Here is a 103,278-nt window from a genome sequence, read left to right on the forward strand (position 1 = left end):
CCAGATGCCCAGCATCGACACCACCAGCAGCGCCAGCACGGTACCGATGGCCAGGGTACGGCTGGTAAATTGCCACGCCAGCAAGCCGATGATGGCGATCACCGTCAGTGACGGGGCCGCCAGCAGCACGCCTTCCACGCCGGACAGCACGCTGTCGATCGGCGCACGCACGGCCTGGAAGAAAGGACGGAAATGGGTGACAACCCAACCCAGGCCCTGGTTGATCCAGCTTTCCAGCGGCAGCGAGCCGTCGAAGATCTGTGTCAGGTGAAAGCCGCTCGCATGTTCCGGCTGCACGGCAGGCGCGGCGGCGTCCAGCCAGGCGGTGCTGGCGTCGGTGGGCGGCGTCAGCGCCCAGGGATTGATTTGGGCGGCCTGTTCAACAACAGGTTCTACTGTGGAAACGGTGCTTGGGTTCATGCTTGTCCTTTCTGTTGTTGTGGCTCGGCAATGGCTGGCGTGTCGCGGTCGAGGAACTTCAGCAAGGTCGTCTTGCTGATGGCGCCGCGGAAGCTGCCGTCATTGGCCACCACAGGGACGGCGTAAGGCAGTTGCGCCACCTGGCCGAACAGGCCGGCGACTGGCTCATCTGCATTGATGGTCTGCACGTCGGGCAGATAGGCATGCGCCAGGCCCAGCGGTCCCACATGGCCGTCGAGCGCACTGCGCAGCGAATCGGCCGAGACGACGCCGAGGAACTTGCGCTGCGGATTGACGACATACGCAAAGGCGCGATCCTGCTCTTCCAGCATCGACAGCGCGGCGCGCGAACCGCGGCTCGGCGACTCGGAGACGACGATCTGGCTCTTGCGGGCAATATCGCTGGCCTTGAACACGGCCGCCGCATCCACGCCGCGCACAAAATTGCGCACGTAATCGTTGGCAGGCTTGCGCAGGATTTCTTCCGGCGTGCCCACTTGCACCACGTGGCCGTCTTTCATGATGGCGACGCGGTCGCCGATGCGCATGGCTTCGTCGAGGTCATGCGAAATGAAGACGATGGTGCGGCGCTTGATTTGCTGCAAGCGCAGCAGTTCCGATTGCATTTCCGTACGAATAATCGGATCGAGCGCGGAAAATGCTTCATCCATCAGCAAAATCGATGGATCGCAAGCCAATGCACGGGCCAGGCCCACGCGCTGCTGCATGCCGCCCGACAATTCGTCGGGATAGCTGGCGCCGTAGCCGTCCAGGCCCACTTGCTCCAGCGCTTGCTGGGCCAGCGCATGGCGCTCAGCTTTCGGCATGCCGGCCAGTTCCATGCCGAAGGCAGTGTTGTCGAGCACGGTAATTTGCGGCAGCAGCGCGAACGACTGGAACACCATGCTGATGTCCTTGCGGCGCAGGGCGCGCAGCTGGGCGTCCGGCAAGGTATTGATGTCGTTGCCGTCGATCAGGATGCGGCCGGCGGTCGGCTCGATCAGGCGGTTCAGCATGCGCACAAGGGTCGACTTGCCCGAACCGGACAGGCCCATGATGACGAAGATCTCGCCCGCTTCAATGGTAAAGGTGGCGTCGAAAACGCCGATGGTGCAGTCCGTCTTGGCCAGGATATCCTGCTTGCTGGCGCCTTGGTGGACGAGTTCAAGTGCTTCTTCTGGCTTGTCGCCGAACACTTTGAACACATGGTCGATAATGATTTGTTTTGCCACGATGTGGTTCTCCCTCGATTTGACGAATGGAATGAAACCCAGCAAGCTGCTAGCTTGCGGCGGGAATCAGCAAACCCTGTTGCGTCGGCTACGCCACGGCGCAAAAAGCGCACGGGAGCGACAGGAAACAGGGGGTGACACGCGTGTGACCAGCGGATGGCCAAAGCCGGTGCCGGGGTGCCGTGTGCGTGCTAAAAGAGGCTGTGGTTCAGGACTTTTAACAACGCTAGCGCCATGCAAATACATGGCACCAAATGTATTTGACCGAAAAAAATCGACCAAGCTACTTTTAACTGGATGCGGGTGTAAAACCCGAAGAATTATTCACCACTCAGCGAGTGGAGAGTACTGCGAAGCAGAAGGTGAAACGCGGTGTAGCTGTTGTAAATATGACTCAAGTATAACGCAAAAAGCCACCAAAGTCCAATGGCTTTCCAAATAGAAATGTGCTAGCAATGTTCGCCAGCGTACAGTCAGACGTAAAAAAGGCGAAAAGAGACTTGTTTTCATCGTCTTTTCGCCCATCGCTGCGACACGCTCCCTAGCACCAAACCGGGCGCCGGACAAGCGATGCAAAGCCGTCAAGCCGGCTCGGTAAACACCTTGCGCATCTTCTCGGCAATCTTGCCTTCAATCGTGGAGGCGAAGGCGCTCAGCATGAAACCCAGCTTGATTTGCAGTTGCGCCTGCTCTTTTTCCAGGGTCAGCGATCCGTCGACGCCGCTGCGCTCGAAACGCAGCACGTCGCCATCCCAGGCGCACGCCAGGTCATATTCCTGGGCCAGCTTGTCGGCCACTTGCTGCGCCGCTTGGCGCGCCTTTTCTGCTGTCAGCTTATGTTGCTGAACTATATTTATATCCGCCATCAAACGATCCTTTTATTATAAAAACGGGGGCAATACGGCCAGCATCATACCAGCCGCCATGCGGCAGCCGCGGCCATGGGTGGCGCCGGCACGCAGAAAAAACCGCGCTTTCCTGCGCCGCACTTGCGCCGCATCAAACCAAAACCACCGAAGCGGGCCGACTATCTCCATTCCAGTTGCGAGTGTCTTGGAGAGCTAACATGGACCAGAAAGTCATCGTGCCGGTCGAAGCCGTGCTGACCAAATGCGTGTCCCTGCCCGTCGGCTATGTCCCCACCCCATCGGCGCCCTACCGCCAGCACCGCAAGAATGCGCAATTGACCTTGCAGCCGGGTCCGCCCCGCGTGCTCGACCCCACCACCCGCAAGCTCGAAGCCGTGCCGGTCGGTTCGCGCGTGCTGATCTGGAAGCAGGACCCGTCCGTGAGCGAACTGGGCACGCGCAAGACCTTCCTCGCGGGCCTGACCCTGCAAGGCCCGCGCGATGCACGCATCACCTTTGGCGAGCCGGGCATCGCCCAGGTCAGCCCGAACGCCTTTGGCGACTTCATCGTCTCGCCCAATACCGACCAGTTCGACGCCGTGCACACGTTTGCCATCGTGCGCATGACGCTCACCATGTACCAGCGCGCGCTGGCCAGCAACGGCACAGCCTCACCCCTGCCCTGGCAATGGAATAGCGCCAGCAATACGGCCCCGCTGCGCGTGTTTCCGCACGGCTTGCCCAATGTCATGAATGCGTACTACAGCCGCAGCGACAAGGCCCTCAAGTTCGGCGATTTCATTCCCAGCGGCGCCACCGAGCGCGTCTATACCTGCCGTTCGCTCGACATCGTCTCGCATGAAACTGGGCATGCCATCCTCGATGGCCTCAAACCGAATTGGCTGCTCAACAATAACCCGCCGCAGACGGGCGGCTTGCACGAATCGTTCGGCGACCTGACGGCCATCTTCCTGGCCCTGTCGCAGCTGGACCAGGTCGAAGCCGTGATCGCGCAAACCAAGTCCGATCTGCACGACAAAACCTTCCTGGCCGACCTGGCGGAACAGTTCGGTCTGGCGCTGGGCCGGCCTAACGGTTTGCGCAATGCCGACAATGACATCAAATTGTCGGAGGCAGGCACGGAAGTGCACGCCATCTCGCAAGTGTTTACAGGCGCCGTCTACGACATCCTGGCCGACATCTTTGCCCATGAACGCCAGCCCCAGCTGGAAGACGACGCTGCCGTGCTGCACCGCTGCGGCGACTACCTGCGCAGCCTGGTCTTGCGCGCCCTGGTGGCGTCTCCCGACCATGCGGCCACGTATGCCGACGTGGCCGGCCAGATGCTGACCCTGGCGCAGGCCGACGGCTATACCGCCTACCTGGACTTCATCCGCAACAGCTTTACCGTGCGCGAAGTGCTCAAGAACAATGCCATGACGGAGGATGGGCAAATGACCTTTGCCGCAGGCATCGTCGATGACGAGGGTGCCGTGCAAGACAGGCGCGCCTGCTGCGGTACCATGAACCATGCGGAATACAGCGAATCGGACCACTTGCTGGAAGCGGAGCGCGAAGCGCTGGCGGCCTGGTGCCGCAGCTACGCGCCCCGATAAATGCCATACGCCGCAAGCCAGTCAATAGTCGACAGCAGGCGATGACATGCCGCACCACGTCCCCACCACAGCCCACCAGAAGGAGCAGCATGAAAATTTCAGCCCGCAGCAGCGGCGGCTTTGCCGGCCTGAGCGAACAGTACGACATCGATACGCAAGCCCATCCGGCCGGCCCCGGACTGGAAGCGGCATTGGCCAGCAGCGGCTTTTTCACGCACTCGCAGGCGACGGGCCAGCAGGTGGGTGCCGATATCCCCCAATGGCAGATCACCGTCGACGCGCCCACCGCGCGCCGCACCATCACATTTGCCGAGGATGGCAGTGCTGAAAATGCACGTTGGCAACAGTTACTGACGCAAATACGCGCCAGCGCCTGAATGTTCCGGCACTTGGCCTGATTGTTCCGGCGCTTATTTTGTGCCGGTCTTGATTTGAGTAAAACAAAAACACCACACGGCAAGCCAGCACACCGCCCACCCTGCACCCTGCCGCATCGGGTGACTGTCGCTTTCTTGCCGCGTTCTTTATGGCAACGTCCCGGATAGTCGCTGAATTACCCGCTCTGCGCGGCAACGGCACTGTCAAAAAATGAATTTGCTTATATGTATTGTATATAAGCGGGATTTGTGAGAAATAGCGAATTGCCTTAAAATACAATGCTTTGCTTTAGTATGCGCCGCCGAGTTTCCTGCAGGCGCTACAGCACCTCCCCCAAATTGATAGGACTGTTATGACCCACGTTGTCACCGAATCCTGCATCGCCTGTCGCTATACCGACTGCGTCGATGTCTGCCCGGTAGATTGTTTCCGGGAAGGCCCGAACTTCCTGGCAATCGATCCGGACGAATGTATTGACTGCGCAGTCTGCGTGGCAGAGTGCCCGGTGAACGCGATTTTCGCGGAAGAAGACGTGCCGGGCGACCAGCAAGCCTTCATCAAGATCAACGTCGATCTGGCCCGTAACTGGCCTTCGATCACCAAGACGAAGGCTGCCTTGCCGGAAGCCGAGCAATTCAAGGACGTCAAGGACAAGCTCGACATGCTGGTGCGCTAAGCGCACGGCACTTGCCGCGGCCGTTCTGGCGGAGAGACTCTTCTCCGCAGGGGCGGGGCGGCGAAAAAACAGACGAAAAGCAGCGGAAACGCTGCTTTTTTTGCTTTTAAAGCATCGTTGCAGCTCTATCCACGCAAGTGTGGCGCGCTGTCACACCAAAGCGCAAACTGTGGACCTGTGCGCGGTAAAGCACATTTTGTCCTCAACAAATATCGTAGAATTGGATTATGATATTTGAGCCGATATTGGCGCTTGGAATTAAACAAGGACTCTATATGCTTTACCAACTGCACGAACTGCAACGCTCTTTCCTCACTCCGGTGATGCAATGGGCAGACATGTCCTCCAAGTTATTTACCAACCCGGTTTCTCCACTGGCCCACACCCCGTTTTCGCAACGCATCGCAGCCGGCTACGAGCTGATGTACCGCCTTGGCAAAGACTACGAAAAACCACAATTCGACATCCAATCCGTTCTCGTCCAAGGCGAGAGCGTCGACATCCGCGAACACGTTGTCGTGACAAAACCGTTTTGCCGCCTGATTCACTTCAAAAAAGAAGCCACTGGCTTGCAACAGCCCAAAGTTTTGCTGGTTGCCCCCCTGTCCGGTCACCACTCGACCCTGCTGCGCGATACCGTGCGCGGCTTGCTGGCCGAGCACGATGTCTACATCACCGACTGGACGGACGCGCGCATGGTACCGCTGACGGAAGGCCCGTTCCACCTGGACGACTACATTTATTATGTGCAGGAATTCATCCGCCTGCTGGCGCCTGACTTGCACGTTATTTCCGTCTGTCAACCGACCGTGCCCGTGCTGGCCGCCATCTCGCTGATGGCGACAGCCAAAGATCCGCACATGCCGAAAACCATGACGATGATGGGCGGCCCGATCGACCCGCGCCGCTCGCCCACGCAAGTGAACAACCTGGCGACGGAAAAGAAATTCTCGTGGTTTGAAAACACCGTGATCTACGCGGTGCCGCCGAACTATCCGGGCTTTGGCCGCAAGGTGTATCCGGGCTTCCTGCAGCATGCCGGCTTCATCGCCATGAACCCGGGCCGCCACGCGCAAAGCCACCGCGAGTTCTACATGCACCTGGTGACGGGCGACGACGAGCCGGCGGAAGGCCACCGCCAGTTCTACAACGAGTACAACGCCGTACTGGACATGCCGGCCGAGTACTACCTGGAAACCATTAAAACGGTTTTCCAGGAATTCAGCCTGCCGATGGGCACGTGGAAAGTGGGCGGCCAGCTGGTGCGTCCGCAAGACATCACGAATGTGGCGCTGTTCACCGTGGAAGGCGAACTGGACGACATTTCCGGCGCCGGCCAGACGCAGGCGGCGCATGACTTGTGTTCCGGCATCCCTGCCGAGATGCAACAAGACTTCGTGGCGCCGAAATGCGGCCATTACGGCATCTTCTCGGGCCGCCGCTGGCGCGAGATCATTTGCCCGAAAATCGGCGAATTCATCCAGAAACACGGCTAATACACGGCATATCCATCAAAAAGCCACCCCAGTTCACACTGGTGTGGCTTTTTTTCATGCGCGCTCGATTTTCACCGTCGGACGCGTATTGACAAAGATCTGCTCGACTCTCGGCTCGCCCGGTCCCGGCTTCTTCATCGCATAGCCATTCACAGGCTGCGAGCGGTTTACCCACAGCGCGTAATACAGGTGGTCAGCGCGCGGATCTTCCGTATTCGGGTGGATCAGTATCGTCAGGCCCAGGCTGTTCAGCTGCAGCCACGGCACGATCACGGGCAGCAGATCATTGGTAAAACCAAAATAAAACGACGGCGTCACGTGCGGGCCGCGCGGCTCCAGATTCCAGTCGCCCAGCTCGATCTGGAAGCGCTCGGCCGCCCACTTGCGTATCAGCGCCGCTTTCTGGTAACTGTCTTCGTCAAAATAGATATGCGCGTGATAGCTCTCGATATCTGTGTAGGCGCGCGGTGTCGACGGCAAGGTTTCCTCGCCGGGCCGCACGCTGACGGGGCGCGGTGTGGGCGCCTTGTCCGTATGATCGCCCCACGGGCTCTTGCCGGGCGCTGGCTTCACACGCGACGGTTTGGCCTCCTGCGCCAGGGCTGTGCCGGTCAGGCCGGAAGCGGCCAATGCCGCCACCAGGCCGCCGCCGCGCAAGACCGTGCGGCGCTGCGGAGAAAGAAGATTGGCCCATTCCAGGTCGATGGCCGCGTGTTGAGTGTTGTCAGACATGTCAATTCCTGTTCTTGATGATAAGTACGGAGAGAGAGAAGGCAGATCAAAAGTGAACAGTGGCGCGGGCGTAGTAGTAACCGCCCAATACGCCCAATGGTCCCGAATTGTCGTAGGCGCCCGTGTACTGCGCCAGATTCGCGGCGCTGCGCGCTGCGCGCGGCACCTGGCTGGGCTTCTGGTCGAAGACATTGTTGGCGCCCACCGTCACGTTGATGCGCTTGCCGATGTCGTAGCCGACGCTGACGTCCGTCACGAAGGCGGCCTTCAGCTGGTAGTCGCCGCCCGTGACGGCGTTCAGGCGCTTGAGCTTGCCGTAGCGCGTCTCGCGCAGGCTGAATGTCCAGCCGGCTTTTTCATACGCCAGGGTGACGATCTCCTTGTCGCGCGGCGCCCGGTACAGCAAGTCGTACTCGGCCGACTTGCTCAGAGTGCCGATGTTCGGCAAGCCTTGCAGCACGGCCGGCAGTTCCGCCTTGCCAACCAGACTCGTGTGATTGATATTCGCGGCCGCCGTCCAGCGCAGCTTGCCATCGGCCACGCGCAAGACATCCTCGGCCGTCAAATCGATGCCGCGCGTGCGCGTGTCGCCCACGTTGGCAAAGTAATGCGCCACCAGGCCATTGCCTACCGTCAGCCCCGCCGAGCGCAGCAGGTTTTCAATGACGCTCGCTTGCGCCCCCGTCAGCGGCCGGCCGCTGCCGTCGAGCGCCACGCCCGAGCTGCGGTCAATGCCGATGTTCGACGACACGCCCAGGCGGTCGCTGACCTTGATTTGATACGCGTCAACGGCCAGGCGCAGGGTGGGCGTAGGATTGAAGGTCAGCCCTGCTGACAGATTCGTCGATTTTTCCGGTTTTAATGCTTGCGCACCCAGGGCCCGTGCGGCAGCGGAATTGGGCTGCGCCAGGGTGTACGGCACGCCCGCATGGTCGGACGTGTTCGAATACGATTGCGTCACCAGGCTAGGCGCATGGAAACCGTTGCTGACAGTAGCGCGCACGGCGACCGTGGACGTCACGTCATAACGGGTGGACAAGCGGCCCGTCGTCTTGCTGCCGAAATCGGAATATTTCTCGGCGCGCAGAGCCGTGTCGAGCAACAATTGCGGCGTCAGTTTCGCGCCCAGGCCGATATACGCCGCATGGCTGTGGCGCGCCGTGTCGGATGCGTCGACGGGCAGGTAGCCGGCCAGCGCCGATGAGCCGCTGCCCTGGTAAGAGGCAGGTTCTCCCGGGCTGCGCTGCTGCGTTTCATGCGAATACTCGAGGCCCAAGCTCAGGTCGGCCGGCTCGCTCAAGCCCAGCTGGACGGGGTGGCGCACATCAGCATTCGTGGTCGAGCGGCTGTAGCGCTGATTGCCGATAGTAAAATCGGTCTTGCCACCGGGATAGGTCAGCGAGTAATTGGCCGAGTGTTCGACGCCCACGTCGATATCGTCGCGGCCATACGTCGTGCTCAGGTCCCAGGACCAGCCCGCCGTCTCGCCCTTGACACCGCCCGTCAGCGAAAAGTCGTTTTCGCTCGTCGTTTCATATGGCGTGAAACCGTCGGGATACACGGCCAGCAAGCCTTTGTTGTTATTAAAAATGGTATTGGGCAGGCGGAAATTCTGCGCCGAGCGGGCATTGCGGTGCGCATAGGTGCCGAAACCATACAGTTGCACCTCGTTCGACACGTCATAGCCGAGGTTGGCGCTGAGCGAGGCGGTCGTGCTTTGCGGCACGCCCGTATTGCGCCATGGATTGCTGTTGCGGTTTGCTTCGGCCGGGTTCGGCGAAGCGCCGGCCGGCAAGCTGTTGTTCGGTCCCAATTTCACCAGTTGGCCATCGCTGTTGCGCACGGCCGGATACGACAGATAAGCGGGATTCAGTCCAAAATTGCGCACGGCGATGCCCTGGCGCTGGACTTCGGCGCCGAAGTGGGCAAAGCCGTGTTCGCCCAGGCGCGTGCCGCCATCGATGCGCGCCGACCCGTTCGTGCCGTCGCCCTCGTAGGTGGAACCGAGTTGCGTGCTGAAACTGCCCTTGTCATCCGACTTCAGGATGATGTTGATGACACCGGCGATGGCGTCCGAGCCGTAGATGGCGGAAGCACCGTCGCGCAGGATTTCCACGCGGGCAATCGCCCCCGTGGGGATCAGGGCCAGGTCGGTGGCGACGGAACCCGGAAAACCATCCTCATTGACGATGGCCGTCGTATGGCGGCGCTTGCCATTGACCAGCACCAGGGTATGCGAGGGATCGAGGTTGCGCAGCTGCCCGGCGCGCACGATGCTGCCCAGGTCAGGCTGCACGCGGGCCGGCAAGTTGAATGACGGCAAGGCCGTATCCAGCGCATCGAGCAAGTTCAATTTGCCCGTGGCCTGCAATTGCTGCGCGCTGATCACGTCGATCGGTGCGGCGCTGTTGGCCACCGTGCGGCCCGTGCCGCGCGCCCCCGTCACGATGACGGTATCAAACGGCGCGGCGGCCAGCGCGCCGGCGCCGTCCGGCGCGGCCTGCGCGTGAACCACGCCGGGCGCCCCCAGCACGAGCACGGCCACCGAGACGGCGTACGCCAGTTGCCGCAGGCGCGGGATGGGGTCTTGCTTGTGAATCAATTCCAGCATACGGAAACATCCTTTTCAAGTCGTCAACACAGTGGTTGCAGACTAAAGGATGGACAAACAAACAAGAACGAATGGTTTCGTATTTAGATATTTCGTTTTGGCAACTAACAACAGCGGCGCGCCGTATCAGGGACTGGCCGGGGCGGTCGCCAGGCTCTGGTCGAGCCGCTTCCAGTAATCGCGTTCCAGCCGGGCCGTATCGATGTCGCGCGCCGCCTCGTTGAAGCGCTTTTGCCGCGCCGCCCCTTCCGCGTCGCGCTGGAAGCACACGTGCACGGGACGCTCCTTGAAGACGGTATCGATGATGGCGATGCGCTCCCGCTCGGCCTTGCTGAAGTTGCGTCCCATCAGCAAGTGCTGCAGGACATGGCGTTCGATGACGATCACGCGGTAACGCTTGATGAGCAGTTTCTTCAGATTCGTCGCATCGTTCAAGCCCTCTTCCGTCTTCAACTCGCCGCGCGCCACCATGCCGTCGAACTGCTCGCCATTCGAATAACCGGCCACGGTGCCGATACGCAGCTTGCCCAGGTCGGCCAGGGCGGTGCCGGGCACGCCATCCTCCTTCAGGTAGGCCAGCACGCCTTGCGTATTGCCAACAGGAACCGAGAAGTGGCAGAGTTTTTCCCGTTCTGGCGTACGCCAGACAGCCAGAAACCCGGCATAGCGGGAACTGGCCAGGCCAAACTGCATGGCGCGCTTCCACGGGAAATACTCATATTTGACGACATAGCCCATGCGTTCGAAGATGGCACTGACCATCGCCCCGGACATGCCGTCGGCAGGCAGGCTGCGGGAAATAAAGGGCGGCCAGTCTTCCGCGGCGAAGCGGACGATGCGCGAGCTGGCAGCGCCCGGCGCCGCCATGGGGGAGCCAGCCTGCCCGTGTGCAAGGGCAAGTGTAGCGTGCATGAACAAACAGAAGGGCAAACCAACTGTCCGGAGGAAACGCATGTTTGGCTCCTATGGCCTGGCGCACCTTGCAATGCAGGCGCGGCAACAGGACTGGCGGTCGGCTTTTTTTGATTACAGGCTTGATAAAAATCATGCTCCCATAAAAAAAAGAAATTGCAAAGTTGTTTATTTGCACTTTGACATTCCCAGGGGAAATAAAATACGATTGCGGCGTGCCTGCAACAGGCCAGCCATGCGCCAGCTATTCCCTCTCACGAGCCAGGTTTTTACTTGTGCGCGCGCCAGATGGCCGATAATGACGTTTTACCGTATTGAAGATGACCGTGCCGCATCCCGCCTCTCCCTCACTTGCCGACCAGATCGAAGACTTGCTGCCGCAAACGCAATGCACCAAATGCGGCTACAACGGCTGCCGCCCGTATGCGGAAGCGATTGCCGCAGGCAGCGCCGACATCAACCAGTGCCCGCCGGGCGGCGCGCAGGGCATCGTGCGCCTGGCCGGCTTGCTGGGCAAAAAAGTCATTCCGCTCAATCCCGTCAACGGTCTCGAACGTCCACGATCTGTCGCCTATATCGACGAATCGCTGTGTATCGGCTGTACCCTGTGCATCCAGGCCTGTCCCGTCGACGCCATCGTCGGCGCCGCCAAGCAGATGCATACGGTGGTCACCGATCTGTGCACCGGCTGCGACCTGTGCGTGGCACCCTGCCCCGTCGACTGCATCGTCATGTACCCGGTCAGCGGCGACGCCACGGGCTGGGATGCCTGGAGCCAGGCCGAAGCGGACGACGCGCGCGCGCGCCACGATTTCCGCACGCAGCGTTTGCGCCGGGAAACAGAGGAAAATGAAGCACGCCTGGCCGCCAAGGCCGTCGCCAAGATGCATGAAGTGACGCAGGAAGTACCCGTCACGCCAGACGAACAGGCCGAAAAGGAACGCAAGCGCGCCATCATCGCCGCCGCCATGGAGCGCGCGCGCGCCAAGGCCGCTGCCGCCAGCACGGACACCGCCCAGCCAGCCCCCATCACCCCGAAAAAAGACGCATGAACGCCGCCAAACGCCTGGAAATCTTTACGCGCTTTCGCGCCGCCAACCCTTCCCCGAAAACGGAACTCGACTACACGACGCCGTTCGAGCTGCTGATCGCCGTGCTGCTGTCGGCGCAGGCAACGGACGTGTCCGTCAACAAGGCGACCCGCTTGCTGTATCCGGTCGCCAATACGCCGGCCACGATACTGGCCCTGGGCGTGGACGAGCTGGCCAGCTACATCCGCACCATCGGCCTGTTCCGCACCAAGGCGAAGAACGTCATCGCCACCTGCCAGATACTGCTGGAGCAGCACGGCGGCGAAGTGCCGCGCGACCGCGCCTCGCTGGAAGCCTTGCCTGGCGTGGGCCGCAAGACGGCGAATGTGGTCATGAACACGGCGTTTGGCGAACCGACGATGGCTGTCGACACGCATATCTTCCGCGTCTCGAACCGCACCGGCATCGCGCCAGGCAAGAATGTCGATATCGTCGAGCAAAAACTGCTGAAATTCATCCCCAAGGAATTCCTGCACGACGCCCACCACTGGCTCATCTTGCACGGCCGCTACACGTGCACGGCGCGCAAGCCCCAATGCTGGAACTGCATGATTGCCGACCTGTGCGACTACAAGGAGAAGTCGCCGATGCCAGCCGTGGTATAAAGCAAAAAAAAACGGCCCGCAAGGGCCGTTTTTTTGATTCGCAGCAAGCGGGAGCTTACAGCAACACCATATTATCGCGATGAATCAGCTCATGGCCTTCCATATAGCCGAGGATGGACTCGATCTCGGTGGAAGGCTTGCGCATGATGCGGCGCGCTTCGCCGCTCGTGTAGTTGGACAGGCCGCGCGCCACAGGCGCGCCATCGGCATCGACGCAGGTGATCACGGCGCCGCGGCCGAATTCGCCATTCACGCCCGTCACGCCGATCGGCAGCAAGGACTTGCCTTCCTGGCGCAGCTTTTGCACGGCGCCAGCGTCCAGCACGACGGCGCCGGCCGTATGCAGATGATCGGCCATCCACTGCTTGCGCGCCGTCAATTGCCCCGTTTGCGCCCGCAGCTCCGTGCCGATCGCTTCGCCCTGGGCCAGGCGGCTGAGCACGTCGCTGTCGCGGCCCCAGGCGATGATGGTATGGGCGCCGGACTTGGCGGCGCGCTTGGCGGCAAGGATTTTCGTCAGCATGCCGCCACGCCCCAGGCTGCTGCCGGCACCGCCGGCCATCGCTTCCAGGGCCGGATCGCCGGCGATGCCTTGCGTGATCAGGTAAGCGCCCGGGTCCTTGCGCGGGTCGGCCGAGAACAGGCCGTGCTGGTCCGTCAGGATGACCAGCGCATCGGCTTCGATCAGGTTGGCCACCAGGGCGCCCAGGGTGTCGTTGTCGCCGAACTTGATTTCATCGGTGACGACGGTGTCGTTTTCATTGATGATCGGCACCACGCCCAGGCGCAGCAGAGTCGTCAGGGTGGAACGGGCATTCAGGTAGCGTTCGCGGTCGGCCAGGTCGGCGTGCGTGAGCAGCACTTGCGCCGTGCCGAGGCTGTGGGCGCGGAAGCTGCTTTCATAGATTTGCGCCAGGCCCATCTGGCCGACGGCGGCGCAAGCCTGCAATTCGTGGATATCGGTGGGGCGCTGCTCGAAACCGAGGCGCAGCATGCCTTCGGCGATGGCGCCGGAGCTCACCAGCACGACTTCCTTGCCCAGGGCGCGCAAGCCGGAAATCTGCGCGGCCCAGCGCGCGATAGCGGCATGATCGAGTCCGCGGCCATCGTTGGTGACCAGCGAAGAGCCGACTTTGATGATGATGCGGGTAGCTTTTTGAATCACGGAATCCATGGGGCGGCGCTCTTCACTTAATAGACGTCAGCGCGCAGGACGCAGCAGCAGCAAGGCCAGCCCCGCCGTCAGCTCCATTGCGCACATGAACAACACAAAACCCTGGGGCAAGCCGAAGCTGATGGCCGCGAACAGACGGCCGGCGGGCTGCGCCAGGACCAACATTGCAGTGATATCGCCGAGGACAGGCGGTTCGCCCTGCCGTGCCGCGAACAGCGCCAGGAGCGCGGTAGCGCCCCAGACACCGACATGAGTAGCGTAGAACTGGCTGTAGCCGTTGACGCCATTGAGGAAGATGCCCATGCCGGCCGCCATTTCATCGGCGAACAACAGGCAGGCGACCGCGCTCAGCCCGTAAGCATACGCGATCAGATGCAATACACGGCGCTGCCACGCTTGCTTGCGCGCTGGCGCGACAGCGGCCGTCTGTACCGACATCAGGGTAAAGCCTTAGTCGAGGATCTTGAAACGCGGATCATCCGGGTCGATCGACGAGATACCGCGTGCTTCTTCGGTCATCTGCGTTTCTTCGGCACGGCTTTCGCTGTGTTTCTTCTCTTCCAGATGCTGATAAATCGCATTCACCAGTTCCGGGCAACCCTGATGGTTCAGCGCGGAGATCTCGAAGACGGGACCTTTCCAGGCGAAACGTTTGAGGAAGTCCTTGACGATCTTCTTGCGCTCTTCTTCCGGCACCATGTCGAGCTTGTTCAACACCAGCCAGCGCGGTTTGTCGACCAGCGACTCGTCGTACTTTTTCAATTCCTTGACCAGCGCCTTGGCTTCCTTGACAGGATCGACGTTGGTTTCAAACGGCGCCAGGTCGACAATGTGCAACAGCAAGCCCGTGCGCTGCAAGTGGCGCAGGAATTGATGGCCCAGGCCCGCGCCTTCGGAAGCGCCTTCGATCAAGCCGGGAATGTCGGCGATCACAAAGCTCTTCTCGTGCGACACGCGCACTACGCCCAGGTTCGGGTGCAGGGTGGTAAATGGATAATCGGCAATTTTCGGACGCGCGTTCGAGACGGCCGAAATGAAGGTCGACTTGCCGGCGTTCGGCATGCCCAGCAGGCCCACGTCAGCCAGGACTTTCAGTTCCAGGCGCAGTTCGCGGCGTTCGCCTTCCTTGCCCTCGCCTTTTTGGCGCGGTGCGCGGTTGGTCGAGGACTTGAAGTGGATATTGCCCCAGCCGCCTTCGCCGCCCTTGGCCAGCATTTCGGTCTGGCCATGTTCGGTCAGATCGGCCAGGATTTCGCCGCTCGCGTTGTCGATGATCAAGGTGCCGACCGGCATGCGCAGGTGGATGTCATCGGCGCCCTTGCCATAGCAATCTGCGCCACGGCCAGGCTCGCCATTGCGAGCCTTGTGCATTTTGGAGAAGCGGAAATCGACGAGCGTGTTGATATTGCGGTCGGCGACTGCCCAAATGGTGCCGCCCTTGCCGCCATCGCCGCCATCGGGACCGCCAAAAGGCCGGAATTTTTCACGGCAGAAAGAGGCGCAGCCGTTGCCGCCATCGCCCGCGATGACTTCGATTTTTGCTTCGTCGATAAACTTCATAATTTTGCCGCCATAAAACTAAAAAGGCTCTACCTTGGGCAGAGCCTTTCGATTGAAGGCTTGCGCCTTACATCATGCGATCATTGCGGAGCGAACTGGCGCTCCGCGACGAATTACGCTGGTACTGCTGCGTTAGGTACAACGGTCACGAATTGCTTCGAGCCTGCACCTTTGACAACGAACTTCACTTTGCCCGCGATCAGCGCGAACAACGTGTGGTCCTTGCCCATGCCTACGCCTTCGCCGGCGCGCACTGGGGTGCCGCGTTGACGAATGATGATGCCGCCAGCATTGATAGCTTGGCCGCCGTAGACTTTAACGCCCAGACGTTTTGATTCTGAATCACGGCCGTTTCGCGTTGTGCCGCCGCCTTTTTTATGTGCCATTTAAGACTCCTTGATAGCTGATTAATTCAAACAGCGGCGATTAGCCGTTGATCGAAACGATTTGGATTTCGGTAAAATTCTGGCGATGGCCTTGATGCTTTTGGTAATGCTTACGACGACGCATCTTGAAAATTTTGACCTTATCATGGCGACCATGCGCCACAACCGTAACCAGTACCGTTGCACCTTCGACCAATGGAGCACCAAACTTGATGCTGTCGCCCGCGCCTACTGCGAGAACTTGATCGATGGTGATTTCGGAACCAATGTCTGCCGGTATCTGTTCTACTTTAAGTTTTTCGCCAGCGACAACTTTGTATTGTTTGCCACCGGTTTTTATGACCGCGTACATGATTTGAAACCTCATCAAATGTTGAAAGAATTTGTCCCACTGCCATGAAAAGCAAGCCGTGCACAACAGGGGGAACCAGCGATTATACACGGACTGAGAAATTGCGTCAAAAACTATTCACAAAGCTTGATGATCGTGGTATGTCGACAACCTGACCATCATGTCAGGCTTGCGCCAGGCGGACAGCAAAACGCGCGCCAGTGCCAACAAGGTCAATCAATTGCTCTACAGTCATAGGCAAACGTCACGCACGCGCAAGCCTTGTCGTATAATCGCGGCACCCACAATCTAATGCAGGTTCGCCTTGTCTGACGCTAACAAACACGTTAACCAAAACACCATCGTGCAAACGATTGCCGCCGATATGGACGCAGTCAATACGGTGATCCGCCAAAAGTTGCACTCCGATGTGATTCTGATCAACCAGATCGCTGAATACATCATCAGCGCAGGCGGCAAACGCATCCGTCCCGTGCTGATCTTGCTGGTGGCCAATGCCCACGCCTATCGCGGCACGGCGCACCATGAACTGGCCGCCGTGGTCGAATTCATCCACACCGCCACCCTGTTGCACGACGACGTCGTCGATGAATCGTCGATGCGCCGCGGACGCCAGACGGCCAATGCCCTGTTCGGCAATGCCGCTTCGGTGCTGGTGGGCGACTTCCTGCACTCGCGCTCGTTCCAGCTGATGGTATCGCTGAATAATATGCGCGTCATGCAAATCCTGTCCGACGCCACCAACGTGATCGCCGAAGGCGAAGTGCTGCAGTTGCTGAACATGCACGATCCGGACGTGACGCAAGACAGCTACCTGAACGTCATCCGCTCGAAGACAGCCAAGCTGTTCGAAGCGTCGGCGCAACTGGGCGCCCTGATCGCCGGCGCCAGCGAAGACGATATCGAAGCGGCCGCCGAATACGGCCGCTCGCTGGGCACGGCCTTCCAGCTGATCGACGACGTGCTCGACTATGCAGGCGACGCTGCCGAAATCGGCAAGAACGTGGGCGACGACTTGCGCGAAGGCAAACCGACCATGCCGCTGATCTGGCTGATGGAAAACGGTACGCCAGAGCAACGCGAACTGGTGCGCAGCTGTATCGAGCAAGGCGACGAACAGCATTTCGACGCTGTCCTGACGGCCATCACCAGCAGCGGCGCCCTCGACTACACGCGCAAGCAGGCGGAAATCGCCGGCCAGCGCGCCGCCGATGCCATCGCCGGCTGGCCCGACAGCGTCTACAAGCAATCCATGCTGCAACTGTGCTCGTTTGCCGTGGACCGCAATCACTGATCGCGTTTCATCCCATGCAATACAAAACGGCGCCACTGGCGCCGTTTTCTTTATGCGCCGCTTATTTGCTGCGCTCATGCTCCATCGCCGCGCCCGCCAATGCCTGGACGATGGCCGGCGCCGCTTCCAGCCGCTCGCTGTAGCGGCTGCCCAGGTAATCGCGGCGGTCGCGCACCAGCAAGGTGAATTTATACAGCTCCTCCATCACGTCGACCAGGCGCTCGTAATACGGCGATGGTTTCATGCGGCCCTCATCGTCGAATTCCTGATACGCCTTGGCAACCGAAGACTGGTTCGGTATCGTCACCATGCGCATCCAGCGTCCCAGCACGCGCAAGCCGTTGACGGCATTGAACGATTGCGAACCGCCCGACACTTGCATCACGGCCAGGGTCCGGCCCTGCGTGGGCCGCACGCTGCCCGTTTCCAGCGGCAGCCAGTCGATCTGCGACTTGAACACGCCCGTGACGGCGCCATGGCGTTCCGGACTGCACCACACTTGCCCTTCCGACCATAGCGACAGCGCGCGCAATTCCTGCACCTTCGGATGCTCGGGCGACACGCTGTCGACCATGGGCAAGCCATGCGGATCGAACACGCGCGTGTCGGCGCCAAAGTGGCGCAGGATGCGCTCCGCTTCCAGGGTCAGCAGCTTGCTGTACGAGCGCTCGCGCAAGGAACCGTACAGCAGCAGGATGCGCGGCGCATGGGTGGAAACGTTAACCGGCGCCAATTTATCCAAGCTGGGCAAGTCCAGGTGCGCGGCACTGATATTCGGCAAATCGTTCATTCAGGCCACCGGCTTGCCGTCGGCGCCGACCACGGCCTGGCCGTCTTCCTTGACGAAGGCCCCTTGCTGCGGCAGCGGCAGGATGTCCAGCACCTTTTCCGACGGCCGGCACAGGCGCACGCCCAGTTCCGTGACGACGATGGGGCGGTTGATCAAGATAGGATGGGCTTGCATGGCGTCCAGCAGGGCCGCGTCCGGCAAGTCCGGATTGGCCAGGCCCAGCTCGTCATACAGGGCGCCCTTGTCGCGCATCGCCGCGCGCACGGACAGGCCGGCGCGGGCGATCAGGTCGACCAATTCCTCGCGCGAAGGCGGATGCTTGAGGTAATCGATGATGACGGGCTCGACACCCGTGTTGCGGATCAGGGCCAGGGTATTGCGCGAGGTGCCGCACGCCGTGTTGTGATAGATCGTGATCGTCATGTCGTCGTTTCCTTCAGTAAATGTGGTTCGCTGACGCAGCAAGACGCGCCAGCACAGCAGTTCGCGGTCAAGAAGGCCAGCAAGCCATTCATGCCCGCATAGTTGGCGGCGTAGATGATGGAGCGGCCCGCCTTGCTCGCCGTCACCAGGTTGGCGTGCGCCAACTCCTTCAAGTGAAACGACAGCGACGATGGTGCGATCGCCAGCGCTTCGGCGATTTTCGTCGCCGCCATGCCTTGCGGCCCCGCTTGCACCAGCAGGCGGAACACGGCTAGCCGCGATTCCTGTGCCAGCGCAGCCAGGGCAGCGATGGCGGCCGTGCTTGTCAGCGGCGCAGCCTGCGTTGCGATAGTATTGTTGTTTTCCATAATTCAATAATACTCGAATTATGGAATCAATGCCAGTAATCACGATGCGTACGTAACCCAGCGCACCGACTGTCATGATCAATCGGTCTATCTTGATGAAAAAATCACTGCGATTGGCATCCCCATGACACGCTCGACACCCCTGAAAATCCTCGGCTGGAGCCTGGCCGCCCTGCTGGCCCTGATCGCCATCGTGGTCATCTTCATGCTGACCTTCGACTGGAACCGCGCCCGCCCCTACATCAACGAAAAGGTGTCGGAAAGCACGGGCCGCACCTTCGTCATCGGCGGCGATTTGCAGGTGCAATGGAAGCAAGGGCTGAAAACGGAGCCGGGCTGGCGCCGCTACATGCCGCGGCCCATCATCAGTGCGCAGGACGTGCGCATGAGCAACCCGGACTGGGCGACGGCCGGCCCGCAACTGGCCAGCGCGAAACGCATCGACGTGGCCATCCATCCGCTGCCCCTGCTGCAGCACAGGCTGGTGCTGACGGACCTGGCGCTCGACTCTCCCAATATTGCCCTGCAGCGGCGCTCCGATGGCAGCAACAGCTGGACCTTGAAGGATAACGGCCCTTCGGCATGGGACGTGGAAATCCAGCGCATGGCCTTCGGCGACGGCGCCATCCGCTACCTCGACGAGGGCATCGCGCTGGACCTGCGCGCCAAGGTCAGCTCGACAGCGCCCGACGCCACGCCGGGCGACGCGCCAGGCAGCGCGCCCGTGCAGAAATACGGCATCGAATTCACCCTGGGCGGCAGCTACCGCAAGGCGCCCGTGACGGGCGGCGGCAAGGCCGGTGCCGTGCTGTCCTTGACCGATAACAACACCGTGTATCCCGTGCAGGCGCATGCCGTGCTGGGCAAGAACAAGGCCAGCATCGATGGCACGCTGACGGACCCGCGCTCGCTGTCGGGCATCGATTTGCAGCTGAGCCTGGCCGGCGCCAGCATGGCCGACCTGTATCCGCTGACGGGTGTGCTGCTGCCGGAAACCCCGGACTACGCCACCAAAGGCCGCCTGCTGGGCAAGAAGGACGGCGCCATCTGGAACTGGACCTATCAAAACTTCAAGGGCACGGTGGGCCAGAGCGACCTGGCCGGTACCCTGCAGTACTTGCCGCGCCAGCCGCGTCCCTTGCTGCGCGGCGAAGTGACGTCGCAGCAATTGCGCCTGGAAGACCTGGGCCCCACCATCGGCGCCGACAGCAATGCGCAGAAACAGGCGCGCGGCAAAGCGCCTGTGCAGCCCGACAACAAAGCCTTGCCCGTGGAACAGTTCAATACAGCCAAATGGAATGCGCTCGACGCCGACGTGAAATTCACGGGCAAGAAACTGGTGCGCACGCACGATATCCCGCTCAACAATGTCGTCGCCAACATCCACATGAAAGACAAGGTGCTGAGTCTGACGCCGCTCAACTTCGGCATGGCCGGCGGCGACATCACCTCGAACATCACGCTCGATGGCCGTCAAAAGACCATCGCCGCGCAAGCCAAGGTGGCGGCGCGCCACCTCAAAATTCGCGAACTGTTTCCCAAGCTGCAATCGATGCAAGCGAGCTTCGGCGAAGTGTATGGCGATGCGGCGCTGACGGGCCACGGCAATTCCGTCTCGGCCATGCTGGCCAGCGCGAATGGCGAGCTGGCGGCCACCGTCAGCGAAGGCTCCGTCAGCCAGTTCATGCTGGAACTGGCTGGCCTGAACTTGGCCAACGCCGTCTTCGTGAAAATCTTTGGCGACAAACAGGTCCACCTGAACTGCCTGGCCAGCGACTTCGCCGTCACGAATGGCCAGGCCAACGTGCGCCGCTTCGTGCTCGACACGGACAGCGCCGTCGTGAATGTCACGGGCAACGTCAACCTGGCAAGCGAAACCCTGGATCTCGACGTGCGCCCCCGTACCAAAGGCGCGCGCATCATCACCCTGCGCACGCCGCTGTATGCGAAAGGCACGTTCAAGAATCCGGACGTGGGCCCGCAGAAAGGCCCGCTGGCGTTGAAAGCCGGCGCCGCCGTGGCCCTGGCCACCGTCGTCACGCCGCTGGCCGCCCTGCTGCCGCTGGTCAGCGTCGACAAGGCCCCGGACACGGATTGCGCCGCCGTCATGGCGCAAGCCAACGCCACCCGCAAAGCCCTGACTTCGCCTGCGACGAATGCGCCAGCGAAAAAAGTGAGCGAAGCGGAAATCAGGAAGGCGCAGCAGGAAAAGAAATAAGCGTTGATGCAGCCGCTTGAAAGCCGTGCCACCATCTGCTGTAATGAAGGAGCGGGGTGTGGCTCAGCCTGGTAGAGCGCTGCGTTCGGGACGCAGAGGCCGGAGGTTCGAATCCTCTCACCCCGACCAGCATACTCAAATGCCGTCGGCACCTCTTCTTACCTGAATTTGCATCCCAAATCTGCGTTGCTGGGTGGCACAACTTTCTGAGAAAACGTCCAAGCCATGATGACTCATCCGCCGGAGCATACGGCAAGCAAGAAGAAAGCATATCTGCTTGGGCTGCTCATCGGATTTCTCCCGGCCCTCGCCTTTTTCGTGCTCCTGATCGATCATCCGACTGAGTTTATTGGAATATTCACCGGTATCAGCGTGCCTGACTTCAATGACAGGCCCCTGAAAATCCCGCTTGCCTGCTTCGCTCTGTGCCTGTTTATTTGGGCATGGCTCAAGCTAAGGAAATCCGGAAAAATTACGATCGGCGAACAGTATGGATTGCTTCTCATTGCAACACTGATTGTCGTGGTGCGATTCTTAATTTTTATGCATCAACTGGGGGAAGCATTGAGAGGTATGGTTTGGTAATTTTAATTCGAAGGTAGTCAAGAGCTAAAGCGACACTTAAGACAGGCAGAAGGACAATTCGAATACTTTTGTCCAGAGTCATATCCCCCCTTTACCTCCTTGTTTACGCAATCATCAGGCACCTTGACCAGCGCGTTGGCGCGTGCCTGTGAAGTGTGATATTAATTGAACAATTGATTAATTGAACATTTCCATCGTGCAAGGGTACGGTCTTATGTCTTTCCTGATAGTTCTGGCCGCACTGGCCTTCCTGATGCTGGCCGCCTACCGTGGCTACAGCGTGATCCTGTTTGCGCCGGTCGCCGCGCTGGGTGCCGTGCTGCTCACCGATCCGTCCGCCGTGCCGGCTGTCTTCAGCGGTATCTTCATGGAAAAGATGGTGGGCTTTATCAAGCTGTATTTCCCCGTCTTTTTGCTCGGCGCCGTGTTCGGCAAGCTGATCGAGCTGTCCGGCTTTTCACAGTCCATCGTCGTGGCCGCCATCCGCTATATCGGCAGTTCGCGCGCGAATGCCGTCATCGTTGCCGTGTGCGCGGCCCTGACGTATGGCGGCGTGTCGCTGTTCGTGGTGGTATTTGCCGTGTACCCGTTCGCGGCCGAGCTGTACCGCCAGAGCAATATCCCCAAGCGGCTGATGCCGGGCGCCATCGCCTTGGGCGCATTTTCCTTCACCATGGATACCTTGCCCGGCACGCCGCAAATCCAGAACATCATCCCCACCACCTTTTTCAATACGACCGGCTGGGCCGCGCCATGGCTGGGCACCATCGGCGCCGTGCTGACGGTGATCATGGGACTGGCCTTCCTGGAATGGCGCCGCCGGTCCGTCATGGCGACGGGCGAAGGTTATGGCGTGGAAGCGGAACAGGCCAAGCCAGGCGGTGGCGACTTGCCCCATCCGCTGCTGTCGGTGGCGCCTTTGGTGCTGGTGGGCGTGGCCAACTTTGCGCTGACCAAGCTGATTCCCCACTGGTATGGCGACAGTTACGTACTCACCGCCGAGGCCCTGCCCGGCTTGCATGCGCCCGTGTCGACGTCGATAGCGTCAGTGACCGGTATCTGGGCCGTGGAAGGCGCCTTATTGCTGGGCATCTTGCTCGTGTGCCTGACGGCCTTCGGGCGCATCCGCGCCGCCTTTGCCGAAGGCACCAAGGCGGCCGTGGGCGGCGCCCTGCTGGCGGCCATGAATACGGCATCCGAATATGGCTTTGGCGGCGTCATCGCCGCCCTGCCCGGTTTTCTTGCCGTCAGCAACACCTTGCGCAGCGTGCCCGATCCGCTCGTCAACGCAGCGGTCTCCGTGACGACCCTGGCCGGCATTACGGGATCGGCTTCGGGCGGCATGAGCATTGCGCTGGCGGCCATGTCGGACAGTTTTATCCAGGCCGCGCAGCAGGCGCACATTCCGCTCGAAGTCATGCACCGCGTGGTGGCCATGGCCAGCGGCGGCATGGATACCTTGCCGCACAATGGCGCCGTGATCACCCTGCTGGCCGTGACGGGCCTCACGCACCGCCAGTCCTACCGCGACATTTTCGGCATCACCGTCATCAAGACGGTGGCCGTGTTCCTCGTCATTGCCCTCTATTACCTGACGGGTCTGGTGTGAGGGTTGGGGCAAGCTACAGCCGCGACGACGATGCCGGTTTCGCCAACGCTTGCGCCGGCTTGAACAGATGGCTGATGCCCATGGTCAGCAGCGGGCCGGCCAGCGCCAGGTAGGAACTGTCGACACCGTACGGATTGCCCGCCAGGAACCAGCCGATGGTGGCGATCACGGAGACGATGACGCCGACAAAGGCGCCGCGCGGCGTGCCGAATTTCGGCGCATAGAAGGCCATCAGCACCAGCACGGCCAGGGTGGCGCGCAGGGCCTTGCCCAGGAAGGCGATCATCAGCAGTTTTTCCGCATACAGCGCCAGCACCAGCGGCAGCAAGCCGGCCACGACGATGGCGATGCGCAGGAACATCAGCGATTTCGCGTCATTCTTCGCCTTGTTGTACCAGGGATCATAAAAATCCTTCATGGCCAGGGTGGCCGATGCCAGGGTGGTGGCGGAAATGCCGCCGAACAGGGCGCCGGCCAGGCCGACGATCATGATGCTGGCGGAAAACGCCGGCATGTGGGCGATCAGGGTCGGGAAGGCGTCGATCGACTTCATGCCCGGATACAGCACGGCACTGCACATGCCGATCAGGGCCGCCATCAGTCCGAACGGGATCATCAGCGACGATACGTAGTAACAGGCGCGCTTGGCCACGGCAGGATTGTCCGTGCTGACCAGGGCCTGGATCACGTACTGCGTGGCGAAGATGGAACCGATGCCGCCGATCATCCAGGCGATGATCTGGCCCCAGCCGATCTCGACCCAGTTGAACATCTTGGCCGGTAGCTGCGCCTGCAGCGCGCCGATGCCGCCTGTTGCTTCCAGCGCATACGCCAGCGCCAGGATCACGCCCAGGTACTTGACGATGGAGTGGGCAAAATTGGTGTACACCACCGAGCGCATGCCACCCAGGCTGACATAGATCACGGTAATGGCGCCCACCAGCAAGATAGCCACGGTCTTGTTGATATGCAACACGGATGCCAGCACGGCGCCGCCACTCGCGTACAGGGCCACGGCAACGATGCTCAGCGCAACGATGGTGAGGATGGACGCCGCATAGCGCACGGGTTCGCCGTAGGTTTGCGCAAGGATGCCGGAAATCGTCGACTGCCCGCTTTCCTTGTATTTTTTCACCAGCACGATGGCCAGCAGCAAGAAGCCCAGCGACAGCGCCACCAGATTCCAGGCGGCGGAAATACCCAGTTCATAACCCTTCTGGGCCGTGCCGATGCTGACGGAGCTGCCAATAAATTCCGACAACAAGAGCGCGCCGATCAGGTAGGCGGGATAGTTGCGCCCGCCCGCCGTCATGCCCTCGGCGCTGTTGGCATGCTTGCGCACGCTATACGTAATGTACGACATGAGGGCGAAATAGCCCACCGTGACTGCCGCGATAATGATCAATCTGTTTTCCATCTGTCTACTCCAAGTTTGCTTTTTTTCTTATTATTTTTTCAAAAAAGCTACCCCTGCCGCGTGCCGGTCTTTGCCGGTGGCGGTGCTCAGGGGCAAAGCGAAATCTTACCTTGCCGGCGACGATACAAAGGCGCGCAGCTGCGCCGTGAAGGCTGGCGCCGCCTCGACATTCGACAAATGCGACGCGGGCACCTGGGCCAGCTGCGCGCCTGCCACCTGCCGCTGCAGCCAGCGCGCATCGTCCACCGTGGTGACGGGATCGTGTTCGCCGGCGATGATCAGAGTGGGCACCGCAATCGTGGGCACCTGCGCGCGCAAGTCCGCCTGCGCCAGCGCTGCGCAGCAGGCCGCGTAGCCTTCGGCATCCTGTCCGCGCAGGGTGGCGATCATGCGCGCCACCGTGGCCGCTTCCCGCGCGATGAAGGCTGGCGTGAACCAGCGCGCGGCGGCGCCATCGGCCACCGTGTCCATGCCGTCGCGGCGCACGTGCACCGCGCGCGCCAGCCAGGCGTCGGCCGTGCCGATGCGCGCCGCCGTATTCGCCAGCACCAGATGCGTCAGACGCCGCGGCTGATGGATGCCCAGCCACTGGCCCGTCAAGCCGCCCATGGAAATGCCGCAGAACGCGGCACGGGCGATATCCAGGTGGTCGAGCAGCGCCACCACGTCCAGGCCCAGGCGCTCGATGCCGAACGGCGCGCCGCCGCTGGCCGACCGGCCATGGCCGCGCGTATCGTAGCGCACGACATAAAAGTCGCTGGCCAGGTTCGCCGCCTGGGCATCCCACATGGACAGGTCCGTGCCCAGGGAATTCGACAGCAGCAGACATGGTTTTCCCCGCTCGCCATCGGTGCGGTAATGCAGCAGCGTATCTTCCCCGTTCCAGGTGGTCACGACAATTCCGGTATCCGTGTGTTTCATCGCATGTCTCCTTTGCTCTGCGGGTCAGGCATCGCCGTCGCGCACCGACGATGGATGGCGGCACAGCGGCATCACGTCGATCTGCATGTAGGGAAACAGCGGCAAGGAGGTGAGCAAGTTGTGCAGCTCCTCCACGCTGTCCACGTCGAAGACGCTGATGTTGGCGTACTGGCCGGCGATGCGCCACAGGTGGCGCCACTTGCCCTCGTGCTGCAGGCGCTGCGCCAGTTCCCTCTCCGTCTGTTTCAGCTGCGCTGCCTGTTCCGCCGGCATGCTGACGGGCAGGTTCACGTTCATGCGTACATGGAATAACATGGTGTCTCCTTTATTGACGCTGCATGGCACGCAGCTTGTCGGTATCGATCTCCACGCCCAGGCCCGGCCCCGTCGGCACTTGCAGCATGAAATCGCGGTAGACCAGCGGCTCGCGCAGGACTTCCTGCGTCAGCAGCAGTGGCCCGAACAGCTCCGTGCCCCAGGCCAGTTCCGCGAACGTGGAGCACACGTGGGCCGTGGCGGCGGTGCCGACGCCGCCTTCGAGCATGGTGCCGCCGTACAGTCCCACGCCAGCCAGGCGCGCCACGGTGGCCACTTCCAGCGCGGGCAGCAAGCCGCCCGACTGGGTGATTTTCACCGCATACACGTCGGCCGCATCGGCCTGGGCCAGCGCCAGCGCATCGGCGGGACCGTGCAAGGCTTCGTCGGCCATGATGGCCACGTCGAAGCGCCGCGTCAGGCGCGCCAGCGCGGCGCGGTTGCCGGCTTTCACCGGCTGTTCGATCAGGTCGATGCCGCCCGCTTCCAGTGCGGCGATGCCGCGCACGGCGTCCGTCTCGCTCCAGGCCTGGTTGACATCGACGCGCACGCTGGCCCGTTCGCCCAGCGCCCGCTTGATCTCCAGCACGTGGGCCACGTCATCCATCACGTCGCGCATGCCAATCTTCAGCTTGAAGATGCGGTGCCGGCGCAAGTCCAGCATTTTTTCCCCTTCGGCGATATCGCGCGCGGTGTCGCCGCTGGCCAGCACCCAGGCCACAGGCAGCGCATCGCGCACGCGGCCGCCCAGCAACTCCGACAGCGGCACGTTCAGGCGGCGCGCCTGCGCATCGAGCAGCGCCGTCTCGATCGCGCACTTGGCGAAGCGGTTGCCCTGTATGACCTTGCGCACCCTGGCCATGGCCTTGGCCACTTCGCTCGCTTCCATGCCGACCAGCAGCGGCGCGATATAGGTATCGATATTCGTCTTGATGCTTTCCGGGCTTTCTCCGCCGTAGCTCAAGCCGCCGATGGTGGTCGCTTCGCCCCAGCCCGTGATGCCGTCAGCGCAGCGCAGCCGCACCAGCACCAGGGTTTGCGTATTCATGGTGGCGACGGACATCCGGTGCGGACGAATGGTTGGCACATCGACCAGGTAGGTCTCGATATTTTGAATCATATTTATTCCGTATAATTCTGTGGAGTGGTGACACGATATTCCCCGAATCTCCCCACGTCCAACACCGAGTTGGTATCAAACCTATACCTGAAAGGTATGAAGATGGAATTACGGCACTTGCGCTACTTCGTTGCGGTCGCGGAAGAAAGAAACTTCACGCGGGCCGCCGCGCGCCTGCACATCGCACAGCCGCCGCTGAGCCGGCAGATGCAGCAGCTGGAAGAAATCCTGGGCGTGGCGCTGATCGAAAAGGGTTCGCGTCCCTTGCGCCTGACGGAAGCGGGCGAGTTTTTCCTCGCCCATGCGCGGCCACTGCTCGACCAGGTGCGCGACCTGCAGGCGATGACGCAGCGTGTCGGCAAACTGGAACGCACCCTGTCGATCGGCTTTGTCGCGTCGACCCTGTATGGGGAATTGCCAGACATCGTGCACCGCTTTTGCGAGCGCCATCCCGAGGTCGACGTGACCCTGCATGAAATGACGACGGTGCAGCAGCTCAAGGCCCTGAAGGAAGGCCGCATCGACGTGGGTTTCGGGCGCCTGAAAAGCGAAGACCCCAGCATCCGCCGCATCCTGCTGCGCGAGGAGCGGCTGGTGGTGGCCCTGCCGCCCGGCCACCGGCTGGCCAGGGGGGAAGGCGGATTGCGCCTCACTGACCTGATCCACGAAACCCTGCTCGTGTATCCGAAAGCGCCCCGCCCCAGCTTTGCCGACCAGGTGCTGGCCATGTTCAGCGAAGGCAATGTCACGCCCGGCCCCGTCACGGAAGTGCGCGAGCTGCAGATTTCCATGGGACTGGTGGCGGCCGGCCAGGGCATTTCCATCGTGCCGGAAAGCGTGCAAGCCATGCATCACCGGAACGTCGTGTACCGCAAGCTGGAAGACAAGCATGCGTTCTCGCCGATTTTATTCAGCATGCGGCATATGGACCGCTCGCCTGAACTGGAAAACATCCTCGCCGCCGTGTACTCGATCTACGATGAACACGGCATCGCGCACGTCAAGGAAAGCCTGTAGCAGTGACTACGCCGCGTCGGCCAGCAATTCCGGCCGCAGCGCGCGGATGCGCAGTTCCGTGAAGTAGCCGCCCGCCTCGTTGTAGCGCAGGTAGTAACGGCCGCAGTTCAGGCAGCGGGCCACCTGGCTCAGGTTCGCGGGATAGTAGCGCGGGGCGATGGGCGCATCGATGCTGTCGTAGCGCGTGCCGTGCGGGTGGTACTCGGCAAACGTCGGTTCCTCGTACGGATCTTCGCGCAGGGTGCCGATTTCTTCAAAGCGGTCCAGTTCCAGCGAGGTAGGCAGGCGCTGCCAGGCGTCCAGCGGGACGGCGCAGCAGCTGCATTTTTTGGTAATCGTGGCCGAAGCGGTGGCCAGCGCGGACAAGGCGGGAAAGTCGAGGAATATCATGTTCAGCCATTGCAAAGGTGCGGCCTGTGGCAACGAGCCTGGCCGCGCCCTTTCATTCTAGCGGAATGCATCTTTCAATGCCCCATGAAGTCATTCCACTTCGGCAGCAGCACGATGCTGTTCGGATTGAGCCCCTTGTTTTTCAGGGTGTCGACACTACCCGCCACCACTTCCTTTTTCATGTCGATGACGGTGATGCTGCCATCGCTCATGCCCGGCAGGTTGAGCAGCGCGTTCTGCACGAAGGCATAGCGGCCATCCCTGGTGAACGCCACGTGGTGCGCGCCTTCGGCGGCAGGGATCGATTTCAATAGCCGGGGATTGCCGATGCCGCCCGTCAGGTCGAAGATATGCAGGTGGCCCGGCTTGGCCGTCGTCAGGTACAGCCGCGTCGCGCCCTTGTTGAAATACAGCTCCAGCGGCACGCCCGCCTTTTGTTCGGCAAAGTCATGCACCTGGGCCGTGTCGAAATCCCTGGTTGCCGGATTCCACGTGGCGGTCCACACGGTACCGCCGTACATATTGGCGACGTAGGCGACAGGCGGTTTGCTGCCCGGGACGAACAGCACTTCCACCGGCGCTTCGCCAGACGGCGACGGCTTTTTCGACAGCTTGTGCGTGCCCAGCACCTTGCCCGTGCTCGTTTCCACCACGCTGATCACTTCCCCCGCGTCGCCCAGGTCCGTGGGGCGGATGGTGCTCGTCAGCAGGGTGCGGTCGATGCCATCGTGGACAGCCAGGCCATGCGGATATGGCGCCGGCAGCCTGACGGTGCGTCCCGGCTTGTCGTGCACGGCGTCGCCTTCCAGCATGGCCTGCGATCCCATGCAGCTCAGATACCAGCGCTTGTGGTCATCCGAAAAGACGATGTCCTCGCCCACCTGGCAAGTCGGCACCTCGATCACCTTGATGGGAAAGTCCTTGTGGCGCATGTCCATCACGCGCAGCTGCGTCTTGCCCAGCGCCGTGATGTAAGCCTTGCTCATGTCGTGGTTGTAGAAGATATGGTGCGCCACCAGGTCCGGCGGCAGGGCGATGTCGCGCACGATCTTGCCGAAGTTTTTCGACTCGGGATCGACATCGATGATGGCGATGCCCTCCTTGCGCGACGGCGGCGCGACAGGGCTTTTCAGCGATTTCAATGACTCGGGCGCCTTGCTCTCGTAATTGACCATGGCCAGGATTTCGGCCGACGCAGGCAACACCGCCATGCATGTCACGGCCAATGCAAACATCGCTTTTTTCATCATCTCCCCCGCCTTTTCCAAGTGTCGTCGGATCCGCGCCGATCATTCTACGGCCGCACTTTTTCAAACTGGCGTTTTTTTTCAGATGGCCAATGCTGGAAATATTTCCTAAAATTTAAGCATGAAAAAATACTCATTCCACCCTCCGCTTGCCAGCCTGGGCCTGGCCATCTTCCTGCTGTGCATATCGGCGCAAAGCAAGTCGCAGAGCGGCTCTGCGGCAAAACCGCAGCAACAGGAACAGCATGTGGCGCTGGCCATCGCGCAGCGCAAAATCGCCGCGAAGCCACCGACGATACGGGTCCGGCAGGACACCCGGATCACCGTGGATTGGAGTACCGACGAAATAGTCAGTATCCACTTGCATGGCTACGATCAGCTGCTGGAAGTCCAGCCGGGCGAGACAAAAGCCATGCGCATCGACGCCACGGTGCCGGGACGCTTCCCTGTTTCCGCGCACGGCTATGGCGCGCAAACGGAGGGCAAGAAGGGCAAGCAGCACAAGCATCACCGCGAGGCGCCCCTGATATACCTGGAAGTGCTGCCGCGATGATGCGGCGCGCCATCGCTTTCGGCCTGCTGGCCGCGCCATGCATCGCCCATGCGCACGGCTTTGGCCAGCGCTACGACCTGCCCTTGCCGCTCTGGCTATATTTGCTGGGTGCGGGACTGACGGTGGCGCTGTCGTTTGCCTTCCTGGCACTGTGGCGCCGGGATGGCACAGCGACCTGCCAGGGCGACTATGCGCGCCTCGTCCTGCGGCAGGTTCCTGGCGCGCGCGCCATCGCTTTCGCACTGCGCCTGCTGGTGCTGGCGTTGTATATCCTGGTGATCGTGGCGGGACTGGTGGGCGTGCAAAACCCCGTGAAAAATATCGCGCCCGCCATGGTGTGGGCCATCTGGTGGGTCGGCATGGCCTACGTGTCGGCGCTGCTGGGCGACTTGTGGGCGCTGGTCAATCCGCTCGACAGCGTGGCGCGCGCGGCGCAGCATCTGTTCCCCCGCTGGCGCGCACCGCTGGCGTGGCCGCGCTGGCTCGACAGCTGGCCGGCGGCGGCCCTGTTCTTCGGCTTTATCTGGATGGAGCTGAACTGGGAAGGAAGCGAGCAGCCGGCCAGCCTGGCCTGGACCATGCTGCTGTATTCTGCCTGCACGTGGGCAGGCATGGCGCTGTTCGGCCGCGCCGCCTGGCTGCGCCATGCGGAAGTTTTCAACGTTGTCTTCGGTCTGCTGGCCCGCTTCGCGCCCGTGACATTCCGCGACGGCGCCTGCTACGTGCGCCCGTATGCGGCGGGCCTGCTGCCGGTGGAACCCGTGCGCCCTGCCTGCCTGGTGCTGGTGATCCTCATGCTGGCTTCCGTCAGCTTCGACGGCATGATGGAAACGCAAACGTGGTACGACATCGTCGACGCCGTCCTCGCCGTGGCGCCTGGTGCGTTGGCATGGATCACCACGGCCGCCCTGCTGCTGATGCCGGCCCTGTTCCTGCTGGTATTCCTGCTGTTTTGCGCGCTGATCGCCCGCTGCGGCGCCAGCGATGGCCAGCCGGCCATACCCTTGCTGCGCGTGGCCGGCCACTTCGTGCTGACCCTGGTGCCGATCGCCATCGCCTACCATTTCGCCCACTACCTGTCTTTCCTGGCGATGGCGGGCCAGTACCTGATTCCGCTGGCGTCGGACCCGCTGGGCCTGGACTGGGACCTGTTCGGCACGAAGCTGTACTTCATCCGCCTTGGCATCGTCGACGCCAAGGTGGTGTGGTACGTATCGCTGTTCGCCATCGTCGCAGGCCACGTGGCGGCCGTCTGGCTGGCCCATGTCTGCGCGCTGCGCCTGTACGCCAGTCGCCGCGCGGCCCTGCGCAGCCAGTATCCGATGCTGGCTCTGATGATCGCCTACACTTTGCTCAGTCTCTGGATCATCGCGCAGCCCATCGTCGGCGGCTAGCCCGTGCCAGGAACAGCTCCAGCAGCAACAGCATGCCGCCGGAAACGAGCAGCAGCGGCATCAGCGCGCACATGGCGGCTGCCGCCAGCCAGGCCAGCGCGGAAGGCGACGTCCAGGCGCCTGGCAGCAGCCTGGGTAAACCCAGCGAGCCAGGCAAGCGCCGTTTGAAAAACATCACCCAGCCCGACACCAGCGAGAACAGCACGCTGGCGCCGAACAGCAGCAGCACGGCCTGGTTCCACCAGCCGAATTCGCCACGGTGGAACGGAATGCCGATGGCGGTGGCCTTGCCGAACGCCGTCTGCGCCTCCCACCCCGCGTAATACAGGGGCTTGCCGCTATAGGCATCGAATTGCAGGTCGAAGCGCAAGGTGGGCTGGCTGCGGTCAGCCATGGTGGCGCGCCACACATCGTCCTGGCTGGCCGGCGCCGTCAGCTGCACGGCGATGGCGGGCGCGTGGCTGCGCGCTACCTGCCACGCATCCTGCCAGTCGAGCGGAGCGCCCTCCTCGCGCGAGTGCAAATCACGTGGCACGGACGGCGGCGCCTGGCCGCTGACGTCGCGCAACGCGCGGATGCGCCCGCCCGCCTGCTGGCTCCACGTCAGGCCCGTCGTCAAGATCACGACACTGACGATGCCGAGCGCCACGCCCAGGAAAGCATGCCACTGGCGCCAGCCATTGCGGCCCCGCGCGCCCCGCTTCGGCAAGCCCGATTGCGCGCCACGCGGCCACCACAGCACCACGCCCGTCACCAGCATCACCATCAGCCAGCTGGCCGCCAGCTCGATCATCCAGCGCCAGCCATCGTTTTGCAGCAGGCGCGAATGCAGCTTTTTCGCCCAGTTGCCGAAGCGCTCGCTGCTGGCCAGGCTGCCCAGCACGCGCGCGTCATAGGGATTCACATACACGATGATGGCCTGCGCGGGCAGGCCGAACTTCGGTCTGGCGGGCGTGAGCGGCGCGGCATGTCCGCCGTGGCCCGCATGTTCATCCTGCGCGCCGCCGGGCGGCGCGAACGCCACCTGCACCGCATCGTCCTGTTGAAACGGCGGCACCACGTGCTGCACCGCCCAGCCTCGAGGCGCAGCCCGCTCCGCAGCCGCCACGGCGGCGTCCAGCGGCAGCATGGACGCTTGCGGCGCCACATGGTCCAGGTGCTGGTACAGCCTTGCCTCGATCTGCGGCGTGAACACGTACAAAATGCCCGTCAGGGTAGCTAGCAGGGCAAACGGCGATGCGATCAGCGCGGCCCAGAAGTGGATGCGCCAGTACAGGCTTTTGCGCCGCGCGATGAGAAAGGTGAAATCGTCCATGGCCATCCTCACAGTGCGTTATAGGTATAGGACAGGCCCAGCATCACGCTGCGCGGCGCACCAGGCGTGTACTGGTTCTGGCTGTTCGGCGCATAGCTGCCCACTCCCGCATAGCTGCTGCTGGCCGAATCGGCATAGCGTTTATCGGCCAGGTTGCGCACCTGCGCCCACGCTTCCAGCCCGCGCGCGACCTGATAGCTGGCACGCAGGTTCAGCAAGGCGTGGCCCTTGTACTCCACCGTGTTGGCATTGTTCATCCAGTAGCGCCCCTGGTGCACGGCTTCAAGTGCGATACGCGCGCCGGCCACGGGCTTGTAGCCGATCTCGAACGAGGTGATGTCGCGCGGCGCCTGCGGCATGGCGCGGCCGCTGTAATCCAAAGTACTGGAGAGTTGGTAGCGCAGGTAGCGGTGGCGCGCGATGGCCGTGGCGAAGCGCACGTCGAACGGGCCGCTGTCGTAATTCAGGCCCAGCTCCAGCCCTTCGCTGCGCGTGCGCCCCGCATTGCGGTTTTCGCTGTTGCCCGGCGAGAGCGTGTAGCTGACGATGGTGTCGCGCCCATCGAGCCGGTACAGGGCCGTGTCGAGTTTCAAACGGCCCTGTAAAAAGGCCCAGCGCAGGCCCAGTTCATAGTTGTTGTAGACGGACGGCTGTAAGTTGGCGATGCCCGTCTTGCCATACAACTGGCTCACTTCCGGCGGCGTGAAGCCCTGGCTGACGTTCGCATACGCGCTGCCCGCATGGCCGATGGCGTAGGTGGCGCCCAGTTTCGGACTCACATGCGAAAAATTGCGCGACTCGTCGGGCGCGCCGTAATTGACGCTGCCGCCGGGCGCCAGCTTGTTATGGTAGTCGTAGCGGATGGCGTCAGAACGGCCACCCAGCACCACGCGCGTGCCGGCCAGCGGAGAAAATTCCCATTGCGCGAAGACGGCCGTGTTGAGGATATCCGTCTGGTAGTCGCGCACGCCCTGCGGATTGCTGGCATTGGCCAGGGAGTAGCGCAGGTAGCGGCCCGTGGCGGCATCGCGCACGATGGACAGATTGTCGCTGACAAAGGGATTGTCGCTCTTGTCCACGTACACACCAGCGATCAGGCGCGAACGCAGCCACGCGAATTCCTGCTGGTGCTTCACGTCCAGCCCCAGCGAATCGACGTGGTTGTTGTTGATGACGCCCTTGCACAGCATGCCCGCGCAACTGCCTATGGAATAAGCGGGAATCTGACCATGGTCGTTCTTGCGCGTAAACACGGTAACGGTGCTCGTGCCATTGGCTGTCGTCGCGCCTTCCCACGCCAGGTTCATGCGTGTGGTCTTGTCCTTGCGGTAGGTAAACGTGTTCAAACTCTTGCCGGGATTGCTGCGGTAATCGTTTTCGAACAGGCTGCCCGTCATGGCCGCATCGAGATCCGTGTGGACGATGGTGGCGCGCAGCTGCGAAGTGGGGCTGAGCGCATAGTCGGCGCGCAGCGAGAACGAATCCTTGTCGCCATAGCTGTACTCCTGCCAGTTATCGCGCGAACGGCGCGAGCTGTAATGGGAAAAGCGCAGTCCCAGCGGACCCCAGGTATCGCTGACGGAAGTGTCGTAGCGGGTGTAGCCGCCCACGTTATCGCGCCGCACGCCCACGCTTGCCGTGGGTGTCGCGCTGGCGCCGGCCGTGAGGAAATTGACGGCGCCGCCGACGGCATTGCTGCCGTACAGCGACGAGGCGGCGCCCTTCACCACTTCCACGCCGCTGGCGCCCGCCATGTTCATCTCGTTGAGCGAGTTATGGTTGAAGACGCCCAGCGGGCGGATGGGAATGCCGTCCTCCAGGTACTGGTAGACGGCATTCGTGCCGATGGGCTGGCGGATGCTCATGCTGTGCTGCTCGTTGCCCAGGTCATTCCAGTACACGCCGGCGATGCGGTTGAGGATATCGCCCATGGTCTTGGGCTTGTCGCGTTCCAGCATTTTGGCATTGACGGCACCGATGGCCTGCGGCGTCTCGGACAGCCACGATTGCGCGCGCGAACCGGAAACGACGACGGTGTCGATGGCGTGGTCGGTTTGGTCAGTTTGCTGCGCCTGCGCGCAGGGGTAAGCGAGGGTGATGGCGACGGCCAGCACCAATAATTTCTTGTTCATGTGATTCTCGTATAAGTGTGCGGATGCGGCGCGTCACACCGCAAGGTGGGCAGCGCCAGCATTGAAAATGCAAAAACCTAGACGAGAGCGGGCGGCGCGCGCGACTGCGCGGTGGACCAGATGAACAGCGGTGACGGGGACTGGTAGTACAGGGCCGGGAAAATGGCCGTGCCGCTGGCCACAAGCAGCGGCAGCACGGGACTGGCGGGCGGCAGGCCGACGGAACCCGCGTGCGTGGAACAGAAGGCGCAATGCTCCATCTGCATGGCCTTGCCGCCGGATTTTTCATCGGCGGCGCCGTCATTGTCGACCTGGACGAAACGGATGCCGGCCACCGAACAGATTTCCGCCCAGCCGGAGCCGGACTCCTGCTTGGCATTGGCGACGGCCTGGGAAATCGACGGCGCGAGCGCCGCCAGCAGGATCGCGAAACAGGCGATCCAGGCGGCAAAGCGGCGCGTGAACAAGGTCATTCCCATGGCCGCATTTTACCAGCGGCCGCCGGGACTGGGTAGCGGAAAGCGGCTCAGGCGGCCGGGCAGGCGGCGTTGCCGTTGTCAAAAGCGCGCACCACGCTCGCCGTATCGGCGGCGATACGGTTCACGGCGCGGCGGTGACCGAGTACCAGTTCATCGTAGCCGGCGCCCACCTTTTCATTGGCTATCGTGCGGCAAGTGACCACCTTGCTGCTGGCCAGCTGGCGCACGCTCCACACGGCATCGATCAGCGCATACTGGCCCATCACCGACTCGAAACGCTGCACATTGGTGCTGATACGGTACACGGGCAAGTTGTCCGGATGCGGCGTGCGGAACACATCGATGGCGCCCAGGTCGTTCGTCACGGCCGTCGACAGGGCCTGGCCGATCTCGCCGGCCAGCGGCCCGGCCCAGCGCTGCTGCTCCAGCAGTTCGATGCGCCCCGATGGCCCCGTCACGACAAACTGGTTGCGGCTCACCTGCTGCGGCACGCTGACGGCCAGCACCTCGACATAGTATTTGACGGGTTTGGCCGGCTGCGCGTCGGCGCCGCCGCTGAGCGTATAGAAATGCTCGGGCTGGGGCGTGGAGCAGGCACCCAGCAGGCTGGCCGCCAGCAACGCGGGAAAAATCGGTTTCATCATTTTTTTTCATCTCCTTTTTTACCGCGGATCAGGGACTCGGGATGGCGTTCCAGGTAATCCGACAGCGCGTTCAGCGATTGCAGGGTTTGCGTCAGCTGCTGCAAGGCCTGGCGCACGTCCGACTGCAGTGGCGAATCCTTTTGCAGCACCTGTTCGGCGGTGCCGAAGGTCTGTTTCGCCGCCGTCAGGGTATCGCGCATTTCCGGCACCACCTGGCCATCGAGCTGCCTGAACAGGGTATTGGCCTGCTTGATGGTGGCGTTCAGGTTATTGCCGATCTCCGCATAAGGCACCTGATCGAGCTTGCGGGCAATGCTGGCGATCTGCGTCTGCAGTTCATCGAGGGTATTGGGCACGGTCGGCACTTCCAGCGGATACTTGTTCGGATCGAGCGCCACCTTCGGCGCTTTCGGGAAGAAGTCCAGCGCGATGTACAGCTGGCTGGTGAGCAGGTTGCCCGTGCGTAGCTGGGCGCGCAAGCCACGGCTGACCATGCGTTCGAGCAGCTGGTGGCCAGCCGAGCCTTCCTCATCGTCGACGGCGGCCTTGAAGCGCATGCCCAGGCGGGCCGGGTACAGATTGACGGTGACCGGCATGCGGAAGTTCTTCTTCACGGGATCGAACTCGATGCCGACCGAACGCACCTCGCCCAGTACGATGCCGCGGAAATCCACCGTGGCGCCAGGCTGCAAGCCGCGCAGCGACTGGTCGAAATAGAACACGGTGGTAATGGCCTGGCCATCGGGCTCGCGCATGGCGCTGGCCTCGTCGGCCGCCAAGCGGAAATTGGTATTGGCCGGCGCCGGTTCCTCGGGCTTGCGGCCATTTTCCGCCTCGAAGGCGATGCCGCCCACCAGCATGGCGGCCAGCGACTGCGTGTTCAACTTGAAGCCGTTGGAATCCAAGCGCACATCGACGCCGCTGGCATGCCACCAGCGCGCATTCTTGCCGACGAACTGGTCGTATGGCGCGTTCACGAAGACCGACATGGTAATGCCGTTGCCATCCTTGTCCAGCGCAAAGCTGACCACCTTGCCCACGCGCAGGCGGTGGAAGAACAGGGGCGAACCCACGTCGACGGAACCGAGACTTTCCGCGTGCAGGGTGTACAGCTTGCCCTTCTGGTCACCGGCCACGGCGGGCGGACTCTCCATGCCGACGAAATTCTCCTTTTTGGCTTCCGACTTGCCCGTGTCGACGCCGATGTAGGCGCCCGACAGCAAGGTGCCCAGGCCCGTCACGCCGCTGGCGCCGATCTGCGGGCGCACCACCCAGAAGCGCGAATCGGCGGTGGCGAATCGGCGCGCCTCCTTGCTCATGTCGATCGTCACGAGGACATTGCTCAAGTCGTCGCCCAGGGTGATGGCGCGCACCTGGCCGATATCGACATCCTTGTATTTGACCTTGGTCTTGCCCGGCTCCAGGCCTTCGGCGCTCTTGAAGCTGACCGTCACCGTGGGCCCCTGGTCAAGGATGGACTTGGCGGCCAGGCCGGCGCCTATCAGCGCGGCCAGCAGCGGAATGAGCCATACCAGCGACGGCAGCCAGCGGCTGCCCTGTTCCACATCGGGTTCCGGCAATGGACGGCCACCCGTTTCGGCAAGGCCGCCCGCTTCTTTGTCAGACATGCTGTTCTCCAATCACTGTATTGTTTCCGGTATTTGCCACCACCACGGGTTCTTCCTCGCCAGGCACCTGCCCGTCGACGGGGTCCCAGATCAGGCGCGGGTCGAACTGCATCGCCGCCAGCATGGTCAGCACCACCACGGCGCCAAAGGCCAGCGCGCCGGGTCCGGCCGTGATCACGGCCAGCGACTTGAAGCGCACCAGCGCCACCGTCAGGGTGACGACAAAGATGTCGAGCATGGACCAGCGGCCGATGAATTCGACCATGCGATACAAAATGGTGCGCTGGCGCGGGCGCCAGCGCGAACGCCGCTGCGCGGTGAACGCCAGCAGCGCCAGCACGCCCAGCTTGAGCATGGGCACGACCACGCTGGCGATGAAAATGATGATGGCCAGGCCTTTCGAGCCGCTGGTCCAGAACAGCACCACGCCGCTCATGATGGTATCGTTTTGTGCGCCAAACAGGGAATACGTCACCATCACGGGCAGCAGGTTGGCGGGAATGTAGAGAATCATGGCGGCGATCAGCAAGGCCCAGGTGCGGTTGATGCTGTCCGGTTTGCGCACGTGCAGGGCCGTGCCACAGCGCACGCACGCCATGTGCTTGCCCTTGCCCAGGGGCGGCGCCACCAGGCCGCAGGCATGGCAGGGCACGACCTTCTCGCCGGGCGCGAAGGCCTTGTAGCGGATGCCGGGCAGCGCTTGCCGGCTCAGGTCGTCGCCCAGGTTCCACAGGGCCTTGGGGTCGAACGAGACGACGATGGCCAGCATCAGGGTCAGCGCGCCAAACGCGAACAGCCCCGGTTGCGGCAGCACCGTGGCCAGGCTGGTCATCTTGACGACGGTGATCAGGATGCCGATCATCAGCACTTCCGTCATGCCCCATTCGCGCGCCGTCTGCACGGCGCGCAGCACGCGGTTAAAACCGGGCACCTTGACGCCGCCGCGCAAGCCCAGCGCCACATACAGCAGCGAACCGAGTTCGATGGCGGGAAAGAGTATGGTAAACAGGAAGACCATCGTCGCCACGATATGCATCTGCTCGGACCACAGCACGCGGATGGAACCGAGCAAGGTGGCGCTGGACGTCAGGCCATTGACGTCGAGTTCGACGATGGGAAAAAACTGGGCGATCAGGAAGACAAAGGCGGCGCCCAGGGTCAGCGCCACCACCTTGCTCAATTCCGCCGATGCCCCGCGCGCATGCGAGCCGCGGTACAGCACCGAGCGGCAACGGATGCAGCGCGCCTTTTCGCGGGGACGCAGCGGACGTTTGCGGTACAGCACGCCACAGTCATGACAGCTAATCAGGTCGTATCGGTGCACAGGTTCACGATGAGCAGTTGAGTCCCCTGCATCATACGTCAAAGCAACCTTCTACCGCAGGCAAAAGAAGACAGACGAGCAGCCTCAGGCGATAGTCGCCACTGTTGGCGCCGGCGTACTCACTTTGCCAAAAAGCAGTTTGGCGGCGATTTTATTTTTTGCCAGCAAGACACCAGTCGCGCAGCAAATACATGTGACCAGCAAGCCGATACTGAACCCCACCAGAGTGGCAAGCGGCGCAAACGCCACCGGCTCAAAATAGCGCACCGAAATTTTAGTGACACCGATAAAAGCATACTGGCCGATGATATAAATATACAATGAATTTTTACCAAAGATAATAAACCCTTGGATGATCCTCTCACCAAGCTTCAAGTAGGCCACATAAAACACACACAATGCGAATACAGAGGCTATTGCACCGGCAATATAACGCAGCGCAATATTTTGAAAGTTTTCAGAACTTAACTCCATTCCTGTAACATAAATATAAGTCTGATTATTCCACAAGAAGAAACAAATCAGCGCAAGAACACCTGAAACAGGAAAAATTATATTTTTATATGGCATCAATTTTTCAACATACGAGCCAGCGGCCAGATAATAGCCAGCCAAGAAAAAAGGACATGTATATTTAATTAACGGCAAAATACCCCAGTCCGGAATGAACAGGCTGAAAAAAAACAGGATCAACGATACCCAGAACGAATAGCGGCCAAAGACATTGGCAATCGTCACCAATACGAGACTAGCGAACAACGCCCATAGAAACCAAAGGCTCTGTAGTATGCTGAGAAGCAAGGAGAGAGGAAAATCCTGGTCAATCTTTTTTTTAAAAACAAGGGTAAGCGCAACCCGAAATAAAATCTCCCATATGGCAATAGGAACCAGCAAGGAAAATATTTTCGATTTAATGAACTCCAAAGGCGGTGTGCGGAGTACACTATTACGGCTCACATAACCGCTAATAGCGATAAACAACGGCATGTGAAACATGTAGATTGCTTTAAAGGTAGGGTCTTGGAAGAATCCCTCTTCCTGATATGCTGCACATTGCACCGCATGTCCGATCGACACCAGAAAAATCAACATCCCCTTGTAAAAGTCTACGCAATTACTTCTCAGCATGAATAAACTCCGGCGCTATGATTTTTTTGGATAAATTCCGGCACCCGAAACAAATTTTTTGCATAAAGTATGTGGGCACAGGACAGTGGAAGACACTCAATGTCACTCAACGTCGCGATCCGCGTATGTTACAGACCACGTTACTTTTGCGGATTTTCACTCAGACGCAGCGGGCGCTTTCGCTACAACAGCCACATTCATGAAAAATGATCAGCTTGTTTCAGAACACAGTGTGAAGTTTACCGGTACACAGTGCGTGCCTATTCCATATCAGTGCCAGCCATCATATTACAAAGGCCCCCCTTGCGCCACTGCAAGGTTAACGTTCGAGCAACAGTGCCTCCACGGCACGGCCAATTTGCAGCACTCTTTCATCCGCGCCGGCCAGGCCGCAAATGCTCAGCCCCACGGGCAGCTCGCCCTCGGCATGGCATGGCAGCGACAGCGCGCAGCCATCGAGGAAGTTGATCACGCTGGCGTTGCGCAGCACCAGGCCATTCGTGGCAAAGAAGGTGGCGTCATCCGCTTCCAGGGGCGCAACCTGCGGCGCCAGAATCGCCACGCTGGGCATCAGCCAGGCATCGAATGGCGCCAGGCGCCGCCGGGCGACGGCGATCAGGCGCGCGCGCGCATCGAGCAAATCGATGTAATCGGCCGCGCCCTGCTGCTGGCCGCGTCGGATGCGCGCCGCCACGCGCTGGTCGTATTGTGCGCCTTTTTCCGCGAGCAGCGCGCGGTGCCAATGCCAGGCTTCCGCCGCCACCAGGCCGCCGCCGCCATTGATCTGCGGCAGTTCCAGCAACTCGGGGAAATCGAACTGTTCCACCAGGGCGCCGGCTTGCCGCAGCTTGTCCAGCGCGGCGTCGAACGCCCGCTGCACCTGCGGCTCCACGTGCGTACCGACATAGTCAAGGGTAAAACCGAAGCGCAAGCCTTTCAGCGCTGGCGCCTGCACGCCGATGTCATGGCCCGACAGCGCCGCGTACAGAATGGCGCAGCAGTCGACGCTGCGGGCAATGGGCCCTGCCGAGTCGAGAGAGCGCGACAAAGGCACCGTCCCCGCCAGCGACACGGAAGCGGCCGTCGGCTTGAAACCCGTCAAACCGCAAAAGGCGGAAGGGATGCGGATCGAGCCGCCCGTGTCCGTGCCCAGCGCGCCGGCCGCCATTGCCAAAGCCACCGTGACGGCGCCGCCCGAAGTGGAGCCGCCCGCCACACGTTCATGGTCCAGCGGATTGCGCGGCGTGCCGTAATGGGGATTCAAGCCCAGGCCGGAAAACGCGAATTCGCTCATGTTGGTGCGGCCCAGCAGGACGGCGCCAGCCCGACGCAGGCGCGCCACGGCGCCCGCATCGGCCACGGCGGGCGGGGCGTCGGCCAGCGCCAGCGAAGCGGCGCTGCTGGTTTGCCCCTCGACGTCGAACAGGTCCTTGATCGAGATGGGCACGCCGGCCAGGGGCGAGGCAACGATACCGGCCGCGCGCGCCGCGTCGCTGGCCCGCGCCTCGGCCAGGGCCTGTTCGCCATCGAGGCTGACATACGCATGGCCGCCCTGCACCCGGTGCGCCTCGGCGCGCGCCAGCATGCGCTGCGTCAGTTCCACGCTGGTGATGCGTCCGGCGGCCAGGTCGGCCGCCAGTTCGCGGATAGTCTTGGTCAACTGGGTCATTCTCTTATCCTTCCACGGGCAGGGTTTGCACGGCATAGCGGTGCTGCAGGCGGCGCTGCAAGGCTGGATCATACAGCTCCAGTTCGAAGGCGTCGCCGTGGCCCATTTCACCGATGATGGGCTGCGTGCCGCAGAACATGGCGCTGCCCACTGGCAGGGTCGCTTGCCCCGTGTAGCGCAAAATCAAATCTTCCGGCGAGAGCATGCGCGTCACGGGCCCCTCCTGATACAGTGCCGGGACGCCGGCGCGCTCACGCCAGGAGCGCATCTGCAACTGGTCCCAGTGGCCGGCCACGTCGGCATAGCGCCACAAGGTATCGCCCACGGGCTTGCCGCACATCTGCTTCGACACCGTCACGCCATAGCTTTCCACCTTGCGGTCCGTATGGTCGGAGCCGATCCCCACCAGCAAGCCGTATTCCGTGGAGAACAGCACGAATTCCGCCTCGCCGGACGAATCGCTGCCCGGCACTTCGATGGCGGCGTCGCTCGAGAGCAGCGCTGCCGAAACCCGGTAAAACGTCGGCACGCTTTTCGGGCGCGCCACGCCGATGGCTTCCAGTTCGGCGATATGGTGTTCCACCATCGCCATGTCGCGGCCCGTCCAGCCGGCGATGATCAACTGATCGATATCGAAGGTGACGGGGCCGTGGCCGGCCAGTTGAAAACTCAATGTCGTCATGATTTTATTCCTCAAGGGGGCCGCGGCCCGTTTCGCGTGCAGCAAAGACTGCGGCGCCGGTGATCAGCAAGGCCGCCGCCACATACAGCGAGACGGCCATGCTGCTGTTGTACGAGCGATACAGGCTGGCTATGACGAGCGGGGCGAAGCCGCCGCCGATGACGCCGGCCAGGGTGTAGGCCAGCGAGGACCCCGCATAGCGCACCTTGGTCGGGAATTGCTCGATGACGAAGGCGGCCTGCGGGCCGTACATGATGGCGTGGATGACCAGGCCCACGACGACAGCCGTGACGATGGCAGCCGGGCTGGCAGTATCGAGCAAGGTAAAGAAGACAAACGCCCACACAAGACCCAGGCTCGCGCCCAGCGCATACACGGGACGGCGGCCAATCTTGTCCGACAGCGCGCCAAACACGGGCACCGCCAGCGCATTGCAAGCCGTGCCGATCATGATGGCGGTCAGTGCCAGTGTCGACGACAGGTGCAGCACCGTCGTCACATACGTGAGGGTGAACACCACCACCAGCGCATACAGCACGTCCGAACCGATGCGCACGCCGCCGGCGATCAGCAGACGGCGCCAGTAGATGCGCAGCACGTCGCCAATCGGCGCTTCCGCCTTCGCATCCTGCTGGTCGAGTTCCTTGAACAGCGGGGTTTCCTCGATGCCGCTGCGTATCCACATGCCGAAGGCCACCAGCAGCAGGCTGGCGATGAACGGCATGCGCCAGCCCCAGTCCATGAACGCTTCATGCGGCAGCAGGTAGGTGATCAGGCCGATGCAACCGGTCGCCAGCAAGGTGCCGAACGACGGTCCCACCTGCGTCCACGACGCGTTGCGGCCCCGCTTGTCCGCTGCCCCGTGTTCGACGGAGATCAGCACGGCGCCCGCCCATTCGCCGCCCAAAGCGATGCCCTGCACGAAGCGCAGCGCCACCAGCAGGATGGGGCTCCAGATGCCGGCCGTCGCGTAAGTCGGCAAGAGGCCCATCAGGCCCGTCGTCACGCCCATCAGCATCAGGGTCACCACCAGCACCCAGCGGCGTCCCAGCTTGTCGCCCAGGTGGCCAAAGATCACGCCGCCGATGGGACGCGAGATATAGCCGACGGCATACGTGGAAAAGGCCAGGATGGTGCCCGTCAGCGGATCGAACGAGGGAAAGAACAGGTGATTGAAGATCAGCGCGGCCATGGTGTTGTAGACGGTGAAGTCATACCATTCCAGGGTCGTGCCGACCATGCTGGCCGTGGCCAGGCGGCCCGTTTTCGGCTTGTCGCCCGGCGCCTGGGCCGCCGGATGCGCAGCGTTTACCGTTGTATATGTGCTCATTGCCTACCTCTCTCGTCAGTTTTATTGCAGGCCCGGCGCAGGATGCTTTGCCCTGCGTCGTGGCCCGTGTCTCGTGTTATCAGTGCCGGCAAGATGCGCGTGCGTGTCAGGCAGCGTGCAGGTCGGCCTCGCGCAGTTGCCAGGACAGTTGCAGGATGGCTGCCTGCTCAGCGTCCAGGCCCAGTGCCGTGCTGGCGGCATCGGCCGCCGCCAAGGCGGCGCTTTCGGAGGACGCGTCGATCAGGAAGATCGGGTCGAGCACGCGGCCCTCCTTCTGCTCCGCCGGCAGGGGGCCGGACAGATTCGCGTCAGGCGTAAGCAAGCGCGTGGCAATGACGCCATCGATCTGCAAAAGCTGCGCGCCCAGCGCTGCCATGCTGGCCACGGCTGCGGCATCCTGGCCGATGGCGGACGCGCCCAAGCGCAGCACGGCCAGCCAGGCGCCCGTGCCCATGCCCGTTTCCGCCTCGATGGCGCAGACGCGGCGCATCGGATCGAGCATGCGCTGCAGATTCGTCACCGACCATGGCGTCTGCTGGCCGAATGCCTTGAAATAGTCGGGGGTCTGGAAGGCGCCCAGCGAATCGGTGCGGTACAGGCCCAGGTATTTGCGCGAACCGCGCACGCTCTGGTAGCGCGTGCCGCTGACGAAGCCGGGAATGCGCACGCGCTCTTCCACGTGCTCGCGGTCGTACCAGCGGTTGAAATCGAGCTCGTGTTCCGGGTCGGCGCTGGTCCAGACAAACAGGATGCCTGGCAAGGTGTGGGACGTCGTCATGATGGTTCCGTTCTGCGTGATGGATGGTGTGCCAACCCAGAATAGGTGGCACGCCGTCACTTGGCAAACGGGTTATTCTGAACGCGACTGATAAGTTTTTCTTGTGGGTGGAGCCAACAATGCAGTCGGATTACGCGCCTGGGCGCTCATCCGACCTACGCGACTCACCTCGACCACGGCATCGTAGGTCGGCTTAGCGCCAGCGTAAGCCGACATCACCCTGCCCCATATTCCTCACCCAGCGCCAAAGTGAACCTGGCCGCCTCCTCGCACGCCAGCATGGCCACCAGCTGGATCGCTTCCGTCGTGATGTCTTCGCTGTAGCTGATGACGATGCGCTGCGGCGCCAGGCTGCTGGTGCAGGGAATCAGGGCGATGTGGCCCTGTTCGATTTCCTCGCGCAGGGGCGCCAGCGGCAGCACGGCGATGCCGAAGCCCGCTTTGACCAGGCGCACGATGGCGGAGATCGAACTGACGCAGTGGACCCTTCCCAACTGCACACCTTCGTCCTGGCACAGCGCCTTCAAGGCGGAATGCGGCTGCGAACCGCGGTTCATGGTGATGATGGGGTGCTGCGCCAGTTGCGCCACCGTGAATGGCGCGCCCGTATCGGGCCAGTCGGCGGCCCTGCCGGCCCAGCCCATGGCGATGGCGCCGCTGCCCGTGCTGCGGATATGGTCGCCCGTCAGCATGTCCGTCTGCAGCGCGATATCGAGTTCGCCCTGCTGCAGCTGTTCGTGCAGGCGGCGCGTCGATTCGGACGTCAGTTGAATCTCGATGCCCGGATAGCGCTCCTGCACGCGCTGCAGGAACGGGATCAGCCACGTATGCACGATGGTTTCGATGACGCCGATGCGCACTTCGCCCGTGATCTGCGCGGGCGAGGAATTGGCCGCATACATGTCGCGGCACAGTTCCAGCATGCGTTCGGCATACACGAGCAGGTTGCGCCCGGCAAAGGTCAGGCGGATTTCACGCGCGTCGCGGTCGAACAGGCGCGTGCCGAAATCCTGCTCCAGCGAAGCGATGCGGTTGGAGATGGCCGCCTGCGTGATGTGCAGCTTGTCGGCGGCCGTGCGAAAACTGCCCAGCCGCGCTGCCCAGACAAACGCTTCGAGAAAACGGGTATTCAATTTGGCTCTTCAATCAATGGGGGCACTTCTTCACAGAATGTGTGGTCGCCCCATTGTAAGCCAAAGCGCGCTGCATTATTTCTGGCCCAGGAAGTCCAGCAGGGTCAGGGCGACGATCTTGCTGGCCTTGCGCAAATCATCGAGCGCCAGGCGCTCGTCAGCCTTCTTCGCGTTCGATTCGGGCACCGTGCGCGGCCCGGCGCCATACAGCACGGCGGGGATGCCCCGCTCGCCATACAGGCGCGCGTCCGCATACAGGGGCGTGCCGACGGCGGGAATCGTCTCGCCGAGGATGGCTTGCGCATTCTTTTGCAGGCTGCCGACCAGTTGTTCGGAACCGGGCAAGGGCCGCAGCGCGTGCGACAGCAGCAGGCGGCGGATCTCGATGCGGATGCCAGGCTCGCCCCGCACGGCGTCTTCGATCAGCGCGCGCACCTGCGCTTCCACCGCCACAGGATCTTCTTCGGGAATCATGCGGCGGTCCATCTTCATGACGACCTTGCCCGGCACCACATTGGTATTCGTGCCGCCGTCGATGCGCCCCACCAGCATGGTGGGCGAGTCGATGCCGGCCACTTTGGATTTGATCTTTTTCAGCTCCGGCAACTGGCCGTAGATGGCGTTGAGTATCTTGTTGGCCGCCTGCAGCGCATCGTGCCCTGTCTCCGGCATGGAACCATGGCCAGCCTTGCCGTGCACGGTGATTTCCAGCTGCAGGCAGGCGTTGTGCGCGGTGACGATGCCGTAGCTGAAACCGGCGGCGATGACGAAATCGGGCTTCGTCAGCTGCTGTTCCAGCAGCCAGCCCGGCCCCAGCAAGCCGCCGAATTCCTCGTCGTACGTGAAGTGCAGCTCCAGCTGGCCTTTGAGTGGAATGCCCAGCGCTTCGAGTGCGCGGGCGGCAAATACATAAGTGGCGAAATCGCCTTTCGAGACGGCCGTCGCGCGGCCATACATGTAGCCGGCGTCGATCTGGCCGCCATACGGCGGATACGTCCAGTTGTCGCCGGGCGGCACCACGTCGCCATGCGCATTCAGGGCCACGGTCGGCCCGCCCGCCGCATACGGCCGGCGCACGATCAAATTGGTGATGCTTTGCATGCCGTACGCTTCCACCTCATCGTTTGGGACGGCGTGCTTTTCCGCCTGCCAGCCATACGCCTGCAGCAGTTGCGCCACCAGATCCGCATGGGGCGCGTTGTTGCCGGGCGGCGTATCCGTCGGCTGCTGCACCACCTTCTGTAAAAATGCGACTTCTTCGTCGAAGTGATCATCGATCCAGGCCGTGATTTTTTCTGCGTGCGTTGTCATTTTGCTCCTTGCATGGTCTGTTGCAGCCAGGCGCCAAGTTCGCTGCGCTCGGCCTCCGTCATATTGGTCAGGTTCCCGATCGGCATGGCCTTCAATTCAATGGCCTGCTTGTAGATTTGCGCCGCGTGCTGGCGGATTTCAGTTTCATTATCCAGCATCATGCCGGCCGGCGCCGTGGCGAAACCCGGTTGCGTGGGCTGGGCCGAATGACAGGTGGCGCAGCGCTGGGCGATGATGGCATGCACGCTCTTGAATTGCGCCGCCGGATCCACCGCCGGCGCGGCCGCCACGGCCACTGGCGCTTTCGGCGCGATGGCGATAGCTACGGCCAGCAGCAGGGCCACGCCGATGGCCGGATAGCGCCACTCCACTCTTCCCTTGTGGCGCAGGTTGAAAAAGTGGCGGATGAAGACGCCGGCCGCCATGATCAGCGCCAGCACCAGCCACGCGTGGTCGTTCCGGTAGGTCATCGCATAATGGTTGCTGATCATGATGAACAGCACCGGCAAGGTAAAATAATTGTTATGCACACTGCGCTGCTTGGCTTTCAGGCCGTGCTTGGGATCGGGCAGCTTGCCGGCGGCCATGGCCTCGACCATCTTGCGCTGGCCGGGAATGATCAGCATCAGCACATTGGCCACCATGATGGTGCCGATCATGGCGCCCACATGGATATAGGCGGCGCGCCCGCTGAGCAAATGCGTGAGCACGTAGGCGGCGCCGACGATCAGCGCGAACACGGTCACGCCGAACCACAGTTCATATTGCGCTAATGTTGACCTGCACAGCAAATCGTACACGGTCCAGCCGATGACGAGGGTGGCGATGCCGATACCAACTGCCTGCCCGCTGGAGATGTCCGCCACGGATTTGTCGATCATCATGGCCTGGGCATTGAAATAATACGCGATGGTCAGCAGCGCGAAACCGGACAGCCAGGTCGAATACGCTTCCCATTTGAACCAGTGCAGTTCCTTCGGCAGTTCGGCGGGCGCCACCAGATATTTTTGCGGGTTGTAGAAGCCGCCGCCGTGCACGGCCCACAGTTCTCCCGACACGCCCTTCTTCGCCAGTTCGGAGCCGGGCGCGGGCGGGCGGATCGAGTTGTCGAGCCAGACGAAATAGAAGGAAGCACCGATCCAGGCGATGCCCGTGATGACGTGCAGCCAGCGGACGATCAGGTTCAGCCACTCAAGGCCGTACGGGATCAGGTAGGCAAATACTTCCATAAATTTCCTCTAGTCAGACCGAACCAATATTCGTGCCAATCTACACAAGATAAACGGATTTACCGCCCACCACATGAAAAATATCGTATATTTGACATATTCAAATCGATATACAACAGAGGCGCCGCCACATGTCCAGCCTGCCGCAACACCTCGACCTGCACCTGATCCGCATCCTCTACCTGCTGCTGGTGGAAAAGAACGTCTCGCGCGTGGCGCTGAAACTCAATCAGCCGCAGCCATCGATTTCCGCCTCCTTGCGCAAGCTGCGCGAATTGACGGGCGACCCGCTGCTCGTGCGCGGTGCGCGCGGCATGGTGCCGACCCAGCATGGCGAAAGCCTGCTCAACCCGGCCAAGCGCATCCTCGACCAGACGGAGAGCCTGTTCGTCAAGAAGACGCCGTTCGTGGCGCAGGAAGAGGCACGCACCTTCCATATCGCCGCGCCCGATTACCTGGACAGCCAGTTCCTGCCCAACGTGGTGGCCCTGCTGCGCCGCGGCTCGCCAAAAAGCCGCGTCGTGCTGCATAGCCTGGGGCCAGGCATCGACCATATCCGCCAACTCTCCGACGGGGGCCTGGACCTGGTCATCGCCAACTGGGACGAGCCGCCCGCGCATCTGCACATTTCGAAGCTGTTCGAAGACCCCATCATCTGCGCCATGCATGCGGAAAACGCCTATGCGCGGCGCACGGCCAGCGACGCCATGACCCTCGACGACTATTTGAGCCTGCCCCACGTGGCGCCGTCACAGATGATGCCCGGCTATCACGGCGTGATCGATTCCTTCCTCGAGCGGCAAAACCTGCAGCGCAACGTGGTTGTGGAATCGGCGTATTTCGGCCTGATCCCCTACATGCTGACGCAGACGGACCTGGTACTCACCACGGGCCGGCAATTCATGCGCTTCTATGAAAAGACGCTGCCGCTGAAAACGTATACCGTGCCGCTGAAATTCCCGCCGATGCGCTTTTACCAGCTGTGGCACCAGCGCGTGCACCAGGCGCCCGAGCACAAATGGCTGCGCGACCAGGTCAGCGCGGCCGCCAAGGCGCTGGTGCAGCGATAGCCGCTATCAGCACGCGCATATAATGGACGCAGGAACGGGGCGCTATCATCACCGCTTGCATGATCGGAAAACCATGACCACCCTTTCAGACCTGAACGCCGGCAGCCCGGCAGACTTTATCGCACGGCTGCATGGCATCTACGAACACTCGCCCTGGATCGCCCAGCGCGCGGCCCCCGCCCGGCAGTTTGCCAGCCTGACGGCACTCAAGACGGAGCTGCAGCGCGTGCTGGCGCATGCCTCACCCGAAGAACAGCTGGGGCTGATACGCGCCCACCCGGAGCTGGCCGGCAAGGCCGCCATCGCCGGGCAGCTGACGGCGGAATCGACGCGCGAGCAGGCCAAGTCCGGCCTGAACCTGTGCAGCGCCGAGGAATTCGCCACCCTGCAGCGCCTGAATACCGAGTACAACGCCAAGTTCGGCTTTCCCTTCATCCTGGCCGTCAAGGGCCCGACGGGTGAAGGCTTGACGCGCCAGGACATCATCGCCACGTTTGCGCGGCGCCTGAAAAACCGGCGCGCCGATGAACTGGCCGAGTCGCTGCGGCAGATCAAGCGCATCGCCGAGCTGCGCCTGAACGACCTGTTCGACGTGCGCCTGGACTTCGGCCCGGCCATCATGCAGCAGGCCGAAACGCTGGCTGCCTGGAGCGACAGCGATTACAACCTGACGTGCGCCTACCTGACGCCGGCGCACCAGAAAACGGCCGCGCAGCTGGCCGAATGGATGCGGGATGCGGGCATGCAGGTGCACATCGACGCCGTCGGCAATGTCGTCGGGCGCTATCTGTCCGACGCGCCCGACGCAAAAACCCTGATGACGGGATCGCATTACGACACGGTGCGCAACGGCGGCAAGTACGATGGCCGCCTGGGCATCGTGCTGCCCATCGCCGTCGTGCGCCACCTGCATGAGCGGGGCGAAAAGCTGCCGTTCCACTTCGAGATCGTCGGCTTCGCCGAGGAAGAAGGCGTTCGCTTCAAGAGCACGTTTTTGGGCAGCACGGCCGTCACGGGCAAGTTCGACGTGTCGCTGCTGGAACAGGTGGATGCGGATGGCGTGAGCATGCGCGACGCGCTGGCGGCCGCCGGCCACGAGGCAAGCGCCATCGGCGCCATCGCGCGCGATCCCGCCGACTTGCTCGGTTATGTGGAAGTGCATATCGAGCAGGGCCCCGTACTGCTGGAACGCGACCTGCCGCTGGGGATCGTCACGGCGATTGCCGGCAGCTCGCGCTACGTGGTCAATCTTGGCGGCGTGGCCAGCCACGCGGGAACCACGCCCATGACCATGCGCAAGGATGCCGCCAGCGCGGCAGCCGAAATCATCCTGCTGGTGGAACAGCGCTGCAACCAGGGCGAGGCGCTGGTGGGCACCGTAGGGCAGCTGCACGTGCCCAACGGCTCCGTCAACGTGATCGCCGGCGCCTGTACCCTGTCGCTCGACATCCGCGCGGCCGTTGACGCGGTACGCCAGGCGGCCGTCGACGATATTCTCGATGGCATCGCCGCCATCTGCGCGCGGCGCCAGATCGACTATCAGCTGGAACTGCTGCTGTCGGCGCGTGCCGCGCCATGCGCGCCATGGCTGATGGCGCAGCTGGCGCAGGCCGTGGAATCGGTCGGCATCGAACCGTATGCGCTGCTGTCTGGCGCCGGCCACGACGCCATGGCCATGGCCGCCATCACCGACGTGGCCATGCTGTTTACCCGCTGCGGCAATGGCGGCATCAGCCACAACCCACTGGAAACCATGACGGCGGACGACGCCGACATCGCGGCGCGCGCGCTGCTGGCGTTCCTGCGCAACTTCCAGCCCAAGCCCTGAAGCGGGCATGGGCCGGTGGAGCTACACGGCCACGGCCCGCTCCAGCATCGCGTGCAGCAGGACATTGCAGCCCGCTTCCAGGTGCTCGGGCTTGGCGTCTTCGATTTCATTGTGGCTGATGCCATCCTTGCACGGCACGAAGATCATGCCGGCCGGCGCCAGCCGGGCCGCGTAGATGGCGTCGTGGCCGGCGCCGGACACGACGTCCATCACCGAGTAGCCCAGCTTTGCCGTGGCGTTGCGCACGGCGCCCACGCAATCGGGATGGAACGGGCATGGCGGGTAATAAGAGACTCTTTCCAGTGAAATGCCCAGCCCTGACTTCTCGCGCGTGGCATCGATGAAGGCCGTGATCTCGCCATGCATGGTGTTGAGCAGTTCGTCGTTCACATTGCGCAGGTCGATGCTGAATGTGACTTCGCCGGGGATCACGTTACGGCTGTTCGGGAAGACCTGCACCATGCCCACCGTGCCGCGGCCATACGGCGGGTAGCGGTTGGCAATCGCCACCACTTCCTGCATGATCGTCGTGGCCACCTGCAGCGCATCCTTGCGCAATCCCATGGGGGTGGGGCCAGCATGCGCTTCCATGCCCGTTACCACGCAGTCGTACCACGACAGGCCCATCACGGCCGGTACCACGCCAATGACTTTATCGGCGTCTTCCAGCACGGGTCCCTGCTCGATATGCGTTTCAAAGTAGGCGCCGATGGGATGGTCTCCCGGCACCTGCTCGCCCTTGTAGCCGATGCGCGCCAGTTCCTCGCCCACGGTTTTCCCCTCGGTATCCTTGGCCGCATACGCCGTCTCCAGCGAGAAGGCGCCGCAAAATACGCCGGAACCCATCATCACGGGCACGAAGCGCGAACCCTCCTCGTTGGTCCAGAAGGCCACCTCGATGGGCGCCTGCGTCTTGATTTTCAAGTCGTTCAGGGTACGCACCACTTCCAGGCCAGCCAGCACGCCGTAATTGCCATCAAACTTGCCACCCGTGGGTTGCGTATCGATATGGCTGCCCGTCATCACGGGCGGCAGGCTGTTGTCGGCGCCGTCGCGGCGCATGAAGACATTGCCGATCTGGTCGATCGTGATGCTCATGCCCGCTTCGCGCCCCCATCCCACCACCAGGTCGCGGCCCTGCTTGTCCAGGTCCGTCAGGGCCAGGCGCTTGACGCCGCCCTTCGCTGTCGCGCCGATCTGCGCCAGCTCCATCAGCGCAGCCCACAGGCGCTCGCCATTGATACGCAATGCATCCATCGTCAACTCCTTATGCGGTGGTGGAGGAAAAGGCGGGCCGTTCGACATAGCGCCCCGCCCCTTCGACGGCCGTCAGTTCGCCCTGGTGGAAGACCACCTTGCCGGCGGCAATCGTGGTGCTGGGGATGCCGCGCACGGTGCGCCCTTCGAAGACGTTGAAGCCTCCCTTGGCGAACTGCGTGGCGGCGGAAATGGTGCGCGTGCCCTGCGGGTCCCACAGCACGATGTCGGCATCGCTGCCAGCGGCGATGACGCCCTTGCGCGGATACATATTGAAGATCTGCGCCGCATTGGTGGAGCTCACCTTGACGAATTCGGAGGGCGTCAGCATGCCGGAATTGACGCCGGCGTCCCACACGACGGCCATGCGTTCCTCTACGCCGCCGCAACCGTTCGGGATGCGCGTAAAGTCCTGCTTGCCCGCCGCCTTCTGTTCGGCGCAAAAGGTGCAGTGGTCGGTGGCCGTCGTCTGCAGGTTGCCGCTTTGCAGGCCGTGCCACAGCGCCGATTGATGGTGCTTGCCGCGAAACGGCGGGCTCATGACGTGGCCCGCCACGTAGTCGAAATCGTCGCTCTGGTAGACGCTGTCGTCGATCACCAGGTGGCCCGCCAGCGCTTCGCCATACACGCGCTGGCCATTGGCGCGCGCCCGCGTGATGGCGTCGAGCGACTCGGCGCACGAAACGTGCACGATGTACACGGGGGTATTGAGTACGTTGGCAATTGCGATGGCGCGGTTGGCGGCCTCCGCTTCCACGGCCGGCGGGCGCGATCGAGGATGCGCCTGCGGCCCGGTAATCCCCTTCTTGAGCAAAGCTTGCTGCAATTGAAAAACCAGCTCGCCGTTTTCCGCATGCACGGTGGGCAGCGCCCCCAGTTCCAGCGAACGTGTAAAACTTTTCACCAGGGTTTCATCGTCGGCCATGATGGCGTTTTTATACGCCATGAAGTGCTTGAAGCTGTTCACGCCATGCTCGCGCACGAGGGTGCCCATCTCTTCATGTACCTGCTCGCTCCACCATGTGATCGCCACATGGAAGGTGTAGTCGCCAGCCGCCTTGGCCGACCATTCGCGCCACTGGTGATAGGCCTCGATCAAGGATTGCTTGGGCGCCGGGATGACGAAGTCCATGATGGTGGTGGTGCCGCCGGCCAGTCCCGCCGCCGTGCCCGTGAAAAAATCGTCGGACGTCACGGTGCCCATGAAGGGCAGGTTCATGTGCGTGTGCGTGTCGATCCCGCCCGGTATCACGTACAGGCCGCCCGCGTCGATTACCGTGGCGCCGGCGGGTGCCAAAAGGTTCTCGCCGACGGCGGCGATGGTGTCGCCCTCAATCAGCACATCGGCGCGGAATGCGCGGTCGGCGTTGACGACGGTACCGCCACGTATCAGTGTAGCCATCTTGTCTCCTTTGTGATTACGACTGCGGCGCCTGCTGCACGTGCGCCACGGCCTTGCCCTTCATCATGACGCCGTACACGACGGCGGCGATGGCCACGCCCACGAACCAGGCGTAGGTGTAGATGGTTTTAAAGCCTTCGGCCACGTCGGGAAACGCCGTGGGAAAGGCCGCGTTCAAAAAGCCCGGGATATTCGGCAGCACGGCGATGACAAAGGCGATCAGCGCCGCCATATTCCAGCCATTGCCATACGAGTAGACGCCGTCGTCGCGGTACAGCTGCCTGACGTCGAGCTGCGTCTTGCGCACAAAATAATAGTCGACGATGAGGATGCCGGCGATGGGGCCCAGCAGGGCCGAGTAGCCGATCAGCCATGTGAAGATATAGCCCTGCGTCGACTCGAGCACCTTCCACGGCATCATGACGATGGCGATGAAGGCCGTGATGTAGCCGCCCATCTTGTAGGAAATCTGCTTCGGTGCCAGCGAGGAAAAGTCGTACGCCGGGCCCACCAGGTTAGCGGCCAGGTTGACGCTGACCGTGTCGATCAGGAGGATGATCAAGGCGATCAGCACGGCGGCGCCCGTCATGCGGCTGGCCAGGTCGACCGGGTCCCAGATAGCCTTGCCGTACATGACGACGGAGCCGGCAGTGACGATCACGGCCAGCATGGCCAGCAATCCCATAGGCACCGGCAAGCCGATCGACTGGCCGATCACCTGGTCGCGCTGCGTCTTGGCAAAGCGCGTGAAGTCGGGGATGTTCAAGGCCAGGGTGGCCCAGAAACCCACCATGGCCGTCAGCGACGGCCAGAAGACGCTCCAGAACTGGCCCGCCTTTTTACCGCCGGGGATGAATTGCGATGGCTGGTCCAGCAGGCTGGCCACGCCGCCGGCCTTGCTATGCACCCAGTACAGCAGTACGAAGCAGATGAGGATTTTCAGCGGCGCAGTGTAGGTTTCGAGTTTGCGGATCGACTCCATGCCATGCAGGATGTAATAGAACTGGATGGCCCAGAAAGCCAGGAAGCACAATAGCTGGCTGCCGTTGATGCCCAGGCCCGCGATCTTCTCGCCGCCCAGTTCATGGCCTACCAGCACGCCCATCAGGGTATAGATCATCTGCCCGCCGAACCAGGTCTGGATGCCATACCAGCCACAGGCGACGATGGCGCGCATCAGGGCCGGCAACCGCGCGCCCATGGTGCCGAACGAGGCACGCGCCAGCACGGCATACGGGATGCCGTACTTGGTGCCCGCATGGCCGATCAGCAGCATCGGCAGGAGCACGATGGCATTGGCGAGAAATACCGTGAGCACGGCCTGGTAACCGGACATGCCGCTGTCGATCAGGCTGGCCGACAGGGTGTAGGCGGGAATGCACATCACCATGCCGACCCACAGCGCGGCGAAGTGATACCAGCGCCAGGTGCGCTGCGCCGCCGTGGTGGGCGCCAGGTCTTCATTCCAGAGTTGCGTGTTGCCTGAATAGTCGTGGTTCACAGGGTTGCTCCATCGGTTAGACCGCTGGCACGCGAAGGCGCCAGGGATACGGCAATGTGGAAACGGCTCGGCTTTTAAGTAATCTAGCTTACTGCAAAGACGCGCCGCTGTTTATAAAAATAAACGCACGCAATAACCGTGCCCTATGCCGTCTCCGCCAACGCGCGGGGATTCCTGGGATCCTGCGTCCAGTTCATGTACGGCTTGCCCGTGGCCTGCGGCACCATCGTGATGCAGCCCTGCACCGGACAGGTGATTTCGCACAGGTTGCAGCCCACGCACTCCTCCTTGATCACCTCATACGTGCGCGTGCCGGCGGCGTCGATCAGTTGCGCAATCGACTGGTGCGAGGTGTCTTCGCAAGCCACGTAGCACTTGCCGCATTTGATGCAGTCGTCCTGGTTGATCTGCGCGATGACCTGGTAATTCATGTCCAGGTATTTCCAGTCCGTCGTGTTGGCCACGGCCTTGCCGGAAAAGTCGCTGATGCGCTCGTAGCCCTTCTCGTCCATCCAGCGCGACAGGCCATCCTTCATCTCTTCGACGATGCGGAAGCCATGCAGCATGGCGGCCGTGCACACCTGCACGCAGCCCGCGCCCAGGGCGAGGAATTCGGCCGCGTCGCGCCAGTTGCCGATGCCCCCGATGCCGGAAATGGGCAAGCCGCGCGTCTGCGGATCGCGGGCGATTTCCGCCACCATGTTCAGGGCGATCGGTTTGACGGCAGACCCGCAATAGCCGCCGTGCGTGCTGGCGCCACCGACAATCGGCAAGGCCACCATGCGGTCCAGGTCCAGCGAGGTGATGGAATTGATGGTGTTGATCAGCGAGACGGCGTCCGCGCCGCCCGCCTTGGCCGCGCGCGCCGGCATGCGCACGTCCGTGATGTTGGGCGTGAGCTTGACGATGACGGGAAGACGGCTGTGCTTCTTGCACCAGGCGGTGACCATCTGCACGTACTCGGGCACCTGGCCCACGGCCGCGCCCATGCCCCGCTCCGGCATGCCGTGCGGGCAGCCGAAATTAAGCTCGATGCCGTCCGCCCCTGTCGCCTCGACCTTGGGCAGGATGTCGGCCCAATAGTGCTCTTCGCAGGGCAGCATCAGGGAGACGATCATGGCGCGGTCGGGCCAATCCTTTTTCACCTGCGTGATTTCGCGCAGGTTGATCTCCAGCGAGCGGTCGGTGATCAGCTCGATGTTATTGAAACCGACCACTTCGCGGTTCTTGCCATACAGGGCCGAGTAGCGCGACGAGACGTTGACGGCGGCCGGGTCTTCACCCAGGGTTTTCCACACGACGCCGCCCCAACCCGCTTCGAAGGCGCGCACCACGTTGTAGGCCTTGTCGGTCGGCGGTGCGGACGCCAGCCAGAAGGGATTCGGCGCCTTGATGCCGCAAAATTCGATGCTGAGATCAGCCATTATGCAGCCTCCACTTTATTCAACAAATCGGAATGGATGGCCAGTGCGGCCAGCTTGCCATGCTGGACGGCTTGCACCGTCAGGTCCTGCCCCGGCGCCACGCAGTCGCCGCCCGCGTAGATTCCCGGCAGCACCGTGCGAAAACCCGCATCGACGGCGATCTTGTCGCCTTCGCGCTGCAGCAGCGACGCCATCGGATCATGCAGCACATCGGTGTCGAGGCTCTGGCCGATGGCCTTGAAGATGGCGTCGGCCGCCACGTCGAACGTTTCACCCGTCCCCGCCAAACGCGTGCCCTGCATGCGCGTCTTCTCGAAACGCATGCCGGCGACCTTGCCGTCAGTATCGAGCAGCACCTGCTGCGGCTGGGCCCACGTCAGCATGCGCACCTGGTTGGCCTTGGCGATGTCCTGTTCATGGTGGGTGGCTGTCATGGCGTCGAAACCGCGCCGGTAGACGAGGGTGACTTCCTCGGCGCCCAGGCGTTGGATCTGCACGGCCATGTCGATGGCCGTATTGCCGGCGCCAATCACAATCGCCCGTTTCGGCACGGGCAGCGCGGCCAGGTCGTCGGCCTGGCGCAGCGCGGCGATGTAATCGACGGCGGCCAGCAAGCCCGGTGCGTCCTCGCCCGTCAGCCCCAGCTTGCGGCTGGCGCCCAGGCCCAGGCCGAGGAACACGGCGTCATACCGCGCGTGCAAGTCGCGCAGATGCAGGTTCTCGCCCAGCACCTGGCGACATCGGATCTCGATACCGCCGATATCCAGCAGGAAGTCGATTTCCTTTTGCGCGAAATCGTCCGTCAGCTTGTATTTGGCGATGCCGTACTCATTCAGGCCGCCCGCCTTGCCTTCCTTTTCAAAGATCACCACGTCGTGGCCCAGCATGGCCAGGCGGTGCGCGCACGACAGGCCCGCCGGTCCCGCGCCGACGATGGCTATCGTCTTGCCGGTGCTTGGCGCCCGTTTGAACGGGTGGCTTGCGAAATGCATGTGATCGACGGCGTAGCGCTGCAAGAGGCCGATCTTGACGGGCTGCCCCTCCGCGTCGTGGTTGCGCACGCAGACGTCCTCACACAGGATTTCCGTGGGACAGACGCGGGCGCAGCTGCCGCCCAGGATGTTCTGTTTCAGGATGCCTGCCGCGGCACCGTTGATGTTCTTGTCGTGGATATTGCGGATGAAGCTGGCCACGTCGATTTCTGACGGACAGATGCGGCTGCACGGCGCGTCATAACAGTACAGGCAGCGGGCGCTTTCGATGGCCGCCTGGCGCGCGCTCAAGGGAGGCGCCAGGTCGGTGAAATGGCCTGCCAGTTCCTCGTTGGGCAGGGCGGGATGCGGCAAATAGTTCAAAGACTCGATCATCGCGTATTCCTCTTGTTATGTGCGGCCGGCTTGTAGTTTGAAACCTTTACTTCATCTGGGGAAAAGCAAATTCCACACCAGCGCTTGCCGTATTCGGCCAGCGCTGCATCACGGCCTTGTGGCGCGTGTAGAAACGCACGCCTTCGGGGCCATAGGCGTGGTGGTCGCCGAACATGCTGCGCTTCCAGCCGCCGAAACTGTTGAAGGCCATCGGCACGGGCAAGGGGATGTTGACGCCCACCATGCCGACCTGGATCTGGCGCACGAATTCACGCGCTACGCCGCCGTCGCGCGTGTAGATGGCCACGCCGTTGCCATACTCGTTGGCGTTGATCAGCTCCACCGCATGCACCACGTCAGGACACCGAAGCACGCACAGCACGGGACCGAAAATCTCTTCCTTGTAGATGCTCATGTCGCGCGTCACATGGTCAAATAAAGTACCGCCGACAAAGAAGCCGTTCTCGCGTCCCGCCACCACATGGTTGCGGCCATCGACCACCAAAGTTGCGCCCTGCTCCACGCCCGAGGCGATCAGTTTTTCGATGCGCTGCTTGGCGGCCAGCGATACGACCGGCCCCATTTCCGCACCATCGGCCATGCCGTCGCGCACTTTCAGTGCGGCCGTGCGCGTTGCCAGTGCATCGATCAATTTGTCGCCCGCGTCGCCCACGGCGACGACGACGGAGATGGCCATGCAGCGCTCGCCCGCCGAACCGTAGGCCGCGCCGATCAGCGCGTCGACCGTCATGTCCATGTCCGCGTCGGGCATCACCACCATGTGGTTCTTCGCGCCGCCCAGCGCCTGCACGCGCTTGCCGCTGGCGCTGCCGCGCGCATAGATGTATTCGGCGATCGGCGTGGAGCCGACAAAGCTGATCGCCTGCACCACGGGATGGTCGAGCAAGGCATCGACCGTCACCTTGTCTCCCTGTACCACGTTGAAGACGCCGTCGGGCAAACCCGCTTCTTTCAGCAGTTTCGCGTGCAGCAGGGAGGCGGACGGATCGCGCTCGGACGGTTTCAGGACGAAGGTATTGCCGCAGGCGATGGCAACGGGGAACATCCACATCGGCACCATTACGGGGAAATTGAATGGCGTGATGCCGGCCACCACGCCGAGCGCCTGGCGCATGGACCAGGCATCGATGCCGCGCGAAATCTGGTCCGTGAATTCACCCTTTAACAATTGCGGAATGCCGACGGCAAATTCAACCATCTCGATGCCGCGCGCCACCTCGCCCTGCGCATCGGCAAAGGTCTTGCCATGCTCGCGCGTGAGCATGGCGGCAAAGTCGTCCGTGTGCTGCTGGCATAACTGCAGGTAGCGGAACAGCACCCGCGCGCGCGTCAGGGGCGGCGTGGCCGACCAGGAGGGAAAGGCGGCGGCGGCCGCCTGCACGGCCGCGTCCACGTCTGCCACGGTGCCCAGCGCGACGCGGGCGACGGGCTCGCCGAGCGCGGGGTTATACACATCGCCATAGCGGCCGCTCTGCGTGTCGACTTTGGCGCCGTTGATGAAGTGGGTGATGGTGTCGAGAGTGTTCATGGTGTTCCTTTGTCAAACCCAAAAACAAGTGCCGGGGTCGGACCCTCAGGGTCCGACCCCAGGTTTTGCTTGGGGTCGCAATTCAATCAAGATTTTTGAGTACCTTGGCCAGCTTGCCAAACAGCTCGTCGACATGCTGTTTCTCCAGCACCAGCGGCGGCGACAGGGCGATGATGTCGCCGGTCGTGCGTATCAGCACGCCGTCGGCGAACGCCTGCTTGAAGGCGTTGAAGGCGCGCGTGCCGGGTTTGCCGGCGATGGGATCGAGCTCGATGCCGGCGATCAGGCCGATGCTGCGCAAGTCGATCACGTGCGGCAGGCCCTTCAGGGAATGCACGGCGTCGCTCCAATACGCCTGCATCGCTTTAGCGTGGCCCAGGATGTCCTGTTCCTCGAACACTTGCAGGGTCGCCAGCGAGGCGGCACAAGCCAGCGGGTGGCCGGAATACGTGTAGCCGTGGAACAGTTCGATGCCGGCCGGCGCGTCCATGAAGGCGTCGTGGATGTATTGTTTGCTGAACACGGCGCCCATGGGCACCATGCCGTTGGTCAGGCCCTTGGCCGTCGTCATCAGGTCCGGCTCGACATCGAAATAGTCGGCAGCGAACGGCGTCGTCATGCGGCCGAAACCCGTGATCACCTCATCGAAGATCAGCAGGATGCCGTGCTTGGTGCACAGTTCGCGCAAGCGTTTCAGATAGCCTTTCGGCGGGATCAGCACACCCGTGGAACCGGCCACCGGTTCGACGATGACGGCGGCAATCGTCGAGGCGTCGTGCAGGGCGACGATGCGTTCCAGTTCATCGGCCAGGTGGGTGCCGTATTCGGGCTCGCCCACCGTGTAGGCGTTCTTGTCCAGGTTATGCGTGTGCGGCAGGTGGTCCACGCCCGGCAGCAGGGGACCGAAGGTCTTGCGGTTGCCGCCGATGCCGCCCACGGAAATGCCGCCAAAGCCCACGCCGTGGTAACCGCGTTCGCGGCCGATCAGACGGGTGCGCGCGCCCTCGCCGCGCGCCCGGTGATAGGCCAGCGCGATCTTCAACGCCGTGTCGACGGCTTCGGAACCGGAGTTCGTATAAAACACGTGGCCGAACTTGTGGCCCGTGTAGTCCATCAGCTTTTCCGCCAGGTCGAAGGCGGCCGGATGGCCCATCTGAAAGGTCGGCGCGAAGTCCAGCTGGCCCACCATGTCGCGGATGGCAGCGACGATTTTCGGCTGCGCATGGCCGCACGGCACGCACCACAGGCCGGCCGTGCCATCGAGGATGGCGTTGCCATCGACGTCCTTGTAGTACATGCCTTCAGCCGACACGAGCAGGCGCGGGTTGGCCTTGAAATCACGGTTGTTCGTAAACGGCATCCAGAATGCCGACATCGATTCCGGTCTTGTTTCGTTCATGACCTTCTCCTTGGGATGGGCTGGCGCGGGGCCAGGATCGTTTTTGACGAAGCGTAAAATAATTTACCAGTTGGCAAAAAGCTGATGTAATAATAGACAGGCCATCCCCAATGGCACAGATACACAAACGGCAAAGTACCCCAACCGTACAGGTCGGAAAACCACTACAGTTTTGTGCAAGGCAGCATAAGGAGCCACCGTGAAGCACAGCGACAGCACAGACGATGCCCCCGAGCAAGCAAGCGGTTGGCCCGTGCTGGACATCGACCGCCAGAAAAAGGGCGGCCTCGTCGAGCAGATCGTCATCGCCATCAGCGTCATGGTGGGCAGCCGCGCCCTGCGCATCGGCACACGCATGCCGTCCGTGCGCCAGTTCGCCCGCTGCAATGGCGTGTCGACGTTTACCGTCGTCGAATCGTACGACCGCCTGGTCAACCTGGGCTTGCTGTCGTCGCGCCGCGGTTCCGGCTATTTCGTCGCGCGCCACGATGTCGCCGCCTCGCCGCAGGCGGCCGTACACGCGAGTCCCACCGCCATCGACGCCCTCACGCCGGACCTGTATTCGGGCGTGTCCGACGCCCTGCCCGTGGGCGCGGGCTGGCTGCCGCCCGAGATGTATGGCGAAGCGACCGTGCTCGATGCCGTGCGCCAGGCCATGCGCATTCCCGCCAGCCGGCTGCGCGGCTATGGCCATCCTCTCGGTTTTCCCTCGCTGCGCCAGCACCTGGCCACCAGCCTGTCGGAAGAACTGTTTCAGGTGGAGCCGGACCAGGTCTTGCTGACGCATGGCGCCACGCATGCCTTCGATTTGATCCTGCGCAGCCTGACCAAGCCGGGCGACACGGTGCTGGTGGAAGACCCCGGCTACAGCAATCTGCAGTCGCTGATCCGCCACCACGGCTGCATCCCCGTCGGCATCAGCCGCGGCGAGGCGGGCCTCGACCTCGATGCGCTGGCCAGCGAGGCCGCGCGCACCCAGCCCAAGCTGATGTTCGTCAACACGGTACTGCAAAACCCGCTCGGCACCTCGCTCAGCCAGGCGCAGACGCACCGGCTGCTGGCGCTGGCCGAGCAATTCGATTTCTGGCTGGTGGAGGACGATATCTACCGCGAACTGGCGGCACGCGGCGACGCATCGCTGGCGGCCATGGATGGCTTGCGCCGCGTGATCCGCGTGGGCAGCTTCTCCAAGACCCTGTCGCCCGTGCTGCGCGTGGGGTCGATTTGCGCCTCGCCTTCGCTGGTGGCCGAACTGGTACGCGTGAAAATGCTGGCGGGACTGACGACGTCGGAAATCAACGAGCGCGCCGTCTACCACGCCATCTCTGCGCGGCCCTACAAGCGGATGGTCGAGCGGCTGGTGGCGCAGCTCGATGCGGCCCGCGAGCGCAGTATCGACTGCCTGGCGCAGGCGGGCATGGCGCCCGTGGCACGGCCCCGCGGCGGCATGTTCGTCAGCGCCGGCTGGCCCGACGTGCAAACGCCGGAATGGAATGGCAAGATCATCGCCGACATGGCCTTGAAGGCCGGCATCCTGCTCTCGCCGAACGAATTTTTCATGCTGCGCGCGCCCGAGACGGTGTGGTTCCGCTTCAACGTGGCCTACACCGATACCCCCGTGCTGCAAGCGTTCCTGCAATCGATCCGCCCACGCTAAAGAACCTGCCATGGCCAGCGAAAAATCCCCTGCCCTTCCCGTGAAAAATGCCGGCGGCCGGCGCCTGCAAAACCGCGACCGCCTGGAAGCGGACATCCTGGAACAAGCCGTGCGCGCGTTCGCGGAAAGCGGCTATGAGGGCGCGTCGATCGCCACCATCGCCGAACGGGCCGGCCTGTCGAAGCAAAACCTGATGTATTACTTCCCGTCCAAGCAGCTGCTGTACCAGCGCGTGCTCGACGATGTGCTCGACGACTGGCTGGCGCGCATGGAGTCGCTGGCCAAAGAACACGACGAACCGCGCGACGTGCTGCGCGCCTACATCGGCGCCAAGCTGCGTTTTTCGCGCGAACAGCCGTGGGCTTCGCGCGTGTATGCGCTGGAAGTGATCAATGGCGCGCCCCTGTACGGCGCGCAGATACGCGACCGGGTCGTGCCCCTGCTGCGCAAGGATATCGCCGTCTTCGAAGCCTGGATCGCGGCCGGCAGGATAGCACCCGTCAACGCCACGCACCTGATGTTCGCCATCTGGGCCATGACGCAATCGTATGCAGATTTTTCAGCGCAGATGGCCCTGGTGCTGGAGCGCAAGCAGCTCACGCGCAAGGATTACGAGGATGCGGAAATCCTGATCGCGCACATGGTGCTGGCGGCCGTGTCCATGCCGCCCGCAGGCGAAAAAAAACCGCCTTGCAAGGCGGTTTCCTGAACAGCGCAAACGCTTATGCTGCCGTCTTGCCCTTGCGGCGGCGCGCCATGAAGCCAACCAGACCCAGGCCTGCCAACAACATCGCATAGGTTTCCGGTTCCGGCACGGCCGAAACATAACCGGCCACGTTGGTGACGTTGAAATAATGGTTGGCGTTGACCTGGATGTTCGAAGCCCAGTTACCCACCACCACGTTGCCGTTGATCTGGCCATTGCCGCCGGCCAGGGTCGCCAGCGGCGCCAGAATGCTGCCATACAGGCCCACACCGTTCAAGGTGATGTTTTGCGCTTCATAGAAGTTGTACAGCACATTGTATTTGCTGAAATCGCCGTAGCCGCCGGACAGGTTCACATTCTTGCCGCTGATATTGAGGATCAGGGTGTCGTTCGTGTGCAGGTTGCTGAACTTGAAGTTGTTCACCGAGCCCAACGCCGCGGAAGTCAGATCGAACACTTGCACGCTGCCCGTGCCGCCCTTCAGGGTCATGCCGCCGTAGGCCACGGAGCTGCTGCCCGTGGACGCCACTTTCGCCAGCGAGGTCGAGGTGTTTTTCAGTTGGGCCGAGGTGGAGGCAAACGATACGGGCGACGCCGTGGTCTTGCTCGCCGTGTTCAGGCCCACGCTGCTCGTCGTCGTGCTGCCGCCCACAAAATAGTTGCCGTTCTTGATCGAACCGGAGCTGTAGTTCAGGTTGCCGCCAACCACCAGCGCATAGCCGGTATTACCGTGCGTGACGTAGGCGTCCTTGTTCTTGTCATTGATCGAATAGCTCGACGCGGACAGGTTACCGGCAACCAGCACGCCGCCTTCGATATCGCTGCCGGACGCGCTGAAGTTGCTCAGGGAATACAAATTGGCGCCACCGATACCCAGATCGACAACACCGGCTTGCGCGGCGCCGGCAGCGAACACGGTCGACAGAACGAGAAGGAGTGGCAATTTAGGCATGCTTGGCATTTTTATTTCCAAAAAGAAAATTAACTTGACGCCAGAATATCATATCTATTTGATTTGAGATGTCGCAAATCAACAACTTTTGTAACGATTATGCAAACATAGTTGCAAAATGGAAATTGTTTTCCTGTCGCTGCCCGGAGAACGCCTTAGCCATCCGGATGGCGCTTTGAACAGACGGGAAAACAGCCGTCTGTTCTGCTCTTTCAATATTGCTTAGAAGCGCAGCCAACTTGGTGATACGATCGCGGCAGCGCCAGGCCAGGCCAGGCCACAGAATACGAAATCATAAGGATGAAGCACGCATGAAACGAATGTCCCTAGGCGCACTGATGCTGGCATATGCCTGCGGCGCACACGCCGATGTTGTGAACATGATCGATAACCAGCCGCTGAGCGAAACCTGGCTCAACGCGGGCTTTTATTCGTATCACTTTCAGCGCGACAAGAACCTGAATGACAGCAATCCGGGCCTGGGCGCCGAATACCGCTTTTCCACGGTCGCGTCGGTCACGGCGGGCCGCTTCTACAATAGCGACCGTGCCTACTCGAACTACCTGGGTGTGTACTACCAGCCGATCAAGGTAGGCCCGCTGCGCGTCGGCGCCGTCGTTGGCGGCTTCAGCGGCTATCCGAAGATGCGCGATGGCGGCTGGTTCCCGGCCCTGGTCCCCACCATCAGCTATGAATACCAGCGCGTGGGCGTGAATATCGCCATCGTGCCTTCCTACAAGGACCGCCTGTATGGCGCCCTCAGTTTCCAGCTGAAACTCAAGGTGTTTGAATAACCGTTTGTCCTGATTTGTCGCCGTTCGGTCCGCCATTCCTGCCATTCGTCGCATACGCGATGCCCGGCAGTATAGTTCTGCCTATAGTGGACTCATCGCCAGCATGCATACGGCAGCGGCACCCACACGACAGGAGAACGGCATGAAAGACATCAATTCGGCACCGGGCAGCACTTCCTTCAGCGCTTTCTGGAACGAGCTGTGCGCTTACACGCGCCAGGGCATGGCCGCCTTGCGTGCCATGTCCTGGCCCATGCTGCTGGCGTGCTGCCTGGGCCTGGCGTTCCTGATTACCATCTTGCCGCTGGCCATCATGCTGTTTGCCCTCGTCATGCTGCTGAAATGGGCAAGCAACAGCGATGATGCCGGTGCAGACGAAAAAGCGCCGGGCTCGCAGCAGTCGCCGCAATAAAAATTTGCGTCGTGGCAAGAGTGCAATGATTGTTCTATGGCACTATGGATGGGCACAGCACTGACAGGCATCAAACCCATCCCGATGGACGGTATGGGTACGGAACGCCACGCAGTATCCATGATCGAAGCTACTCCCCCACCGCCATAGGAGTTTTCTGATGACCACGACAGCAAAAGCTACAGCAGCGACAACCATTCCCTGCCTGCGCTACCGCGACGCGCCCGCCGCCATTGAATGGCTGTGCAAGGCGCTCGGCTTTGAAAAACAATTGATCGTGCCTGACGGCAACGGTGGCGTCGCCCATGCGCAGCTGAGCTTCGGCAATGGCATGGTCATGGTGGCGCCAGCCATCGACAGCGACTATGGCCGCCTGATGAAACTACCCGGCGACGTCGGCGGCGCCAACACGCAAAACTGCTACCTGGTCGTCAGCGATGCCGATGCCGTCTACCGCAGCGCGCGCGAAGCCGGCGCCGAGATCGTGCTCGACATCAAGGATGAAGATTACGGCGGACGGGGCTTTACCTGCCGCGACCCGGAAGGCCATATCTGGAGCCTGGGCACCTACGATCCATGGTAAAACGGAGAACAATGATTATCAGTACCCTCGCCGCCGCCAGCCTTGCGCTGATCGGCGGTTTCCTGTCCGCTCCCGTCCTCGTCGACGAACACCTCAACCGTGTCCACCCTCCGTCCGGCAAGGCGCCATCGGCAGCCACCGTGGCCATGCACCAGAGCCTGTGGATCGCCGACCTGCATGCGGACAGCCTGCTGTGGCAACGCAACCTGAACCGCGACAGCCAGCGCGGGCATGTCGACTTTCCCCGCCTGCAACGGGCCAACGTGGCGCTGCAAGCCTTTTCCGTCGTGACCAAGACGCCGCGCAAGATGAATATCGAGCGCAATGGCAGTGACACGGACAACATCACGGCCCTGGTGGTGGCACAAGGCTTGCCGCCCGCTACCTGGAACAGCCTGCTGGCGCGCGCCACCTGGCAGGCCGACGAACTGCGCCAGCAAGCGGCCAAGAGCCATGGCAAGGTCCGGGTGATCGGCAGCCGCGCCCAGCTGCGCAGCTTCATCGCCGCGCGCGAAAAAGACCCCGCCCTGCTGGCCGGCTGGCTGACACTGGAAGGCGCGCATGCGCTCGAAGGCAAGCTGGACAACCTCGATGCCCTGTACCGGGCCGGCTTCCGCATGGCCGCGCCCACGCATTTCTTCGACACGGAACTCTCCGGTTCCCAGCACGGCCTGAAAAAAGGCGGCCTGACGCCGCTGGGCCGGCAATGGCTGCGCGCCATGGAGCAGCGCAAGATGATCGTCGACCTGGCGCACGCCTCGCCGGCCACCATCGACGACGTGTTAACGATGGCGAAACGCCCCGTGATGGTCTCGCACACGGGCGTGCGCGGCACTTGCGCCAACGGCCGCAACCTCAGCGACAGCCAGTTGAAACGCATCGCCGCCCAGGGTGGCCTGGTGGGCATCGGCTTCTGGAACACGGCCGTCTGCGGCAAGGACGTGGCGTCCATCGCGCGCGCCATCAAGTACGCGGTAAAACTGATCGGCGCCGAACACGTGGCCTATGGCTCGGACTTCGACGGCGCCGTCACCACGGCCATCGATGCGACGGGCTTGCCGCGATTGACGCAGGCGCTGCTCGACGCTGGCCTGTCGGAAGCGCAGATCCGCCGCGTGGCGGGCGAAAACGTACGCGACTTCCTGCTGAAGAACCTGCCGGACGACGACGCCTAGCCGAGTGCGCTGATCAACGCATGGTCCGCCACCTGGCGTGGCCGGATGCGTATCAGCTTGCGGTACAAAGGCGGCATCGACAAGCACAGCGCGAGCAGCGCGTCTTCATCCATGGCCGGGCGCACATACTGGAATTGCGCGGGATTATTTTCCGGCAGCGCCCCCTCCATGGTGGAGCCGTAAGCGCCCAGGGTCATGAAGCTGGCGGCGCTGTCGTCCGGGCCGATGGCCAGCACGAAGGTGCCGTGCTTGGGATGCCCCAGGTAGCTTTTGATTTCTTCCTGCAGCGCCGGCTCCGCGTTCGCCATCAATTCAAAGCGCAGCTGCGCGTACTGGCGCGTGCATTCCATGAATGGCGTGCGGATGACCGACTGCGCCAATTTTCCCGGCATGCACAGCAGCAGGTTGCCAAAGGAATCGAGCAAGGCGGCCGCGTCGCCCTGGCCGCCATCGCGCACATCCTGCTCCATGGCCGCCTGCAAAAATGGCGCCAGGCCGGCATCCGGCGCATGCGGCGCGCAGCGGTAAGTGAGGGCATCAGGATAGCGGCGGCGCAGGGCGCGCACCACGGCATGCTCGGACGGCAAGGTGGCGGGATCGCGCAAGTACACGTCGTCACCGGCGTTCAGCAACTGCATCACCTGCGCCGATGTCGACTCGAACACGAGCGAGCACAGTGCCTGCGTCGCCTCGTGGATGCTCTTGCCGATGAAAAAAGATTTGGGCGCGGCGCCGGAAGGCAGGCGCGCATACTCGGTGGCGCCACGCACGGCCGGATAGCAAAAGCTGCGGCCAGCCTGCGCCTGCAGCGGCGCCGGCAAGGCGGTAAAACTGGCGCTGCCATCGTAATTGATGCCCGCCTTGACGTCGGGAGCGGCCACCACCACGTTGAAACCGGCCGCCAAAATCGCCCCCGTACACATGCAGCACGGATCGAGCGAGGTGACGATGGTCAGTTCGCCCGGCGGCGGCAAGGGTGTGCCCTTGGCCCGTTCGGCGAAATACCAATCCACCAGCTGGCGCTCGCCATGCGCGGTGGGGTCGAACACCAGGCCCTGGCGCACGACGTTGTTGTGCATCGATTGCAGCACGTTGCCGGCGCCATCGAGCAGCACGCCGCCCACGCCAAATGTACCCTGCGTCTTGGCTGCCATGGCTTCGGCCGCGGCAATCGCCACGGCGGCCTGGATGTCGATCGTCTTGTTCAAGCGGATCCTGTTACTTCATGTCCAGGTCGGAATTGCCGAAGCCGTACGGCAGCAGCCAGCCCGCCGTCACTTCCATGACATCGTTTTTCAGATTGGTGAGGATCACCGGCAGGTCGGCGCCGCCCATCTCGAAGATCACCTGGCGGCAGGCGCCGCATGGCGAGATCGGTTCCGCCGTGTCGCCCGTGACGGCCAGCCTGGCAAAGTCGCCCGGCTTGCAGCCATGCGCGATGGCGCTGAAAAACGCCGTGCGTTCGGCGCAGTTGCACAGGCCATACGCGGCATTTTCCACGTTACAGCCGCGGAAGACGCGGCCATCCTTGCACAGCAGCGCCGCGCCCACCTTGAAACGCGAGTATGGCGCGTAGGCCAGTTCGCGGCCAGCGTTGGCTTCGGCGATCAGTTCTTGGTTGTTCATTTGATTATTTACCTGTAAAACCCGCAAGGGCTGGGGTCGTACCCTCAGGGTACGACCCCGGACTCTGCTTTGGGGCTAAAAATAGTTACGGTCGAATGGTACGGTAAATCACCGGATTGGCCGCCAGCGCCACCGCGCTGATGGCATATGCCTCCTGGATTTCCCTGACGGCTTGCTGCGCCGCCGCTTCCGTGCGCGCGTGCACCATGGCCAGCGGCTGGCCGACAGCCACCTGCTCGCCCAGGCCCACGAGGTCCGTCAGGCCGACAGCGAAATCGATGCTGTCGGTCGGACGGCGGCGGCCACCACCCAGGGCCACCACGGCCAGGCCGATGGCGCGGCAATCGCGCACGTTGGCAAAGCCGGCGGACAGCGCCGGTGCCGGCACGATGAATGGTGCCTGCTCCAGGTGCTTGTCCGGATGTTCGACCAGGTCGGCCGGGCCACCCAGGGCAGACACCATGCGCGAAAAGCGCTCGGCCGCTTCACCCGAATCGAGGGCCGCCATCAATTTCACGCGCGCTTCTTCTTCCGTGGCAGCCAGGCCGCCCAGCACCAGCATCTCGGCGCACAGCGCCAGGGTGACTTCGTGCAGGCGCGCGGGACGCGAACGGCCCGTCAGGTAATCCATGGCGCCGCGCACTTCCAGCGCATTGCCCGCATACGGCGCCAGCGACTCGTTCATGTCCGTCAGAATCGCCGACGTCTGCATGCCCGCGCCGTTGCCGACGGCGACGATGCTCTCGGCCAGTTCCACCGACTTGTCGTAGGTCGGCATGAAGGCGCCCGTGCCCACTTTCACGTCCATCACCAGCGCATCCAGGCCAGCCGACAGTTTCTTCGACAGGATGGAGCCGGTGATCATGGCCACCGATTCCACCGTGGCGGTGACGTCGCGGATACTGTAGAAACGCTTGTCGGCCGGCGCCAGCTGCGCCGTCTGGCCGATGATGGCCACGCCGATCTCCTGCACCACCTTGCGGAACAGTTCATTGTCCGGCACCGTGCAGTAGCCGGGAATGGCGTCGAACTTGTCCAGCGTGCCGCCCGTGTGGCCCAGGCCGCGGCCCGAGATCATCGGCACGTAGCCGCCGCACGCGGCGACCATGGGGCCCAGCAGCAGGGAGACGACATCGCCCACGCCGCCCGTCGAATGCTTGTCGACGATGGGGCCCGGCAGGTTCAGCGAGCGCCAGTCCAGCACCTGGCCGGAATCGCGCATGGCCAGGGTGAACGCCACGCGCTCGTCCATGTTCATGTCGTTGAAATAGACGGCCATGCCCAGCGCCGCGATCTGGCCTTCGCTGACGCTGCCGTCAGTAATGCCGCGCACAAAAAACTGGATTTCCTCGGCGCTCAGCACGCCCTTGTCGCGCTTCTTGCGAATGATTTCCTGGGTTAACAACATGGAATAACTCCAATCATGAGATCTGGGGCCAGTCCCTGCGGATCTGACCCCAGCTTTGTAACGCTGGTGACTTATCAGACGCCGTAAGGAATCCACACGTTTTTCACTTGCGACGCATGCGCCAGCACGGCACGGCCGCCGCTTTGCGCGGCACTGTACCAGTCGCGGCCCTTCGCACCGCCAACCCAGGTGCGCTTCAGGGTGCCGGCCGACAGGCGCTCGACTTCCGCGCAACCTTCAGCGGAACCGTCATGGCGCCAGACGGCGTCGATGTCGGCGTGCGTGGCCAGGGTGCGCGCCAGTTCATCGGCGTTGCCGCTGATGATGTTGACGACGCCGCCTGGCAGGTCGGACGTATCGAACACCTGGTACAGGTCCAGAGCGGAGAGCGGATGCGCTTCCGACGGCACCACCACCACGCGGTTGCCCAGCGCGATGGCCGGCGCCACCAGCGAAATGAAGCCGAGCAAAGGCGCTTCATTCGGGCAAACGATGCCGATCACGCCGACCGCTTCGTTCAGCGCCACGGTGATGCCTTTCGTTGGCGGCTGGTGCGCCAGGCCGTCGTACTTGTCGGCCCAAGCAGCGTAGTAGAACAGGCGTTCGATCGATGCCTGTACTTCCTTCTCAGGATTTTTACTGCCCGTCATGGCGGCGATGCGGGCGGCAAATTCGTCGGCGCGCGCGGCCAAGTTTTCAGCGATGTAGTACAGCACTTGCGCGCGGTTGTGCGCCGTGGCGCCGGTCCAGCCGGACGCTTTATGGGCCGCTTCGACGGCGTTGCGGATATCCTTGCGGCTGCCCACGCCCACTTCGGCCAGCAGGGTGCCATTCGCGCCGAACACTGGAGTGCTGTAGGCGCTGTCAGGGCGCGCCTGCTTGCCGCCGATGTACATCTTGGCCGTGCGGTCGATGGCGAACGGATCGGCTGCCGCCGGCTTCACATTGCCCTTGGCTTTCGCTTCCACCACCGGCAAGGCCGGACGCGCATCTTCGGCCAGGGCAGTCATGTATTCCAGCATGCCTTCGCGGCCGCCTTCGCGGCCGAAGCCCGATTCGCGGTAGCCGCCGAAGCCGCACGCGGCGTCGAACTGATTCGCGCTGTTGATCCACACCACGCCAGCCTTGATGGCGGGAGCGATATCGAGCGCCAGGCTGATCGACTCGGTCCACACACTGGCGGCCAGGCCGTACACCGTGTTGTTCGCCAGTTGCACCGCTTCAGGCGGCGTGCGGAAGCTCATGGCCACCAGCACGGGGCCAAAGATCTCAGCCTGCGCCACGGCGGCCGAGGTCGACGCGCCCGTGATCAGGGTGGGCGGGAACCACGAACCGTCGGCAGGCAACTCGCACGCCGGCTGCCATACATCGCAGCCTTCGGCACGGGCCGAATCGACCAGCGCGGCGATGCGCTGGCGCTGCACGGGGTCGACCAGCGCGCCCACGTCCATCGATTTGTCCAGGGGCGAGCCGAGACGCAGGTTTTCCATGCGCGCGCGCACCTTGTTCAGGAAGCGCTCCTGGATCGATTCCTGCACCAGCAGGCGCGAACCGGCGCAGCACACTTGCCCCTGGTTGAACCAGATCGAATCGACCAGGCCTTCCACGGCACCGTCCAGGTCAGCGTCTTCAAAGACGATGAACGGCGACTTGCCGCCCAGCTCCAGCGACAGCTTCTTGCCGCTGCCGGCCGTCGCTTCACGAATGAGGCGGCCCACTTCGGTGGAACCCGTAAACGCGATCTTGTCGACGCCAGGATGGTTGACGATGGCCGAGCCCACGCGGCCATCGCCCGTGACGATGTTGACCACGCCGGCCGGCACGCCCGCCTGCACGCACAGTTCGGCGAACAGCATGGCGGTCAGCGACGTGAATTCGGCCGGCTTGAAGACGACCGTGTTACCGGCCGCCAGGGCCGGGGCGATTTTCCACGACAACATCAGCAGGGGGAAATTCCACGGCACGATCTGGCCCACCACGCCCACGGCGCGGTAGTCGGCGAATTCCTCCGACTGCAGCTGCGCCCAGCCGGCGTGATGGTAGAAATGGCGCGCGGCCAGCGGCAGGTCGATATCGCGCGTTTCGCGGATGGTCTTGCCGTTGTCCAGGGTTTCCAGCACGGCGAACAGGCGCGAATGCTTTTGCAGCAGACGGGCCAGCGCGTACATGACTTTCGCGCGGCCGTGGCCACCCATGCCTTGCCATACGGGCAGCGCGCGGCGCGCCGCTTCCACGGCCCGTTCCACGTCTGCATCGCTCGCTTGCGTCAGTTCCGCCAGCTGCGTGCCGTCGGCAGGATTGGTCGAGGCGAACAATTCCGCAGGCTCGCTCCAGGCATTGTCGATGAACAAACCGAATGTGCGCTGGTGGCCATCAAGCCACGCCTGCGCTTCTTTTTGACTTTCGGGAGCAGGGCCGTAGTCCATAGTATTGAGAATCTCGTTAATTGTTGGCATGACGATTGTTCTTTAAGGTTGTGCGTGACGATGATTGGCCGAGTAGCTGCCGGTGACGTAGTGCTCGAGCTGGCGCTCGATGTCGGTCAGCAGGCTGGAAGCGCCGATGCGGAACAGGTGCGGCTGCAGCCATTCGTTGCCCAGTTCTTCCTTCATCAGGGTCAGGTATTGCAGCGCGCTCTTGGCCGAGCTGACGCCGCCGGCCGGCTTGAAGCCCACCTGGAAGCCCGTCTGCTCGTGGTATTCGCGGATCGTGCGCACCATCGTCAGGGCCACGGGAATGGTGGCGTTCACGCCCTCCTTGCCGGTGGAAGTCTTGATGAAATCGGCGCCTGCCATCATGCAGACCCACGAAGCCTTGGCCACGTTTTCCATGGTCAGCAAGTCGCCCGTGGCGAGAATCGCCTTCACGTGCGCTTCGCCGCAAGCCTTGCGGTAAGCGAGCATTTCGTCGTACAGCACTTGCCAGTTGCCGTTCAGGACGTGCTGGCGCGTGATGACGATATCGATCTCCGAAGCGCCGGCGGCGACCGACAGTTCGATCTCGCGCAGCTTCGTTTCCATGCTCGTCAGGCCGGCCGGGAAACCCGTCGATACGGCAGCGATGGGCAAACGGCCCTGGATGACCTTCACGGCCGGCTGGATCATCTCGTGGTACACGCACACGGCGCCGGTGCTCAGTTCCGTCAAGCCCAGTGCGTCCATCAGGTCGGCGCGCAGCGGGCGCATGGCCTTCATGCACAGGCGTTCCACGCGGCCCGGCGTATCGTCGCCGCCCAGGGTGGTCAGGTCGATCATCTGGATGGCTTTCACCAGCCAGGCGGCCTGGTATTCCTTTTTCACGGTGCGGCGGTTCGCCAGGCTGGCCGCGCGGCGGTCTGTCGCGGCGCGGTTGACGCGGATCTGGTTGATCCAGCCCAGGTCGAGGCCGACGGCCTCGTTACGCTTGAATTCGGGGTGCATGAGTGTCATAACAAGCTGGTTCCATTAGCAAGTGGTGGTACGCCAAGGTGCTTGGCGAGGGTTTGGCCAATATCGGAGAAGGTCTCGGAAATACCCAGCGCGCGCGGGGCGACGCCGGGGCCGAAGAAGATCATCGGTATATGTTCGCGGGTGTGGTCGGAGCCGTGCCAGGTCGGGTCGCAGCCATGGTCGGCGGTGATCACGACCAGGTCGCCTTCCTTGAGCTTGGCCATGAATTCCGGCAGGCGCGCATCCATTTCGCGCAGCGCGTCGGCATAGCCTTCGACGTTGCGGCGGTGGCCGAAAGCCTGGTCGAAATCGACGAAGTTCACAAAGGTGAGCGACTTGTCCTGCACTTCATCGGCCGTTTTCAGCAGCGCTTCGAACAGCGCCATGTTGTCGACGCCCTTGACGACTCTGGAGATGCCCTGGGTAGCGAAAATGTCGCTGATCTTGCCCAGGCCGACGACTTCGCCGCCCGCGTTCTTCACATGGTCGAGCAGGGTCGGCGCGGGCGGCGCGACGGCATAGTCGTGGCGGTTGGACGTGCGCGTGTAGTTGCCATTGCTGCCGGTGAACGGGCGTGCGATGACGCGGCCGATGTTGTACGGCTCCACCAGCTTGAAGGCCATTTCGCACACCTGATACAGGCGCTCGAGGCCGAACGATTCTTCATGCGCGGCGATCTGCATCACCGAGTCGCCCGAGGTATAGATAATCAGCTTGCCGGTGGCGACGTGTTCATCGCCATGCTTGTTGATGATGTCCGTGCCCGAGGCATGGCAGTCACCGAGGAAGCCCGGCACGCCGGACATGGCCTTGAGCTTGTCGGTCAGGTCGGCGGGGAACGATGGCGTGGTACGGGGAAAATATCCCCAGTCGAATTCGACGGGCACGCCGGCGATTTCCCAGTGGCCGCTCTGCGTGTCCTTGCCGGTGGAGCGCTCGCGCGCCGCACCGTAGGCGCCGGTAAAACCGTCGCGCTGGTCGAAGCCCGTGGCCCATTCGCCGCTGGCCAGTTGCGCCGCGGCGCCCAGGCCCAGGCGTTCCATGTTCGGGAGTTTCAAGGTCTTGCCGCTTTTGGCGACAGTGCTGGCAATGTGGCCAAAGGTATTGGCACCTGCGTCGCCATACTTGGCGGCGTCTGGCGTCGCGCCAAGGCCGAAGGAATCAAGCAGGAGGATAAATGCGCGTGACATGATAAGGCTCGCTTTATGGATTGATGCGGGATGATGCGGACAGTGTAGGCCGGTTTTTCCCGGCCTGCCGCGCGGCAGCGCCGGTGGCCGGCGCGCCGCTACTGCATAAAAAATTGCTTAGGCTTGCGGTTTTTCAGCGACTTTGGCGAGGAAAGCCAGGATCAGCTTGACCAGGTCTTTCGCGCCGATGGCCGCGTATTTCAGGGTTTGCTCGTGCGACAGGGCGAATGGCGACATGCCTTCGGCCAGGTTGGTGATGACGGACACGCCCACCACTTTCAGGTCGCAATGGCGGGCCGAGACCACTTCCGGCACCACCGACATGCCGACCGTGTCGGCGCCCAGGCGGGCCATCATGCGGATTTCGGCGGCCGTCTCGAAGTTCGGGCCCGGGTAGGCGACGAACACGCCTTCGTGCAGGGTGATGCCGTTCGAGGCAGCCGTGTCCGCGACCAACTTGCGCAGGTCCGCATCGTAGGCGTTGGCCATGCTGAAGAAGCGCGGACCGAAGCGGTCGTCGTTCGGGCCGACCATCGGCGTGCCTGGCAACAGGTTGATGTGGTCGCTGATGGCCACCAGGCTGCCGGCGTCCACTTCAGGGCGCAGGGAACCGGCGGCGTTGGTGACGAACAGCATTTCGCAGCCCAGCAGTTTCAAGGTGCGGATGGCACTCGTCATCACGCCCATGCCATAGCCTTCATAGAAGTGGCCACGGCCTTTCATGCAGACGACGGCGACGCCCGACAGGGTGCCGATCACCAGTTCGCCGGCGTGGCCGTGCACGGTGCTGATCGGGAAGCCTGGCAATTCGTCAAAGCTGATGCTGACGGCGTCCGTCATCTGCTCGGCCAACACGCCCAGGCCGGAGCCGAGGATCATCGCCACGCGCGGCTTGAAATTTTCAGGAGCGCGGGCACGGATGATTTCGGCGGCGTGGAAAGGGGTGTTGTTCGACATGGTTATCCTCTGATTGACTAATGATGATGGGTTGCTGCCTGCACGGCCGTGCCCGGTGAAGAAGTACGGCCCAGGTTACGGGTATGTATATGGGTGCTGCTGGTATATCCAGATGCGTATTGCCTCTATTTGCCGCCACTATGCATCAAACGGAATATGTATGGCAAATACCATTTTTCTTGCCCATTTATACAATTCAAATATAAATGGCCGATATTATAGTCGAGACAAGCCCAGGTTCGCCATGCCCGGGAAATGCTTGCATACAAGCTCCATACGACCACTTTTGGCACACGTCCGATACGAACTCCACACACGCTTGACACCAACAAGACAAATGTTTACAGTTTCAGACAAATGTTTAAACCTCAGCGAAAACCTTGTGACCGATACCAATAAAAAAGACCAGTTGTACATGCTGATCCGCAACAACCCCTTCATCTCGCAGCAAGACCTGGCGAGCGAACTGGGCTTGTCGCGCTCGGCCGTCGCCGGCCACATCGCCGGCCTCATCCGTGAGCGGCGCCTGCTGGGACGCGCCTACGTGCTGCCCGACAGCCGCCCCGTACTGTGCATAGGCGCCGCCAACCTCGACCGCAAGATGCGCACGCTGGCGACCCTGCAGATGGGCACCTCGAATCCCGTGCGCTCGGAAGAAGTATTTGGCGGCGTGGGCCGCAACATCGCGGAAAACCTGGCCCGATTGTCGATCCCCGTGGCCCTGCTGACGGCGCTGGGCGACGATGCGGCCGGCCACGCCCTGCAGACGCACGCGGAAGACGCCGGCATCGACATGCGCGGTAGCTTGCACTTGAGCAACACCAGCAGCGGCACCTACACGGCCGTGCTCGACGAACATGGCGAAATGCTGCTGGCGATGGCCAACATGCAACTCTATGAACAGCTGACACCGGCCTTTTTGCATAGCCGCCAGCCGCAGCGCGCCGCCGCCGCCCTCACCGTCTGCGACCTGAACCTGGGCCACGACAGCGTGCAGGCACTGCTGGCCGACGCGCGCCAGGATGCGGCCCACGCGACGCCGCTCGTCATCGTCGCCGTCTCGCAGCCGAAAATGGCGCACCTGCCGCAAGACCTGACGGGCTTGTACCTGCTGATCCTGAACCGGGGCGAACTGGAAACGCGCGTGGCGCGGGCCTTGCCCACGGCAGCGGACCTGCGCGCCGCCTGCCGCGAAGTACAGCGCCAGGGCGCGCGCCAGGTGATCGTCACCTGCGGCGGCGAAGGCGTGTACTTCACGGATGGCGACAGCCCGGACGCGCCTATCGTCCACCTGGCCGCGCGCGAAGTGGACGCCGTCGATGTGACTGGCGCCGGCGACGCGTTTTCCGCCGCCGTCTGCTGGTCGCTCTACCACGACAGCAGCGATTTGAAACTGGCTTGCCGGCGCGGCCTGAAGCTGGCCGCCATGACCCTGGAATCGGCTGCCACCGTCTCCCCCCAGATTTCCGCCGGCGCGCTCGACAGCATTGACGACGCCGACCTGGCGCCGCCTCCCCCTACCCTCTTTCAACAGGATTAAACATGACCCAATTACAGAATTTCCTCTTGTTCTCGCAAGAAGTGCTCGACGCGCGCACCGCCGGCAAGGCCATCGTGGCGCTGGAATCGACCATCATTTCGCACGGCATGCCGTATCCGCAAAACGTGGAAATGGCGCGCGAAGTGGAGCAGATCATCCGCGACGGCGGCGCCGTGCCGGCCACCATCGCCATCATCGACGGCAAGATCTGCGTGGGCCTGTCGCCGGAACAGCTGGAATTGCTGGGCACCTCGCCCGACGCCATGAAGGTCAGCCGCCGCGACCTGCCGTTCGTCCTGTCGCAGCGCAAATTGGGCGCCACCACCGTGGCCGCCACCATGATCTGCGCGGAACTGGCCGGTATTTCCGTGTTCGTCACGGGCGGCATCGGCGGCGTGCACCGCGGCGCGGAAACGAGCTTCGACATTTCCGCCGACCTGCAGGAACTGGCGCAAACCTCGGTGGCCGTCGTCTGCGCAGGCGTGAAATCCATCCTCGACATCGGCCTGACCCTGGAATACCTGGAAACCCACGGCGTGCCCGTCATCAGCGTGGGCCAGGAAGGTTTTCCGGCATTCTTCACGCGCGAAAGCGGCTTCAAGGCCGATTTCCGCCTCGACACGGCCGCCGAACAAGCCGCCTTCATCGGCACCAAGTGGCAGCTGGGCTTGACAGGCGGCGTGGTCGTCAGCAACCCCGTGCCAGCCGCGCAAGCCATGCCCAAGGAAGAAATCGATGCGATCACCACGCAAGCGCTGCAGGAAGCGGACGCGGGCGGCGTGAAGGGCAAGCAAGTCACGCCATTCCTGTTATCGCGCATCAAGCAACTGACGGATGGCCGCAGCCTGGCGACGAATATCGCGCTGGTCAAGCACAATGCCCAGGTCGGCACCGCGCTGGCCATTGCCATGCAGGCGGTCGTGGCACGATAATAGGACCGCTGTAAAGAAAGCGCGCGCGCCTTCACGGGTTCGTGCGCCGTTCCATCGCCTAGCAACACGCAACGCCAAGGAAAGCATGTCCATCGATCTGAAACAGTTAAAGTATTTTCTTGCCGTTGCCGAGGAGAAAAGCTTCAGCCGCGCCGCCGAGCGCCTGCATATCTCGCAGCCGCCCCTGAGCCAGCAGATCATGAAACTGGAAAGCGAACTGGGCGTGCGCCTGTTTGCCCGCACCACGCGCACGTTCGAGCTGACCGTGGCGGGCAAGGCGCTGATGAACGAGGCCGCCGACCTGCTGGCCAAGATGCGCATGACCATCGACACCATCCGCCAGATCGACCGCGGCGAAGTGGGCCGCTTGCGCGTGGGTATCGTCGGCTCGGCCATGTGGGGCCCCATCCCCAGCCTGCTGGAAGAATTCCAGACCAAATTCCCCCGCGTCACCTGGACCATCCATGAATTCGGTCCCACGGTGCAATACGAAGCCTTGCGCGCCAAGCAGATCGACGTGGGCTTCTGGCGCGAACCCAAGCTCAACGACGACGACTTGCGTCACGATAATCTGCGCCAGGAACTGTGCTTCCGCGAAAATGTCTGCGTGGCCGTCAATGAACACCATCCGCTGGCGAAAAACACGGCCATCGAGCTGATCGACATCGCCCACGAGCCGATGCTCACCCTGAACCTCGATAAATCCGCGTTTCCCCGCTACCTGGTGCAATGCTGCATCAATGCCGGTTTCGAACCCGTAATCTTCCAGGAAGCGAGCGAGCCGCAAACCCTGCTGGCCATGGTCGGCGCAGGCCTGGGCGTGACCCTGGTGCCGGAAACGACAAGCCGCATCGGCTGGCCCGGCGTCGTGTTTCTGCCGATCAAGACGAATCCCCCGTCGGCCAACCTGTACATCAGCTACACCACGCTGGACGACGCTCCCGTCGTGCGGGCCTTCCTGAATATCCTCAATCCCCCGGCCGTCTAATCGGCGGCACCACCTATTTATATGCACCGCGTATAAATACATAAACAAAAACGTATTTGTCATACATATCTGGCATGATGCATAGTGATTCGGACGCCCATCGCGGCGCCGGTCCCGTGCTTGCCCTGCCCGTCAACTGACGGCGCATCCCAGCCCGCTCCGGCAGCCCCATTCGATGTTGTACCTATAGACGGGGCGCGACTGTTGCATGAGCATCACACTGACGACATAAAAGCACACGAGGCCAGCAATGATCTTGTGCAATACAGTGCAATGTTGATAAGGAATTATCACCTCGTGCATCAAAAACAGGCTAAATCGGCCCCAAATTATATGTTTCACCTATAAAAAATATACAATATCGATCTTCCAGGAGCCAATTCATGAAACTTACACAATTTAGTTTGACGATCGCAGCCGTATTTCTGACTGCTCAAGCGTCCGCGGCTACCCCAAAACTGGGTGTCGTGTATGACGCGGGCGGCAAGTTCGACAAGTCGTTCAACCAATCCGCTTTCGAAGGCGCATCGCGCTTCAAAAAAGACACGGGCATTTCCTTCATCGAAGTGCAGGCATCGAGCGATACGCAGGCTGAACAAGTCATGCGTGGCCTGGCCCGCAAGAAACTCGACATGATTGCCGCCATCGGCTTTGCGCAAACGCAAGCCGTGCAAAAGGTCGCCAAGGAATTCCCGAACGTAAAATTCGTGCTGATCGACGGCCAGGCCGCCGGCAGCAACGTCAATTCCGTCGTCTTCAAGGAAGAAGAAGGTTCCTACCTGGTGGGCGTGGCAGCGGCCATGGCCAGCAAGAGCAAGAAAGTCGGCTTCATCGGCGGCATCGATATTCCACTGATCCGCAACTTCGCCTGCGGCTACGCGCAAGGCGCGAAGGCCGTCAATTCGAAGATGGAAATCACGCAAAACATGGTCGGCACCACGTCCGGCGCCTGGAATGACCCGGCCAAGGGTGGCGAACTGGCCCGCTCGCAATTCGAGCGCGGCGTCGATGTCGTCTTCGCCGTTGCTGGCGGCAGCGGCATGGGTACCCTGCAAATGGCCAAGGAAAAAGGCAAGCTGGCCATCGGCGTTGATTCGAACCAGAATCATCTGTATCCAGGCAGCATCCTGACCTCGATGGTCAAGCGCGTCGACAACACGGTTTACGACAGCTTCATGCAAGTCAAGGACGGCACCTGGAAGGGCGGCGTCAGCTATAAAGGCTTGAAAGAAGGCGGCGTGGATTGGGCGCTCGACGCGAACAACCGCAAGCTGATCACGCCGGAAATCGAAAAGCGCGTGTTGGGTGCGCGTAAGGACATTATCGATGGCAAGATCAAAGTGATCGATTACCGCGTCGGCAGCAGCTGCCCGGTTTAATTTTTCTCCGTATCTTTTAGCGCGCCGCCGGGGCCAGTCTCCGCGCGGCGCGTTTCCATGAAACTATCCAGTTATGAACCTATGCAGCCAGCAGTAGAATTTCGCAGCATTTCCAAGCAGTTTGGACATGTGAAGGCGAACGCCGACGTCAGCTTCTCCATCGCCAAGGGCAGTATCCATGGCCTGGTGGGGGAAAATGGCGCAGGCAAATCGACCTTGATGAGCATCCTGTACGGGTATTACCGTGCCGACGGCGGAGAAATCCTGCTCGACGGAAAAGTACAGCCTATCCGCAACAGCCAGGAAGCGATCAACCTCGGCATTGGCATGGTGCACCAGCATTTCATGCTCGTCGAGAACTTCACCGTCCTCGACAATATCATGCTGGGCACGGAAGGCGGCTTTCGCCTGGCCAGCCACCGCACGGAAGCGGAAGCCAAGCTGCGCGAGATTTGCGCGCGCTACCGCCTCGACGTCGACCCGCTGGCGAAGATCGAAGACCTGTCAGTCGGCGCGCAGCAGCGCGTGGAAATCCTCAAGCAGATTTACCGCAGCGCCAATATCCTGATCCTCGACGAGCCGACGGCCGTGCTGACGGCCCAGGAAACGGCCTCGCTGTTTGAAATCCTGCGCCTGTTCAAGGAACAGGGCAAGACCATCATCCTGATCACGCACAAGCTGCAAGAGATCCTGGAAATCACCGACAACGTCACCGTCATGCGCGGCGGCACGGTGGTGGGCGCCGTTGCCACGGCAACTACCTCGAAAGAGGAACTGGCCAACATGATGGTTGGCCGCCCCATCCAGAGCCACTTGCCGCGTGCCCCGTACAATCCGGGCGCCACGGTGCTGGAAGTGGACGGTCTGCAACTGGCCGACGAGCAGCAGGTCAAACTGCTGGCCGACATTGGTTTCAACTTGCGCGCCGGCGAAATCGTCGCCATCGCGGGCGTTTCCGGCAATGGCCAGAGCGAGCTGCTGGAAATTCTGTCGGGCATGCGCTTGCCCACCTCGGGCAAGCTGCGTTTTCTCGACAAGGACTTGCCGTTTGCCAAGCGCCACGATGCCGACGGCTTGCCGCTGGCCTTCCGCGAGCTGGGCATCGCCCACATTCCGGAAGACCGCTTGCGCGATGGCGTGGTGAAAAATTTCTCCGTCATGCAAAACACCATCCTCGGCTACCAGGATCACCTGAAAAACCGCTGGGGCCTGTTCAACTTCAAGGCCATCGGCGCCCGCTGCGCGGAACTGCTGAAGACTTTCGACGTGCGCCCGGCCAATCCGGACCTGCGCATCGGCCTGCTGTCGGGCGGTAACCAGCAAAAGGTGGTGATCGCGCGCGAAGTGCTGGCCAAGCCGAAACTGATGCTCGTAGGCCAGCCTACGCGCGGCGTCGACATCGGCACCATCGAAAGCATCCATACGCAATTGCTGGCCCTGCGCGACGCGGGCGTGGCGATCCTGCTGGTGTCCGTTGAACTGGAGGAAGTGCGGGCGCTGGCCGACCGCATTCTCGTCATGTGCGGCGGACGCATCACCGGCGAACTGAAAATTGAAGAATTCGATACCACCCGCATCGGTCTGTTGATGGGGGGAATGCATAAATCATGAATAACGACTTGCCACGCTGGGCGACAGCCTTTGTCATGCCCATGTTAAACCTGCTGTCGGCCTTGCTGGTCGCAGCCCTGGTGATTTATATGCTGGGCGAAGATCCCGCCGAATCGCTGGGTATCCTCGTCAACAGCGCCGTCCTCAATCCGGAAGGCTTGAGCTACACCCTGTTCTACGCCAGCACCTTCATCTTCACGGGCCTGTCGGTGTCCGTGGCGATGCAGGCCGGGCTGTTCAATATCGGTTCCGAAGGCCAGATGTATATCGGCGGCCTGGGCTTGACGGTGGCCATGCTGGCCTTCGACCAGACCCTGCCCGCATGGCTCCTGATTCCAGCCGCCATGATCGGCGCGGCCCTGTTTGGCGCGCTGTGGGGCTTCCTGCCCGGCTACCTGCAAGCGAAGCGCGGCAGCCACATCGTCGTCACCACCATCATGTTCAACTTCATCGCCGCCAGCCTGATGAACTTCGTGATCGTGAAATACCTGATCCCGCCTGGCGAGCAGAACACGGCCAGCCGCGTGTTTGCGGAAAGCGGCGAAATGCCGCGCCTCTCCACCTGGTTCCCGTCGCTGGGCGACACGCCGCTGAACATCAGTTTTATTCTGGCGATCGCCGCGCTGGTGATCTATGGCGTGATGGTGTGGCGCTCGTCGTGGGGCTTCAAGCTGCGCGCCACGGGCTTGAACAAGCATGCGGCCCACTATGCGGGCGTGTCGATCAGCAAGATGATCATCATCGTCATGCTGATCTCCGGCGCGCTGGCGGGCCTCGGTTCCGTCAATTCCATCATGGGTTCGACGCATTATCTGTCGCTCAATTTCGTCGGCGGCGCCGGCTTCATCGGCATCGCCATCGCCCTGATGGGCCGCCAGCATCCGGTCGGCATCTTTTTGTCGGCCGTGCTGTTCGGTGCGCTGATCCAGGGTGGCTTCGACCTGTCGCTGGAAAAACCGAATATCCCGACGGAAACTTTCATTTTCATCCAGGGCTTGATCATCCTGTTCTGCGGCGCCATGGAAAACTTCTACGCACCGGCCATTTCCGCCCTGCTCAAGCGCACCAAAGGCTAACACCATGACACTCGACGACTTTCAATTCGCCAGCATCCTGGTATCGACCGTGCGCAATGCGCCCGTCCTGATCTTTGCCGCCATGGCCGGCCTGTTTGCCGAACGCAGCGGCATGATCGACATCGGCCTGGAAGGCAAGATCCTGGCCAGCGCCTTCGCTTCCGCCGCCGTGGCCTACACGACGCAAAACCCGTATTACGGCATGGCTGCCGGCATGCTCGTGTGCGTCGCCCTGGCCTTGCTGCAGGCTTACGTCAGCATTACGCAAAAGGGCAACCAGCTGGTGGCCGGCATGGCGATCAATATCGCCATGAGCGGGCTGACGTTCGTGCTGGCGCAGTTCTTCTTCCAGCAAGGCGGCCGCACGCCCGACCTCGGTTCGGCGCGGCTGTTCGACGTGGTCTTGCCGGGCACGCAGTACGTGGAGCACATTCCCTTCATCGGCTGGGTATATGCCCATCTGATCGGCGGCCATTCCATCCTCGTCTATGTGGCGTTCCTGTTGATCCCGCTCGTGCACTGGCTGCTGTACCACACGCGCTTCGGCCTGCGCCTGCGCGCCTGCGGCGAAAACCCGCATGCGGCCGATTCGGCCGGCGTGAGCGTGGAAGCGACGCGCTACCTTGCCATGCTGGTGGCCGGCATCCTGTGCTCGTTCTCGGGCGCCTACCTGGCCATCGTGCAAAGCGGCTTCTTCTTGCGCGACATGTCGGCCGGCGCCGGCTACCTGGCCCTGACGGCCATGGTGTTCGGCAACTGGCGCCCCGTCTACACCTTCCTCGGCTGCCTGATGTTCGGCTTCTTTGCCGCCATCCAGATCCAGATTGAAGGCGTGGACTTGCCGGTCGTGGGCCGCATCCCCGGCTCGCTGATCCAGATGGTGCCGTACGTCGTCACCGTGATCGTGCTGGCGGGCTTGATGGCGAAATCCATCGCGCCAAAAGCCATTGGTATCCCGTTCGTCAAATCGCGTTAAATTTCAACGAGCGCATGACAAAAGCGAAGCCCGCGGGCTTCGCTTTTTTTACGCCTGCGAAATCTCATCCAGCGAGAAAAACACAGGCAGACCCAGGCTGCGCGCCACCGTCACCATCTGGTCCGCCCCAGCCGATGCGCCACCGAGACGCAGCACGGCATCGCAATGGCTCAATAAACGCGTCGCATGCGCGTGGAACAACTCTTCATACACGGCGTCGCCCACCCGGGTGGAACCGGCCAGCGCCAGCATGGGCAAGGCCAGCCATTCACCGAGCACGGGCATGTGTCCCATGGCATACAGGGGCAGGCAAACGGCTTGCATGGCGTCCACATTGCGCTGCATCAAGAGCGGATCGTCGCCCGTGCCGGAACGGTAGGGGCCGGCAACCAGTATCTGCATACCCTGATTCACCGGCATCAGTTGCAATTGCGCATGCTGCAGCAACATGATGGTCTTGCCATCGCAGATGCGCCCATCGGCCACCATCTGCAGCGCCTGCGCCAGGGGCAGTTCCAGCACTTCGATATCCTCGCCCTCCTGCGCCAGGCCGCCGCCGTCGCCGATGCGGCTGGCGGGGTCGTATTCGGCGACAAAGAAATGCAGGCGCTCTGTCACGGAACCGGGACTCATGAAGGCCTGGAATATCTTTTGCACCTGCCCCACCCGGTAACCGGTTTCCTCTTCCACCTCGGCGCGGATGCGCTCTTCAGCACTGGCTTCTTCCAGCAAGCCGGCCGCTGATTCGATGAGGAAACCGTCGTGACCTTCGCGGTAGGTGGGAAAACGGAACTGGCGGATCAAAATCACCGTGCGCTTTACCTTGTTGTAAAGCAGGATGGTGGCGCCATCGCCGCGGTCATAGGTTTCCCGCGTCTGCGTCTGCCATTCGCCATCGTGGCGCAGATAGTCGAACGTGGTCTTTTGCAATAGATACCAGTCGTGCGACAGGGTCTGCACCTGCTGGATGCGTACCCTCTCCTGCCCTAAATTGTCTTCGCGCATATCGTCTCCTTGTGCTTGTATTTTCCGACTTTATCATGCAAACTCGTGCAATATCAAGAATTAACAAGAAAAACCATGCTGACACATCAACGCAAACAATATCTGCTGGACTTGCTCCAGCGCGAAGGACAGATCGTCGCCAAGGCCGTCAGCGATAGCCTGGGCTTGTCGGAAGACACGATACGGCGCGACCTTCGCGAGCTGGCAAAAGAAGGACTATTGGAGCGCGTGCACGGCGGCGCCCTGCCCTTGCTGCCGCGCTCGCCCGCGTTGGCGCCGTTCGCCGGGCGCGAACAGATTTCGCTGGAAGCCAAGCCCGCCATCGGCCGCGCGGCGGGCGCCATGATACAAACGGGACAAGTGGTATTCCTCGATGGCGGCACGACCGCCGTGCAGCTGGCGCGCCAGCTGCCGCGCGACTTGCGCGCCACCATCGTCACGCACAGCCCGTCGATTGCCGTCGAACTGGTGAATCACCCATCGATCGAAGTGCTGATGCTGGGCGGGCGCCTGTACAAGCACTCGATCGTCGGCGTCGGCGCGGCGACCGTGGAAGCCATCGGCCGCATCCGCGCCGACCTGTATTTCATGGGCGTGTCCAGCCTGCATCCGCAAGCGGGCATCACCACCGGCGATTATGAGGAAGCATGCGTGAAGCGCGCACTGAGCGCGGCGTCAAGCCGCACTGTCGTGCTGGCTTCGCCGGAAAAGTTCAATACGGCCTCGCCGTTCCAGGTCGCACCCTTGAGCCAGGTCAACGACATCATCGTGCACCGCGACGTGGACGACGCGCTGGTCGCGCCCTACCGCGAGATGGGAATCGCCGTCATCCTGGCATGAAAAAAGCGGCCCGCGGGCCGCTTTCGAGTGCCATCTTAATGCGGCCAGATCGCCTGCAGCACGGCCGCCAGGTGATAGCCGCCCTCGATCAGCTGCTGCTTCGCCAGCGCCGAGCTGGGCACCGGATAATTATCGGGCACCGTCAAGGCCCACACGTTATAGACATCGCCCTTGCGGCTGGTCTGCTGCGTGGCAGGGCCGGCCACCACGTCCGTGAAGGCAATCTTTGACGCCGCCAGCGAGGCATCGGCCCACTGATACGGCCAGGTGGCGGGGTCGCCGCTATTGGCGCTGACCACAGGCGCGCTGGCGATCACCGTGCGGGCGAACTGCTGCGGCGTGCGCGTGCTCAGGCGGCGCATGGCGTAATCGACCACGGTCGTGTCCCAGTACGAATGCAGGGGCTTGGTGGGCGACTTCGGATACGCGCTGGCTGGCTTGGCCGTGCCCTCTTCTGCCGGCAGCGGTGCGGGAATCACGGCGTCGGACAGCGCCGTCATCTTCGCATCGTCGAGCAGCAAATCGTTGCCGCCGCGTGCATTGAAAATGGCGATGTCGTCGATCTGCGCCTGCGTGGCGGGCACAAAGAACTGGCCATCCTTGCCGAGAAACGCATTGCCAACATGCAGTGGCTGGTGGATATCGCCCACCAGGTGCGTGATCAGGATCAGGGCTTCGCGCTGGCTGAAGCCGTGCGGATTGCTGGCCGCGTCAGCCTTGCCTTGCAAAACCAGGATCGCCTGCTTGAGCGTTTGCACGATATCGTCGTCGGCCGTGCCTACGCCATGGTCATGGTAGTGCGCGTTCTGGAACGGCACATTCGTGTAATGGTATTCGCCATGCTTGGGGTTGGCCGCCACATAGCTCAGCATTTCCGGCGATTGCGGACCGCAATACGTGCCCTTCACGCAATCGGGCCAGTTGGCGATCTTTTCCAGGCTTTCGCCGGGCAACAGCAACTTCTCCAGCCGCGCCTGCGCCGCGCTACCCTTGAGCAATTGATCGGCGATGGCGCCCACGGCGCGGTGGCCGTCATTGCCCCACGCCAGCACATTGCCGGAAGCGAATGCGGCACCCAGCGCCAGCACGCACAGTAATTTTTTCATGTTCACTCCTTGCCTTGCGGCGCGGCCTTGGCCGGTTTCGGATACTGCTTGTTGATGTCGATGGGCTGGGCGTACGCCGAGCTCCACGTCTGCTCATGCAGCGCGGCAATGCGCTGCGCCATCTGTTCGTTGCGCAGCACCACTTCCAGGTTGCGCGACAAGTCGAAATAACCGCCCGCCCAGTTGCTCGTGCCGACCCAGGCCAGCTTGCCGTCGATGCTCATGGTCTTGCTGTGGATCACGCGCGCGAACGGGATAAAACCCGTCGACGCCGTGGGAATCGTCACGATGCGGATTTCCACGTTCGGCACCAGGGCCAGGCTTTTCAGGTAGGCGATGGCCGGCGCTTCCGTATTCCAGGCGGACACCATCAGCTTGATTTTCACGCCGCGCTGGGCGGCTGTGCGCACGGCGTTGTCGATCACGGCGTAATACGGCCGCGTGCGGTTCGGGCCATAGGACAGCGGTGCATAATCGAGCAGCTGGATGCGCACTTCGCTTTTCGCTTCCGCCAACAAGGCGGGCAAGCCTGTTTCCGAGTCGCCCACGCCGGCCGGGTTGTAGGCATTCGGGCTGGCCAGCAGGAAGGCGTTTTGCGCGTAATTGGCCGGCACCACTTTGCTGTTGAGCACCGTGGCGCGGCTGCCTTGCGACGTCAATGCCTGCGCCTGCCAATCCTGCTCGAAGATGGCTTGCACCTGGCTCACCATGGCCGGATCCGTGATCTTCAAGCCCGTCTCATGGATGTGCTCGAACGAGCGCCAGTCGAAATTCTGGCTGCCGATGTACGCCACCTGGCCATCGACGGCCAGGTATTTCGCATGCACGATGCCGTTGCCCGTGATTTTATTGAAGTCGATGAGGCGCAAGTCCAGGTTCGGAATCGCCTTGATCCGGGCGATGGTGGCCGCTTCCGACAGGCCCACACCCTTCTGGTCCAGCAGGAAACGGATCTTCACGCCGCGCTGGCCGGCGGCCGTCAGGCTGGCCAGCACCTTTTCAAAAGCCGTGCCCGGCTTGCTGACGGCGTAGAACTGGGCGATGACGATTTCTTTCTTGGCCGAATCAAACAGCTCGCTCCACACGGCGACGGGTTCGCGCAGGTCGGGATTCGTCAAGCTCGTTTCCACGGGCGAAGTGTGCACCAGCTCAAAGCCGGGAATGGTGAAATCCGCGTGGGCCGTGCCCGCGAACAGGGTAGTGACGAGCAGGGAAACAAATAAACGACGCATGGTTTTTCCTTGTAAAGATTATTGGACGCGCACGATGCGGCCGGCCGCCGTGGCGCTGCCAGCCGGTTTGCCGACGCGCGCGCGGTCGATCAGGTAATTGCTGAAGGCGTCGATGTCGCGCACGCCCGTGTCGAGCCGGCGCGTGCCGGCCGCCAGCACGGTGAAACGGTCGCCGCCGCCGGCCAGGAAACTGTTGGCGGCGACACGGTATTGTTGATTGTCATCAATGGCGACGCCATTGAGCATGATGCTGCCCGGCAGCACGCGCTGGCCCGGCGGCCGCGTGCTGTCCCAGCGGTAACTAAAACCTTCGGACACTTGCAACAGGTTGCCCTCGCCTGCCTCTTCGCCCGGCCATTGCTGCTCGAGCAAGATACGGATTTGCGCGCCGGAAAGACTCACGACGATCAGGGTATTGCCGAACGGTACCACGGCCTGGTTCTGGCCCACGTTCGTCATCAGGTCGGCGCCCGCTTCCAGGTCCTTGCGGATGCCGCCATTGTTCATCAGGCCAATTTGCGCACCGGCAGCGCGCGCGCCGAACAGGGTGCTGTCGGCCACCAGGTCGCCCAGCGGGGAAGCGCCGCCGCCCTTGGTGCTGCGGCCCACGTTCGGCACGGCGATACTGGCCACGGGACGCGACAATTCGGCCGCACTGCGCTGCTTGACCGATTCCAGGTAGGCTGCCACGGCCGGGTCCGGCTCATACATGCCTGGCAGCATGACGACGTTTTGCGCGCTGGCATCGATCACCGCATTCTTGACGGGATCGACCTTGAGCTTGATGCGCGTCAACATGTGTCCGCCCATCTGCGCCTGCGTCACCAGGCGGCCATCGACACGGCACAGATAACCCTGGTGCGAATGGCCGCTGATGATCAGCCCGATGGCCGGGTCGAGGCGTTTCACCACGTCGACCACTTCGCCCTTCAGATGGCTGCAGTCGGGCTGGTCGACGGCTTCCTTGGTCTCGCCGCCCTGGTGCAGCAGCACGACGAACACGCCCACGCCTTGCGCCCGCAGTTGCGGCAAGGTGGCGTTGATGGCGTCCGCTTCATCGCCAAACTGCAGGCCGGCAATGCCGGCGGCCGTCACCACGGACGGCGTATCCTTCAGCACGGCGCCGATCAGGCCCACCTTGACGCCATGCGCCTCTTCGATGCGGTAGGCGGGCAGCAGGGACTTGCCCGTCTGCGTGTCGATGACATTGGCCGCCATATAAGTGTAGCTGGCGCCCTTGAAGTCGGGCGTGAATTTGCACGCCTTGTCGGCGCGCGATGATTCACAGCCGCCGCGCTGCTGGCGCAGCAATTCCGCCTTGCCCTGGTCAAATTCATGGTTGCCGACGGAACTGGCCTTCATGCCCAGCATGTTCATGGCGACGATGCTCGGTTCGTCCGCCCACAGCGCCGACATGGCGGGACTGGCACCGACCAGGTCGCCATTGCCGACAAAGATCAGCTGGGCATCTTCGCGCCGCCACGCCGTCAATGCGCCGGACAAGGTATCGATGCCGCCGGCCTGCACCGTCTTGCGCTCGGCATCGGCGACGCTCGTGTAGGTAAATTTGCTGCGGTCGAGATTGCCGTGAAAATCGTTCAGGGCGACCAGGTTGATATCGACGGGCGCCACGGGATGGGTGGCGCAACCGGTCATGGCGGCGGCGATGGCCACCGCGATCAGGGATAAGGGCAGTGTTTTCATAGGCTTCGCAGCATAGCGCAACGGCCGGGGTACGGCATTGCGCAAACGGGTTAAACAAGGTCCGGCTGCACAACGCCGCCAGAAAAGAAAAACGGGCCCTGAGGCCCGTTGCAACACATCGCGCGCAGCCTGGCCTGCAGGCTGCGCGTCAGCGTCGATTAGATATCGATCGACAGGGTGACCGATACGAAGCGTGGTGCGCCCAGGTAGTAACGCTGGGTATCAACCGACGTCGTCACGCCAGCGATAGGCTGGGTGTTCTTGACGGTGGTCGAGGACGGATTGCGGTACTGCTTGTCCGTGATGTTGCTCAGGTTAAATGTCAGCTTGGGACGCTTGATGTAACCGAAGTTGGCAAAGGTGTAGCCGCCATCGATACCGAAGGTGGTGTAGCCTGGTGCCGTTTCATCATTGACCATCGATGCTTGCTGCTGGCCGGTGGCGCGCGCTTTCACGCGGGTCCAGAACGAACCATTCTGGTACTCGATCGACAGGCCGGCTTTCTTCTTCGGCGTGTTGATCATTTCCTTGCCAGCAGTCGGCAGGTACACATTCGTCGCGGACAGCATGTCGTCCTTGATTTTGCTGTTATTGAAACCCAGCGAACCGTACATTGCCCAGCCATTGATCGGCGTATTGCCGATTTCAAATTCCAGACCCTTGTTGCTGACGCGGCCCACGTTGGTGTAGCTGCTCGACTGCGTGATTGGATCGAAGGTGGTTGCCTGGCGATCCTTGAAGTCGACGAAGAACGCCGTCACCGAAGCGATGAACTTGTCATCCTGGTGGCGATAGCCGATATCGGTATTCCACGACGATTCTTGTTTCACATCACCAACAAAGTTGGCAACGCCATTGACCACTTTCACGCTGGTGCCGATGTTGCCGAACACGAAGTTAGGTGGTGCTTTGACGTTCTTGGCGACCGAAATGAACAATTGATCGTCGTTGGTGATGCGGTAACGGGCACCCAGTTGCGGCAGCAGGGTGTTGTATTTCTTGATCAGGTTGTACGGCTTGACGTTGTTGTTTTCGTCGCCGTAGTTGGTGAAGTCACGCTTCACGTTCGGGCTACGTACGCCGATATTGATCTTCAGCTTGTCATCGTTCAGGCTGATCGTGTCTTGCAGGAAGAACTGATAAGCGGTCGAAATCGACATCCAGTTACGGCTTTGCGCTGGCGTGCCATCCGGACGCAGGATCTGGCCGTTTTGCAGCCAAGGATCTTGCGAGATACCATCATTGCTCAATGCCAGCATCGGGCCCGTTTGCTGATGGCGAGCGCGCTCGTACCAGAAGCCACCGAGCACATCATGGTTACCGGACGACCAGTTCAGCGACGCGGTCACGCCTGGACGGAAGGTCTTGGTGACGCTGGCGTTAGCGACCAGGACGGTGTCGAGGGTGTCGCCGTCGCCGTTCAAGTCCACGGTGCCATTACGCATGCCAGTGGCTGCGTCATAGAAAGCTTTTTCCGACTGGGCGCGCTGTTGCACACCACCGTTACCATAGCCGTACCAGATGTATGGCAGTACTTTCAGGTCCAGGTTCTCGTTCAGGCGGAACTTGGCCGTTGCCGAGGCGATGGCATTCTTGAACGGGTTGATGCCCAGCTTGTAGAAGGCTGGGGACTGCGTGGTTTCCACTTGGGCAGTGCCTTTGACCGGCTTCAGATGGCCTTTGAAGGTATCGGCATAGTCGAAGTTATAACCGTTCTTGTTGATTTCAGCCAAGGTCAGGTTATTGATGTTGTTGTTCATCGCCTCGTTGTACAGCAAGGTGGCGTGAATATAGTTGAAACGATCCCAGTCGTAGTTGATGCCGGCATCGATATGGTCGCGCTTGGCGCCGCCCTTGCCTTTCCATTTGTCGGCTTCAGCATGCGAAGCGGACACGAACATCTTGGTGCGTTTGTCCGAGAACAGGCCGGTGTCGACGCGCACGAAGGTTTTCTTCATGTTCAGTTGACCGATGGTCTGCATCATGCGCAGGCGGTGCTTGTCTTCAGGATTGCAGGTGTTGATACCGAAGTTGCCGCCGGTGGCGCCCACTTGTGGCGAATCGGCATCGGTCGAACCCTGGGTCACGGTTTGCGAGCAGGTATTTTCCTGGTCAACATATTCTTGTGGGTAGATGGCAAAACTACCGGAGTCATTCACCGGCACGCCGTTGATCGTGGCGCCGATCTGGTCGGAGTTAAAGCCGCGCAGTGTCAGGCCGCCGCCGAACAGGCCAGTTGCATCGTAGTTGTAGCTATTAACAGCTGGCAACATTTCCAGGGCTTCGTACGCATTGCCCGTTGGACGTTGCTTTTCCAGTTCTTCTGCCGTAATCGTGCTGCGTGCCTTTGGGGCATCTTCCGTCACCATCAGGCCCATACCGGTTTTTTTCGCGGTAATGACCACTTTTGCGGCTTCGCCGTCGGTTTGCGCATGCGCAGTGGAGATGCCGAAGCAAGCCAATTGGCATGCCACTGCGATCATACTTAGTCGCAATTTTGGTTGTTGAATGAACTGCATTTGAACCCCCTAGAGTGTGTTGTAACTTACAAGATTTTGACTTGCTTATATTGTGGTGAAACACGGAAACTATCCAACTAGACACGGCAGTATAAAGATCGAATATTTCAAATCCGTTACACGGATATGACCGCAATGTGACAGGAGCCGCTAGACATCCTGAATTGTCACAAAAGCGATATCAAAAATGACTTATTCAATTCTTCGCCGTCCAACTATGCATTAAGGTCTGTAGGCTGACAAATACGTTTTTTTTTAGTAATTTATATATAAAAAATATAAATCACCGCTGGAAGCCGCATTTTTTGTATCAACCGAGCAAGCTCACCTCATCGGGGCGAAATTATAGATGAGCGGCAAGACTTGGAAATTGTTTCAGAAAATAATTGCAAGAAAGCACTACTAGCGCATCATTTTTTGTCGTAAAGGCACAACAAAAAGGATAAAAGGAGGGTTTTGTAACTATGAAGAACAGGAGGTTACGCGACCGCTAGTCGCGGTCGCGTGGCAAGGAAGAGAGGTGAAATACTTTTACGGTTTTACAACAGTTGCTTTGCGATCACTATTTGCGATCAAGGCTTCGAAACGGGTGAAACGGGCATCGAGCGCTTTCAGCAAACGTTGCTTGTCCGCTTCCGCCAAGAAGGAATAGCGCAGGCTGTTGTAGGACAGCTTTTTGATTTCCGCATAATCCGTCTTGTACTGGCTGGCAAACAGCACATATTCATTCGACAAGGTATTGCGCGAGACGCCTGCGTCATCGGTAGAAATCACGAATGGCACGCCATACTTGCGGTACAGGGTGATCGGATGCGCCTGGCCCTTGATACCGAGAATGTAATCGTTGCTGGTCAGGTTCACTTCCACGGGAATGTTACGCTCGCGCATTTTCTGCATGGTTGCCAGCGCATTGTTTTCGTACGCGATATCCATGCCGTGACCGATACGGTCGGCGCCTGCCACATCGACGGCTTCGGCGATATGGAACGTCATGCCTTCCGGCGGCACCATGCCCAGCGCCAGCTCGCCGGCGTGCAGTGCGATCTTGACGTTTGGATACTTAGCCTTGAGGAACTTGAACATTTCCATGTGCAGGCTGTAATCGCGCATCGACACGTTCACGCTTTCCTGGCCCACGATGTTCACGCCCACCAACAGCGGATTCAGGCTCGCTGCCTTGAACGCGGCCACCATGGACGAGAACACTTGCGATGGCGACAGGAAACGCAGCACATACGCCTGGTAGCGCATGGTGAAGTTCGCATCGTCGATGCCGGCGCTGCTGGCGTTGACGTTGTCGTTGTAGGCAGTGATGCTTTTCTGGAAGCTGGCATCCTGCTCCAGGCTGCCTGTCCAGTTGGCCAGCACGGCTTGCAATGCTGCCGGCTGCAAGCCCGGCGCCAGCACCTGCTGGTCGAACTGCGCGTTCTGCACGAATGGCGACAGTTCGAAAATCGTCTCGATGTAGCTGAGGTTTTCCGCGATGGCGCGCTGCTTCAGGGTTTTCAAGCCGTCAGCCGTGTTGCTCGACGCCACGGGACCGAAGTAGCCGAAGGTGTCAAAAAAAGTGCGGTCCGGCGGCGTCTGCATGGCGCCGTGATTATAGAAATCCTTGGTCGACCAGCGCTGCAGCAATTCCGCATACAGGCCCGCATCGGCAAACACTTCCGTGGATGACAGGCATCCACGCTGCGCGGCCGGCTTGGCGCGCTCGGCTGCCACGACGTCCTTGTTGCTTTCGATGCGGTACGTCGTCTTGTTGACGCAATAGTTTTCCTTGTCGACCCAGTCGAGGAATTGCTCGGCGTAAATGGCGCCCGAATAATGGTGATGCAGATCACCGCCCTTGGGCATCATGGAAAAGAACAGGCTCAACTCGGCTGTCTTCGGCTGCGCACCGGCAACCAGGGCAGCAAAATGGCGCGCGGTGGCCGCTTCGTTGGAAGAAGGGGTGGCCTGCGCCGTTCCGGTCAATGCCAGCGCGGCGCCAAGCGCCAGGCCAGTGAGTTTCTTGTGCATTCGCGTTCTCGCTCAGGATAATTCGTGTTGAACAACGGGTAGGTCAGCCCTGCCCCCGCACATGCACGCATTGCCCGCCTGAATAGGTGGCGGCCACGGCGCGGTCGTCGCCCAGCAGCGCAAAGGCAAACAGCAATTCCTCCAGGCTTTGACAGCCGGCCGTGCGGCGCTCGAGCAACGGCGTCGATTGCTTGTCGAGCACGATGAAGTCCGCTTCCGTGCCTGCCGTAAAATTGCCGAGGGTGCCTTCCAGCTGCATGGCGCGCGCGGCGCCCAAGGTCGCCAGGTAAAACATGCGCAAGGCGGGCAGATAGCTGCCTTTCAAGCGTGCTACTTTATAGGCTTCGTTCATGGTTTGCAACATCGAGAACGAGGTGCCGCCGCCCACATCGGTCGCCAGCGACAGCAGCACTTTCGCCGCATCGGCCCGCTCGAAATCGAACAGGCCGCTACCAAGGAACAGGTTTGACGTAGGACAAATGGCGGCCGCCGACGACGTTTCCGCCATGCGCGCGCGGTCGCGCTCGTCGAGCCAGATGCAGTGCCCGAACATGGCGCGCGGACGCAGCATGCCGTACTGATCATACACATCGAGGTAGCTGCGCGCCTGCGGATGCAGTTCGCGCACCCAGCGGCATTCATCCTCGTTTTCCGATACGTGGGTCTGCAAATACGTATCCGGATAGGCGCGCGCCAGCTCGCCCGCCAGGTGCATCTGCTCATTCGTGGACGTCGGCACGAAACGGGGCGTGATCGCATACAGCGAGCGGCCGTGCTTGTGCCAGCGCCGGATCAGCTCTTCGCTTTCGCGTGCGCCGGACTCGGCCGTGTCGCGCAGGAACTCGGGGCAATTGCGGTCCATCATGACCTTGCCCGCCACCATGCGCAAGCCGCGCGCCTCGCTGGCGCCAAAGAAGGCATCGACCGATTGCGGATGCACGCTGCCATACACCATGGCTGTGGTGGTGCCGCAGCGCAGCAGTTCATCGAGGAAAAACTCGGCCACGTTGCGCGCATGCTCGGGATTCTCAAACGCCCGCTCGGTAGGGAAGGTGTACGTCTCCAGCCATGGCAGCAAACCCGGGGCAGGCGAGGCGATCATTTCCGTCTGCGGAAAATGCAGATGCGTGTCGATAAAGCCGGGCACGATCAGCTTGCCGCGGTAATCGACGATCTCGGTACCTGGCGGCAAAGTCGGTTGCAGCGATGCATAATCGCCAGCGGCCACGACCTTGCCGTCGGCCACGATCAGCAAGCCGTCCGCATGCCAGGCGTGCGCCTCCTCGGTGAAAGCGGGATCGGCGTGAAAGTGCAGCAAGCTGGCACGGTAAGCTTGCAATGTGGCAGGAACTATCGGCATGACTTCTTTCTATAACGGGTGAATGGCGGCGCGTTTCTCGCGTCGCGGTGGCGCACTGGCAGTAGCCAGCCGCAGCGGTGCGGCCAGGGCGGCCGCGGCCGCTTCCTCCCACACCATGAGTAGTTGACAGGCAACGGAAGCGGCGATCACGGCCGGCGCCTTGTTGCGGATGCCGGGCATGCCGATCGGACAGACCATGGCGGCAATGCGCTCATCCGGTACGCCGCGCGCCTGCAGTCGGTGCTCGAATTGCTTGCGTTTCGTGTGCGAACCGATCAAGCCGAACCAGCCCGCATCCTTGCGCTCCATGATGGCTTGCGTCAAGCGTTGATCGAGCGCATGGCTGTGCGTCATGACGAGAAAACTGCCGCCGGGCGGCGCCATGGCAACGAATTCCTCGGGCGTGTCGGTGGCGGCGATGCGCACATTATCCGGCATTTGCTCTGGAAACATGTCTTCGCGCTCATCGACCCAGGTGATATTGCAGGGCAAGTGGGCCAGTGCGCACACGATGGCGGCGCCCACGTGACCGGCGCCAAACAAGGTCAGGTGCGCGCGCGGCGCCAGGCAGGAGTCGACCAGCCAGCGACGCCCCTTGCCATCCTGAGCGACATGGGTACTGCGTTCGCGCGCGAACGTATTGGGTGCCTGGCTTGGTGCGCCGGCAATCAGTTTACCGGCGGCATCGAACAGGGCCGACGCGGCATCGCCGTCAAGCGCCGTGACTTTCCAGCTGTCATGCTGGCGCCGTTCGCGCAAGGCGGCCAGCAATTCGTTCAAGCTGGCATCGACATACTCGAACGCCAGGTGGACGACGCCACCGCAGCATTGTCCCAGGCTGGGGCCGAGCGCAAAACGCTCGAGCCGCGCATGGGTATCTGCCGTGGCCAGCATGGTCTTGGCAATTTCCACGGCGCGCAATTCCAGGTGGCCGCCACCGATGGTGTCCGCCTGGCCTTCAAGGGTGACGCGCATCTTCGCGCCCGCCTCGCGCGGCCCCGAGCCTTCCACCAGGGCGACCGTCACCAGCACGGATGCCTGCGTGTCATTCTCGATTGCTGTCAGCCAGTCGCTCATTCTCTGCTCCTAGGCGCCGGCATGCGCCGCTTGCACGGCCATGACCGCCTTGAGGATTTCCTCGCTGGTAGCGGGGGCATTCAGCGGTGGCTGCACGGCGTGCTGGCCCACGCTGGAAATGGCGTCGCGGATGGCAAAGAAGACGGAGAACGGCAGCAGCAACGGCGGTTCGCCCACGGCTTTGGAACGGTGGATGCTGTCTTCCACGTTGCGATTCTGGAACAGCTTGACGCGAAAATCTTCGGGGCAATCGGAAATGCCGGGAATCTTGTATGTCGATGGCGCGTGCGTCATCAGCTTGCCCGCCGCGTTCCACCACAGCTGCTCCGTCGTCAGCCAACCCATGCCCTGGATAAATGCGCCTTCCACCTGACCCAGATCAATCGCGGGATTCAATGACTGGCCAGCATCGTACAAGGCGTCCGCACGCAGCAGCTTCCATTCCCCCGTCAAGGTATCGACCACCACTTCAGCCACAGCCGCGCCATACGCATAGTAGGAAAACGGATGGCCCTTCATCGTCTTCGCATCCCACGACAGGCCAGGCGTGGCATAAAAGCCGTCCGACCACAATTGCACCCGGGCCAGATAAGCCTTCTGCACCAGCTCGGCAAACGCGACGACATGGCCATGCACGTGGATATGGTTATTGAAGAAGCGCACTGCAGCAACGTCGCCGCCGTACAGTTTGACCGCGTAATCGGCCAGGCGTTCACGGATCTGCCGCGCCGCATCCTGCGCCGCCTTGCCATTCAGGTCGGCGCCGGTGGACGCTGCCGTGGCCGACGTGTTCGCCACCTTGCTGGTATCGGTGGCCGTGGCCCGTACGCGCTCCAGGTCCAGCCCCAGCTCGTGCGCCACCACTTGCATCACCTTGGTATTGATACCCTGCCCCATTTCCGTGCCGCCATGGTTGACCAGTACGGAGCCATCCACATACACGTGGACCAAGGCACCGGCCTGGTTCAGATGCGTGACGTTGAAGGCGATGCCAAATTTCAGCGGCGTGAATGCCAGGCCCTTCTTCAGGATCGGGCTGGCCTCATTGAAGGCGTCGATGGCGCGGCGGCGCGCGCGGTAGTCACTGCTCTCCTCTAGCTCAGCGACAAGCTCGTGGATGACGTTGTCGACGATAGTCTGCCCATACGGCGTGACATTGCGCCCCTCGGCATCGTTGCGCCCATAGAAATTGAGCAGGCGGATATCGAGCGCATCGCGTTGCAAATGGCGGGCGATTTCATCGATCACGTACTCGATGGCAATGGCGCCCTGCGGCCCGCCAAAGCCCCGGAAAGCCGTATTCGACTGGGTATTCGTCTTGCCGCAGGCGGCGCGGATATCCACGTCGGACAGGTAATATGTGTTGTCGAAGTGACAGACGGCGCGCGTGGCGACGGGGCCGGACAAGTCCGCCGAGTAACCGGCGCGCGTGGTCATGTCGACCTTGGCGGCAAGTATCCTGCCCTCATCGTCGTAGCCCACTTCGTATTCATAGTAGAAACAGTGGCGCTTGCCCGTCACCAGCATGTCGTCGTCGCGGTCGGCGCGCAGTTTCACGGGGCGCTTCAGTTTGGCCGCCGCAATCGATGCGGCCGCCGCCCACAGGGCCGACTGCGATTCCTTGCCGCCAAAACCGCCGCCCATGCGCCGGCATTCGACGGTGATGTTGTGCGAATGCACGCCCAGCGCATGCGCCACCACGTGCTGCATCTCGCTCGGATGCTGGGTCGAACACAGCACCAGCATGCCTTGCGCTTCCTTCGGGATGGCGTAGGAAATTTGTCCTTCCAGATAAAACTGTTCCTGGCCACCTACATACAGCTGGCCCTTGACCACATGCGGCGCCTTCTCGAACGCCGCCTGATAATCGCCACGCGTCAGCTGCATCGGCGGCAGCACGTACGATTGTGCGGCCTTGGCCGCTTGCGGCGTCATGATCGCGGGCAATTCCTCGTACGATACCTGCGCCAGGTGGGCAGCGCGGCGCGCATGGTCGTGCGTATCGGCCACTACGATGAAGATGGGCTGGCCCACGTATTGCACCAGTTCCGCAGCCAGGATGGGATCGTCATGGATGATAGGGCCGCAGTCATTGGTGCCGGGAATGTCCTGCGCCGTGTAGACGGCGACGACACCGTTCGCATTGCGCACGGCCGACAAATCCATGGCCGTGATGCGCGCGTGCGGCTTTTGCGACAGGCCCAGCGCCGCGTGCAAGGTGCCTTGCAACTCGGCGATATCGTCCGTGTATGTGGCTTGCCCCAGCACATGCAATTGCGCCGATTCATGTGGACTGGGCTTGCCCACGGCGGCCCAGGCGGCCGCTTGCAGTTCGGGCGTGGCAGGATGGTTCATGCTGGTCCTTTCAGGCGCGGCAAGCGTAGGCGTTGACGGCAGTGCGCAACAGCGGCGCACCGGGGCGTGTTTCCAGCCAGAAGCGGCGCAACAGGTTTTGCGCCGTCGTCATGCGGTAGGTATCCGATGCGCGCATGTCCGACAGGGGCGCGTAATCGTCGGCCAGCAAACGCATGGCGATGACCAGATTGTCTTCCGTCCATGCTTGTCCGCGCAAAAACGCTTCCGTTTGCGCGGCGCGCTGCGGCGTGGCCGCCATGCCGCCAAAGGCGATGCGCGCATCGATGATGCGCTCGCCGTCGAGCTGGAAGGCAAATGCGGCACATACGGCCGAGATATCCTGGTCGAAGCGCTTGGCCAGTTTATACGTGCGGAATTGCACCTCGGCACGCGGCAAGGGCACGCGCACGGCTTCGACGAACTCGCCGGGCTGCAGATCTTTCTTTTGGTAACCCAGATAAAAATTTTCCAGCGGCATGATCCGCTGGCCGCCTGGGCCGCGCAGCACGATCTCGCTGCCCAGCGCAATCAGCCACGGCATCGAGTCGCCGATGGGCGAGCCATTGGCCACATTGCCGCCCAAAGTGCCTGCGTTGCGGATCGGCAAGGAAGCAAAGCGTTGCCATAGTTCCGACAATTCCTCCGGGTAATGCTGGCACAGCGCCGCATAGGCATCGTTGAGGCTGGCGCCGGCGCCGATGTGCAACTTGCCATCGTCCACGGCGATGGTTTTCAGCACAGCGACGTTGCCCAAATAAATGATGTCGCCCAGGTCGCGCAATTGCTTGGTCACCCACAAGCCCACGTCGGTGGAACCGGCCAGCAAGCAGGCTTGCGGCTTTGCCGCGCGCAGTGCCACCAGTTCATCGATGCTGCGCGGCGCGTGAAATTGCTGGCCGCCATGTTCATACGTAGTCAGGCTGCTGCGCTGCAACGCCTGCAATTGCTGCGCCACGGCATCGCGGTCGAACGTGACGCGCGGCAATTCGCCCATGCGTCTGGCTGCATCGATGATGGGCCGGTAGCCCGTGCAGCGGCACAGATTGCCCGACAGGGTATCGTCGATTTCGCCGCGCGTGGGTGTCTCGCCGTTTTTTTTCAGATACATGCCCCACAAGGACATGACAAAACCGGGCGTGCAAAAACCGCACTGGGAACCGTGACACTCGACCATCGCCTGCTGCACCGGGTGCAGGGCGCCGTCGGGCTGTTGCAAGTCTTCCACGGAAAACAGGGCCTTGCCATCGAGGGTAGGAGTGAGCTGGATGCAGGCGTTGACGGCTTTCATCTCGATTTGCCCATCCACCAGGCTGCCGATGACGACGGTGCAAGCGCCGCAATCGCCTTCGGCGCAGCCTTCCTTGGTGCCCGTGCAATGCAAATCCTCGCGCAGGTGCTGCAACACAGTCTGCGTAGGGGCGGCGTTGCGTACTTCCTGTACGGCACCACGGTAGTAAAAGCGGATCGGTTCTGACATGCTGGCCTCGGTATAGTCCCAGTATAGGAGATTAACACCGGCATATGGGACAACTATATGCAAAGACTGATTTTACTTATCATCCAATATCAATACCTATCAAACGCTACAGGGATGCGTCGCGTGCCAGTGTTCGGCAATATCGATGCGGCGCGTGATCCACACATGCTCATGGCCTTGCACATAATCGAGAAAGCGCGCCAGGGCGGCTGCGCGGCCAGGCCGTCCTACCAGGCGGCAATGCAAGCCCACGGACAGCATCTTCGGCTGATTCAAGCCGTTCGGATCGCCTTCCGCGTACAGCACATCGAAGGCATCCTTCAAGTAATCAAAAAACTGCGTGCCCGAATTAAAGCCCTGCATGGCGGCAAAGCGCATGTCGTTCGTGTCCAGTGTATAAGGCACGATCAGCTGTGGCTGCACGGCAGGCATGCCGGAGGCATCCGTGTACGCTACCTTGTCCCAGAATGGCAGATCATCGCCGTAATAATCGGCGTCGTAGCGGAAACCGCCATGCTCGACCACCAGTTTGCGCGTATTCGGAGAATCGCGCCCCGTGTACCAGCCTTGCGGGGCGGAACCCGTCAATTCGCGGATGATCTGCACGGCTTCGCGCATGTGTTCGCGTTCCGTTGCCTCGTCCATGTTTTGATAGGAAATCCAGCGCAAGCCATGACAGGCAATTTCATGGCCCAGTTCCTGGAAAGCCGCCACCGCCTCCGGATTGCGCTTCAAGGCCATCGAGACGCCGAATACGGTCAGCGGCAGGCGCCGCTCCTCGAACATGCGCAACAAGCGCCACAACCCGGCGCGCGAGCCATATTCATAAATCGACTCCATGCTGAGGTGGCGCGCAGGAAAAGCGGCCGCCCCGATCATTTCCGACAAAAACGTTTCCGAGGCGGGATCGCCATGCAGCACGCTGTTTTCCGCCCCTTCCTCGTAATTGAGGACGAATTGCAGCGCGATGCGGGCCTTGCCCGGCCATTGCGGATGGGGTGGCGTGCGGCCATAGCCGATCAAGTCGCGTGGATAATGTTCGTAATTGTTCATGCGGAGGCGCGCCTATAGGAGGACAATGTTGGCTATATGCCCAATCATATAGCCCGGCGCAGTCACCGGTATATGATTTGCACGATAAGCACATTCACTCACCCTATATACAGGATAGCAAATGGGAAAACTCAGCACGCATGTACTCGATATCGCCCACGGCAGGCCGGGAGCCGGCGTCAAGGTGGCCCTGTTTTCAGTTGCGCCGGAAGGCAAAGTGTTATTGAAGATGGATATGACGAACAGTGACGGCCGTTGCAGTTTACCCTTGCTGGAAGGCGACAGCATGAAGGCGGGCCAGTATGAACTGGTCTTCAATGCAGGAGACTATTTCGCCGCCCAAGGCGTGGAACTGCCCTCCCCCCGCTTCATCGACCTGGTCACCCTGTCCTTCGGCATTGCGCATACAGACGAGAACTACCACGTGCCGCTGGTGGTATCGCCGTGGTCATATTCGACTTATCGCGGGAGTTAAGCGATATTAAGTAAAAAAGGCAGCGCGCAGCGCTGCTTTTTTTTCGCCTGCTGAACCGCGCCACCGGGGTCAGACCCTCCACACCGCCAACGCCAGATTCGACGCCAACGCGCGAGGGGGTCTGACCCCAGCCTTCGTTTGGGATTCGCCATCACAAACCGCCAGACGAAAAAAAACCCCACCATTACTGGCGGGGTTTTTCTCTTACTGCGAATAACAAGCCTGACGATAACCTACTTTCACACTGGTTGCAGCACTATCATCGGCGCAAAGTTGTTTCACGGTCCTGTTCGGGATGGGAAGGGGTGGGACCAACTTGCTATGGTCATCAGGCATA

The 103,278-nt window shown here is 61.9% G+C and carries 89 protein-coding genes, 1 tRNA gene, 1 rRNA gene and 1 pseudogene (1 of these 92 running past the window's edge); 31 read left to right on the forward strand and 61 right to left on the reverse strand.

Annotation, left to right across the window (positions count from 1 at the left end):
* The 3 genes from proW to CSQ92_RS21620 form a co-directional block, all read right to left on the reverse strand.
* Nucleotides 1–420: the start of a glycine betaine/L-proline ABC transporter permease ProW gene (proW, locus tag CSQ92_RS21610; protein ID WP_092611845.1), read on the reverse strand. The gene continues 684 nt to the left of window position 1, outside the view; 420 of the gene's 1,104 nt are visible here — the first part of the coding sequence; its start codon is at nucleotides 418–420; its stop codon lies beyond the left edge, outside the window.
* The gene (gene proV, locus CSQ92_RS21615) at nucleotides 417–1,652 is read right to left on the reverse strand and encodes a glycine betaine/L-proline ABC transporter ATP-binding protein ProV (RefSeq protein WP_034782568.1); all 1,236 of its coding nucleotides are present in this window, start codon (nucleotides 1,650–1,652) and stop codon (nucleotides 417–419) included. Before proV ends, proW begins: the two co-directional genes overlap by 4 nt.
* Nucleotides 1,653–2,233: 581 nt before the next feature.
* A complete protein-coding gene (locus CSQ92_RS21620; protein WP_070260060.1) occupies nucleotides 2,234–2,518 on the reverse strand; it encodes a polyhydroxyalkanoic acid system family protein in 285 nt (94 codons plus the stop codon).
* A gap of 200 nt (nucleotides 2,519–2,718) precedes the next feature.
* On the opposite strand from CSQ92_RS21620, the gene CSQ92_RS21625 reads away from it, so the two are divergent.
* The 4 genes from CSQ92_RS21625 (at nucleotide 2,719) to CSQ92_RS21640 (ending at nucleotide 6,666) form a co-directional block, all read left to right on the forward strand.
* A complete protein-coding gene (locus CSQ92_RS21625; protein ID WP_070280946.1) occupies nucleotides 2,719–4,116 on the forward strand; it encodes a hypothetical protein in 1,398 nt (465 codons plus the stop codon).
* Between the two features lie 89 nt (nucleotides 4,117–4,205).
* Nucleotides 4,206–4,493 carry a protealysin inhibitor emfourin gene (locus CSQ92_RS21630; RefSeq protein ID WP_034782459.1) on the forward strand — a complete coding sequence of 96 codons (288 nt, stop codon included), beginning with the start codon at nucleotides 4,206–4,208 and terminating at the stop codon, nucleotides 4,491–4,493.
* Between the two features lie 353 nt (nucleotides 4,494–4,846).
* A complete protein-coding gene (gene fdxA / locus CSQ92_RS21635) occupies nucleotides 4,847–5,170 on the forward strand; it encodes a ferredoxin FdxA (RefSeq protein ID WP_034782458.1) in 324 nt (107 codons plus the stop codon).
* Nucleotides 5,171–5,445: 275 nt separating this feature from the next.
* Nucleotides 5,446–6,666, forward strand: coding sequence for a polyhydroxyalkanoate depolymerase (locus tag CSQ92_RS21640; protein ID WP_070260064.1), 1,221 nt, complete (start codon nucleotides 5,446–5,448; stop codon nucleotides 6,664–6,666).
* A 54-nt stretch (nucleotides 6,667–6,720) separates the two neighbouring features.
* On the opposite strand, the gene CSQ92_RS21645 is transcribed toward CSQ92_RS21640, so the two are convergent.
* The 3 genes from CSQ92_RS21645 to CSQ92_RS21655 form a co-directional block, all read right to left on the reverse strand.
* Nucleotides 6,721–7,398, reverse strand: a complete 678-nt coding sequence (locus CSQ92_RS21645) for a DOPA 4,5-dioxygenase family protein (protein WP_099395335.1) — start codon at nucleotides 7,396–7,398, stop codon at nucleotides 6,721–6,723.
* Nucleotides 7,399–7,444: 46 nt separating this feature from the next.
* Complete coding sequence (locus CSQ92_RS21650; RefSeq protein WP_099395336.1) at nucleotides 7,445–10,009, reverse strand: TonB-dependent receptor plug domain-containing protein; 2,565 nt, start codon at nucleotides 10,007–10,009, stop codon at nucleotides 7,445–7,447.
* A gap of 126 nt (nucleotides 10,010–10,135) precedes the next feature.
* A complete protein-coding gene (locus tag CSQ92_RS21655; protein ID WP_070260070.1) occupies nucleotides 10,136–10,876 on the reverse strand; it encodes a substrate-binding periplasmic protein in 741 nt (246 codons plus the stop codon).
* 365 nt (nucleotides 10,877–11,241) lie between these two features.
* Between CSQ92_RS21655 and rsxB the strand changes: the two genes are divergently transcribed.
* Nucleotides 11,242–11,973, forward strand: coding sequence for an electron transport complex subunit RsxB (rsxB, locus tag CSQ92_RS21660; RefSeq protein ID WP_099395337.1), 732 nt, complete (start codon nucleotides 11,242–11,244; stop codon nucleotides 11,971–11,973).
* Entirely contained in the window at nucleotides 11,970–12,617 is a 648-nt protein-coding gene (nth, locus tag CSQ92_RS21665) for an endonuclease III (RefSeq protein ID WP_092611859.1), read from the forward strand. Before rsxB ends, nth begins: the two co-directional genes overlap by 4 nt.
* A gap of 55 nt (nucleotides 12,618–12,672) precedes the next feature.
* On the opposite strand, the gene proB is transcribed toward nth, so the two are convergent.
* The 5 genes from proB to rplU form a co-directional block, all read right to left on the reverse strand.
* Nucleotides 12,673–13,791, reverse strand: a complete 1,119-nt coding sequence (proB, locus tag CSQ92_RS21670) for a glutamate 5-kinase (RefSeq protein WP_099395338.1) — start codon at nucleotides 13,789–13,791, stop codon at nucleotides 12,673–12,675.
* A gap of 27 nt (nucleotides 13,792–13,818) precedes the next feature.
* Nucleotides 13,819–14,229: a hypothetical protein gene (locus CSQ92_RS21675; RefSeq protein ID WP_034782445.1), complete on the reverse strand. Its 411-nt coding sequence runs from the start codon at nucleotides 14,227–14,229 to the stop codon at nucleotides 13,819–13,821.
* A gap of 12 nt (nucleotides 14,230–14,241) precedes the next feature.
* Nucleotides 14,242–15,351: a GTPase ObgE gene (obgE, locus tag CSQ92_RS21680; protein WP_034754647.1), complete on the reverse strand. Its 1,110-nt coding sequence runs from the start codon at nucleotides 15,349–15,351 to the stop codon at nucleotides 14,242–14,244.
* Between the two features lie 113 nt (nucleotides 15,352–15,464).
* A complete protein-coding gene (gene rpmA, locus CSQ92_RS21685; protein ID WP_010395157.1) occupies nucleotides 15,465–15,737 on the reverse strand; it encodes a 50S ribosomal protein L27 in 273 nt (90 codons plus the stop codon).
* A 40-nt stretch (nucleotides 15,738–15,777) separates the two neighbouring features.
* Complete coding sequence (gene rplU / locus CSQ92_RS21690) at nucleotides 15,778–16,089, reverse strand: 50S ribosomal protein L21 (protein ID WP_034754730.1); 312 nt, start codon at nucleotides 16,087–16,089, stop codon at nucleotides 15,778–15,780.
* 304 nt (nucleotides 16,090–16,393) lie between these two features.
* Here rplU and ispB point away from each other — a divergent pair, with 304 nt between their 5' ends.
* Nucleotides 16,394–17,383 (forward strand): octaprenyl diphosphate synthase, encoded by a 990-nt coding sequence (gene ispB / locus CSQ92_RS21695; RefSeq protein ID WP_099395339.1) that lies wholly within the window; start codon nucleotides 16,394–16,396, stop codon nucleotides 17,381–17,383.
* A gap of 61 nt (nucleotides 17,384–17,444) precedes the next feature.
* On the opposite strand, the gene arsH is transcribed toward ispB, so the two are convergent.
* From arsH to CSQ92_RS21710, 3 genes are read right to left on the reverse strand one after another with little or no spacing between them, the layout of a single operon-like run.
* The gene (arsH, locus tag CSQ92_RS21700; RefSeq protein WP_099395340.1) at nucleotides 17,445–18,173 is read right to left on the reverse strand and encodes an arsenical resistance protein ArsH; all 729 of its coding nucleotides are present in this window, start codon (nucleotides 18,171–18,173) and stop codon (nucleotides 17,445–17,447) included.
* Nucleotides 18,174–18,596: an arsenate reductase (glutaredoxin) gene (gene arsC / locus CSQ92_RS21705; protein WP_099395341.1), complete on the reverse strand. Its 423-nt coding sequence runs from the start codon at nucleotides 18,594–18,596 to the stop codon at nucleotides 18,174–18,176.
* Entirely contained in the window at nucleotides 18,593–18,964 is a 372-nt protein-coding gene (locus tag CSQ92_RS21710; protein WP_180277083.1) for an ArsR/SmtB family transcription factor, read from the reverse strand. Before CSQ92_RS21710 ends, arsC begins: the two co-directional genes overlap by 4 nt.
* A gap of 124 nt (nucleotides 18,965–19,088) precedes the next feature.
* Between CSQ92_RS21710 and CSQ92_RS21715 the strand changes: the two genes are divergently transcribed.
* The 4 genes from CSQ92_RS21715 to CSQ92_RS21730 all read left to right on the forward strand — a co-directional run bounded on the left by CSQ92_RS21715 (nucleotide 19,089) and on the right by CSQ92_RS21730 (nucleotide 23,376).
* Complete coding sequence (locus CSQ92_RS21715; protein ID WP_099395342.1) at nucleotides 19,089–21,182, forward strand: AsmA family protein; 2,094 nt, start codon at nucleotides 19,089–19,091, stop codon at nucleotides 21,180–21,182.
* Between the two features lie 52 nt (nucleotides 21,183–21,234).
* Nucleotides 21,235–21,311, forward strand: a tRNA-Pro gene (locus CSQ92_RS21720).
* Nucleotides 21,312–21,407: 96 nt separating this feature from the next.
* Complete coding sequence (locus tag CSQ92_RS21725) at nucleotides 21,408–21,767, forward strand: hypothetical protein (protein WP_099395343.1); 360 nt, start codon at nucleotides 21,408–21,410, stop codon at nucleotides 21,765–21,767.
* 214 nt (nucleotides 21,768–21,981) lie between these two features.
* Nucleotides 21,982–23,376, forward strand: a complete 1,395-nt coding sequence (locus CSQ92_RS21730; protein ID WP_099395344.1) for a GntP family permease — start codon at nucleotides 21,982–21,984, stop codon at nucleotides 23,374–23,376.
* A gap of 13 nt (nucleotides 23,377–23,389) precedes the next feature.
* Here CSQ92_RS21730 and CSQ92_RS21735 read toward each other — a convergent pair whose 3' ends face one another.
* The 4 genes from CSQ92_RS21735 to CSQ92_RS21750 form a co-directional block, all read right to left on the reverse strand.
* Nucleotides 23,390–24,793 (reverse strand): sodium:solute symporter family protein, encoded by a 1,404-nt coding sequence (locus CSQ92_RS21735; RefSeq protein ID WP_099395345.1) that lies wholly within the window; start codon nucleotides 24,791–24,793, stop codon nucleotides 23,390–23,392.
* A 105-nt stretch (nucleotides 24,794–24,898) separates the two neighbouring features.
* Complete coding sequence (gene pcaD, locus CSQ92_RS21740; RefSeq protein ID WP_099395346.1) at nucleotides 24,899–25,714, reverse strand: 3-oxoadipate enol-lactonase; 816 nt, start codon at nucleotides 25,712–25,714, stop codon at nucleotides 24,899–24,901.
* Nucleotides 25,715–25,738: 24 nt separating this feature from the next.
* On the reverse strand, nucleotides 25,739–26,029 hold the full coding sequence (catC, locus tag CSQ92_RS21745; protein ID WP_092611880.1) for a muconolactone Delta-isomerase: 291 nt from the start codon (nucleotides 26,027–26,029) through the stop codon (nucleotides 25,739–25,741).
* Nucleotides 26,030–26,039: 10 nt separating this feature from the next.
* Nucleotides 26,040–27,149: a muconate/chloromuconate family cycloisomerase gene (locus CSQ92_RS21750; RefSeq protein WP_092611883.1), complete on the reverse strand. Its 1,110-nt coding sequence runs from the start codon at nucleotides 27,147–27,149 to the stop codon at nucleotides 26,040–26,042.
* A 102-nt stretch (nucleotides 27,150–27,251) separates the two neighbouring features.
* Here CSQ92_RS21750 and CSQ92_RS21755 point away from each other — a divergent pair, with 102 nt between their 5' ends.
* Nucleotides 27,252–28,166, forward strand: coding sequence for a LysR family transcriptional regulator (locus tag CSQ92_RS21755; protein WP_099395408.1), 915 nt, complete (start codon nucleotides 27,252–27,254; stop codon nucleotides 28,164–28,166).
* A 6-nt stretch (nucleotides 28,167–28,172) separates the two neighbouring features.
* Here CSQ92_RS21755 and CSQ92_RS21760 read toward each other — a convergent pair whose 3' ends face one another.
* Nucleotides 28,173–28,556, reverse strand: coding sequence for a hypothetical protein (locus CSQ92_RS21760; RefSeq protein WP_070281055.1), 384 nt, complete (start codon nucleotides 28,554–28,556; stop codon nucleotides 28,173–28,175).
* Nucleotides 28,557–28,630: 74 nt separating this feature from the next.
* The gene (locus CSQ92_RS21765) at nucleotides 28,631–29,767 is read right to left on the reverse strand and encodes a YncE family protein (RefSeq protein WP_218964087.1); all 1,137 of its coding nucleotides are present in this window, start codon (nucleotides 29,765–29,767) and stop codon (nucleotides 28,631–28,633) included.
* A gap of 157 nt (nucleotides 29,768–29,924) precedes the next feature.
* Here CSQ92_RS21765 and CSQ92_RS21770 point away from each other — a divergent pair, with 157 nt between their 5' ends.
* On the forward strand, nucleotides 29,925–30,356 hold the full coding sequence (locus CSQ92_RS21770; protein WP_099395348.1) for a hypothetical protein: 432 nt from the start codon (nucleotides 29,925–29,927) through the stop codon (nucleotides 30,354–30,356).
* Nucleotides 30,353–31,750 (forward strand): hypothetical protein, encoded by a 1,398-nt coding sequence (locus tag CSQ92_RS21775; protein WP_099395349.1) that lies wholly within the window; start codon nucleotides 30,353–30,355, stop codon nucleotides 31,748–31,750. Before CSQ92_RS21770 ends, CSQ92_RS21775 begins: the two co-directional genes overlap by 4 nt.
* On the opposite strand, the gene CSQ92_RS21780 is transcribed toward CSQ92_RS21775, so the two are convergent.
* The 14 genes from CSQ92_RS21780 to CSQ92_RS21845 all read right to left on the reverse strand — a co-directional run bounded on the left by CSQ92_RS21780 (nucleotide 31,722) and on the right by CSQ92_RS21845 (nucleotide 48,532).
* Complete coding sequence (locus CSQ92_RS21780; protein WP_099395409.1) at nucleotides 31,722–33,065, reverse strand: PepSY-associated TM helix domain-containing protein; 1,344 nt, start codon at nucleotides 33,063–33,065, stop codon at nucleotides 31,722–31,724. The genes CSQ92_RS21775 and CSQ92_RS21780 overlap by 29 nt on opposite strands.
* An 8-nt stretch (nucleotides 33,066–33,073) precedes the next feature.
* Nucleotides 33,074–35,197: a TonB-dependent receptor family protein gene (locus tag CSQ92_RS21785; protein WP_257219314.1), complete on the reverse strand. Its 2,124-nt coding sequence runs from the start codon at nucleotides 35,195–35,197 to the stop codon at nucleotides 33,074–33,076.
* Between the two features lie 77 nt (nucleotides 35,198–35,274).
* A complete protein-coding gene (locus CSQ92_RS21790) occupies nucleotides 35,275–35,676 on the reverse strand; it encodes a DUF2946 domain-containing protein (protein ID WP_230522276.1) in 402 nt (133 codons plus the stop codon).
* A gap of 47 nt (nucleotides 35,677–35,723) precedes the next feature.
* Nucleotides 35,724–36,320 carry a PqiC family protein gene (locus tag CSQ92_RS21795; protein ID WP_257219315.1) on the reverse strand — a complete coding sequence of 199 codons (597 nt, stop codon included), beginning with the start codon at nucleotides 36,318–36,320 and terminating at the stop codon, nucleotides 35,724–35,726.
* A complete protein-coding gene (locus CSQ92_RS21800) occupies nucleotides 36,317–37,948 on the reverse strand; it encodes a PqiB family protein (RefSeq protein ID WP_070260100.1) in 1,632 nt (543 codons plus the stop codon). Before CSQ92_RS21800 ends, CSQ92_RS21795 begins: the two co-directional genes overlap by 4 nt.
* A complete protein-coding gene (locus CSQ92_RS21805; RefSeq protein WP_373606060.1) occupies nucleotides 37,941–39,233 on the reverse strand; it encodes a paraquat-inducible protein A in 1,293 nt (430 codons plus the stop codon). The genes CSQ92_RS21800 and CSQ92_RS21805 overlap by 8 nt, the downstream gene beginning before the upstream one ends.
* A gap of 123 nt (nucleotides 39,234–39,356) precedes the next feature.
* Nucleotides 39,357–40,400 (reverse strand): acyltransferase family protein, encoded by a 1,044-nt coding sequence (locus tag CSQ92_RS21810; protein ID WP_099395351.1) that lies wholly within the window; start codon nucleotides 40,398–40,400, stop codon nucleotides 39,357–39,359.
* 319 nt (nucleotides 40,401–40,719) lie between these two features.
* Nucleotides 40,720–42,069: an amidase gene (locus CSQ92_RS21815; RefSeq protein ID WP_099395352.1), complete on the reverse strand. Its 1,350-nt coding sequence runs from the start codon at nucleotides 42,067–42,069 to the stop codon at nucleotides 40,720–40,722.
* A gap of 4 nt (nucleotides 42,070–42,073) precedes the next feature.
* Nucleotides 42,074–42,751, reverse strand: coding sequence for a DUF2848 domain-containing protein (locus CSQ92_RS21820; protein WP_099395353.1), 678 nt, complete (start codon nucleotides 42,749–42,751; stop codon nucleotides 42,074–42,076).
* A gap of 4 nt (nucleotides 42,752–42,755) precedes the next feature.
* Nucleotides 42,756–44,081: an MFS transporter gene (locus CSQ92_RS21825; RefSeq protein ID WP_099395354.1), complete on the reverse strand. Its 1,326-nt coding sequence runs from the start codon at nucleotides 44,079–44,081 to the stop codon at nucleotides 42,756–42,758.
* 106 nt (nucleotides 44,082–44,187) lie between these two features.
* Nucleotides 44,188–44,859 carry a DUF4286 family protein gene (locus CSQ92_RS21830; protein WP_099395355.1) on the reverse strand — a complete coding sequence of 224 codons (672 nt, stop codon included), beginning with the start codon at nucleotides 44,857–44,859 and terminating at the stop codon, nucleotides 44,188–44,190.
* Between the two features lie 215 nt (nucleotides 44,860–45,074).
* A complete protein-coding gene (locus tag CSQ92_RS21835; RefSeq protein ID WP_034782414.1) occupies nucleotides 45,075–45,992 on the reverse strand; it encodes a LysR family transcriptional regulator in 918 nt (305 codons plus the stop codon).
* A gap of 75 nt (nucleotides 45,993–46,067) precedes the next feature.
* A complete protein-coding gene (locus CSQ92_RS21840) occupies nucleotides 46,068–47,303 on the reverse strand; it encodes a M20/M25/M40 family metallo-hydrolase (RefSeq protein WP_099395356.1) in 1,236 nt (411 codons plus the stop codon).
* Nucleotides 47,300–48,532, reverse strand: coding sequence for a urate hydroxylase PuuD (locus tag CSQ92_RS21845; protein WP_070260122.1), 1,233 nt, complete (start codon nucleotides 48,530–48,532; stop codon nucleotides 47,300–47,302). The genes CSQ92_RS21840 and CSQ92_RS21845 overlap by 4 nt, the downstream gene beginning before the upstream one ends.
* A 131-nt stretch (nucleotides 48,533–48,663) precedes the next feature.
* On the opposite strand from CSQ92_RS21845, the gene CSQ92_RS21850 reads away from it, so the two are divergent.
* Nucleotides 48,664–49,602: a LysR family transcriptional regulator gene (locus CSQ92_RS21850; RefSeq protein ID WP_034754583.1), complete on the forward strand. Its 939-nt coding sequence runs from the start codon at nucleotides 48,664–48,666 to the stop codon at nucleotides 49,600–49,602.
* 73 nt (nucleotides 49,603–49,675) lie between these two features.
* The gene (locus tag CSQ92_RS21855) at nucleotides 49,676–51,430 is read left to right on the forward strand and encodes an allantoate amidohydrolase (protein ID WP_099395357.1); all 1,755 of its coding nucleotides are present in this window, start codon (nucleotides 49,676–49,678) and stop codon (nucleotides 51,428–51,430) included.
* Nucleotides 51,431–51,451: 21 nt separating this feature from the next.
* Here the strand turns inward: CSQ92_RS21855 and CSQ92_RS21860 are convergent, their stop codons facing one another.
* The 7 genes from CSQ92_RS21860 to CSQ92_RS21890 all read right to left on the reverse strand — a co-directional run bounded on the left by CSQ92_RS21860 (nucleotide 51,452) and on the right by CSQ92_RS21890 (nucleotide 61,329).
* The gene (locus CSQ92_RS21860; protein WP_099395358.1) at nucleotides 51,452–52,687 is read right to left on the reverse strand and encodes a Zn-dependent hydrolase; all 1,236 of its coding nucleotides are present in this window, start codon (nucleotides 52,685–52,687) and stop codon (nucleotides 51,452–51,454) included.
* A 10-nt stretch (nucleotides 52,688–52,697) separates the two neighbouring features.
* Nucleotides 52,698–54,089, reverse strand: a complete 1,392-nt coding sequence (gene hydA, locus CSQ92_RS21865; RefSeq protein WP_099395359.1) for a dihydropyrimidinase — start codon at nucleotides 54,087–54,089, stop codon at nucleotides 52,698–52,700.
* A gap of 16 nt (nucleotides 54,090–54,105) precedes the next feature.
* Nucleotides 54,106–55,590: an NCS1 family nucleobase:cation symporter-1 gene (locus CSQ92_RS21870; protein WP_034782401.1), complete on the reverse strand. Its 1,485-nt coding sequence runs from the start codon at nucleotides 55,588–55,590 to the stop codon at nucleotides 54,106–54,108.
* Nucleotides 55,591–55,733: 143 nt separating this feature from the next.
* A complete protein-coding gene (gene preA, locus CSQ92_RS21875; RefSeq protein ID WP_070260130.1) occupies nucleotides 55,734–57,014 on the reverse strand; it encodes an NAD-dependent dihydropyrimidine dehydrogenase subunit PreA in 1,281 nt (426 codons plus the stop codon).
* Nucleotides 57,014–58,381: an NAD(P)-dependent oxidoreductase gene (locus CSQ92_RS21880; protein ID WP_099395361.1), complete on the reverse strand. Its 1,368-nt coding sequence runs from the start codon at nucleotides 58,379–58,381 to the stop codon at nucleotides 57,014–57,016. The genes preA and CSQ92_RS21880 overlap by 1 nt, the downstream gene beginning before the upstream one ends.
* Nucleotides 58,382–58,427: 46 nt before the next feature.
* Nucleotides 58,428–59,930 carry a CoA-acylating methylmalonate-semialdehyde dehydrogenase gene (locus CSQ92_RS21885; protein WP_092611925.1) on the reverse strand — a complete coding sequence of 501 codons (1,503 nt, stop codon included), beginning with the start codon at nucleotides 59,928–59,930 and terminating at the stop codon, nucleotides 58,428–58,430.
* Nucleotides 59,931–60,012: 82 nt separating this feature from the next.
* Nucleotides 60,013–61,329 (reverse strand): aspartate aminotransferase family protein, encoded by a 1,317-nt coding sequence (locus CSQ92_RS21890; RefSeq protein ID WP_092611928.1) that lies wholly within the window; start codon nucleotides 61,327–61,329, stop codon nucleotides 60,013–60,015.
* 199 nt (nucleotides 61,330–61,528) lie between these two features.
* Between CSQ92_RS21890 and CSQ92_RS21895 the strand changes: the two genes are divergently transcribed.
* Nucleotides 61,529–62,986 carry an aminotransferase-like domain-containing protein gene (locus CSQ92_RS21895; RefSeq protein ID WP_099395362.1) on the forward strand — a complete coding sequence of 486 codons (1,458 nt, stop codon included), beginning with the start codon at nucleotides 61,529–61,531 and terminating at the stop codon, nucleotides 62,984–62,986.
* A 10-nt stretch (nucleotides 62,987–62,996) separates the two neighbouring features.
* Nucleotides 62,997–63,695, forward strand: coding sequence for a TetR/AcrR family transcriptional regulator (locus CSQ92_RS21900; protein ID WP_099395363.1), 699 nt, complete (start codon nucleotides 62,997–62,999; stop codon nucleotides 63,693–63,695).
* Between the two features lie 13 nt (nucleotides 63,696–63,708).
* On the opposite strand, the gene CSQ92_RS21905 is transcribed toward CSQ92_RS21900, so the two are convergent.
* Nucleotides 63,709–64,644, reverse strand: coding sequence for a choice-of-anchor A family protein (locus CSQ92_RS21905; RefSeq protein WP_180277084.1), 936 nt, complete (start codon nucleotides 64,642–64,644; stop codon nucleotides 63,709–63,711).
* A 311-nt stretch (nucleotides 64,645–64,955) separates the two neighbouring features.
* On the opposite strand from CSQ92_RS21905, the gene CSQ92_RS21910 reads away from it, so the two are divergent.
* The 4 genes from CSQ92_RS21910 (at nucleotide 64,956) to CSQ92_RS21925 (ending at nucleotide 67,608) form a co-directional block, all read left to right on the forward strand.
* Nucleotides 64,956–65,438, forward strand: a complete 483-nt coding sequence (locus CSQ92_RS21910; RefSeq protein WP_373606061.1) for a hypothetical protein — start codon at nucleotides 64,956–64,958, stop codon at nucleotides 65,436–65,438.
* Nucleotides 65,439–65,580: 142 nt separating this feature from the next.
* Entirely contained in the window at nucleotides 65,581–65,850 is a 270-nt protein-coding gene (locus CSQ92_RS21915; RefSeq protein ID WP_070260145.1) for a hypothetical protein, read from the forward strand.
* Nucleotides 65,851–66,010: 160 nt separating this feature from the next.
* On the forward strand, nucleotides 66,011–66,433 hold the full coding sequence (locus tag CSQ92_RS21920; RefSeq protein ID WP_034785571.1) for a VOC family protein: 423 nt from the start codon (nucleotides 66,011–66,013) through the stop codon (nucleotides 66,431–66,433).
* Nucleotides 66,434–66,444: 11 nt separating this feature from the next.
* Entirely contained in the window at nucleotides 66,445–67,608 is a 1,164-nt protein-coding gene (locus CSQ92_RS21925) for a dipeptidase (protein ID WP_099395365.1), read from the forward strand.
* Here CSQ92_RS21925 and CSQ92_RS21930 read toward each other — a convergent pair.
* The 7 genes from CSQ92_RS21930 to xapA all read right to left on the reverse strand — a co-directional run bounded on the left by CSQ92_RS21930 (nucleotide 67,605) and on the right by xapA (nucleotide 76,217).
* Nucleotides 67,605–68,816, reverse strand: a complete 1,212-nt coding sequence (locus CSQ92_RS21930) for a nucleoside deaminase (protein ID WP_099395366.1) — start codon at nucleotides 68,814–68,816, stop codon at nucleotides 67,605–67,607. The genes CSQ92_RS21925 and CSQ92_RS21930 overlap by 4 nt on opposite strands.
* Before the next feature lie 10 nt (nucleotides 68,817–68,826).
* Nucleotides 68,827–69,234, reverse strand: a complete 408-nt coding sequence (locus CSQ92_RS21935; RefSeq protein ID WP_099395367.1) for a cytidine deaminase — start codon at nucleotides 69,232–69,234, stop codon at nucleotides 68,827–68,829.
* Nucleotides 69,235–69,319: 85 nt separating this feature from the next.
* Nucleotides 69,320–70,642: a thymidine phosphorylase gene (gene deoA / locus CSQ92_RS21940; protein ID WP_099395368.1), complete on the reverse strand. Its 1,323-nt coding sequence runs from the start codon at nucleotides 70,640–70,642 to the stop codon at nucleotides 69,320–69,322.
* Between the two features lie 74 nt (nucleotides 70,643–70,716).
* The gene (locus CSQ92_RS21945) at nucleotides 70,717–73,098 is read right to left on the reverse strand and encodes an aldehyde dehydrogenase family protein (protein WP_370452791.1); all 2,382 of its coding nucleotides are present in this window, start codon (nucleotides 73,096–73,098) and stop codon (nucleotides 70,717–70,719) included.
* A gap of 12 nt (nucleotides 73,099–73,110) precedes the next feature.
* Nucleotides 73,111–74,070, reverse strand: a complete 960-nt coding sequence (deoC, locus tag CSQ92_RS21950; RefSeq protein ID WP_046685481.1) for a deoxyribose-phosphate aldolase — start codon at nucleotides 74,068–74,070, stop codon at nucleotides 73,111–73,113.
* The gene (locus tag CSQ92_RS21955; protein ID WP_034785578.1) at nucleotides 74,067–75,260 is read right to left on the reverse strand and encodes a phosphopentomutase; all 1,194 of its coding nucleotides are present in this window, start codon (nucleotides 75,258–75,260) and stop codon (nucleotides 74,067–74,069) included. Before CSQ92_RS21955 ends, deoC begins: the two co-directional genes overlap by 4 nt.
* Before the next feature lie 117 nt (nucleotides 75,261–75,377).
* A complete protein-coding gene (gene xapA, locus CSQ92_RS21960; protein ID WP_034785579.1) occupies nucleotides 75,378–76,217 on the reverse strand; it encodes a xanthosine phosphorylase in 840 nt (279 codons plus the stop codon).
* Between the two features lie 382 nt (nucleotides 76,218–76,599).
* Here xapA and CSQ92_RS21965 point away from each other — a divergent pair, with 382 nt between their 5' ends.
* The 7 genes from CSQ92_RS21965 (at nucleotide 76,600) to CSQ92_RS21995 (ending at nucleotide 84,719) form a co-directional block, all read left to right on the forward strand.
* Nucleotides 76,600–77,757, forward strand: coding sequence for a PfkB family carbohydrate kinase (locus tag CSQ92_RS21965; RefSeq protein ID WP_099395369.1), 1,158 nt, complete (start codon nucleotides 76,600–76,602; stop codon nucleotides 77,755–77,757).
* 2 nt (nucleotides 77,758–77,759) lie between these two features.
* Complete coding sequence (locus CSQ92_RS21970) at nucleotides 77,760–78,689, forward strand: pseudouridine-5'-phosphate glycosidase (protein ID WP_099395370.1); 930 nt, start codon at nucleotides 77,760–77,762, stop codon at nucleotides 78,687–78,689.
* Nucleotides 78,690–78,774: 85 nt separating this feature from the next.
* Entirely contained in the window at nucleotides 78,775–79,677 is a 903-nt protein-coding gene (locus CSQ92_RS21975; protein WP_034785584.1) for a LysR family transcriptional regulator, read from the forward strand.
* 383 nt (nucleotides 79,678–80,060) lie between these two features.
* Nucleotides 80,061–81,056 (forward strand): BMP family lipoprotein, encoded by a 996-nt coding sequence (locus CSQ92_RS21980; protein WP_099395371.1) that lies wholly within the window; start codon nucleotides 80,061–80,063, stop codon nucleotides 81,054–81,056.
* 81 nt (nucleotides 81,057–81,137) lie between these two features.
* Nucleotides 81,138–82,667, forward strand: a complete 1,530-nt coding sequence (locus CSQ92_RS21985; RefSeq protein ID WP_070260161.1) for an ABC transporter ATP-binding protein — start codon at nucleotides 81,138–81,140, stop codon at nucleotides 82,665–82,667.
* Nucleotides 82,664–83,743 (forward strand): ABC transporter permease, encoded by a 1,080-nt coding sequence (locus CSQ92_RS21990; RefSeq protein WP_034785591.1) that lies wholly within the window; start codon nucleotides 82,664–82,666, stop codon nucleotides 83,741–83,743. The genes CSQ92_RS21985 and CSQ92_RS21990 overlap by 4 nt, the downstream gene beginning before the upstream one ends.
* 4 nt (nucleotides 83,744–83,747) lie before the next feature.
* Nucleotides 83,748–84,719 (forward strand): ABC transporter permease, encoded by a 972-nt coding sequence (locus tag CSQ92_RS21995; protein ID WP_034754516.1) that lies wholly within the window; start codon nucleotides 83,748–83,750, stop codon nucleotides 84,717–84,719.
* 420 nt (nucleotides 84,720–85,139) lie between these two features.
* Here the strand turns inward: CSQ92_RS21995 and CSQ92_RS29625 are convergent.
* Nucleotides 85,140–85,724: pseudogene (locus tag CSQ92_RS29625) on the reverse strand (NUDIX domain-containing protein); the annotation flags it as partial.
* Between the two features lie 75 nt (nucleotides 85,725–85,799).
* Here CSQ92_RS29625 and CSQ92_RS22005 point away from each other — a divergent pair.
* Nucleotides 85,800–86,564: a DeoR/GlpR family DNA-binding transcription regulator gene (locus tag CSQ92_RS22005; RefSeq protein WP_099389599.1), complete on the forward strand. Its 765-nt coding sequence runs from the start codon at nucleotides 85,800–85,802 to the stop codon at nucleotides 86,562–86,564.
* Between the two features lie 35 nt (nucleotides 86,565–86,599).
* Here CSQ92_RS22005 and CSQ92_RS22010 read toward each other — a convergent pair whose 3' ends face one another.
* From CSQ92_RS22010 to puuE, 10 genes are all read right to left on the reverse strand, one after another.
* Nucleotides 86,600–87,670: a S1/P1 nuclease gene (locus CSQ92_RS22010; protein ID WP_099395373.1), complete on the reverse strand. Its 1,071-nt coding sequence runs from the start codon at nucleotides 87,668–87,670 to the stop codon at nucleotides 86,600–86,602.
* A gap of 2 nt (nucleotides 87,671–87,672) precedes the next feature.
* Entirely contained in the window at nucleotides 87,673–88,902 is a 1,230-nt protein-coding gene (locus CSQ92_RS22015) for a phospholipase D-like domain-containing protein (protein WP_099389601.1), read from the reverse strand.
* 18 nt (nucleotides 88,903–88,920) lie between these two features.
* Entirely contained in the window at nucleotides 88,921–90,606 is a 1,686-nt protein-coding gene (locus CSQ92_RS22020; RefSeq protein WP_257219316.1) for a bifunctional metallophosphatase/5'-nucleotidase, read from the reverse strand.
* Between the two features lie 158 nt (nucleotides 90,607–90,764).
* Complete coding sequence (locus CSQ92_RS22025) at nucleotides 90,765–93,089, reverse strand: TonB-dependent receptor (RefSeq protein WP_230522256.1); 2,325 nt, start codon at nucleotides 93,087–93,089, stop codon at nucleotides 90,765–90,767.
* 567 nt (nucleotides 93,090–93,656) lie between these two features.
* Nucleotides 93,657–95,144, reverse strand: a complete 1,488-nt coding sequence (locus CSQ92_RS22030; protein ID WP_099395374.1) for an adenosine deaminase family protein — start codon at nucleotides 95,142–95,144, stop codon at nucleotides 93,657–93,659.
* A 43-nt stretch (nucleotides 95,145–95,187) separates the two neighbouring features.
* Nucleotides 95,188–96,504, reverse strand: a complete 1,317-nt coding sequence (gene guaD, locus CSQ92_RS22035; RefSeq protein ID WP_099395375.1) for a guanine deaminase — start codon at nucleotides 96,502–96,504, stop codon at nucleotides 95,188–95,190.
* Between the two features lie 9 nt (nucleotides 96,505–96,513).
* Entirely contained in the window at nucleotides 96,514–97,581 is a 1,068-nt protein-coding gene (gene xdhC / locus CSQ92_RS22040) for a xanthine dehydrogenase accessory protein XdhC (RefSeq protein ID WP_099395376.1), read from the reverse strand.
* A gap of 9 nt (nucleotides 97,582–97,590) precedes the next feature.
* Nucleotides 97,591–99,936, reverse strand: a complete 2,346-nt coding sequence (gene xdhB / locus CSQ92_RS22045; RefSeq protein ID WP_099395377.1) for a xanthine dehydrogenase molybdopterin binding subunit — start codon at nucleotides 99,934–99,936, stop codon at nucleotides 97,591–97,593.
* Between the two features lie 10 nt (nucleotides 99,937–99,946).
* On the reverse strand, nucleotides 99,947–101,413 hold the full coding sequence (xdhA, locus tag CSQ92_RS22050; RefSeq protein WP_099395378.1) for a xanthine dehydrogenase small subunit: 1,467 nt from the start codon (nucleotides 101,411–101,413) through the stop codon (nucleotides 99,947–99,949).
* A 99-nt stretch (nucleotides 101,414–101,512) separates the two neighbouring features.
* Entirely contained in the window at nucleotides 101,513–102,466 is a 954-nt protein-coding gene (gene puuE / locus CSQ92_RS22055; RefSeq protein WP_099395379.1) for an allantoinase PuuE, read from the reverse strand.
* A 121-nt stretch (nucleotides 102,467–102,587) separates the two neighbouring features.
* On the opposite strand from puuE, the gene uraH reads away from it, so the two are divergent.
* On the forward strand, nucleotides 102,588–102,941 hold the full coding sequence (gene uraH, locus CSQ92_RS22060; protein WP_070280841.1) for a hydroxyisourate hydrolase: 354 nt from the start codon (nucleotides 102,588–102,590) through the stop codon (nucleotides 102,939–102,941).
* A 220-nt stretch (nucleotides 102,942–103,161) separates the two neighbouring features.
* Here the strand turns inward: uraH and rrf are convergent.
* A 5S ribosomal RNA gene (rrf, locus tag CSQ92_RS22065) occupies nucleotides 103,162–103,274 on the reverse strand.
* Nucleotides 103,275–103,278 lie beyond the last annotated feature (4 nt).

It is taken from the genome of Janthinobacterium sp. BJB446, from assembly GCF_002735655.1.
Classification (GTDB): Bacteria; Pseudomonadota; Gammaproteobacteria; order Burkholderiales; family Burkholderiaceae_D; genus Janthinobacterium; species Janthinobacterium lividum.

Excerpts from the sequence above, each read along its gene's own strand:
- CSQ92_RS21840 (WP_099395356.1), bottom strand. The coding sequence starts at position 47,303 with ATGACAACGCACGCAGAAAAAATCACGGCCTGGATCGATGATCACTTC.
- CSQ92_RS21755 (WP_099395408.1), top strand. The coding sequence starts at position 27,252 with ATGGAATTACGGCACTTGCGCTACTTCGTTGCGGTCGCGGAAGAAAGA.
- CSQ92_RS21945 (WP_370452791.1), bottom strand. The coding sequence starts at position 73,098 with ATGCCAACAATTAACGAGATTCTCAATACTATGGACTACGGCCCTGCT.
- CSQ92_RS21890 (WP_092611928.1), bottom strand. The coding sequence starts at position 61,329 with ATGAACGAAACAAGACCGGAATCGATGTCGGCATTCTGGATGCCGTTT.
- CSQ92_RS21800 (WP_070260100.1), bottom strand. The coding sequence starts at position 37,948 with ATGTCTGACAAAGAAGCGGGCGGCCTTGCCGAAACGGGTGGCCGTCCA.
- CSQ92_RS21630 (WP_034782459.1), top strand. The coding sequence starts at position 4,206 with ATGAAAATTTCAGCCCGCAGCAGCGGCGGCTTTGCCGGCCTGAGCGAA.
- CSQ92_RS21810 (WP_099395351.1), bottom strand. The coding sequence starts at position 40,400 with ATGCTGAGAAGTAATTGCGTAGACTTTTACAAGGGGATGTTGATTTTT.
- CSQ92_RS21845 (WP_070260122.1), bottom strand. The coding sequence starts at position 48,532 with ATGGAAGTATTTGCCTACCTGATCCCGTACGGCCTTGAGTGGCTGAAC.
- CSQ92_RS21980 (WP_099395371.1), top strand. The coding sequence starts at position 80,061 with ATGAAACTTACACAATTTAGTTTGACGATCGCAGCCGTATTTCTGACT.
- uraH (WP_070280841.1), top strand. The coding sequence starts at position 102,588 with ATGGGAAAACTCAGCACGCATGTACTCGATATCGCCCACGGCAGGCCG.
- CSQ92_RS22025 (WP_230522256.1), bottom strand. The coding sequence starts at position 93,089 with ATGATCGCAGTGGCATGCCAATTGGCTTGCTTCGGCATCTCCACTGCG.
- CSQ92_RS21970 (WP_099395370.1), top strand. The coding sequence starts at position 77,760 with ATGACCCAATTACAGAATTTCCTCTTGTTCTCGCAAGAAGTGCTCGAC.
- CSQ92_RS21625 (WP_070280946.1), top strand. The coding sequence starts at position 2,719 with ATGGACCAGAAAGTCATCGTGCCGGTCGAAGCCGTGCTGACCAAATGC.
- CSQ92_RS21645 (WP_099395335.1), bottom strand. The coding sequence starts at position 7,398 with ATGTCTGACAACACTCAACACGCGGCCATCGACCTGGAATGGGCCAAT.
- rsxB (WP_099395337.1), top strand. The coding sequence starts at position 11,242 with ATGACCGTGCCGCATCCCGCCTCTCCCTCACTTGCCGACCAGATCGAA.
- CSQ92_RS21650 (WP_099395336.1), bottom strand. The coding sequence starts at position 10,009 with ATGCTGGAATTGATTCACAAGCAAGACCCCATCCCGCGCCTGCGGCAA.
- CSQ92_RS21765 (WP_218964087.1), bottom strand. The coding sequence starts at position 29,767 with ATGGCGGTGTTGCCTGCGTCGGCCGAAATCCTGGCCATGGTCAATTAC.
- pcaD (WP_099395346.1), bottom strand. The coding sequence starts at position 25,714 with ATGAAACACACGGATACCGGAATTGTCGTGACCACCTGGAACGGGGAA.
- catC (WP_092611880.1), bottom strand. The coding sequence starts at position 26,029 with ATGTTATTCCATGTACGCATGAACGTGAACCTGCCCGTCAGCATGCCG.
- xapA (WP_034785579.1), bottom strand. The coding sequence starts at position 76,217 with ATGTCGAACAACACCCCTTTCCACGCCGCCGAAATCATCCGTGCCCGC.
- CSQ92_RS21935 (WP_099395367.1), bottom strand. The coding sequence starts at position 69,234 with ATGAACAACCAAGAACTGATCGCCGAAGCCAACGCTGGCCGCGAACTG.
- CSQ92_RS21830 (WP_099395355.1), bottom strand. The coding sequence starts at position 44,859 with ATGACGACGTCCCACACCTTGCCAGGCATCCTGTTTGTCTGGACCAGC.
- deoC (WP_046685481.1), bottom strand. The coding sequence starts at position 74,070 with ATGACACTCATGCACCCCGAATTCAAGCGTAACGAGGCCGTCGGCCTC.
- CSQ92_RS21750 (WP_092611883.1), bottom strand. The coding sequence starts at position 27,149 with ATGATTCAAAATATCGAGACCTACCTGGTCGATGTGCCAACCATTCGT.
- CSQ92_RS21620 (WP_070260060.1), bottom strand. The coding sequence starts at position 2,518 with ATGGCGGATATAAATATAGTTCAGCAACATAAGCTGACAGCAGAAAAG.
- CSQ92_RS22005 (WP_099389599.1), top strand. The coding sequence starts at position 85,800 with ATGCTGACACATCAACGCAAACAATATCTGCTGGACTTGCTCCAGCGC.
- CSQ92_RS21900 (WP_099395363.1), top strand. The coding sequence starts at position 62,997 with ATGGCCAGCGAAAAATCCCCTGCCCTTCCCGTGAAAAATGCCGGCGGC.
- obgE (WP_034754647.1), bottom strand. The coding sequence starts at position 15,351 with ATGAAGTTTATCGACGAAGCAAAAATCGAAGTCATCGCGGGCGATGGC.
- puuE (WP_099395379.1), bottom strand. The coding sequence starts at position 102,466 with ATGAACAATTACGAACATTATCCACGCGACTTGATCGGCTATGGCCGC.
- rpmA (WP_010395157.1), bottom strand. The coding sequence starts at position 15,737 with ATGGCACATAAAAAAGGCGGCGGCACAACGCGAAACGGCCGTGATTCA.
- deoA (WP_099395368.1), bottom strand. The coding sequence starts at position 70,642 with ATGTTGTTAACCCAGGAAATCATTCGCAAGAAGCGCGACAAGGGCGTG.
- CSQ92_RS21850 (WP_034754583.1), top strand. The coding sequence starts at position 48,664 with ATGTCCAGCCTGCCGCAACACCTCGACCTGCACCTGATCCGCATCCTC.
- CSQ92_RS22020 (WP_257219316.1), bottom strand. The coding sequence starts at position 90,606 with ATGAAAACACTGCCCTTATCCCTGATCGCGGTGGCCATCGCCGCCGCC.
- CSQ92_RS21785 (WP_257219314.1), bottom strand. The coding sequence starts at position 35,197 with ATGAACAAGAAATTATTGGTGCTGGCCGTCGCCATCACCCTCGCTTAC.
- xdhC (WP_099395376.1), bottom strand. The coding sequence starts at position 97,581 with ATGAGCGACTGGCTGACAGCAATCGAGAATGACACGCAGGCATCCGTG.
- preA (WP_070260130.1), bottom strand. The coding sequence starts at position 57,014 with ATGGCTGATCTCAGCATCGAATTTTGCGGCATCAAGGCGCCGAATCCC.
- guaD (WP_099395375.1), bottom strand. The coding sequence starts at position 96,504 with ATGCCGATAGTTCCTGCCACATTGCAAGCTTACCGTGCCAGCTTGCTG.
- CSQ92_RS21880 (WP_099395361.1), bottom strand. The coding sequence starts at position 58,381 with ATGATCGAGTCTTTGAACTATTTGCCGCATCCCGCCCTGCCCAACGAG.
- rplU (WP_034754730.1), bottom strand. The coding sequence starts at position 16,089 with ATGTACGCGGTCATAAAAACCGGTGGCAAACAATACAAAGTTGTCGCT.
- CSQ92_RS21885 (WP_092611925.1), bottom strand. The coding sequence starts at position 59,930 with ATGAACACTCTCGACACCATCACCCACTTCATCAACGGCGCCAAAGTC.
- CSQ92_RS21795 (WP_257219315.1), bottom strand. The coding sequence starts at position 36,320 with ATGATGAAACCGATTTTTCCCGCGTTGCTGGCGGCCAGCCTGCTGGGT.
- CSQ92_RS21920 (WP_034785571.1), top strand. The coding sequence starts at position 66,011 with ATGACCACGACAGCAAAAGCTACAGCAGCGACAACCATTCCCTGCCTG.
- CSQ92_RS21790 (WP_230522276.1), bottom strand. The coding sequence starts at position 35,676 with ATGGGAATGACCTTGTTCACGCGCCGCTTTGCCGCCTGGATCGCCTGT.
- CSQ92_RS21820 (WP_099395353.1), bottom strand. The coding sequence starts at position 42,751 with ATGACGACATTGAGTTTTCAACTGGCCGGCCACGGCCCCGTCACCTTC.
- hydA (WP_099395359.1), bottom strand. The coding sequence starts at position 54,089 with ATGGCTACACTGATACGTGGCGGTACCGTCGTCAACGCCGACCGCGCA.
- CSQ92_RS21825 (WP_099395354.1), bottom strand. The coding sequence starts at position 44,081 with ATGAGCACATATACAACGGTAAACGCTGCGCATCCGGCGGCCCAGGCG.
- arsC (WP_099395341.1), bottom strand. The coding sequence starts at position 18,596 with ATGACGATCACGATCTATCACAACACGGCGTGCGGCACCTCGCGCAAT.
- CSQ92_RS21910 (WP_373606061.1), top strand. The coding sequence starts at position 64,956 with ATGAAACGAATGTCCCTAGGCGCACTGATGCTGGCATATGCCTGCGGC.
- CSQ92_RS22010 (WP_099395373.1), bottom strand. The coding sequence starts at position 87,670 with ATGAAAAAATTACTGTGCGTGCTGGCGCTGGGTGCCGCATTCGCTTCC.
- CSQ92_RS21725 (WP_099395343.1), top strand. The coding sequence starts at position 21,408 with ATGATGACTCATCCGCCGGAGCATACGGCAAGCAAGAAGAAAGCATAT.
- CSQ92_RS21710 (WP_180277083.1), bottom strand. The coding sequence starts at position 18,964 with ATGGAAAACAACAATACTATCGCAACGCAGGCTGCGCCGCTGACAAGC.
- CSQ92_RS21675 (WP_034782445.1), bottom strand. The coding sequence starts at position 14,229 with ATGTCGGTACAGACGGCCGCTGTCGCGCCAGCGCGCAAGCAAGCGTGG.
- CSQ92_RS21905 (WP_180277084.1), bottom strand. The coding sequence starts at position 64,644 with ATGCCTAAATTGCCACTCCTTCTCGTTCTGTCGACCGTGTTCGCTGCC.
- xdhB (WP_099395377.1), bottom strand. The coding sequence starts at position 99,936 with ATGAACCATCCTGCCACGCCCGAACTGCAAGCGGCCGCCTGGGCCGCC.
- arsH (WP_099395340.1), bottom strand. The coding sequence starts at position 18,173 with ATGAACGATTTGCCGAATATCAGTGCCGCGCACCTGGACTTGCCCAGC.
- CSQ92_RS21995 (WP_034754516.1), top strand. The coding sequence starts at position 83,748 with ATGACACTCGACGACTTTCAATTCGCCAGCATCCTGGTATCGACCGTG.
- CSQ92_RS21955 (WP_034785578.1), bottom strand. The coding sequence starts at position 75,260 with ATGTCACGCGCATTTATCCTCCTGCTTGATTCCTTCGGCCTTGGCGCG.
- CSQ92_RS21975 (WP_034785584.1), top strand. The coding sequence starts at position 78,775 with ATGTCCATCGATCTGAAACAGTTAAAGTATTTTCTTGCCGTTGCCGAG.
- proB (WP_099395338.1), bottom strand. The coding sequence starts at position 13,791 with ATGGATTCCGTGATTCAAAAAGCTACCCGCATCATCATCAAAGTCGGC.
- CSQ92_RS21815 (WP_099395352.1), bottom strand. The coding sequence starts at position 42,069 with ATGACCCAGTTGACCAAGACTATCCGCGAACTGGCGGCCGACCTGGCC.
- CSQ92_RS21990 (WP_034785591.1), top strand. The coding sequence starts at position 82,664 with ATGAATAACGACTTGCCACGCTGGGCGACAGCCTTTGTCATGCCCATG.
- CSQ92_RS21655 (WP_070260070.1), bottom strand. The coding sequence starts at position 10,876 with ATGGCGGCGCCGGGCGCTGCCAGCTCGCGCATCGTCCGCTTCGCCGCG.
- CSQ92_RS22030 (WP_099395374.1), bottom strand. The coding sequence starts at position 95,144 with ATGCACAAGAAACTCACTGGCCTGGCGCTTGGCGCCGCGCTGGCATTG.
- CSQ92_RS21925 (WP_099395365.1), top strand. The coding sequence starts at position 66,445 with ATGATTATCAGTACCCTCGCCGCCGCCAGCCTTGCGCTGATCGGCGGT.
- CSQ92_RS21860 (WP_099395358.1), bottom strand. The coding sequence starts at position 52,687 with ATGGATGCATTGCGTATCAATGGCGAGCGCCTGTGGGCTGCGCTGATG.
- CSQ92_RS21770 (WP_099395348.1), top strand. The coding sequence starts at position 29,925 with ATGAAAAAATACTCATTCCACCCTCCGCTTGCCAGCCTGGGCCTGGCC.
- nth (WP_092611859.1), top strand. The coding sequence starts at position 11,970 with ATGAACGCCGCCAAACGCCTGGAAATCTTTACGCGCTTTCGCGCCGCC.
- CSQ92_RS21775 (WP_099395349.1), top strand. The coding sequence starts at position 30,353 with ATGATGCGGCGCGCCATCGCTTTCGGCCTGCTGGCCGCGCCATGCATC.
- CSQ92_RS21780 (WP_099395409.1), bottom strand. The coding sequence starts at position 33,065 with ATGGACGATTTCACCTTTCTCATCGCGCGGCGCAAAAGCCTGTACTGG.
- CSQ92_RS21760 (WP_070281055.1), bottom strand. The coding sequence starts at position 28,556 with ATGATATTCCTCGACTTTCCCGCCTTGTCCGCGCTGGCCACCGCTTCG.
- CSQ92_RS21735 (WP_099395345.1), bottom strand. The coding sequence starts at position 24,793 with ATGGAAAACAGATTGATCATTATCGCGGCAGTCACGGTGGGCTATTTC.
- CSQ92_RS21985 (WP_070260161.1), top strand. The coding sequence starts at position 81,138 with ATGCAGCCAGCAGTAGAATTTCGCAGCATTTCCAAGCAGTTTGGACAT.
- CSQ92_RS21915 (WP_070260145.1), top strand. The coding sequence starts at position 65,581 with ATGAAAGACATCAATTCGGCACCGGGCAGCACTTCCTTCAGCGCTTTC.
- CSQ92_RS21730 (WP_099395344.1), top strand. The coding sequence starts at position 21,982 with ATGTCTTTCCTGATAGTTCTGGCCGCACTGGCCTTCCTGATGCTGGCC.
- xdhA (WP_099395378.1), bottom strand. The coding sequence starts at position 101,413 with ATGTCAGAACCGATCCGCTTTTACTACCGTGGTGCCGTACAGGAAGTA.
- CSQ92_RS21855 (WP_099395357.1), top strand. The coding sequence starts at position 49,676 with ATGACCACCCTTTCAGACCTGAACGCCGGCAGCCCGGCAGACTTTATC.
- fdxA (WP_034782458.1), top strand. The coding sequence starts at position 4,847 with ATGACCCACGTTGTCACCGAATCCTGCATCGCCTGTCGCTATACCGAC.
- CSQ92_RS21715 (WP_099395342.1), top strand. The coding sequence starts at position 19,089 with ATGACACGCTCGACACCCCTGAAAATCCTCGGCTGGAGCCTGGCCGCC.
- CSQ92_RS22015 (WP_099389601.1), bottom strand. The coding sequence starts at position 88,902 with ATGCGTCGTTTATTTGTTTCCCTGCTCGTCACTACCCTGTTCGCGGGC.
- CSQ92_RS21640 (WP_070260064.1), top strand. The coding sequence starts at position 5,446 with ATGCTTTACCAACTGCACGAACTGCAACGCTCTTTCCTCACTCCGGTG.